Source organism: Agrobacterium sp. V1, from assembly GCF_030518355.1.
GTDB lineage: Bacteria > Pseudomonadota > Alphaproteobacteria > Rhizobiales > Rhizobiaceae > Agrobacterium > Agrobacterium cucumeris.
Genome location: NZ_JAULSF010000002.1, coordinates 747,084 through 862,426, shown reverse-complemented (window position 1 = coordinate 862,426; position 115,343 = coordinate 747,084). Strand labels below are relative to the sequence as shown.

General features: G+C 60.2%; 100 protein-coding genes (2 of these 100 cut by a window edge). 48 read left to right on the top strand and 52 right to left on the bottom strand.

Annotated elements, in window-relative coordinates; genetic code table 11:
- From QSV77_RS18005 to aztA, 7 genes are all read right to left on the bottom strand, one after another.
- Nucleotides 1-457 carry the 5' end (the start) of a carbohydrate ABC transporter permease gene (locus tag QSV77_RS18005; protein ID WP_302734518.1) on the bottom strand. It extends 488 nt beyond the left edge of the window, so 457 of the gene's 945 nt are visible here — the first part of the coding sequence; the start codon lies at nt 455-457; the stop codon falls past the left edge of the window.
- Between the two features lie 151 nt (nt 458-608).
- Nucleotides 609-1,868 carry a sugar ABC transporter substrate-binding protein gene (locus tag QSV77_RS18000; protein ID WP_127758036.1) on the bottom strand — a complete coding sequence of 420 codons (1,260 nt, stop codon included), beginning with the start codon at nt 1,866-1,868 and terminating at the stop codon, nt 609-611.
- 38 nt (nt 1,869-1,906) lie between these two features.
- The gene (locus QSV77_RS17995) at nt 1,907-3,079 is read right to left on the bottom strand and encodes a PLP-dependent transferase (RefSeq protein ID WP_302734516.1); all 1,173 of its coding nucleotides are present in this window, start codon (nt 3,077-3,079) and stop codon (nt 1,907-1,909) included.
- Nucleotides 3,076-3,768 (bottom strand): FadR/GntR family transcriptional regulator, encoded by a 693-nt coding sequence (locus QSV77_RS17990; RefSeq protein WP_161991439.1) that lies wholly within the window; start codon nt 3,766-3,768, stop codon nt 3,076-3,078. Before QSV77_RS17990 ends, QSV77_RS17995 begins: the two co-directional genes overlap by 4 nt.
- 189 nt (nt 3,769-3,957) lie before the next feature.
- Nucleotides 3,958-4,953: a zinc ABC transporter substrate-binding protein AztC gene (gene aztC, locus QSV77_RS17985; protein ID WP_302734515.1), complete on the bottom strand. Its 996-nt coding sequence runs from the start codon at nt 4,951-4,953 to the stop codon at nt 3,958-3,960.
- A 29-nt stretch (nt 4,954-4,982) separates the two neighbouring features.
- Nucleotides 4,983-5,849 (bottom strand): zinc ABC transporter permease AztB, encoded by an 867-nt coding sequence (aztB, locus tag QSV77_RS17980; protein WP_077768092.1) that lies wholly within the window; start codon nt 5,847-5,849, stop codon nt 4,983-4,985.
- Nucleotides 5,842-6,699, bottom strand: coding sequence for a zinc ABC transporter ATP-binding protein AztA (gene aztA, locus QSV77_RS17975; protein ID WP_302734514.1), 858 nt, complete (start codon nt 6,697-6,699; stop codon nt 5,842-5,844). Before aztA ends, aztB begins: the two co-directional genes overlap by 8 nt.
- Before the next feature lie 296 nt (nt 6,700-6,995).
- Between aztA and zigA the strand changes: the two genes are divergently transcribed.
- Nucleotides 6,996-8,198 carry a zinc metallochaperone GTPase ZigA gene (gene zigA, locus QSV77_RS17970; protein WP_142842805.1) on the top strand — a complete coding sequence of 401 codons (1,203 nt, stop codon included), beginning with the start codon at nt 6,996-6,998 and terminating at the stop codon, nt 8,196-8,198.
- Nucleotides 8,199-8,322: 124 nt separating this feature from the next.
- Here the strand turns inward: zigA and QSV77_RS17965 are convergent, their stop codons facing one another.
- The gene (locus QSV77_RS17965) at nt 8,323-9,540 is read right to left on the bottom strand and encodes an MFS transporter (protein ID WP_065117703.1); all 1,218 of its coding nucleotides are present in this window, start codon (nt 9,538-9,540) and stop codon (nt 8,323-8,325) included.
- Between the two features lie 181 nt (nt 9,541-9,721).
- On the opposite strand from QSV77_RS17965, the gene QSV77_RS17960 reads away from it, so the two are divergent.
- Together QSV77_RS17960 and QSV77_RS17955 are read left to right on the top strand one after the other, a co-directional pair.
- Nucleotides 9,722-10,660 (top strand): AraC family transcriptional regulator, encoded by a 939-nt coding sequence (locus QSV77_RS17960; protein ID WP_110760332.1) that lies wholly within the window; start codon nt 9,722-9,724, stop codon nt 10,658-10,660.
- Between the two features lie 84 nt (nt 10,661-10,744).
- Nucleotides 10,745-11,383 carry a bifunctional 2-polyprenyl-6-hydroxyphenol methylase/3-demethylubiquinol 3-O-methyltransferase UbiG gene (locus tag QSV77_RS17955; RefSeq protein WP_302734513.1) on the top strand — a complete coding sequence of 213 codons (639 nt, stop codon included), beginning with the start codon at nt 10,745-10,747 and terminating at the stop codon, nt 11,381-11,383.
- A 14-nt stretch (nt 11,384-11,397) separates the two neighbouring features.
- Here QSV77_RS17955 and QSV77_RS17950 read toward each other — a convergent pair whose 3' ends face one another.
- The 3 genes from QSV77_RS17950 to QSV77_RS17940 are packed head-to-tail and all read right to left on the bottom strand — an operon-like array spanning nt 11,398 to nt 16,869.
- Nucleotides 11,398-14,676, bottom strand: coding sequence for an error-prone DNA polymerase (locus QSV77_RS17950; RefSeq protein WP_302734512.1), 3,279 nt, complete (start codon nt 14,674-14,676; stop codon nt 11,398-11,400).
- Nucleotides 14,673-16,190, bottom strand: a complete 1,518-nt coding sequence (locus QSV77_RS17945; protein WP_302734511.1) for a DNA polymerase Y family protein — start codon at nt 16,188-16,190, stop codon at nt 14,673-14,675. Before QSV77_RS17945 ends, QSV77_RS17950 begins: the two co-directional genes overlap by 4 nt.
- Complete coding sequence (locus tag QSV77_RS17940) at nt 16,105-16,869, bottom strand: ImuA family protein (RefSeq protein WP_302734510.1); 765 nt, start codon at nt 16,867-16,869, stop codon at nt 16,105-16,107. Before QSV77_RS17940 ends, QSV77_RS17945 begins: the two co-directional genes overlap by 86 nt.
- A 230-nt stretch (nt 16,870-17,099) precedes the next feature.
- On the opposite strand from QSV77_RS17940, the gene QSV77_RS17935 reads away from it, so the two are divergent.
- The 3 genes from QSV77_RS17935 to QSV77_RS17925 all read left to right on the top strand — a co-directional run bounded on the left by QSV77_RS17935 (nt 17,100) and on the right by QSV77_RS17925 (nt 19,112).
- Complete coding sequence (locus QSV77_RS17935; protein WP_302734508.1) at nt 17,100-17,456, top strand: DUF1304 domain-containing protein; 357 nt, start codon at nt 17,100-17,102, stop codon at nt 17,454-17,456.
- A 4-nt stretch (nt 17,457-17,460) separates the two neighbouring features.
- Nucleotides 17,461-18,747, top strand: coding sequence for a glycerate kinase (locus QSV77_RS17930; RefSeq protein WP_302734506.1), 1,287 nt, complete (start codon nt 17,461-17,463; stop codon nt 18,745-18,747).
- Between the two features lie 116 nt (nt 18,748-18,863).
- The gene (locus QSV77_RS17925) at nt 18,864-19,112 is read left to right on the top strand and encodes a hypothetical protein (RefSeq protein ID WP_302734505.1); all 249 of its coding nucleotides are present in this window, start codon (nt 18,864-18,866) and stop codon (nt 19,110-19,112) included.
- A gap of 6 nt (nt 19,113-19,118) precedes the next feature.
- Here the strand turns inward: QSV77_RS17925 and QSV77_RS17920 are convergent, their stop codons facing one another.
- From QSV77_RS17920 to QSV77_RS17885, 8 genes are all read right to left on the bottom strand, one after another.
- A complete protein-coding gene (locus QSV77_RS17920; protein ID WP_161991437.1) occupies nt 19,119-21,362 on the bottom strand; it encodes a bifunctional diguanylate cyclase/phosphodiesterase in 2,244 nt (747 codons plus the stop codon).
- Nucleotides 21,363-21,560: 198 nt separating this feature from the next.
- The gene (locus QSV77_RS17915; RefSeq protein WP_110759951.1) at nt 21,561-22,340 is read right to left on the bottom strand and encodes a MetQ/NlpA family ABC transporter substrate-binding protein; all 780 of its coding nucleotides are present in this window, start codon (nt 22,338-22,340) and stop codon (nt 21,561-21,563) included.
- 33 nt (nt 22,341-22,373) lie between these two features.
- Nucleotides 22,374-23,042, bottom strand: a complete 669-nt coding sequence (locus tag QSV77_RS17910) for a methionine ABC transporter permease (protein ID WP_142842798.1) — start codon at nt 23,040-23,042, stop codon at nt 22,374-22,376.
- Entirely contained in the window at nt 23,032-24,147 is a 1,116-nt protein-coding gene (locus tag QSV77_RS17905) for a methionine ABC transporter ATP-binding protein (protein WP_302734503.1), read from the bottom strand. Before QSV77_RS17905 ends, QSV77_RS17910 begins: the two co-directional genes overlap by 11 nt.
- A gap of 295 nt (nt 24,148-24,442) precedes the next feature.
- Entirely contained in the window at nt 24,443-25,072 is a 630-nt protein-coding gene (locus QSV77_RS17900) for an NAD(P)H-dependent oxidoreductase (protein WP_142842797.1), read from the bottom strand.
- A 302-nt stretch (nt 25,073-25,374) separates the two neighbouring features.
- The gene (locus QSV77_RS17895; protein WP_302734502.1) at nt 25,375-26,754 is read right to left on the bottom strand and encodes a GH1 family beta-glucosidase; all 1,380 of its coding nucleotides are present in this window, start codon (nt 26,752-26,754) and stop codon (nt 25,375-25,377) included.
- A gap of 564 nt (nt 26,755-27,318) precedes the next feature.
- Nucleotides 27,319-28,614, bottom strand: coding sequence for an MFS transporter (locus QSV77_RS17890; protein ID WP_110759946.1), 1,296 nt, complete (start codon nt 28,612-28,614; stop codon nt 27,319-27,321).
- An 89-nt stretch (nt 28,615-28,703) separates the two neighbouring features.
- On the bottom strand, nt 28,704-29,105 hold the full coding sequence (locus tag QSV77_RS17885; RefSeq protein WP_295987144.1) for a MarR family winged helix-turn-helix transcriptional regulator: 402 nt from the start codon (nt 29,103-29,105) through the stop codon (nt 28,704-28,706).
- 449 nt (nt 29,106-29,554) lie between these two features.
- On the opposite strand from QSV77_RS17885, the gene QSV77_RS17880 reads away from it, so the two are divergent.
- The 3 genes from QSV77_RS17880 (at nt 29,555) to istB (ending at nt 32,775) form a co-directional block, all read left to right on the top strand.
- Nucleotides 29,555-30,322 carry a nucleotide-binding protein gene (locus tag QSV77_RS17880; protein ID WP_302734501.1) on the top strand — a complete coding sequence of 256 codons (768 nt, stop codon included), beginning with the start codon at nt 29,555-29,557 and terminating at the stop codon, nt 30,320-30,322.
- A gap of 148 nt (nt 30,323-30,470) precedes the next feature.
- Nucleotides 30,471-31,991, top strand: coding sequence for an IS21 family transposase (gene istA, locus QSV77_RS17875; protein ID WP_302734003.1), 1,521 nt, complete (start codon nt 30,471-30,473; stop codon nt 31,989-31,991).
- Entirely contained in the window at nt 31,981-32,775 is a 795-nt protein-coding gene (istB, locus tag QSV77_RS17870; RefSeq protein ID WP_302734002.1) for an IS21-like element helper ATPase IstB, read from the top strand. Before istA ends, istB begins: the two co-directional genes overlap by 11 nt.
- On the opposite strand, the gene QSV77_RS17865 is transcribed toward istB, so the two are convergent.
- The 4 genes from QSV77_RS17865 to odc2 form a co-directional block, all read right to left on the bottom strand.
- Nucleotides 32,776-33,630: a DUF4011 domain-containing protein gene (locus QSV77_RS17865; protein WP_302734500.1), complete on the bottom strand. Its 855-nt coding sequence runs from the start codon at nt 33,628-33,630 to the stop codon at nt 32,776-32,778. It abuts the gene before it with no gap.
- A 466-nt stretch (nt 33,631-34,096) separates the two neighbouring features.
- A complete protein-coding gene (locus QSV77_RS17860) occupies nt 34,097-34,672 on the bottom strand; it encodes a hypothetical protein (protein ID WP_302734499.1) in 576 nt (191 codons plus the stop codon).
- Between the two features lie 703 nt (nt 34,673-35,375).
- Complete coding sequence (locus QSV77_RS17855; RefSeq protein ID WP_302734497.1) at nt 35,376-35,945, bottom strand: GNAT family N-acetyltransferase; 570 nt, start codon at nt 35,943-35,945, stop codon at nt 35,376-35,378.
- A 247-nt stretch (nt 35,946-36,192) separates the two neighbouring features.
- The gene (gene odc2 / locus QSV77_RS17850) at nt 36,193-37,326 is read right to left on the bottom strand and encodes an ornithine/lysine decarboxylase (protein WP_046800865.1); all 1,134 of its coding nucleotides are present in this window, start codon (nt 37,324-37,326) and stop codon (nt 36,193-36,195) included.
- A 537-nt stretch (nt 37,327-37,863) separates the two neighbouring features.
- Here odc2 and QSV77_RS17845 point away from each other — a divergent pair.
- The gene (locus QSV77_RS17845) at nt 37,864-38,757 is read left to right on the top strand and encodes a LysR family transcriptional regulator (RefSeq protein ID WP_065117027.1); all 894 of its coding nucleotides are present in this window, start codon (nt 37,864-37,866) and stop codon (nt 38,755-38,757) included.
- 223 nt (nt 38,758-38,980) lie between these two features.
- Here the strand turns inward: QSV77_RS17845 and QSV77_RS17840 are convergent, their stop codons facing one another.
- From QSV77_RS17840 to QSV77_RS17800, 9 genes are all read right to left on the bottom strand, one after another.
- Nucleotides 38,981-39,934, bottom strand: coding sequence for a substrate-binding domain-containing protein (locus tag QSV77_RS17840; protein ID WP_046800863.1), 954 nt, complete (start codon nt 39,932-39,934; stop codon nt 38,981-38,983).
- 72 nt (nt 39,935-40,006) lie between these two features.
- A complete protein-coding gene (locus QSV77_RS17835) occupies nt 40,007-41,008 on the bottom strand; it encodes an ABC transporter permease (protein WP_052820818.1) in 1,002 nt (333 codons plus the stop codon).
- A 52-nt stretch (nt 41,009-41,060) separates the two neighbouring features.
- Entirely contained in the window at nt 41,061-42,584 is a 1,524-nt protein-coding gene (locus QSV77_RS17830) for a sugar ABC transporter ATP-binding protein (protein ID WP_302734495.1), read from the bottom strand.
- A gap of 192 nt (nt 42,585-42,776) precedes the next feature.
- The gene (locus QSV77_RS17825) at nt 42,777-43,400 is read right to left on the bottom strand and encodes a TetR family transcriptional regulator (protein WP_271363472.1); all 624 of its coding nucleotides are present in this window, start codon (nt 43,398-43,400) and stop codon (nt 42,777-42,779) included.
- Between the two features lie 104 nt (nt 43,401-43,504).
- Nucleotides 43,505-46,639, bottom strand: a complete 3,135-nt coding sequence (locus QSV77_RS17820; protein ID WP_142842789.1) for an efflux RND transporter permease subunit — start codon at nt 46,637-46,639, stop codon at nt 43,505-43,507.
- 12 nt (nt 46,640-46,651) lie between these two features.
- Nucleotides 46,652-47,908: an efflux RND transporter periplasmic adaptor subunit gene (locus QSV77_RS17815; RefSeq protein ID WP_302734492.1), complete on the bottom strand. Its 1,257-nt coding sequence runs from the start codon at nt 47,906-47,908 to the stop codon at nt 46,652-46,654.
- Between the two features lie 258 nt (nt 47,909-48,166).
- Nucleotides 48,167-49,672 (bottom strand): sensor domain-containing diguanylate cyclase, encoded by a 1,506-nt coding sequence (locus tag QSV77_RS17810; RefSeq protein WP_302734491.1) that lies wholly within the window; start codon nt 49,670-49,672, stop codon nt 48,167-48,169.
- 168 nt (nt 49,673-49,840) lie between these two features.
- Nucleotides 49,841-50,665, bottom strand: coding sequence for a bifunctional allantoicase/(S)-ureidoglycine aminohydrolase (locus QSV77_RS17805; RefSeq protein ID WP_302734490.1), 825 nt, complete (start codon nt 50,663-50,665; stop codon nt 49,841-49,843).
- Between the two features lie 285 nt (nt 50,666-50,950).
- On the bottom strand, nt 50,951-51,997 hold the full coding sequence (locus QSV77_RS17800) for a class I SAM-dependent methyltransferase (RefSeq protein ID WP_302734488.1): 1,047 nt from the start codon (nt 51,995-51,997) through the stop codon (nt 50,951-50,953).
- A gap of 315 nt (nt 51,998-52,312) precedes the next feature.
- Between QSV77_RS17800 and QSV77_RS17795 the strand changes: the two genes are divergently transcribed.
- On the top strand, nt 52,313-54,307 hold the full coding sequence (locus QSV77_RS17795; RefSeq protein ID WP_269699489.1) for a bifunctional diguanylate cyclase/phosphodiesterase: 1,995 nt from the start codon (nt 52,313-52,315) through the stop codon (nt 54,305-54,307).
- Between the two features lie 18 nt (nt 54,308-54,325).
- Here QSV77_RS17795 and QSV77_RS17790 read toward each other — a convergent pair whose 3' ends face one another.
- The 3 genes from QSV77_RS17790 to QSV77_RS17780 all read right to left on the bottom strand — a co-directional run bounded on the left by QSV77_RS17790 (nt 54,326) and on the right by QSV77_RS17780 (nt 58,646).
- The gene (locus QSV77_RS17790; RefSeq protein ID WP_302734487.1) at nt 54,326-55,402 is read right to left on the bottom strand and encodes an Ldh family oxidoreductase; all 1,077 of its coding nucleotides are present in this window, start codon (nt 55,400-55,402) and stop codon (nt 54,326-54,328) included.
- A gap of 91 nt (nt 55,403-55,493) precedes the next feature.
- On the bottom strand, nt 55,494-58,268 hold the full coding sequence (locus QSV77_RS17785) for a DNA translocase FtsK (RefSeq protein WP_302734486.1): 2,775 nt from the start codon (nt 58,266-58,268) through the stop codon (nt 55,494-55,496).
- A gap of 153 nt (nt 58,269-58,421) precedes the next feature.
- A complete protein-coding gene (locus tag QSV77_RS17780) occupies nt 58,422-58,646 on the bottom strand; it encodes a hypothetical protein (protein ID WP_269709781.1) in 225 nt (74 codons plus the stop codon).
- Between QSV77_RS17780 and QSV77_RS17775 the strand changes: the two genes are divergently transcribed.
- From QSV77_RS17775 to QSV77_RS17730, 10 genes are all read left to right on the top strand, one after another.
- Nucleotides 58,645-60,252 carry an ABC transporter substrate-binding protein gene (locus tag QSV77_RS17775; RefSeq protein WP_302734485.1) on the top strand — a complete coding sequence of 536 codons (1,608 nt, stop codon included), beginning with the start codon at nt 58,645-58,647 and terminating at the stop codon, nt 60,250-60,252. The genes QSV77_RS17780 and QSV77_RS17775 overlap by 2 nt on opposite strands.
- Nucleotides 60,253-60,261: 9 nt before the next feature.
- Nucleotides 60,262-61,251: an ABC transporter permease gene (locus QSV77_RS17770; RefSeq protein WP_302734483.1), complete on the top strand. Its 990-nt coding sequence runs from the start codon at nt 60,262-60,264 to the stop codon at nt 61,249-61,251.
- Complete coding sequence (locus QSV77_RS17765; RefSeq protein WP_302734482.1) at nt 61,248-62,078, top strand: ABC transporter permease; 831 nt, start codon at nt 61,248-61,250, stop codon at nt 62,076-62,078. The genes QSV77_RS17770 and QSV77_RS17765 overlap by 4 nt, the downstream gene beginning before the upstream one ends.
- Nucleotides 62,075-62,878, top strand: coding sequence for an ABC transporter ATP-binding protein (locus tag QSV77_RS17760; protein ID WP_302734481.1), 804 nt, complete (start codon nt 62,075-62,077; stop codon nt 62,876-62,878). The genes QSV77_RS17765 and QSV77_RS17760 overlap by 4 nt, the downstream gene beginning before the upstream one ends.
- Nucleotides 62,875-63,663: an ABC transporter ATP-binding protein gene (locus QSV77_RS17755; RefSeq protein ID WP_302734480.1), complete on the top strand. Its 789-nt coding sequence runs from the start codon at nt 62,875-62,877 to the stop codon at nt 63,661-63,663. The genes QSV77_RS17760 and QSV77_RS17755 overlap by 4 nt, the downstream gene beginning before the upstream one ends.
- A 3-nt stretch (nt 63,664-63,666) precedes the next feature.
- Complete coding sequence (locus tag QSV77_RS17750) at nt 63,667-64,785, top strand: alanine--glyoxylate aminotransferase family protein (protein ID WP_302734479.1); 1,119 nt, start codon at nt 63,667-63,669, stop codon at nt 64,783-64,785.
- Nucleotides 64,786-64,949: 164 nt separating this feature from the next.
- Nucleotides 64,950-65,138: a hypothetical protein gene (locus tag QSV77_RS17745; protein WP_175416803.1), complete on the top strand. Its 189-nt coding sequence runs from the start codon at nt 64,950-64,952 to the stop codon at nt 65,136-65,138.
- Between the two features lie 66 nt (nt 65,139-65,204).
- On the top strand, nt 65,205-65,690 hold the full coding sequence (locus tag QSV77_RS17740) for a helix-turn-helix domain-containing protein (protein ID WP_302734478.1): 486 nt from the start codon (nt 65,205-65,207) through the stop codon (nt 65,688-65,690).
- A 14-nt stretch (nt 65,691-65,704) separates the two neighbouring features.
- Nucleotides 65,705-66,109 (top strand): VOC family protein, encoded by a 405-nt coding sequence (locus tag QSV77_RS17735; RefSeq protein WP_004438893.1) that lies wholly within the window; start codon nt 65,705-65,707, stop codon nt 66,107-66,109.
- A gap of 50 nt (nt 66,110-66,159) precedes the next feature.
- Nucleotides 66,160-66,375: a hypothetical protein gene (locus QSV77_RS17730; RefSeq protein WP_174022872.1), complete on the top strand. Its 216-nt coding sequence runs from the start codon at nt 66,160-66,162 to the stop codon at nt 66,373-66,375.
- Between the two features lie 165 nt (nt 66,376-66,540).
- Here QSV77_RS17730 and QSV77_RS17725 read toward each other — a convergent pair whose 3' ends face one another.
- The gene (locus QSV77_RS17725) at nt 66,541-68,352 is read right to left on the bottom strand and encodes an IlvD/Edd family dehydratase (RefSeq protein WP_142842774.1); all 1,812 of its coding nucleotides are present in this window, start codon (nt 68,350-68,352) and stop codon (nt 66,541-66,543) included.
- Between the two features lie 521 nt (nt 68,353-68,873).
- Between QSV77_RS17725 and ytfQ the strand changes: the two genes are divergently transcribed.
- The 5 genes from ytfQ to QSV77_RS17700 all read left to right on the top strand — a co-directional run bounded on the left by ytfQ (nt 68,874) and on the right by QSV77_RS17700 (nt 74,427).
- Nucleotides 68,874-69,833 (top strand): galactofuranose ABC transporter, galactofuranose-binding protein YtfQ, encoded by a 960-nt coding sequence (ytfQ, locus tag QSV77_RS17720; protein ID WP_174033335.1) that lies wholly within the window; start codon nt 68,874-68,876, stop codon nt 69,831-69,833.
- A gap of 297 nt (nt 69,834-70,130) precedes the next feature.
- Nucleotides 70,131-71,654 carry a sugar ABC transporter ATP-binding protein gene (locus tag QSV77_RS17715; protein ID WP_080820668.1) on the top strand — a complete coding sequence of 508 codons (1,524 nt, stop codon included), beginning with the start codon at nt 70,131-70,133 and terminating at the stop codon, nt 71,652-71,654.
- On the top strand, nt 71,654-72,697 hold the full coding sequence (locus tag QSV77_RS17710) for an ABC transporter permease (protein ID WP_302735267.1): 1,044 nt from the start codon (nt 71,654-71,656) through the stop codon (nt 72,695-72,697). The genes QSV77_RS17715 and QSV77_RS17710 overlap by 1 nt, the downstream gene beginning before the upstream one ends.
- On the top strand, nt 72,694-73,674 hold the full coding sequence (yjfF, locus tag QSV77_RS17705; protein ID WP_077767892.1) for a galactofuranose ABC transporter, permease protein YjfF: 981 nt from the start codon (nt 72,694-72,696) through the stop codon (nt 73,672-73,674). The genes QSV77_RS17710 and yjfF overlap by 4 nt, the downstream gene beginning before the upstream one ends.
- 18 nt (nt 73,675-73,692) lie before the next feature.
- The gene (locus tag QSV77_RS17700) at nt 73,693-74,427 is read left to right on the top strand and encodes a FadR/GntR family transcriptional regulator (protein WP_271363454.1); all 735 of its coding nucleotides are present in this window, start codon (nt 73,693-73,695) and stop codon (nt 74,425-74,427) included.
- Between the two features lie 59 nt (nt 74,428-74,486).
- On the opposite strand, the gene QSV77_RS17695 is transcribed toward QSV77_RS17700, so the two are convergent.
- From QSV77_RS17695 to QSV77_RS17685, 3 genes are all read right to left on the bottom strand, one after another.
- Entirely contained in the window at nt 74,487-74,924 is a 438-nt protein-coding gene (locus tag QSV77_RS17695) for a YqaA family protein (RefSeq protein ID WP_302734477.1), read from the bottom strand.
- A gap of 97 nt (nt 74,925-75,021) precedes the next feature.
- The gene (locus tag QSV77_RS17690; protein WP_142842770.1) at nt 75,022-75,291 is read right to left on the bottom strand and encodes a hypothetical protein; all 270 of its coding nucleotides are present in this window, start codon (nt 75,289-75,291) and stop codon (nt 75,022-75,024) included.
- Complete coding sequence (locus QSV77_RS17685; RefSeq protein WP_302734476.1) at nt 75,288-76,394, bottom strand: GTP-binding protein; 1,107 nt, start codon at nt 76,392-76,394, stop codon at nt 75,288-75,290. The genes QSV77_RS17690 and QSV77_RS17685 overlap by 4 nt, the downstream gene beginning before the upstream one ends.
- Nucleotides 76,395-76,748: 354 nt before the next feature.
- On the opposite strand from QSV77_RS17685, the gene ugpB reads away from it, so the two are divergent.
- The 4 genes from ugpB (at nt 76,749) to QSV77_RS17665 (ending at nt 80,931) form a co-directional block, all read left to right on the top strand.
- A complete protein-coding gene (gene ugpB / locus QSV77_RS17680; protein WP_271363494.1) occupies nt 76,749-78,059 on the top strand; it encodes a sn-glycerol-3-phosphate ABC transporter substrate-binding protein UgpB in 1,311 nt (436 codons plus the stop codon).
- A gap of 70 nt (nt 78,060-78,129) precedes the next feature.
- The gene (ugpA, locus tag QSV77_RS17675; RefSeq protein ID WP_142842768.1) at nt 78,130-79,011 is read left to right on the top strand and encodes a sn-glycerol-3-phosphate ABC transporter permease UgpA; all 882 of its coding nucleotides are present in this window, start codon (nt 78,130-78,132) and stop codon (nt 79,009-79,011) included.
- Nucleotides 79,012-79,021: 10 nt separating this feature from the next.
- Nucleotides 79,022-79,870, top strand: coding sequence for a sn-glycerol-3-phosphate ABC transporter permease UgpE (gene ugpE / locus QSV77_RS17670; protein WP_269699471.1), 849 nt, complete (start codon nt 79,022-79,024; stop codon nt 79,868-79,870).
- Nucleotides 79,870-80,931 carry a sn-glycerol-3-phosphate import ATP-binding protein UgpC gene (locus QSV77_RS17665; protein WP_302734475.1) on the top strand — a complete coding sequence of 354 codons (1,062 nt, stop codon included), beginning with the start codon at nt 79,870-79,872 and terminating at the stop codon, nt 80,929-80,931. Before ugpE ends, QSV77_RS17665 begins: the two co-directional genes overlap by 1 nt.
- Before the next feature lie 59 nt (nt 80,932-80,990).
- Here QSV77_RS17665 and QSV77_RS17660 read toward each other — a convergent pair whose 3' ends face one another.
- From QSV77_RS17660 to QSV77_RS17625, 8 genes are all read right to left on the bottom strand, one after another.
- Nucleotides 80,991-82,097, bottom strand: a complete 1,107-nt coding sequence (locus QSV77_RS17660) for an acyltransferase (protein ID WP_302734474.1) — start codon at nt 82,095-82,097, stop codon at nt 80,991-80,993.
- 265 nt (nt 82,098-82,362) lie between these two features.
- A complete protein-coding gene (locus QSV77_RS17655; RefSeq protein ID WP_142842765.1) occupies nt 82,363-82,806 on the bottom strand; it encodes a glyoxalase superfamily protein in 444 nt (147 codons plus the stop codon).
- A gap of 211 nt (nt 82,807-83,017) precedes the next feature.
- Nucleotides 83,018-83,716: an OmpW family protein gene (locus QSV77_RS17650; protein WP_302734473.1), complete on the bottom strand. Its 699-nt coding sequence runs from the start codon at nt 83,714-83,716 to the stop codon at nt 83,018-83,020.
- A gap of 372 nt (nt 83,717-84,088) precedes the next feature.
- Nucleotides 84,089-85,399: a xylose isomerase gene (gene xylA / locus QSV77_RS17645; protein WP_065117063.1), complete on the bottom strand. Its 1,311-nt coding sequence runs from the start codon at nt 85,397-85,399 to the stop codon at nt 84,089-84,091.
- A gap of 228 nt (nt 85,400-85,627) precedes the next feature.
- The gene (gene xylB, locus QSV77_RS17640; protein WP_302735266.1) at nt 85,628-87,082 is read right to left on the bottom strand and encodes a xylulokinase; all 1,455 of its coding nucleotides are present in this window, start codon (nt 87,080-87,082) and stop codon (nt 85,628-85,630) included.
- Nucleotides 87,083-87,185: 103 nt separating this feature from the next.
- The gene (locus tag QSV77_RS17635; protein ID WP_302734472.1) at nt 87,186-88,208 is read right to left on the bottom strand and encodes a LacI family DNA-binding transcriptional regulator; all 1,023 of its coding nucleotides are present in this window, start codon (nt 88,206-88,208) and stop codon (nt 87,186-87,188) included.
- A gap of 358 nt (nt 88,209-88,566) precedes the next feature.
- Nucleotides 88,567-90,150, bottom strand: a complete 1,584-nt coding sequence (locus tag QSV77_RS17630) for a DHA2 family efflux MFS transporter permease subunit (protein WP_142842761.1) — start codon at nt 90,148-90,150, stop codon at nt 88,567-88,569.
- Between the two features lie 21 nt (nt 90,151-90,171).
- Nucleotides 90,172-91,386, bottom strand: coding sequence for an HlyD family secretion protein (locus tag QSV77_RS17625; RefSeq protein WP_302734471.1), 1,215 nt, complete (start codon nt 91,384-91,386; stop codon nt 90,172-90,174).
- Nucleotides 91,387-91,546: 160 nt separating this feature from the next.
- Between QSV77_RS17625 and QSV77_RS17620 the strand changes: the two genes are divergently transcribed.
- The 5 genes from QSV77_RS17620 to lysS all read left to right on the top strand — a co-directional run bounded on the left by QSV77_RS17620 (nt 91,547) and on the right by lysS (nt 98,532).
- A complete protein-coding gene (locus QSV77_RS17620) occupies nt 91,547-92,233 on the top strand; it encodes a TetR/AcrR family transcriptional regulator (RefSeq protein WP_142842759.1) in 687 nt (228 codons plus the stop codon).
- Nucleotides 92,234-92,396: 163 nt separating this feature from the next.
- Complete coding sequence (locus QSV77_RS17615; RefSeq protein WP_142842758.1) at nt 92,397-93,161, top strand: TerC family protein; 765 nt, start codon at nt 92,397-92,399, stop codon at nt 93,159-93,161.
- A 179-nt stretch (nt 93,162-93,340) separates the two neighbouring features.
- Nucleotides 93,341-95,113: an SLC13 family permease gene (locus QSV77_RS17610; protein WP_142842757.1), complete on the top strand. Its 1,773-nt coding sequence runs from the start codon at nt 93,341-93,343 to the stop codon at nt 95,111-95,113.
- A 210-nt stretch (nt 95,114-95,323) separates the two neighbouring features.
- Nucleotides 95,324-96,781: a glutamate--tRNA ligase gene (gene gltX, locus QSV77_RS17605; RefSeq protein ID WP_302734470.1), complete on the top strand. Its 1,458-nt coding sequence runs from the start codon at nt 95,324-95,326 to the stop codon at nt 96,779-96,781.
- Nucleotides 96,782-97,032: 251 nt separating this feature from the next.
- Nucleotides 97,033-98,532 carry a lysine--tRNA ligase gene (gene lysS, locus QSV77_RS17600; protein ID WP_302734468.1) on the top strand — a complete coding sequence of 500 codons (1,500 nt, stop codon included), beginning with the start codon at nt 97,033-97,035 and terminating at the stop codon, nt 98,530-98,532.
- A 75-nt stretch (nt 98,533-98,607) separates the two neighbouring features.
- Here lysS and QSV77_RS17595 read toward each other — a convergent pair whose 3' ends face one another.
- Complete coding sequence (locus QSV77_RS17595) at nt 98,608-99,528, bottom strand: hypothetical protein (protein WP_302734467.1); 921 nt, start codon at nt 99,526-99,528, stop codon at nt 98,608-98,610.
- A gap of 286 nt (nt 99,529-99,814) precedes the next feature.
- Between QSV77_RS17595 and QSV77_RS17590 the strand changes: the two genes are divergently transcribed.
- The 5 genes from QSV77_RS17590 (at nt 99,815) to QSV77_RS17570 (ending at nt 103,585) form a co-directional block, all read left to right on the top strand.
- Entirely contained in the window at nt 99,815-100,705 is an 891-nt protein-coding gene (locus tag QSV77_RS17590) for a metal ABC transporter substrate-binding protein (protein ID WP_302734466.1), read from the top strand.
- Nucleotides 100,702-101,610, top strand: coding sequence for a manganese/iron ABC transporter ATP-binding protein (locus tag QSV77_RS17585; protein WP_302734465.1), 909 nt, complete (start codon nt 100,702-100,704; stop codon nt 101,608-101,610). The genes QSV77_RS17590 and QSV77_RS17585 overlap by 4 nt, the downstream gene beginning before the upstream one ends.
- Nucleotides 101,591-102,451: a metal ABC transporter permease gene (locus QSV77_RS17580; RefSeq protein ID WP_142842752.1), complete on the top strand. Its 861-nt coding sequence runs from the start codon at nt 101,591-101,593 to the stop codon at nt 102,449-102,451. The genes QSV77_RS17585 and QSV77_RS17580 overlap by 20 nt, the downstream gene beginning before the upstream one ends.
- Nucleotides 102,448-103,302 carry a metal ABC transporter permease gene (locus tag QSV77_RS17575; RefSeq protein ID WP_269699459.1) on the top strand — a complete coding sequence of 285 codons (855 nt, stop codon included), beginning with the start codon at nt 102,448-102,450 and terminating at the stop codon, nt 103,300-103,302. Before QSV77_RS17580 ends, QSV77_RS17575 begins: the two co-directional genes overlap by 4 nt.
- Nucleotides 103,303-103,411: 109 nt before the next feature.
- A complete protein-coding gene (locus tag QSV77_RS17570; RefSeq protein ID WP_003499086.1) occupies nt 103,412-103,585 on the top strand; it encodes a DUF1328 domain-containing protein in 174 nt (57 codons plus the stop codon).
- Nucleotides 103,586-103,643: 58 nt separating this feature from the next.
- Here the strand turns inward: QSV77_RS17570 and QSV77_RS17565 are convergent, their stop codons facing one another.
- Nucleotides 103,644-104,375 carry an SDR family oxidoreductase gene (locus QSV77_RS17565; protein ID WP_142842750.1) on the bottom strand — a complete coding sequence of 244 codons (732 nt, stop codon included), beginning with the start codon at nt 104,373-104,375 and terminating at the stop codon, nt 103,644-103,646.
- A 154-nt stretch (nt 104,376-104,529) separates the two neighbouring features.
- On the opposite strand from QSV77_RS17565, the gene QSV77_RS17560 reads away from it, so the two are divergent.
- On the top strand, nt 104,530-105,303 hold the full coding sequence (locus tag QSV77_RS17560; protein ID WP_302734459.1) for an IclR family transcriptional regulator: 774 nt from the start codon (nt 104,530-104,532) through the stop codon (nt 105,301-105,303).
- Between the two features lie 106 nt (nt 105,304-105,409).
- On the opposite strand, the gene tal is transcribed toward QSV77_RS17560, so the two are convergent.
- Entirely contained in the window at nt 105,410-106,375 is a 966-nt protein-coding gene (tal, locus tag QSV77_RS17555; protein WP_269699456.1) for a transaldolase, read from the bottom strand.
- A 194-nt stretch (nt 106,376-106,569) separates the two neighbouring features.
- Here tal and QSV77_RS17550 point away from each other — a divergent pair, with 194 nt between their 5' ends.
- A complete protein-coding gene (locus QSV77_RS17550; RefSeq protein WP_271363440.1) occupies nt 106,570-107,556 on the top strand; it encodes a sugar-binding transcriptional regulator in 987 nt (328 codons plus the stop codon).
- Between the two features lie 233 nt (nt 107,557-107,789).
- Here QSV77_RS17550 and QSV77_RS17545 read toward each other — a convergent pair whose 3' ends face one another.
- Nucleotides 107,790-108,662, bottom strand: coding sequence for a bifunctional helix-turn-helix domain-containing protein/methylated-DNA--[protein]-cysteine S-methyltransferase (locus QSV77_RS17545; RefSeq protein WP_302734458.1), 873 nt, complete (start codon nt 108,660-108,662; stop codon nt 107,790-107,792).
- Between the two features lie 207 nt (nt 108,663-108,869).
- Here QSV77_RS17545 and QSV77_RS17540 point away from each other — a divergent pair, with 207 nt between their 5' ends.
- The 6 genes from QSV77_RS17540 to uxuA all read left to right on the top strand — a co-directional run bounded on the left by QSV77_RS17540 (nt 108,870) and on the right by uxuA (nt 115,012).
- Entirely contained in the window at nt 108,870-109,586 is a 717-nt protein-coding gene (locus tag QSV77_RS17540; RefSeq protein WP_302734457.1) for a FadR/GntR family transcriptional regulator, read from the top strand.
- Between the two features lie 63 nt (nt 109,587-109,649).
- Nucleotides 109,650-110,624, top strand: coding sequence for a sialic acid TRAP transporter substrate-binding protein SiaP (locus QSV77_RS17535; protein ID WP_110760313.1), 975 nt, complete (start codon nt 109,650-109,652; stop codon nt 110,622-110,624).
- 60 nt (nt 110,625-110,684) lie between these two features.
- Nucleotides 110,685-111,257, top strand: a complete 573-nt coding sequence (locus QSV77_RS17530; RefSeq protein WP_271363439.1) for a TRAP transporter small permease — start codon at nt 110,685-110,687, stop codon at nt 111,255-111,257.
- A gap of 4 nt (nt 111,258-111,261) precedes the next feature.
- Nucleotides 111,262-112,668: a TRAP transporter large permease gene (locus tag QSV77_RS17525; protein WP_142842744.1), complete on the top strand. Its 1,407-nt coding sequence runs from the start codon at nt 111,262-111,264 to the stop codon at nt 112,666-112,668.
- A 72-nt stretch (nt 112,669-112,740) separates the two neighbouring features.
- On the top strand, nt 112,741-113,787 hold the full coding sequence (locus QSV77_RS17520; protein WP_302734456.1) for an L-idonate 5-dehydrogenase: 1,047 nt from the start codon (nt 112,741-112,743) through the stop codon (nt 113,785-113,787).
- A 16-nt stretch (nt 113,788-113,803) separates the two neighbouring features.
- Nucleotides 113,804-115,012: a mannonate dehydratase gene (gene uxuA, locus QSV77_RS17515; RefSeq protein WP_302734455.1), complete on the top strand. Its 1,209-nt coding sequence runs from the start codon at nt 113,804-113,806 to the stop codon at nt 115,010-115,012.
- Between the two features lie 6 nt (nt 115,013-115,018).
- Here the strand turns inward: uxuA and QSV77_RS17510 are convergent, their stop codons facing one another.
- Nucleotides 115,019-115,343: the 3' portion of an antibiotic resistance protein VanZ gene (locus QSV77_RS17510; RefSeq protein ID WP_246753466.1), read on the bottom strand. The gene runs 47 nt beyond the window's last position; the window shows 325 of its 372 coding nt (coding positions 48-372); the start codon falls outside the window, past its right edge; its stop codon occupies nt 115,019-115,021.

Below are 115,343 nucleotides of genomic sequence, written 5' to 3'. Positions count from 1 at the left end.
GCCCGATGACCGGGTTGAACAGCCATGCCCAGTTGAGACCGGCAAGGAAGGTCGGCACGGCCCATGGCAGGAACACCAGCGCCTGCGCCAGCCCCCTGCCCGCAAAGGGTTTATCGAGCAGCAGCGCCAGAATGAGGCCTAAGAAGAATTGCAGGAAAACCGAAGCGCCGGTCCACCACAGCGTATTTTTCAGCGCCCGGTAAAAGGCCGCATCCTGCGACAGCGCCTCCAGATGTTTGAGGCCAACAAAACCGCCGGAAAACGGATTGAGCAGCTGCACATCGCGAAAGGCATAGGAGAGGCCAAGCACCAGCGGCACCAGCATGACGGCGACGATGAGCACCAGCACAGGCGCGCTGTAAAGCCACGGTTCGGCCCAATCGGCAAACCGCCGCATCGCGGGCTTGCCGGCCGGTTTGCGCGCAGCCACCGGCCCGGCGCCATGGGCATAGGACATTGTATCGCTCCCTGATCGGACGATGGAACGGACGGGTTTTCCAGCCTCTCGGCTTACCGATCCGAAAAATTTCTATGAAAAGGCCTATCGCAGCGAAGGCCGGCAAGACCCGCCGCACGGGCATGTGCGCCCGCGCAGCCGGTCAATGTCGTTACTTCGAGGCCAGGAACTTCTGCTGCGCCTTGGTCATGTAATCAGCCCATTGCTTGGCAAGGTCTTCCGGCGTGATGTCGCCGAGCAGCGCTTCCTGCGATGTCTTGATCACAAGCGAATCCTTGAAGAAGGCGAATTCCTCAAGATAGGTCGGCATCGTCGTCGGCACGGCGTTCTTGTCGGCCAGTTCGTCGAACCAGCCCTTGAACTGCTCGCTGGCATAGAAGGGGTCCTTCTCCGCCGACTTGTGCACCGGTAGCGCGCCAGTTTTCTTGTTCCACTCGATATTGCCTTCCGGCCCTTCAAGCGTCTCGATCAGCTTCCAGGAAAGGTCCTTGTTTTCGGATTTCGACATCATCGACCAGCCGGCGAAACCAATCGTCGGGAAGGTCTTGCCGTCGGGGCCCTTGGGCATGGTCATGACGCCGAAATCTTCCGGCTTCATGCGCTGTGCGATGGCGATCAGCGCATCCGGGTCCTGATCGAGGAAGGCGCAGGTGCCGGAATAAAAGCCGGCGACGATCTCGTTGAAGCCCCAGTTGACGCTGTCCTTCGGCGCGTAACCGTTCTTGTAGAGATCGATCACATAGGTCAGGCCCTTCACCCAGCCGGGGCTGTCGAAGGTGGAGGTGCCGTCCTTGGTGAAGAACTCGTTCGAACCGGCCATGGATGCGCCGAACATGACCCAGCCGTTGAGGCCGCCCGGGCCGCCGCGCAGGCAGTAGCCGGATTTGCCGGGAAGGGCTGCGACCTTCTTGGAGGCATCGGCAAATTCCTCAAGTGTCTTCGGCGGCTCCTTCACGCCGGCTTCTGCCAGCAGCTTCTTGTTGTAGAACATGGCGCGCAGGTAAAAACCATAGGGCAGCATATAGGCCGTGTCCTTGACATCGCGGCCGAGTTCGAGCGTGCGCTCGCTCAGGCCCGCGGTGTGCTCCCATTTGGCAAGATAGGGCTCAAGGCTCTCCAGCATGCCGTTATTGGCATAAAGCGACAGCCATGTGTCGGGCATTTCCATCACGTCAGGCACATCGCCCGCCGAGACCATGGTGGCGAATTTCTGGAAGGCTTCGCTCCACGGCAGGGAGATGATTTCCACCTTGGTGCCGGGATTGGCGGCCTCGAATTTCGAGACGATGCCTTTCAGCGTTTCGGTCCGCTCGGGACTTGTGATGACCTCGACCAGTTTCAAGGTCGTGTCCGCCAGCGCCGTTCCGGTCATCAGGGCGGTGAAGATTGCTGCTGTTACCAGTTTTTTCATGTCGTTCTCCCCTTTTTTGTCGTCAGTTTAAAAACGCGTCAGGCGGCGGAGGCCGCCTTGATCGCCGGTTCGAGATCGTTCCAGAGGGCTTCCGTGCCCTCCAGCCCGACATGCAGGCGCACCGAACGCGCGCTGATGCCGAAAGTGTGGGCGGAGTTTGGCTGCGCCTTCTGTTCGAGCACCACTTCGCCGGGGACGATGAGGCTTTCATGCCCGCCCCAGGAAACACCCAGTTTGAAAAGCTTGAGGCGGTCGGCAAAAGCGCGCACATCCACCCCTTCCCTGAAGATGAAGGAAAACAGGCCCGACGTGCCGTGAAGGCCGGGCGGCAGGCGGTTCGCCAGCCCCGGATGGCAGACCTTCTCCACCACATCCAGCGCCTGCAGGCGGGTAGCGATCTCAAGCGCCGAGGCCTGATGCGCCTTCATGCGCAGCGGCAGCGTGCGAAGCCCGCGAATGAGCAGCCAGGCATCGAAGGGCGACATCTTGCCACCGAGATAGGGATAGGTTTCCGCCCGGATGCGGTCGATCATCGCCTTCGAACCCGCCACCACGCCGGAGACCACATCGCTATGGCCGCCGAGATATTTCGAGGCCGAATGCACGACGAGATCCACGCCGAGCGAGATCGGCTGCTGGAAGACCGGGCTTGCCCAGGAGTTGTCGATGACGGTGACGGCGCCATGCCGCTTGCCGATGGCGGCAAGCGCACCGACATCATGGGCTTCCATCACCCAGCTCGTCGGGCTTTCCATGTAGAACAGCTTTGCGCCCGGCATCGCCTTTTCAACCGCCGCCTCGTCGCGACCATCCACATAGACGACCTCGATATTCATGCGCTGCATGAAGGTGCCGAACAGGCGGAATGCATCGGGATAGACATGGCGCACGGCGACGATCCGGTCGCCCGGCGAAACGAAGGAGAGCACGGTGGAGGAAATGGCCGACATGCCGCTTGCAAAACCGAGCGCATCTTCGGCACCTTCCAGCTTCGCCAGCATCTCCTCAAACAGCCGCACGGTGGGGTTCAGCCCGCGCGTATAGACCGGCCGCACCTTTTCGCCGCGATAGGTGGAAACCATTTCGTCATAGCTGGAAAAGGTGAAAAGCGAAGTCTGCACGATGGGCGGCACCACGGCCTCGAAGGCGTGGGCCTCGTCATGCGCAACGATAAATGAGGCGGGATCGAAGAGATCGTTGCCATGGTTCATTTCGACATGTCCTTGATATCCTCCTCGACGACGGCGAGGATTTTCAGTGTTTCTTCACGGGCGGTCTCGGCATCACCGGCGGCGATGGCGTTGAACAGCGTGCGGTGAAAGGGAAACGAGCGACCGGCAAAATCCGGGCGGTCGAACGGCTTCGACCAGAAGCGTTCGAAACCTTCGCGCATCTGCTCCAGAAGCTGCTTGAACAGCGTATTATGGGTGGCATCGTAGATCGACAGATGGAAGGCAAGGTCGGCCTTGCCGGAGGTTCCCTCGGCCAGATGCACCCGCTCCATCTCGTCAAGCCGCGCTTCCATCGTGGCGATATCGTCTGCCGTGCGGCGGCGCGCAGCCGCCATGGAGGCTTCCACCTCGATGCCGCGCCGTACTTCCAGCGTCATCAGCAGCGCATCGCGCAGGCTTTCGGCATCGATGGAGATCGGCATATGCACGGTGGCCGCGGAAATCGGCTTCAGCAGATAATTACCGCTGCCCTTGCGGCTGTCGATGACACCGAGCGCCTGAAACTTGCGGATGACTTCGCGGATGGTGGAGCGGCCAACACCCAGCGCCACCATCAGTTCGCGTTCAGCGGGAAGCCGGTCTCCGGCCTTCAGCCCTGCCCTCTCGACATAATCGGAAAGCGCTGCTTCAACCTGGCGCACACGGTCGCTCGGCGGAATCGGCTGCATGAGTTCCCGGCTGGACCTGTCCAAGACGCATCCTCTAAATTGGTCTGACATCTTACCATTTCAAAGGGCGGATCGATTGTCAACGGGCAAGCGCGAAACACACACAAGACAAGATTCGCGGCGACAGACAAAAAAATAGGGAGGGTGACATAGGCCACCCTCCCCAGGCTCATAGCGAAATCACGGAGCTTACTGGCTGAGCACAGCCGCCTTGATGGTCTGGATATTGTGGTTGATCATGTCGATATAGGTCGCGGCCGGGCCATCGGCGGTGGAAAGCGCGTCGGAATAGAGCGTGCCGCCAACCTTCAGGCCGGTTTCGCTGGCGATCTGGTCGATCAACCGCTTGTCGGTGATGTTTTCGACGAAGATCGCCGAAGCCTTGTCGTGTTTGACCTGATCCACCAGCTTGGCGACATCAGCGGCCGAAGCTTCGGATTCCGTCGAGATGCCCTCGGGGGCCAGGAAGTTCAGTCCATAAGCGTGCTCGAAATAACCGAAGGCGTCATGCGAGGTGATGATGACGCGCTTTTCCGGCGGGATGGCGGCGATTTCGGTCTTCACCTTCTCGTTCAGAGCGGCAAGCTTGGCGATATAGGCATCGGAATTGGCGGTGTATGTGGCGCAACCGGCCTTGTCGACCTCGCAAAATGCGCCGGCAATGTTCTTCACATAGATTTCCGCGTTCTTGATCGACTGCCAGGCATGCGGGTCGAATTCACCGTGATGGTGGTGTCCCTCATGGCCGTGGTCGTGGCCGGCTTCTTCAGCCTTGTGGTCATGGCCTTCCTCTTCCTCCGCTTCCGGATGGGCATGGCCGGCCGGTTCTTCGGAAAGTTTCAGCGGCTCGACACCCTTGGTCAGTTCAACGACAGGCGCCTTGGTGCCGCTGGTGTCGATCAGCCGCTTCAGGAAGCCTTCAAATTCCAGGCCATTGACCAGCACGACGCCAGCCTTGCTGACGGCAACCGCATCGGCCGGACGCGGCTCATAGACATGCGCATCGCCATCCGGGCCCACGAGCGTGGTGATCTCGACGCGGTCGCCGCCGACATTTTTGGCGAAATCGGCGATGATCGAGAAACTGGCCACGACCTTGAGTTCGGCAGCCGAAGCCTGCGCCATCAGGACCGGGGAAAGGGTAAGAAGGCTTGCGCAGGTGGCAAGACGGAAGGTTCTGAACATGAAGGTTCTCCTTTTTTCGAACGCTGTTTTCAGGCCGTTCTGTGGCGGCCGGAACCGAGAAGATCGCCGAGCAAGCCGCGCGTGCCGACGAGAATGGAGAGCGCATAGATAACGCCCGCCGAAAGGATGATCGCCGGGCCCGAGGGCAGCGACGCGTGATAGGACAGGATGAGGCCGGCAAAGCAGGAAACCATGCCGATACCGATCGAGATGAAGCACATGGGCGCCACGCGGTTGGACCAGAACCGGCTGGCGGCGGCGGGCAACATCATCAGGCCGACCGAAAGCAGCGTTCCGAGCGCCTGAAAGCCACCAACCAGATTGAGCACGACGATGGCGAGGAAGAGGAAATGCACCGGGCTGCCCCAGTTGCTGACCGAGCGCAGGAACAGAGGATCGAGGCATTCCGCCAGAAGCGCCCGCCAGAAGGTGATCATCACCACCAGCGTCACGATGCAGATGCCGCTGATGAGGCTGAGCGCCTCGTTGTTCAGCGCCAGCACGGTGCCGAACAGCACATGCATGAGATCGACGCTGGAGCCGCGCCACGAGACGAGCAGAACACCGAGCGCCAGTGAAATCAGATAAAAGGCGGCAAGCGAGGCGTCCTCCTTCTGGACGGTGAAACGCGACACCGCACCGGCCCCCAGCGCCACCACGAGGCCGACCACCAGCCCGCCAATCGTCATCGGCAGGATTTCCAGCCCGTAAAACAGAAAGCCGACGGCCGCCCCCGGCAGGATGGCGTGCGACATGGCATCGCCCGTAAGGCTCATGCGCCGCAGCATCAGGAACACCCCGACCGGCCCGCAGCTGATGGCAAGGATCAAGGCGCCGGCAAGCGCCCGCTGCATGAACACATATTGAACAAAGGGTTCGATGAAGAAATCAGCCATGGGCATTCGAATTTGCGTGGGAGTGGATGTGGGAATGGGATGACGCCGCTCGCGGCCCGGCATCGAGCGCATCGGTCGCCGGTGCATTGGTCACTGGCGCATTGTTCCTTGGCGCATCACCCGGCGCGCACCACGGTGCATTTTCCTCCCATGCCTCGTGGAAATGCCGCGCCTGGCGCAGGTTTTCCGGCTTCAGGACATCGGCTGTCGGGCCGAGGTCCACAAGACGCCGCGCGAGGAACAGGGTCTGGGGGAAATGCTGCCGCACCAGCTCATGGTCATGCAGGACGGCGAGCACCGTGCGTCCTTCCGCAACCCATGCCTTGATCAGCACCAGAAGATCGGTGACGGTGCGCTCATCAACGGCATTGAAGGGTTCATCCAGCAGGATCAACTGCGCGTCCTGCAACATGGCGCGGGCAAACAGGGCACGCTGCATCTGGCCACCGGAGAGCGAATCTATATTGCGCTTTTCAAAGCCGGACAGCCCGACCGCTTCCATCACCCGGCCCATCGCCGCTTTGTCCTCAGAACGGTGGCGGCCAAGCAGGCCGCGCCTGGGCCAGAGACCCAGCGCAACGAGATCGCGCACCTGAGCCGGGAACGACCTGTCGAGTTCCGATTGCTGCGGCAGATAGGCGACGGAGATGCCTGCGCTGATCCGGCACTCACCGCCGAGCGGTTTCAAGATGCCGGCGATACCCTTCATCAGCGTCGATTTGCCCGAGCCATTGGCGCCGACAACCGCGGTGAGCGATCCCTTGGTGATATCGCCATCCAGATGATGCACGGCCGCACGGCCGGCATATCCAAGCGTCAGATTTGTGAAGGTGAGGCACGGATCGCTCATCGATCCCTCCTGGGCGGGGTTTCATTCGGACCCTTGATATGTAATGTTATTACATTCGTCAAACGAATATGTAATGAAATAACATTAACTATTGAAAAGTCAGAGCGGCACGCTGGTGGGCAGAGACCTCACGCCTCCGCGGATGCTTTTTTTCCAAAGCCCGTTGACATGTCGCATATATGTAATGTTATTACGTTACATAACTGGAACCGGCACTTCAAAAATCCTCCGTTTCCAGATCGCCTGCCGTGGTCGTCATAACGCCCACGCGACTGTTGCCACAGAACGAGGTCCCCATGAAAAAACTCCCCGTCACCGTCCTCTCCGGCTTTTTAGGCGCTGGCAAAACCACCCTTCTCAACCACATCCTCGCCAATCGTGATGGCCTGCGGGTGGCGCTGATCGTCAACGATATGAGTGAAATCAATATCGATGCGGCGCTGGTGCGGGATGGCGGCGCCAATCTCTCGCGCACCGAGGAACAGCTGGTGGAAATGACCAATGGCTGCATCTGTTGCACGCTGCGCGACGACCTCTTGACCGAGGTCCGAGCGCTCGCCGAACAGGGTCGCTTCGATTATCTGCTGATTGAATCCACCGGCATCGCCGAGCCGCTTCCCGTGGCCGCCACCTTCGATTTCCGTGACGAGAACGGCCGCAGCCTGTCTGATGTCGCGCAGCTGGATACGATGGTGACGGTGGTGGATGCCGCCAATCTTCTCAATGATTACGGTTCATCCGATTTTCTGGCCGACCGGGGCGAAACGGCGGGTGATGGCGACAACCGCACCATCGTCGACCTTCTGGTCGAGCAGATCGAATTTGCCGATGTGGTCGTCCTCAACAAGATCGGCACCGCCACGCCCGAGGAGCGGGATGCGGCCCGCAAGATCATCGTCGGGCTGAACCCGGATGCGAAACTCATCGAGGCGGATTTCGGCAGGGTGGAACTGAAGGAGGTGCTCGGCACCGGTCGCTTCGATTTCGCCAGGGCCGAAGAACATCCCCTGTGGTTCAAGGAACTGCACGGCTTCAAGGACCACATTCCCGAAACCGAGGAATATGGCATCCGCTCCTTCGTTTACCGCGCCAAGAAACCGTTCGACCCCGTGCTGTTCCAGCGCTTTATCGATCGTGCCTGGCCGGGGGTGGTGCGCGCCAAGGGCTTTTTCTGGCTGGCGACACGGCCGCGTTATGTCGGCGAGATCAGCCAGGCGGGCGCATTGGTGCGCACCGGCAAGATGGGTCTGTGGTGGTCCGCCGTGCCCAAGGAGCAATGGCCGCGTGAAAAACAGTTTATCGACATGATGAAACCCTATCTCGATCCGGTCTTCGGCGACCGGCGGCAGGAAATCGTCTTCATCGGCTCCGATCCCATGAGCGAGGCCCGCATTCGCGCCCAGCTCGATGCCTGCCTGATCGACACCGAAGCCTTCACGCCCGACGCATGGCGACACCTGCCGGACCCTTTCGCCAATTGGGACAGACAGGCCGCCTGACCGGGACCGGGGCGATGCGCTGAACATCCAGCGCTCCCTGCCCGTCACCCACAAAAAAGAGCCGCGTTACGCGGCTCCTATCCCGAGGCCCGCACGAATGCGGGCCTTTTGTTTGGCCGGGTTCTTATCCCTGCGATGCCTCTACCTGCGGCACCACACCGCGGCGCGACGCCATGAGCGATGCGCCGAGAAGGGCAGAAATTGCCACGAAGACGAAGACCATCGTTGCCCCCTGCAGATCGATCAGCAGGCCGCCGAGAACCGCGCCGCTGGAAATGGCGATCTGGAAGGTGGTGAGCAGCAGCGCGCCGGCGCTTTCCGCCTCATCCGAAGCCACGCGGGTGATGAAGCTTTGTACGCTGACCGGAAGCGCGCCGAAGGCAAAACCCCAGGAAGCGATGGCGACACCCGCAACGACGGGAGATGCGCCGGCAATCACCAGAATGGAGGCCGAAGCGGCAATCAGCGTCGCGGCGAAGGTCACGGCCCATGCCGTGTTCTTCTCGGCAAGGAAACCGCCGAAGAGATTACCGAAGAAACCACCGATGCCATAAACCAGAAGAACGAGGGAAATCGCTTCAACGCCGAGCTGCGGCACGTCTTCCAGGAACGGGCGAACATAGGTGAAGCCGGCGAAGTGACCCGCGACGATGAACAGCGTTGTCAGAAGGCCGATCCGGACCTGCGGCCGCTGCAGCAGCCGGAACATGGTGGAAAGACCGGGTGCGCCGGCCGGCGGCAGAGACGGAATGGTCAGCAGCTGCACGGCAAGTGCGATGACACCGAGCACACCCGCAACCACGAAGGCCGCGCGCCAGCCGAGCGTCGCGCCGATCCATGCGCCCACCGGCGCGGCACAGACGGTGGCGACCGAAACCCCTGTCAGGATGATGGCCATGGCACGCGGCATCTTGTCGAGCGGCACGAGCCGCAGCGCCAGCGCCGCCGACATGGCCCAGAAACCACCAAGGCCGATGCCGAGCAGGACGCGCGATGCAAACAGCATGAAAAGCCCGTTGGCAAAGGCGGCAAGCGTGCTGGAAATGATCAGCAGCGTGGTGAGCCCGAGAAGTGTCCAGCGGCGGTCAATGCCGCGTGTGCCGATGACGACGCCGGGGCCGGCAACCGCCGCAACCAGTGCGGTAACGGTGATGGATTGCCCGGCAATGCCGGAGCTGATGGCAAGATCTTCCGATAGCGGCGTAAGAAGGCTGACCGGCAGAAATTCCGCCGTCACCAGCCCGAAGACACCGAGCGAAAGCGAAACCACGGCGGCCCACTTCGCATCCGGCTCTTTTCTGCGCGGCACATATTCGAGCTCGTTTATGGTCCGGTTATTCATGAAAATCTCCTGATGCGCATTGCCAGAATGCGCCCTGAAATGGAAGGGCAAGACGATGAGACCGCTGGGAGGCCGGTTCAGCGCCCGCAAATCGATGGTCATAAGCTATGCGTGACACCCCGGCGTTTCCATGCTAGAAAATCCGTATTCCTTAACCAATCGTCCGAATTTGCGAGATGTCATGAATGATGCCCTGACGGAAATGCTGCGAGGTCTGAGGCTTGACGGCGTGGAATATGGCCGCTGCCGCATGGCCACCCCCTGGGCCACCGCCTTTCCCGAACAGGAAGCGGCGCGGTTTCATTTTATCGGCGTCGGCCAGGCGAAGCTGCGAAAGCCTTCCGGCGAATGGCTGATGCTTAAATGCGGCGATGCCGTGCTTCTGCCGCGCGGGCACGCCCATGTGCTTGCCAGCGGCGAGAATGTGACGCCCTCGCCCTTTGACCGTTTCGGCAAGAAGGAAGTCTGCCAGGGCATTTTCGACATGCAATGCGCCAGCGCCGGCGGCGATACCGTGGCCTTTACCGCTTCCATGCGTTTCAACATGGATAATCTGCACCCGCTGCTGCAGCTGATGCCGGATGTGATGCTGACCAGCGATCTGGCCAAAAGCGACCCGGCCATTCCCCACCTGCTGGAAGCCATGGCGCGCGAAGTGGAGCTGAACCGCGTCGGCGCCGGTGGCATTCTGGCAAGGCTTGCCGATGTGCTGACCGCGACCCTGATCCGCACCTGGGTGGAACATGGCTGCGGCGATTCCAGCGGCTGGCTGGCCGCCGTGCGCAATCCGGAACTCGGGCGGGTACTGGCCGCCATCCACCTCACCCCGGAAAAGGACTGGAGTGTGGAGGAGCTTGCCTCCTTGATGGGCGCATCCCGCTCCAGTTTCGCGGAACGTTTCACCCGCGTGGTGGGTGAAAGCCCGGCGCGTTATGTGGTGCGCGTGCGCATGCATCAGGCACGTCTATGGCTGCGCGAAGGCATGCGCGTAACCCTCGCTGCGGAAAAGCTCGGTTACGATTCCGAAGCCTCCTTCAGCCGCGCCTTCAAACGGGTGCTCGGCGCGCCACCCAGCCAGTTCCGCCGCAAGGATGCGGCCGGGCTGGAGGATGCGGCTTAAAAGCTTCAGACAAACCGGGTAAGGATACTGTGTGAAAAACAGATCCGCCTGAAGCGCAAGGGCATCGTCCGGGGAGCATCCACCATGAGCATGGCCGACGACGCCCGTTTCTGGGACCGGGCAGCACGGAAATATGCGAAAGGCAGGATTTCAGACGAGGCCGGATATGCGCGCACGCTGGAGCGGACCCGCGCCCTGCTGAAACCCGACGACAGCATACTGGAACTGGGCTGCGGCACCGGGACGACGGCGATCCGGCTGGCGGCTAGTGTCAAAGACTACCTCGCGACGGATATTTCCGTCGACATGATTGCAATTGCCAAAGAGAGAAAACAAGCCGCCGGTTCTCTCCACAACCTCACCTTCAGCACAACGACTGCGGAAGCGCTTGTGCCGGGCGACAGGCAGTTCAACGCGGTACTGGGTTTCAACTATCTTCATCTGGTCCGCGACCTGCCCGGCACGCTGCGGCACATTCATGCCCTGCTTGCCCCGCACGGCCTGCTCATTACCAAGACCCCCTGTGTCGGCGATATGAACCCGCTTATCCGCCTTGTCCTGCCCGCGATGCGGGCAATCGGCAAGGCGCCCTATGCCGGCGTGTTCAACGCGGCCGAACTTGGCCGGCATATAAACGCCGGTGGTTTCGACATTCTGGCGACGGAAATTCATGCAACGAAGGGCAATGACAACCGCCCTTACATCATGGCGCGCAAGAGGTGAGCTGAGCCGCCTTCTCAGTGAAAATTGCGGGAAATGACCTTTATCCGCTCGACCGCATCGTCATCATGGTCGGCGGGCGGCGGGCGTTTCCTGATAACGCGGTGATCATCCGGCGGCATGCCGTGATGAAACTCGTCACCACGCCCATGCGGCAGGGGAAAGGCGTGGTTGCGCTCGCCCACGCTTGCCAGGGCCTGCGACAGATCGGTCAGCCGGTGGGCGACCAGATGCACCACCTCACCTTCCCGCTGGATCTTGCCGTAAATGCCGACCATGCCGGCGGACAACACCACGCGGCGGTATTTTTCGAAGGTTTTGACCCACAGCACCGCATTGGCAATGCCCGTCTCGTCCTCCAGCGTCATGAAGATCACGCCCTTTGCCGAACCGGGGCGCTGGCGCACCAGCACCAGACCGGCCGTTTCCAGCCATGTGCCATCCCGAACACGCACCGCCTCCGCACAGGTGACAATGCGGCGGCGGGAAAGATCATGCCGCAGGAAGGTCATGGGGTGTTCGCGCAGCGTCAGCCCCACATGGCCATAATCCTGCACCACCTCGCCACCATCAGTCATGGGCCGGAGCGCAACGGAGGGTTCCTGAAGCTCTTCGATAACGGCATTTTCCCTGATGGCAGCGGCGGCGAAAAGCGGCAGCGGCTCATCCCGCAGGGCCTTGATGGCCCAGAGCGCCTCGCGCCTGGCAAGCGAAAGCGCCGGCAAAAAGGCATCGGCCTCCGCCAGACAGACAAGGGCGGCGGCCGGAACACCCGCCCTTCGCCACAGATCATCGACGGAGGCAAAGGGCCGATCCTGCCGGGCGGCGACGATTTTTGCAGCATGGTCATTGGAAAGCCCCTTCACCATGCGCAGGCCAAGCCGCACGGCAAAGCGCTCCTCACCCTTGCCATTCTTCTTGCCCGTAGGCTCAAGCGTACAATCAAAGCGGCTGTTATTAACACAGACCGGACGCACCTCGACACCATGATCACGCGCATCGCGCACGATCTGCGCCGGGGCGTAAAAACCCATGGGCTGCGAGTTGAGAAGCGCCGTACAGAAAATATCGGGATGATGGCATTTCAGCCATGAGGAGGCGTAAGCAATCAGCGCGAAGGAAGCCGCGTGGCTTTCGGGGAAACCATAGCTGCCGAAACCTTCCAGCTGCTTGAAGATGCGTTCGGCGAATTCCTGCTCATAACCGCGCTCTACCATGCCCGTGACCAGTTTCTCCCTGAATTTGGAAATGGTGCCGACATTCTTGAAAGTCGCCATGGCCCGGCGCAGCTGGTCCGCTTCATCCGCGGTGAAACCGGCGCAATCCATGGCGATCCGCATCGCCTGCTCCTGAAACAGCGGAACACCCATCGTCTTTCCCAGGACGCTTTCAAGTTCTTTTTTCGGAAAAAGGACCGGCTCCTTTCCCTGCCGGCGGCGTAGATAGGGATGCACCATATCCCCCTGAATGGGGCCGGGGCGAACGATGGCAACCTGAATGACGAGGTCGTAAAACTCCTTCGGCCTCAGGCGCGGCAGCATCGACATCTGCGCCCGGCTTTCAATCTGGAACGTGCCGAGCGTATCGGCCTTCTGGATCATGGCATAGGTAGGCCCGTCATCCGGCGGCATGGCGGCGAGATCATATTTCTCGCCCGTGCGTGCCTCCAGCATGTCGAAGCCGCGCTTCATGCAGGAGAGCATGCCAAGCGCCAGGCAATCCATCTTCATGAACTTCACGACATCGATATCGTCCTTGTCCCATTCGATGATCTGGCGATCATCCATGGCGGCGGGTTCGATCGGCACCAGTTCGTCCAGCCGGTCATGGGTCAGAACAAAGCCACCCGGATGCTGGCTGTGATGGCGCGGTGTGCCGACAAGCTGGTTGGCCAGTTCAAAGGCAAGCTTCAGGCGGCGATCCTCCATATTGAGGTTCAGCTCCTTCACCTGCTTTTCACCCACCCCCTCGCTCCAGCGCCAGACCTGCGAAGACAGAAGTTTGGTCAGGTCTTCCGGCAGGCCCAGAACCTTGCCGACATCGCGCAGCGCTCCACGCCCGCGATAACGGGTAACGACGGAACAGAGTGCGGCCTTGTCACGGCCGTAGGTGTCATAGACCCACTGAATGACCTCTTCACGCCGCTGGTGTTCAAAATCCACGTCGATATCCGGAGGTTCTCCCCGGTTCTCGGAAACGAACCGTTCAAAGACGAGATTGCTGAAAAGGGCAGGATCGATGGCGGTGATGCCAAGCACAAAACAGATAACCGAATTGGCCGCCGAACCACGCCCCTGACATAGAATATCTTTTGAGCGCGCATAACGGACAATGGCATTCACCGTCAGGAAATAGGAGGCATATTGCAGCCTGCCGACAACCGCCAGCTCATGATGCAACGCCTTTTCCACCTTCTCTGGCAAACCCTTCGGATAACGCCCCGGCACCGCTTCCCAGACCATCTTCTCCAGCGCCTGCTGCGCCGTCAGCCCCGGCAGGCTGCGCTCCTCGGGATATTGATAGACCAGTTCCTTCAGCGAAAATTTGCAGCGTTTCGCAATTTCAAGGCTACGGGAGAGCGCTTCAGGATAACGGGCAAACAGCCGGTGCATCTCTTCCGGCGGTTTCATGTAACGGTCGGCGTGGCGTTCGCGGCGAAAACCGGCCTCATCGATGGTGCAATTATGACGGATGCAGGTGACGACATCCTGCAGCATGCGCCGCTCGGGCACATGAAAGAGCACGTCATTGGTGACAACAGTCGGTACACCTGCGACCTGCGCCATCTCCGATAGCTCGAAAAGCCGCATCTGGTCGTTGGGGCGTCTTCGGAGGCTGAGCGCCATATAGGCCCTGTCGGCAAAGGCGGCTTTGAGACGTCGCAGCCGCAGTGCGCAGAGATCATCCGCGAGGTCAGCGAGCAACACGACGATCAGGCCTTCGCCATAGGCAACGAGATCGTCCCAAGCCAGCCGGCATTTGCCCTTGCCGCCCCTTTTCTTGCCGATGGAAAGCAGCCGGCAAAGCCGCCCGTAAGCCGGGCGATCCATGGGGTAAACAAGCACGGAAAGATCGTCATCCAGATCGAGCCGGCAACCGATGATGAGGCGGATGCCATGATTATGGGCGGCTTCATAAGCGCGGGGAATGCCCGCAAGACTGTTGCGGTCGACAATACCCAGCGCCTCGATGCCGAGGCTTTTGGCCTGTTCGAAAAGCTCCTCGCAGGAGCTTGCCCCGCGCAGGAAGGAAAAATGCGTGGTCACCTGCAGCTCGGCATAACGGGGCGTATTCATGCAAAGACCCCATGGATGAACCAACCCTGCGAGCCCGTTTCGGCATGTTCGCCATCACCGGAGCGGAAAATCCAGAAGCGCTCGCCGCCCTCGTTTTCCACCATGAAATAATCGCGCACCGCGGCCTTTTCCCGGTCGCGTTTCCACCATTCGCCGAACACCCGTTCCGGCCCGTCGGCGCGCCTGACATTATGGCGCACGCCTTTCCAGAGGAAATAACGCGGCGGATGGTCGGGCAACAGCGCCAGCGTCTCGATGGGTTCAGGCCTTGCAAAAAGCCTGACCGGACGCGGCCAATGGCCGGGCCAGCCGAGCGTATCCTCCGCCGCAAGCGCCGCAACTGAAGTAAGGGAGCGTTCCGGCACATCGCTTGCCACCGCCGCATAACGATAGACCCGGTGGCCGCGATTGAGGATGACATCGACCGTATCGGCGATTTCCGCACGGCCTTCCTCCAGAAGCGAAGAACGGGCCTGCGCGGCGACAAGCGGCTCGGCATGGGTGGCGGTCAAAACCATCATCTCGATGCCGAAGCCGGGATCGATAGTGTCGATGCGGTCAGTCAAAAGCCGGACAAGCTGTTTGACATCGCGCACCGGTCTGGACGTGCCGGCCCGTATGGCTTGCAGACCGCTATCCACCCGGTGCAGCACCAGATCGACCCGGCGCGCGCCGAGGCCGCGCTTTTCCAGCGCGATGCAAAGTTCGGCAACCAGCTTTTGGCTATAACGGGCAATCGTTTCCGCCGCCGCGATGGGTTCGGGAAAGGCGCGCCGCACCTCCACCAGTTCAGCCACCCGCACCGGTTCGATGGGTTCGCCGATCTCGCCGAGCGCCTGGGAAAGACGGCGGACGAGTTCGGGGCCGAAACGCAGGGTCAGCGGCGCGCGCGGGGCTTCGGCAAGCTCGCCGATGCTGCGGAAACCGAGCACCTTCAGCCCGGAAACGATACGCTCCTCCAGCCTGAGCGCAGCAAGCGGCAAGCCGCTGATCGCCGCACGCTGCCCGCCCGGCGGCACGATGCTGATTACCTCAGGGCTAAAACGCGCCAGCGCATGGGCCGCACCCCAGCTATCGGCAATGGCGGCGCGGGCGGCAAAGCCTGCGGCATGCAGGCGGTTGACCATGCCGCTCAGCATCAGCGTCTCATTGCCATGCAGATGGTCCGCACCCGCCGTGTCCAGCACCAGCCCGTCGGGTGGGTCGGCGGCGACGATCGGGGCATAGATGCGCAGGAAATGAAAGGCCAGTTGCTGCAGGGCGCGGGCATCAGCAGCCGCATCCAGATCTTCAACGAGAAGACCCGGCACCAGCGCCTGCGCCTTGCTGACCGGCGTGCCGGGGCGGATGCCCGCCGCCTTTGCCGCCTTGTCGAGCGCCAGCACAAGCCGGCGGCTGCCCTGACGACCAATCATGACCAGCGGCTTTTCAACCGGCGGCGCGTTCTTGCCCGAAAGACGCCGGAAACGATCCGTCGGCCATGTCGGCAGGTAGAGCGAGACGACCCTTTGCATCACAGGCTTCCACTTCAAATTCGGCACTTTCGCCACCGCGACATCGCAAGAGCTCCAGCAACCAGCGCGGCCTGCCCACCCCCGGCACCGGCAAGGGCGAAGAGGGCCGCACGGAAATGCGCCAGCGGGTCACCGCCGCCGTCGGCTCGCCAAACAGCGCCGCATCGGCTTGACGCCGGAAGCGGCGGATGGCGATACCGGTAACCCCAGAGGTTTCCGCCGCTAGCTGCAGCCGCCGCGAGGCGGTCATCGGCAGTTTCGCCACTTCACCCATCACCGCGCCGAAACCATTGCAACGCAAGCCCTCCTCGAAACAGTCGAGCACGCCTTTCTCATCGCGGCATTCAACGATGATGAGCCGGTTTTGCGACAGGCCGGCCTGTGTCAGGCCCGGCATGAACAGATCCCGCCGGGTGACACACCATAAAACCTTGCCGGAAAGCCGTGCCGCCACACCGGCAGCAAACAGCGCTGCCGCTGCCCCATCGGCAGCGCCATTGCCGCCGCCGCTCAGCTCATGCAGGCAACCGAGCTTCAGCCCGCCTCCCGGCAGGTGATGGTCGATGGCATCCACGCCGAAAGGCAGGGTCTCGTGCAGCCGCTCAGGGCCGTTACCGATCCTTTCCAGCCTTTCACGCAGCTCTTCGACAACGAGCAACTGGTCCGCGCGCTTTTGCATGGCATGACGGTTTTCAATTCCGGATTTTCAATCTTGCTGTTCTTGTTTTGTTCCTATTTCAGCAAAGAGTCAAGCAACAGGCTGTCGCTCATCAACAGTTTGCACGGGAAGAGAGGATTAAGCCCTTGCAGCGCTTCGTCCCGCCGTTAAAACGGAATTGTCCGTTCGCTGCCGTTCTTCTCACGAGAACCGATGCACCACGGACATCAGGGTTTTGGAGGAAACCGCCGATGATCGCCAGCATTCTGATTGCCGTGGTTGCGGCCATCCACATTTACATCGTCATTCTGGAAATGCTGCTGTGGGAAAAGCCGGCCGGCCGCAAGGCCTTTGGCCTCTCGGCGGATTTCGCCCGGCAGACGAAGGTGCTGGCCGCCAATCAGGGGCTTTATAACGGGTTTCTGGCAGCCGGGCTGATCTATGGGCTCATGCAGGGCGATACCGGGCTGAGCTTCAAGGTCTTCTTCCTCACCTGCGTTCTGGTGGCCGGTATTTTCGGTGCCGTTACCGCCAATACCATGAAGATCCTGTTCATTCAGGCGCTGCCCGCCCTTTTGACGCTTGGCGCGCTCTGGATTGGAGTATGAACCGATGACCGCATGGAATGACCGCCGCGCCAAAGACGCCCTCAACCGGATTTTCATGGCGGCAGTCGCAAGCGCCGATCCGGCGAAGGTGCTGCAACACCACCTTCCCTCCCCGCCCAAAGGCCGCTGCGTGGTGGTGGGGGCGGGCAAGGCCTCGGCCGCCATGGCCGCAGCGCTCGACAAGGCCTGGGCGGATGTCGATCTCTCCGGTGTGGTGGTGACCCGTTATGGCCATGCCGTTCCGGCCGGCCGCATCGAGATCATCGAGGCCTCGCATCCCGTGCCTGATGACAAAAGTGCGGAAGCGGCAAAACGCATTCTCGCCGCCGTTGAAGGCCTGACCGCCGAAGACATGGTGATCGCGTTGATTTCCGGCGGCGGTTCGGCGCTTATGGTCGCCCCCGCCGAAGGAATGACGCTTGCCGACAAGATGGCCGTCAACCGTGCTTTGCTTGCCAGCGGCGCGACGATTTCGGAAATGAACGCCGTGCGCAAGCACCTCTCCCGCATCAAGGGCGGACGGCTGGCGCTGGCCGCCAAGCCGGCCAAGGTTGTTTCACTGCTGATTTCCGACGTGCCCGGAGACGACCCCTCCGAGATCGCCTCCGGCCCGACGGTTGCCGATCCAAGCGACATTGAAACCGTGCGGGAAATCGTCTCGCGTTATGAGCTCGATCTTCCCGAAACCGTGCGCAGGGTATTGGAAAAGGGCGAGGAAACACCGAAGGCCGGCGATATCGATGAGGATATCAGGATGATCGCGGCCCCCTCGCTTGCCCTGCAGGCGGCAGCGGAAGAGGCGGTGAAACTCGGCCTTACGCCGCTCATCCTCGGTGATTCCCTTGAAGGCGAATCCAGGGATGTCGGCGCGGTCATGGCCGGCATCGCCCTTTCCGCCAGCCGCAACGGCCTGCCGGTCAAAGGCCCGGCCGTTTTGCTTTCCGGTGGCGAAACCACGGTCACGCTGAACAGGGGAGTTGGCGGCAAGGGACCGGCCGGCAAGGGCGGCCGCAACACGGAGTTCCTGCTGAGCCTTGCACTGACGCTGAAGGGCGCTGACGGCATCTGGGCGATTGCCGGCGACAGCGACGGCATAGACGGCGTGGAGGATGCGGCGGGTGCGGTGGTGACACCGGACACGCTTGCCCGCATGCGCGCTGCCGGTGTCGATCCGCGCCAGTCGCTCGTGGGCCACGACAGCTATACCGCTTTCAAAGGGGTCGGTGATCTCGTGGTGACGGGGCCGACGCTGACCAATGTGAATGATATCAGGGCAATCTTGATCGGCTGAAATCGGGAGGGGTGGAGCGGGCCACGGCCATCAACTGCGCCCACCCGCAGCCACGGCCATTTTGACTATATTCTCGGAGAGGTATAATCTGGGGCATGTCCTTTGGAGCCTCAGCCATGCGTTCTGGAGTGCTCATAGCCGGGCTGATCATGGCCCTCATGCCCACCTTGGCGGATGCTCACAATTGCAAATGCCGAAATCGCGGCACCATGTTCGAACTCGGCCAGACATCCTGCCTGAAGGTCGATGGCGGCTCCTATCTGGCGCGTTGCGAGATGAAGCTCAACGTCTCGTCCTGGACCAAGGTTCAGGACGGTTGCCCCGTGACACAACGGCTGCCTCAACAGTCGATACGCATCAATTGATGTCGTTTACGCCCCTGCCCGAAGTGCAAAGAGCGGCGCGTTCTGCGCTTCCACCATGATGGTGATGTCTTCGGCGGCCACCGGTTTCGAAAACAGGTAACCCTGCAACTCGTCGCAGCCGCATAGATGCAGGATGGCGGCCTGTTCTTCGGTCTCGATACCCTCTGCCGTCACCGGGATATCGAGCGATTTCGCCAGCGCCACGGTGGCCTGCAGCATTTCCAGAGAGCGCCCGCCATGTTCCAGCGCAACGACCAGTGACCGGTCGATCTTCATCCGGTCGAAACCGAAGCGGCGCAGATATCCGACGCTTGCAAATCCGGCACCGAAATCATCAAGCGCAATATGCAGGCCAAGCTGTTTCAGCTTGTCGATCGCAGCACCAGCCCGCTCCGGATGCTGGATGAAATAGCCCTCCGTCATTTCCAGCCGCAACCGTTCGGATGGCGTCTGTGTCGCCGCGAGAATATCCGCCACATGACCGGAAAAGGCGGGATTGCGGAATTGCACGGGTGAAATGTTGACGGATAGCTTGATGGACGGCCATTGCCGCGCCGTCTCGCAGGCCTTGTGCAGAACCATAAGGCCAAGCCGGTCGATGAGGCCACTGGTTTCGGCCGCCGCGATGAAGATATCCGGCGGCACGAAGCCGTGCCCCGGCCTTTGCCAGCGCGCCAGCGCTTCCACCCCGGTAATGCAGCGCGTCGCAGCGTTGACGACCGGCTGATAGACCACGGTAATCTCGTCATTGAGGATGGCGCAGCGAAGATCAGCCTCGAGCTGCAGCTTTTCCTCGCGCAGCGCATCCATCTTCAGCTCATAGGAAACGTAACGCCCGCGCCCGTTCTCCTTGGCCTGATACATGGCCATATCGGCGCGGCGCAGCAGTTCCTCGCCATTGATATCGCCGGCACGGGAAACCGAGGTGCCGATGCTGCAGCCGATGCTCGCCACCCTTTCACCGATGCTGAAGGGTTCGGTGAAAAGTTCGAGCAGCGCCAGACACAGCTTGCGGCCTTCCGACCAGACATCGTTGCCCTGAATGGCGATGGCGAATTCATCGCCGCCGAGCCGCGCCAGCACCGCGCCTTCCGGCACCAGCACCCGAAGCGCTGCCGCCACGCCCTTGATCAGCCGATCACCGGCGGCATGGCCGTAGGAATCGTTGATTTCCTTGAAACCGTCGAGATCGAGGTAGAGCAGCTTGATATCGGTTCTGTCGTGACGGGCCTTGCCCACCATGCGGTTCAGCTTGGCAAACAGACCGGCGCGGTTGCTGAGCCCGCTCAGGCGGTCGCGCAGCGCCTCTTCCCTTGCTGCCGCCTCATCCGCCTTCAGCCGGTCAAGCGTGGCCGAGCCGATGATGAGCAGTACCAGAAAGAACGTGCCGGCAATACCGAGCGCGGTGAAGACCACCGGCCGCGCCTCGTGGAAACTGACATCGCCCGGCAAATGCGAGCGCCAGACGAGCCGCGCCAGCACATCGCCGAGCGGATTGACGATATCCACATGGTTGGCCGAAGGCGCGTCGCCATATTGCAGTTCCAAACCATCGATGACGTAGTTGCGGGCAAGCTTGTCCACCATCGCCTGTTTGAGATGGCGGGCGAAAATCAGATAACGCCGCTCCGCACCAACGGGCGGCAGAGCACCGGACTTCAGCCGCACCAGCGCGACGCCCGTGGCAGCAACGCCATCGTCGGTTTTGACAAAACCGGTGACCTGGGAAGTGATGCCCGGACGCATGGCCTGCACGCGTTCGATCATCTCCTCCAGACCTGCAGCGAAATAGGCGTCAGGCGCCCATGTGACGGGCTTGCCGTTCTGGTAGGCCATGCGAACCCCACCAGCCTCGTCGAGAACGACAGCGGTATCGAAGAGATCGTTGTTGACCGTCATGTCGCCGTAATTGCTGGCTATCCAGTCGAACCTGTCTGGCGCATAGACATATTCGGCGGCATCGTCCCAGGCGGCGTAGTCATTGAGCGTGGCGCCAAGCTGCTCGCGGAAGGTGACCAGAGCACCCGCCGTGGTCTCGCGGGAGCGGGCATTGTCAAGCAGGTTGGCCTTTTCCCGGACCTGGCTGAGGGCCGACAGCACCAGCGCGGTGACGATGAGAAGCACCAGCGCAAAAGTGGACAATACGATGCCGACGGCGGTTCTGCGCCCGACCGGCAAATATTCCCCAATGTTTCGCGGCGCAATCCGCATAAATTCCCCTTCGAAAGCATCATCTTGCGAAGGAAACATTCAGAAGCCGTTAAACGGCATTGTGACGACGCCCCAAAAAGATACGGGTATAAAACGACAGTCTGGCTGCGAACCTGAAAAATCCTTCCATGAAATGCCGGGGGTTTTTCATAAAAAATGGATTTAAACGCGCGCCACAAAGAAAAAACCTCCCCCGCGAACGGGAGAGGCCGAAACGTCCGCCAGGGCGAACAGGGATTACCAGGACGGGATGACCGTGCCGTTATACTTTTCCAGAATGAAGGCCTTCACTTCCGGGCTGTGGTAGGATTCCACCAGCGTCTTCACCCAGGGCTTGTCCTTGTCCTGCGCACGGACGGCGATGATGTTGGCGTAAGGGGACTTTTCGCTTTCGATCGCGATGGCGTCCTTCTTCGGGTTCAGGCCCGCTGCCGTGGCATAGTTGGTGTTGATGACCGAAGCGTCGGTGTCGTCAAGCGAACGCGGCAGCTGGGCGGCGTCAAGTTCGACGATCTGGATGTTCTTCGGGTTTTCGGTGATGTCGGCAGGCGTTACCTTCAGGCCGGCTTCTTCCTTGACCTTGAGAACACCCTTGGAAGCGAGAACCAGAAGCGCACGGCCGCCATTGGTCGGGTCGTTCGGAATGCCGATGGTCGCGCCGTCCTTCAGCTCGTCAAGGTTCTTCACCTTCTTGGAATAAACGCCCATCGGGGTGGTGATGGTGGTGCCGACGCTGACGAGATCGAACTTGCGGTCAGCGATCTGGTTGTCGAGGTAAGGCTGGTGCTGGAAGGAATTGGCCTGCAGCTCGCCATCGTTCAGCGCCTGGTTCGGCACGACATAATCGGAGAATTCGATGATATCGATATCGAGGCCCTTGGCGGCCGCAATCTTCTTCACCTGTTCCATGATCTGCGCGTGCTCGGCGGGGGTAACGCCGATCTTGATGGTCTCGGCCAGCGCCTGACCGGCGGTGAAGAGAGCGGCGAGCGAAGCCGCGAGGATGAGTTTTTTCATGGGTGTCTCCTTGGGTTGTTATTATAAACGCAGTTAATTCTTGCGGGTCCGCTTGTCGAAGCTGCGCGCCAGCCGGTCGCCGGCGCTCTGCACCAGTTGCACCAGCACGATGAGCACCAGAACCACCGCCAGCATCACGTCAGGCATGAAGCGCTGGTAGCCATAACGGATGCCGAGATCGCCCAGCCCGCCGCCGCCGACAGCGCCGACCATGGCCGAATAACCGATGAGGCTGACAAGGGTGAGCGTGAGCGCCAGCGTGATGCCGGGCTTGGCTTCGGCAAGCAGCACCTTGGTGACGATCTGCAGCGGTGTCGCACCCATGGCGCGGGCTGCCTCGATGAGACCCTTGTCCACCTCGCGGATTGCCGCCTCCACCAGCCTTGCAATGAAGGGAACGGTCGCGACCGTCAGCGGCACGATGGCCGCACTGGTGCCGATCGACGTGCCGGCCACCAGCCGGGTGAAGGGAATGATCGCCACGACAAGAATGATGAAGGGCGTGGAGCGCGCCGCGTTGACGATGAGGCCGAGGATCCGGTTGGTCATCGGCGCTGGAAACAGTTCACCCTTGCCGCTGGTGGCGAGGAAAACGCCCATCGGCACGCCGATGATGGAGCCGACGATGCCGGCGACCGCGACCATATGCAGGGTTTGCAGCAGGCCCTTCAGCAGAAGGTTGAAGATCATATCAGGCGACATAACCGAGCACCTCCGTGTGAAGACCGGTTTCCGCATAAAAGCGGCCGGCGCGGGCCGTGACTTCAGGCGAGGCCGGATAGGAGACCACCAGCGAGCCGAAGGGTTCGCCGGAAATTTCCTCGATGGTGCCGGCAAGAATGTTCACGTCAGGGCCGATTTCAGCGACCAGGCGGGCCGTCAGCGGCTGAAACGCCGTTTCGCCGAAAAAGACCAGACGTACCAGAACACGGTCGCCTTCCGCCGCCTGCGGCTTCAGACCCGAAGTGACCCAGTGCGGCAGCTTCACGCCGACCGAGGACGACAGTAGGCTGCGGGTCGTCTCGTGTTTCGGCGCGGTGAAAATGTCGAAGGTCGTACCTTCCTCGACGATCAGGCCCCTGTCGATGACAGCCACCTGTGAGGCGATGGTCTTCACCACCTCCATCTCGTGGGTGATGAGCAGCACGGTGAGACCAAGCTCGGCATTGATGCGCTTCAGAAGCTCGAGAATGGATTGCGTCGTTTCCGGATCGAGCGCCGAAGTCGCTTCGTCGGAGAGGAGCAGCTTCGGCTGGGTTGCGAGCGCACGGGCAATGCCGACACGCTGTTTCTGGCCACCGGAGAGTTCCGCCGGATAACGCTTCGCCTTGTCGGAAAGCCCGACGAGATCGAGCAGCGGTCCAACGCGGGTCTCGATTTCCCTTTTGCCCATGCCTGATATTTCGAGCGGCAGAGCCACATTGTCGAAAGCGGTGCGCGAGGACAGAAGATTGAAGTGCTGGAAGATCATGCCGACGGAACGGCGCAGCGTGCGCAGGCTCTTTTCATCCAGCGCCGCGACATCGACACCATCGACGACCACACGGCCGGACGAGGGTTTTTCAAGGCCGTTGGCGAGGCGGATAAGCGTCGACTTGCCGGCGCCGGAGCGGCCGATGATGCCGGTGATGGAGCCTTTCGGCACGACGTAATCGATACCGGCCAGAGCAGCAAAGCCGGGCTTGCCGCTCGTACCGCCGAATGTCTTGGTCACGCCTTCAAACGTGACCATCGGGTCGTTGACCGCCCGCTCCGGGGCCGCCTGTGGCCGGGTCGCGGGCGGTGCCGCGGATGATGGAAAATTCATTGTAAACTCTGGGAAAACGCGTGACGGATCGGGTCTCAAAAAATCCTGCTGCGGCACGAAACCGCTCTCTTCATGCAGCCTAGGGGCACATTCGATGACAGCTGATTTTCCGGGTCATTTCGTCAGGCTTTCACTCAGAAATGCCGGGGATCGGCAATTCGATGGCGCATACTTGCCCGCAGGCGCCACCTTTTAACAGGGATGTTTTTTCAATTATCTGAAAAGAGAGAAAAAATCTACCGCAAAGCCGCCTTGGCGACCCTGCGGTAGTCAAGATTTCGCGACGATATGAAAATCACACGCGGCTGGTGAATTCCTCGAGCGGGCGGCGCACCTTTTTCAGGTTCACCAGCCAGTCGCCATCGGGCTGGCGATAACCCAGCGGCAGGATGGTAACGGAGCGCAGACCCTTTTCACGAAGGCCCAAAATTTCATCGAGCTTGGCCGGATCAAAACCTTCCATCGGGGTGGAATCAACGCCCTCGAAAGCGGCCTGCGCCACCGCCATGCCGAAACCGATATAGGCCTGACGGGCGGCATGTTCGAAATTCACCTGCTGGTCGCGCTGCGGATAGGAGGTGAGCAGCATCTGACGATAGGCTTCCCAGCCTTCATTCTTGATGCCGCGTTCTTCATTGACCAGATCGAACATATGGTTGATCCGCTCTTCGGTGTAGTTGTCCCACGCCGCAAATACCAGCAGATGCGAGCCATCGGTAACCTGCGCCTGGTTCCAGGCGATCTCGCGGATCTTGGCGCGCACGTCAGGATCGGTGACAACGATCACCTCGAAAGGCTGAAGACCGCTGGAGGTGGGGGCGAGCCGCGCCGCCTCGACGATGCGCTCGACCTTGTCTTCGGACACCGGCTTGGAAGGATCCATTTTCTTGGTGGCATAACGCCAGTTGAGTTTTTCGATAAGCATGTTCGTTTTCCCTTGGGAGGACCAGCCCGCCCTGCCCCTTGGGTGACAGAACGGGCGCTACGCCTCGTAGCCTGTCTGACATAGGCGACGGGCTGGCGGGCACAAGCAGGCACCGCCAGGTAACCGATAAAAAAGTTTGGGAAACTGATAATAAGGGGACGGAACTTTCGAAGTTGCTCTCCGTCATCCTCGGGCTTGACCCCGGGGATCCATCAAGACGACCCGAGCGTGGATCCTCGGGTCAAGCCCGAGGATGACGAACGAGAGGTCGGTGCTTTGACGCAATCACGCCATGGGTGGGCTTACCCCTTCACCACACCATGGTTGCCCTTCGGAAACCCCGAAGCCAGCGCGCTGTACCACTTCCCGCTATTCTTCAGCGTGCGCACCTGCGTGTCATAATCCACATGCACGAGGCCGAAGCGCATGCGATAGCCTTCGGCCCATTCGAAATTATCCATCAGGCTCCAGGCGAAATAACCGCGCATCGGGTAACCGTCGCGGATGAGATCGGCGACGATGCCGAGGTGTTCGGCATAATAATCGAGCCGCGGCTGGTCATTCACCTCACCGTTTTCGATGCCCATATTATAGCAGGCGCCGTTTTCGGTGATGTAGCATTCCGGCAGGTCGTAACGCTTGTAGAGCGTCTCGACCAGCGACTGCAGCGCCGGCGCATAAACCTCCCAGCCGATATCGGTATTGACGTCGCTGACTGCGGGAGCCGGTGTGGTGGCGGGGAACTCCGCACCCGGCGTCGCATCGTCGGCAACCCGCATCGGCGTGTAATAATTCAGGCCCCACCAGTCGAGCTTCTGGCTGATGATGGCGAGGTCCTCCGCCTCCACGACCGGCATGCGGCTGTCCAGCGCCTCCATCATCTGCACCGGATATTCACCCTTGAAGACCGGATCGAAAAACGCACCATTGTGGAACTGGAAGGCCCGTTCGGCCGCTTGCAGATCAGCTTTGCTGTCGGAAGCGGGAATGACGGAATGGGCGTTCAGCACCAGTCCCACTGGCACCTTCGGCGCGACATGGCGCGATGCCTCGACGCCAAAACCATGGGCAAGATTAATGTGGTGCATGGCGGCAAGGGCTGCCTCCATGTTGCGCTCGCCCGGCGCGTGAATGCCGTAGAGATGGCTGAGCCACACCGCGCACCACGGCTCGTTGAAGGTCGCCACCGCATCCAGCCGGTCGCCGAGGCGGGCCATGACGGTCTTGGCGTAACGCTGGAAGGCATGGGCGGTGGAACGCGAGGCCCAGCCGCCGTCGCCCATCAGCGTCAGCGGCAGGTCCCAATGGTAAAGCGTCGCATAGGTCTTGATGCCGCGCGCCTTGCAGCCATCAACGAGCCGGTCGTAAAAATCGAGCCCCTTCTCGTTGATCGGCCCGAAACCGTCAGGAATGATGCGCGGCCAGGCGATGGAGAAACGATAGGCCTCGACGCCCATCTCCTTGATGAGATCGAGGTCTTCTTCCCAGCGATTATAGTGATCGCAGGCGATATCGCCATTGTGCCGCCCGAAGACATGGCCCGGCATGTTGCAGAAGGCATCCCAGATGGAGGGTTTGCGGCCATCCGCCTTGGTGGCACCTTCGATCTGGAACGAGGCGGTTGCGACGCCGAACAGGAAATCGCCGGGAAAACGGGCTGCAAGCGCTTTGGGATCGGTCATCGGAGAGGCCTTCTCATATCCATCGAGCGTGAAAAGATGAACAGCGGTTTAGACCATGTCGGCCAGCAGGTACAGCCGGAGCCGCTGAAATCTACAACGTTTCAGAATGGGAGGTTAACAAGTCCAAAGCGCTTTGCGCACGGAAATTCACCGCGGCGGCAAGGCAGCGGGACGGGCCATCGGTCCGGCAAATGCGGATGGAATGGAAGTGTGGTGGTGAAAGTCGTGCATTTGCCGGACCGCGTTTCTTGGGCCGTGATGCCGGCCCGCTTTGGTCGGGGTATTGTCACGGCACCTATCGGATCGGTCCCTCCCCGCTTCTGGCATTGCGGGGCGCCTTTCCGAAACATGGTCTGCCAGAACCATGCTTGTCGATGCCGGCCTCCGGTTCGCGAAGGGCGCCGCGCGTATCGCCCTTCCTTACCGGTTGCGGGAACAATGATGCGGCCGAAAGGGGCAACGGGGAAAAGCGGGGAGCAATTTTACGGCAAGTGATTGGGCCAAAAGAGGCGGTGGCGGAAAATCATCCGCCGCCGCCCGTATTGTCCGACCCGTGGGTAGCGGTCACGCTGCCTGCGGCGCAAGGTTGGCGGAGCCCGGCTTTCTGAGCAGCAGCACCGAGACGGCGGCAATCATGCACATCAGGCCGGCAATCTGCAGCGCGGGCATATAGGTGTCGAAATCGCTCTTGAAGAAACCGGCGCCGAAGGCGGCGGTGGCGGCACCCAGCTGATGGCCGGCAAAGACCCAGCCGAACACCAGCCCCGCCTTTTCGCGGCCGAAATTCTCGGCGGCGAGCTTCACGGTCGGCGGCACGGTCGCCACCCAGTCCAGCCCGTAAAAGACGGCAAAGACCGAAAGCTCCACGAAGCTGAACCCGGAAAAGGAGAGATAAAGCAGCGACAGGCCACGCAGACCGTAAAACCAGAACAGCAGGAAACGATTGTCGAAACGGTCGGAAAGCCAGCCGGCGAAGATCGTGCCGAAGAAATCGAAAATACCGATTACCGCCAGCGTACCCGCCGCCGTGACGGCGGCCATGCCGAAATCACCGCAGATAGAAATCCAGTGGGTCTGGATGAGGCCGTTGGTGGAAAGGCCGCAGACGAAAAAAGTACCGAACAGTACCCAGAAGACCGGGTTGCCGGAGACGCTTTTCAGCGTCAGGATCGGCGATACCAGCGTTGCGAGGAACCTGTGATCTTGCCTGGGCGGGTGCGCCACGACAGTCTCGCCATAGGCCGGCAGGCCGAGATCGGCGGGGTGGTCGCGCATCAGAAGCAGCACGAGTATCATCGCGACCGCAATCACCGCGACGGAAAGTGTCAGGGCTGTCCGCCAGCCATAGGCTTCGGTCAGCGCCGCCAGAAGCGGCAGAAAAACCAGCTGGCCGGTGGCGTTGCTGGCCGTCATCAGGCCGATCACCAGCCCGCGGCGTTTGGAAAACCAGCGCGTGGCAACCGTGGCGCCCAGCACCAGCGCCGTCATGCCGGTGCCGACACCAATCACCACGCCCCACAGCAGCAGCAATTGCCAGACCTCGGTCATGAAAAACGAGGCGACGATGCCGCCCATGATCAGCGCAAGTGCCGTCGACACCACCTGGCGGATGCCGAAATGGTTCATGAAGGCGGCGGCAAAAGGCCCGAGCAGGCCGAAAAGCACCAGCCGGACGGCCATGGCGGAGGAAATATCGGCGATATCCCAGCCGAATTCCTGATGCAGCGGCTGGATCATCACCCCCGCAGAGCCCATGGCGCCGGCAGTGGCCAGCATGGTCAGAAAGGTGGTGGCGGCGACAAGCCAGCCATAATGCAGGTTTCTGCCGGCCATCCAGCTGGCAAGGCGTGTGGAGAGCATGTTCAAGGTCCCTTTCCAGCGGCCTTCGGCCGAGTCTTGCGGGTATATACCCGATTTTACGGGCAGATACCCGCTTCATGATCAAAAAATTACAGGGCGGCGAGCAGTTCCTGCAATTGCGCGGTCTTTTCCGGCCCCAGCCGGGCCTCGATCTCGTCCTGAACGCTGTCCCAGAGCGGTGCGCCCGTCTGCAGGATCGCCTGCCCCTCCTCCGTCACGGTCAGCATCGCCTCCCGCTGGTCCTCGCCGTGGCCGATCGCCACCAGCCCCATGCGCGCCAGCACCCTGGCATTGCGGCCGACGGTGGAGCGATCCAGCTCCACCCGCGCGGCAAGATCGGTAAGCGACACGGGCGCGGTACGATTGATGTTCCGCAACAGGCTGAACTGGCCAATATTGACGCCAAGCGGCGCCAGCGCCTCGTCATAATAGGACGAGACCTTGCGGGATGCTTTGCGCAACAGAATGCAGTGGCAGCTATCGTTTGGCATTTGTCTCGGGTATATACCCGCAAAATCTCAAGAGCAAGAGGCGTGCAGGAAAATTATTGTACGGAGTCACGGATTCTGACCGGGAGTCACCAAAATGACCTAAGCACACTTCATCATTTCTCCGTGTATATTTAAAACATTCTACCAGAGATCGATCGACATCATGTTGTCCAAAGTATTTTCTTGAAATTTAGAAGAAACTATCCCCATTATTTCCATAACAACCAAGGCCTCGTTACAAAACTCAGGACTATTCAGCGGCCGCCATTGTGAGCGTCGGCGCTATGGACAAGCGATTTTTTGTCACTACGCTCATCCAACCGCATTGCCGCGGGAGGTGTGATACGTGTGCTACGACGTCACGAAATTAGCTGTGAAACTAAACCCACTAGTACTTGCGCAAGATGCGTTTACTCTACTATCGGTTGGTGTCGACTAAGGAGATACCAATGACACGCGCCTCTACGCCACCGCCAAGGCCCGCCAAACTTTCTGCAGAGCAGATGCGTAGCGCGATCACTCGTATCAAGAAAAAAATTATCGAGTTAGAAGCTTTCGATCCCAACTCTGTAAATGAGACTTCGAGTCCAGAGGTCCAGAGCCTCGAAACGGGTATCGATGCAATGCTTTCGAGCGTGTTTGGGCACGGCACCATAGAGTATAATCGGTACAGGATAGCTAAAGATATCGATTATATGACTTTTATCTACACTGGAACGCCAACGCCAGCACACCAGATTAGGTCTGCCATTGCAAAGCACAAGGCTACTTCCTTGGCTACATTGAAACAAGCGATCAAGGACCTCGAAGAGGAACTCGAACATATCAGCCTGCCCTCTCAGCAGGGTGGACCGACCCCGGCATCACAACCATCAAGCAAAGTTTTCCTTGTCCACGGTCGAGACAATGAAACCAAAAACGAGGTCGCTCGGTTCTTAGAGAGAATCGGGATTGAGGTAATCATTCTACATGAACGCCCCAATCTTGGCCGTCACCTTCTGACTAAATTTCAGGAAGAAGCAGGCGACGTAGGCTTCGCAGTCGTGTTGATAACTCCCGACGACGAAGGTGGGCTCGCAGGCGGCACTGCATCAGAGCCTCGAGCCCGTCAGAATGTTATTTTCGAATTAGGCTTCTTTATTGGGCGACTGGGGCCCCGAACGTTGCTCCCCTCGTTAAAGCGGACGTGGTCAAACCGTCCGATTTTGACGGGATAGGTTACATCTCGATCGATTCGGGTGGAGGCTGGAAAGTGTTGGTTTGCACGCAGAACTGAGCCGGTTAGGCGCATAATTTCCATTGAGAATTGAGCCATGTGAACCTTCCCCCAACGCGGAGAGCGACGGGGGCAACGGAGTGATCCACATGGGACTTTTAAACATCATCCGTCGGATGGCACTGCGTGAGAAGCTGTCAGTGCGGGAGATCAGCCGACGCACCGGGCTGTCACGTAACACGATCGCGAAGTATCTGAGCGCGGGTACGATCGAGCCGACGTTCACGGTACCGGAACGACCGAGCAAGCTTGATCCGTTCGCCGACAAACTCTCTGGCTGGCTGAAGACCCAGGCCGGAAGGTCACGCAAACAGCGCCGAACGCTGAAGCAACTTCATGCCGATCTGACGGCTCTGGGCTTTACCGGCTCCTATGGCCGTGTCGCCGCCTTCGCCCGTGAGTGGCGGGTTGAGCAGCAGACGGCTGGCCGCGGCATATTCGTTCCGCTGTCTTTCCGCCTAGGCGAAGCATTCCAGTTCGATTGGAGTGAGGACTATGCCGTGGTCGGCGGCGAGCGGACGAAGCTGCAGGTGGCGCACATCAAGCTATCGCACAGCCGAGCTTTTCTGGTCCGAGCTTACCTGTTGCAAACGCACGAGATGCTCTTCGACGCTCACTGGCACGGGTTCCGGGTGTTCGGCGGCGTCCCTGGTCGCGGCATTTACGACAACATGAAGACCGCGGTCGATCGTGTTGGCCGCGGCAAGGAACGGCAGGTCAACGTCCGCTTCCAGGCAATGACGAACCACTACGTCTTTGCGCCTGAGTTTTGCAATCCCGCCGCAGGTTGGGAGAAGGGACAGGTTGAGAAGAACGTTCAGGATGCCCGACCACGTTTGTGGCAACAGATGCCGGACTTTCCGGATCTGGCGGCATTGAATGTCTGGCTGGAACAGCATTGCCAGGACCTGTGGCGCGACACAGCGCACGGCACCTTGCCCGGCACGATCGCGGATGTTTGGGCTGATGAGCGGGTAGCATTGATGGCGCTCCCCGCCATGTTTGACGGCTTCGTCGAGCAGAGCAAGCGCGTCTCCCCCACCTGCCTGATCACCTTCGAGCGGAACCGCTACAGCGTACCTGCGTCTTTTGCGAACCGACCCGTCAGCCTGCGGATTTATCCCGAGCGGCTGGTCGTTGTGGCCGAGGGCAATATCCTCTGCGAACATCCGCGGGTGATCGAGCGCAGTCACGACAAACCGCCGCGAACGATTTACGACTGGCGGCATTACCTTGCGGTCATCCAACGCAAGCCCGGTGCTCTACGCAATGGCGCACCCTTCCTGGAATTGCCGCCCGCCTTACGCAAATTGCAGGACCAGATGCTTCGCCGCCCCGGCGGCGATCGTGAGATGGTCGACATTCTCGCTCTCGTTCTTCATCACGACGAGCAGGTTGTCGTCAGGGCTGTGGAGCTGGCTCTGGATCAAGGCGTCGCGACCAAGACGCATGTGTTGAACCTGCTGCATCGCCTGATAGATGGCAAGACGACTGACGACCCCGACATCGACACGCCACAGGCGCTGACCTTGCGGCGTGAACCTAAGGCCAATGTAGAACGCTACGATGGTTTGCGGGTCCGGATCGTGGGAGGTCGCCATGCGTCATGATCCTGCCAGCGCCGCCGTCGTCATCATGCTGCGTAGCCTGAAGATGTATGGCATGGCCCAAGCCGTCACGGACCTGATCGAGCAAGGAGCTCCAGCCTTCGATGCGGCCGTGCCGATCCTGTCCCAGTTGCTAAAAGCCGAGATGGCCGAGCGCGAGGTCCGCTCTATTGCCTATCATATGAAGGCTGCTCGCTTCCCTGCCTACAAGGACATCTCCGGCTACGACTTCGCCGCCAGCGAAATCAACGAGGCGACGGTGCGCCAACTGCATCGATGCGAGTTCATGGACGATGCGCATAACATTGTCCTCGTCGGCGGGCCGGGCACAGGAAAGACCCATATCGCGACTGCCCTCGGTGTTCAGGCTATCGAGCATCACCGCCGAAAAGTCCGCTTCTTCTCGACTATCGAATTGGTCAATGCGCTCGAGCAGGAGAAGGCAAAGGGCAAGGCAGGCCAGATTGCCGAGACGCTGGTCCGTCTCGATCTGCTGATCCTTGATGAACTCGGATATCTTCCGTTCAGCGCGTCAGGCGGAGCGCTGCTCTTCCACCTGCTAAGCAAGCTCTACGAGCGCACCAGCGTCATCATCACCACAAACCTCAGCTTTAGCGAATGGGCCACGGTCTTCGGCGACGCCAAGATGACCACCGCTCTGCTCGATCGCTTGACCCACCGCTGCCACATCCTGGAAACCGGTAACGACAGCTTCCGCTTCAAGGCCAGCTCGGCCGCAGCAGCACAGAAGAGAGGAGAAAAGGCCAATCCCTTGACCAAAGCCTGATCAGAAAACCATACTTAGAGGTGGCTCACTTCTCGGTGGAAAAACCGGCTCAGTTCCGCGTGCAAACCAACATTCTCCGGCTCCTTCGACACTGAATACCGGTCCCGCAGGAGTCTTCTGACGGGACATTGACGTCGGCAACAGTACCAAGGGAGAGTAATAAACCCGGTTGTCACCGCGCTTAGGGTCCTTCCACTCCAGGAAACCAAACGCGCCCCGAAGTAGATTTAGCCCTGTTTCCTGCTGCCAAGTTTTCCCTTTGGCCATCAGCCCGTTGAGCTTGCGTTCTAAATCCGGTCCGAGAAGTAACGTTTGAATAAGGTCATCGTTATGTTTTGGGTCTGTATCTTCACTGGGCTCCGGCAGATCGAAACCGGGATCGATACCATGATTACGGGCATGCTGCGTAAGAGATTCGTCTTTTCTCGTAATCCGTTTTGGCATCCCAAGGTTTTCACGGACACGGTCCTTTAGGTCTCGCTCCAACTTTCGCGCTAGGTCCGGATAGTCGACGGCATCCGCGTTCAGCTTCGAATGCTGCTCCAAATAGATGGGGTCCGTCACTAACCCTATCGCGAACTCTTCGAGGAAAGAGGCACTTTGTTCATCGGGCGGTCCATCCTCAAGCGGTGGAAGCGCGCGGAAATCAAGCGAAATGTCATTCAACAGCGAATAAAATAGCCTGTCAGGAAGCTCGTCGACAACGCGGACATACCCCGCGGAACGAGAACCGAAACTCAGGGATACCAAAGGGTTCTTCGCGGAAAGATCAAGTAGCCTTGGCCTGATCTCCTCGATCTTCGACCGTACCAGCTGGCTGAAATCCTGCGCATTTGAGTGACTCGCGTCGGACATAGAGGACTCACATGATATTTGTGTATCTTGTGGTGTCTCATGCTGGGCCTATACAAATCAAGCGTGAATTACTTTGTCCTAATCGTCACTCCTAGATTGTATTGAAGGTGCGATTCTCATCACTCGCTAAGGGGTAAAAGTGACGGGGACTCGCCGAAACGCGATCAGTGTTCTACATCGAACTTACCCGCCACACCCTATTCTGTGATTGTTTCAGAGGAAGGTCAGTTTGGACTTAGCGAGGGGCTATGCTGGGAACTCTCACAACAAGTCGCGGTCAACGCGAGATTAATCGCCGGTTACCTGATGACGTCAAAAGCCTGATTGGGGTTGGATCGTTACTGGCCGAAGGTCATCATAGAACGGCCGCGCGCCCTCGGCACACGGTGCTCTCGCATGAGCGCATGGAGAATTTGAGTTCGCAGCCATGGCCGTTAACCCGGCCGAGCCGGGGCTACGCAGCCTTTTAGCCGTTGTAGGATTTTGATGGACGAAGTGTCGGCCTGCAAGCGCCGACGCGCGCGATCGCGTTTCCCAGGAACATTTCGACGTCGAAGAGATTTTTAGACCCCAAAATCGCGGGATCGCCGACCAAGCCGAAGTGCGCCAATCCGTCATCCACAGATCGATCTGCGTCAATCCACCCACTCGCGATCCGCGATGTACCTTCTGACAATTCGGTAACACGACCCGTCTGGCCTGCCACAAGCGTGATAAACACCCCTTCCCGGCCTTCATAGGTCTGCTTAAAAACGAATACACCGTCTAAGAAAAGCTCGTGTTTCTCATCCAGATAAGGGCTAGCACCTTCACCGAAGCGAATTAGAAATGCATCGTCATCAATTCCGAGGTTCGAAAATGAAACTTCGCAGGCGTCGTTGATCGTCTCCGGAAGCTCGTAGAAGTCGTATAAAATTGCGCCTGCATTATTCCATTTCCGGATCACTTCAGCGTGCAACCGGCTGCGTGCTGATTCATCTTCGAAATGATCAAGCCCTAGTCGATGACCAGATTTTGGGTCGCTAAATCGCGGGTCGTTCATTGGTTCAGTTCCTCGAATTTGATTTAGAACCAATCTGCTCCAACCAAGCAAGAGACAACTAAAAAGGTCGACGTGTTGGGTCGCCCTCAACTTCATTGACACGTCAATTTCAGGAAGCGCGTGCCGATTCCGCTTTGCAAAATGCAGCCATTATGAGCAATTATTATTGTTTAAAATCAAAGGCATGGCGCTTTTGGCCATTTCAAGCTGACTCCCCGGTCAAAATCAGCTGAAAAACACCCCCGGGTTTAAGTATTTCCCCGGTCAGAATCCGTGACTCCGCACAATTATCGGCGGGGGAAGGTTTGGCCGCAGGACCATGGGGTGGAAACGACAAAGACCGGTTTCTTGACGGAGCGACCGCTGGCAAAGCCGTGGCAACCCTCCTGCGACATGCCGAACTTGTCCCTTTGCTGTCCGGTTCAAATTTCTGGACAAGGCACAAGACTGTTATTCGAATAGGCTTTCAGGATTTTCGCCTTAACCGGACACCAAAGAAGAGCGGCGTCGTCCGATGAGAAGGAAAGTCATGCGCCGACGTCATCCTCGGAGCTGCCCCGAGGATCTTCCAACGTATTGATTTTATTCGACGGGGGTTAGATCCTCGCCACAAGGCCGAGGATGACGTCAGAGTTGGCTACCAGCCTGGTCAGCAGACGAAACCCCGGCCTTTCAGCCGGGGAATGGTATCAACGGATATCGCTCAGGCCGAAAGCCGGCGGCCATTTGCCACTAGAAGACCGGCAGCGCCTTCCAGCCAGCCGGCTTTCAGCTCCAGCGCCAGGAAACGGCTGCGCTCGAACGGGCCGGGCATGATCAGGTGCTGCGCTTTGTTGGCGAAAAAGCCGAAGCGCTCGTAATAGGGCGCATCTCCGACCAGAAGGATGGCGCCATGGCCGCGTCTGGTAGCCTCGGCGATCGCCGCGCGCATCAGTGCAGAGCCGATGCCCTTGCCCTCATGGGCGGCATCGACGGCCAGCGGGCCGAGCAGCAGCGCTTCAACCGCGCGGCCTTCGCGCGAAATGCCGGCTTCGACATTCCACAGGCGCACCGTGGCGATGACATGGCCGCCCTCATCACGGGCGACCAGCGCCAGGCCTTCGGCCGGAACGCGGCCGGCACGCAGCTTCTCGGAAGACTTGCGGCGGCGGCCGGCGCCCATGGCGCGGTCCAGCAGGTTCTCACGGGCAACGACATCGCCCGGATTTTCCTGATCGACATGAAATGTCTGCGGTGTGAAAAATGCCCGTACCGAATTCAAAAGAGCGGCCATCCTTGGCCTCCCGTCACACAACCGCCCACACGCGGCCCTTGATGAAAAATGGTGGAGCCGTTCCGGCCCGCCGACACGCTTTCCTCGGCTGGAAGAGGAGCAGCAAGCAGGGATTTGCGCAACAGCACAATCGGCAAGGCCGGAACGGAAGCTTGGTCGAGACGCCGCCCTTTTCAGCGGACGGCGTTCGGACTTTCAATCAGCATCGGATTTCCCGAAAAGCGCGTACGCTTTTCGGTCGGATGCCTTAGATGACGTAAGCCTTCAGCGGCTCGAAGCCATTAAAGGCAACTGCCGAATAGGTCGTCGTATAAGCGCCGGTACCTTCGATCAGAACTTCGTCGCCGATGGTCAGCGAGACCGGCAGCGGGTACATGTTCTTTTCATACAGCACGTCGGCGCTGTCGCAGGTCGGGCCAGCCAGAATGCAGGGCTGCATCTCGTCCTGGTCACGCTCGGTGCGGATCGGGTAACGGATAGCCTCATCCATCGTCTCGGCGAGACCGCCGAACTTGCCGATGTCGAGGAACACCCAGCGGTGGTTGTCATTGTCGGACTTCTTCGAGACGAGAACAACTTCCGCCTTGATGACGCCCGCATTGCCAACCATGCCGCGGCCCGGCTCGATGATCGTCTTCGGGATCTGGTTGCCGAAGTGCTTGCGCAGCGCCGTGTCGATTGCCTGGCCGTATTCTTCGGCAGCAGGAACGTCGCGCAGGTACTTGGTCGGGAAACCACCGCCCATATTGACCATCTGCAGGTGAATGCCCTGCTTGGACAGCGAAGCGAAGACGCGCTTCGCATCGGCAAGTGCGGCATCCCATGCGTCGAGATTCATCATCTGCGACCCGACATGGAAAGACACGCCGTAGGATTCCAGACCCATCTGATGCGCATAGACCAGAACGTCGACGGCCATCTGCGGCACGCAGCCGAACTTGCGCGACAGCGGCCATTCAGCGCCTTCGCCATCCGTCAGCACGCGGCAGAATACGCGCGCGCCGGGGGCGGCACGGGCAACCTTTTCGACTTCCTCATGGCTATCAACGGCGAAGAGATCGATGCCGAGCGCGTAAGCGCGGGCGACATCGCGTTCCTTCTTGATGGTGTTGCCGAAGGAGATACGGTCGGCCGTTGCACCGGCATCGAGCGCCATCTGGATTTCAGCCACGGAGGCGCAATCGAAGCTGGAGCCGAGCGAAGCGAGCAGCTTCAGGATTTCCGGAGCCGGGTTTGCCTTGACGGCATAATAGATCGCGCTGTTCGGCAGGGAATGCCGGAACGCGTTGAAATTGTCGCGCACGACGTCGAGATCAACCACAAGGCAAGGGCCTTCGGGACGTCGGGTCTTGATGAAGTCGAGAATGCGTGCAGTCGTCATCGATATATTCCCTATAAAACCGACTCCGGAAAAATCCGGAGGACAAAGGACGCTCGAGATATGCATTCGAATCAGCCGGTGGAGGCGCAGAATCGATAGCATACGCTCAAGGCGTGAATATGAACGATGCCCTGCCAGAGCATCATTCGGCTTTGTCTGCCATCGATTGGAGGGATTGACCCGACCGCACTTCAGGCAATGATGGTGTGCCTCTTCAGTACCCCGGCTGATGGAAAGCCGGCAGAGAACCAGAAAGGCCCGCACCGTCGTTGCTTCATATGTCCTCGCATTTCCCGGTTGGCCGGAATAGCGACTGGAGGGGTTAGTTCCAGGTACCTTACCGAAATCCTCACCACATCGAGGAATCGGCGGACACACATGGGCACGTGCGACTTTGGGCAGCACGGGAGATAAGAATATTCGCAGTCATAATCAAGAGGTTTTTTTCACCATTTAGCGGATTTTTTCAGCAATGAATTTAGGGTTGAACAGTCGCCCTTCAGCGTTCAATTATATGGAACGAACCGGAGGATTTCCATGGACACGCTGACCCGCATCCGCGCCTTTATCGATGTTGTCGAGGCGGAGGGTTTTTCCGCCGCCGCGCGCAAGACCGGACGCTCCAAGGCGCTCCTGTCCAAGTACGTCCGGGAACTGGAAGACGATCTCGGCGCGCTGCTCCTTAACCGCACGACAAGGCAGTTTTCGCTGACCGAGGCCGGGCACACCTATTATCGCACCGCATCCGACATACTGAAGGAGATCGACAACCTCGCCGATCTGGTGCGCGAGAAGAATGCTGACCTCAAAGGCAAGCTCCGGATTTCGGTGCCGCGCACCTTCATCGATGCCGATGTCGGCCAGAGCCTGATCGATTTCGCCAAGGAAAATCCGGAACTGTCGCTGGAGATCGTCGCCGAGGACCGGTTTGTCGATCTGATCGAGGAAGGTTTCGACCTTGCGGTCCGGATCACCCGGCTGGAAGATTCGGGCCTCATCGCCCGCAAGCTTTCCGATTTCCGCGTCTATGCGGTGGCGACGGCGGATTTCGTGGCGCAGCACGGGCCGCTCGACGGACCGCAGGATTTCTCCCGTGTTCCCTTCATCATCGACACCAATACCCGTTTTCACAACACGGTGCGGTACCTGGAGCCGGATGGCGGCTCGAATTCGGTGACCATCAGCGGCCCGATCGAGGTCAACAGCCCCCAGGCGACCCTGCGCGCCGCCCGTGCCGGGCTCGGCATCGCCATGGTGCCTGACTTCATTGCCCGGCCCTATATCCAGTCCGGCGAGCTGGTGACGCTGTTTGATGATTATATTTCCAAGGACCGCGGCATTTATGCGGTCTATCCGCATCGCCGCTACCTGCCGGCCAAGGTGCGCAGCTTCGTGGATTATCTTTCGGCGTGGTTCAGGAAGAACGGGTGAAGAGACGGACGGTTAAGTTGTCACACCGCCCTCACCTCCGTCATCCTCGGGCTTGACCCGAGGATCCATGTTTCAGCGGTTGATGGATCCTCGGGTCAAGCCCGAGGATGACGCCGCGTGTGACGAAATGTTTGCCGCGCCCCTCTTCCCGCGCTGCGACAGACGTTTATCCCTGATGAAACGCCCGCCTTGCGGCGGGCGTCAGCATTAGCTGGAAATCAGATCAGAACGGCGAATCCGGGAAGTAGAACTGCTCGGCATTCTCCTTGGTGATCAATGTCGCGTCGAGAATATAATTCCCGGCAACCGGCACCTGATCATAGAAATGCCCGGCCGTCAGCTGCATGGCGGTCGCCACCATTGCCGGCGGGTAGAGCACGTCAACCGGCACCAGCTTGTCGCCGTCCATGACCTTCTTGATCATGTCCTTGGAGCCGGCACCCGCAACGATATATTGGATATCGGTGCGTTTCGCCTGCTGGATCGCTTCCAGCACGCCAATCGCCATGTCGTCATCCTGGCACCAGACCACGTCGATTTTCTTGTATTTGGTCAGATAGTCCTGCATCACGCGGAAGGCGTCGTCGCGGTTCCAGTTGCCGTACTGACGGTCGAGAACCTTGACGTTCGAGCCAGCGATTCCCTTGTCGAACCCATCCTGACGCTGCTGGTCGATCGGGATCGGCAGGCCGCGAATGACCACCACTTCCGCATCCGGCGTGGTTTTCTTGATGTATTCACCCGCCACCTGGCCAAGCGCCGGGTTGTTGCCGGCAACATAGAGATCGCGGATGGAATTGTCGTTGACGCTCGGCGCACGGTCCACCAGCGCAACGAAGGTGCCCTTGTCCTTGATCTCCTTGATGGCGTTGACCAGCGGATCGGGATCCGACGGCAGCACGACCAGCGCGTCCAGCCCCTGCACGGCAAGATCCTGCAGCGCGTTGGCTTGATTGGCGGCATCCGGCGATGTCTTGACGATCACGTTAAGCCCCGGATGCTCCTGCATGAGCAGCTTCGCCACGCGTTCGGCATGATAAACGACGCCCGCCGTCCAGCCGTGATCGGCCGCCGGAATGGAGACGCCGATGGTGACCTTCTTGTCCTGCGCATGGGCCGAGCCCGCCAGCACTGCAGCCAGCGCGGCAAAGGCCACGCCGATGAATTTTCTACGCATAGTCTCTTTCCTCCCAAGACCGGGGCGTTCCTCCTTCAACCGCACCTGCCCCAGATGGCGCGGCGTGATACGTCACCTGCGGCTGAGCGAGCGCTGCACCAGCATGGCGATGATGATGATGGCCCCCTGAATGGCGCCGATCAGATATTCGCTGACGAAGTTCGACAGGATCATGATGTTGCCGACGATCTCCAGAATGAAGGCGCCGCAGATCGTGCCCCAGATGCGCCCCACCCCGCCGCGCAGCGCCGTGCCGCCAACGACGACGGCGGTGATGGCCTGCAGCTCCCACAACATGCCCGTCGTGGCCGAGGTGGAGGCAAGGCGCGGCACGTAAAGCAGCACCGCCACCGCAACACACAGCCCCTGCACCACATAGGCGATGGTGCGCACCCGCGCGACCGAAATGCCTGAATAACGCGCCACATCCTCGCTGGAGCCGACCGCTGTCAGATGCCGGCCATAACGGGTGCGGTAAAGCACGAAGGCCGCGATGGCGGCGGTCACGAAAATCACGATGACCGGCACTGGCACGCCCAGCACATTGCCGAAATAGACCGGGCGATACAGCGTCTGGATTTCCGGGTTGCGCAAGGTAATAGCACCGCCCTGCGACAGCCATGTGGTCAGCCCGCGATAAATGCCCATGGTGCCGAGCGTGGCGATGAAGGGCTCGATGCGGCCGATGGTGGTGATGAGACCGTTGGCCAACCCGCAGGCCGCGCCGATGGCAAGCGCCAGCGCCATGGCGGCCAGCAGCATCAAAAGCGGGCTGGCAATGACGCCGCTGTTCATGAACAGGATCATCAGGCTGGCGACGAAAGCCACCATGGCGCCAACAGACAGATCAAGCCCGCCCGAGGTGATGACATAGGTCGCGCCAAGCGCGATGATGGCGATGAAGGCGCTGCGGGTGACGACGTTCAGAAGATTGTCGATGCCGATGAAATTGGGATTGGCGATGGTGCCGAGAACCAGCAGCAGGGCCAGCGCCACAAACGGCGCCACGGCACGCAGATCCCAGTCCTTCGAGGTCTTCGGCGTCTTGCCGGTGTCAGTTGCGGCCTCGGTCATGTTTCCCCTCAATTGTCTTTTCTTCAGGCCATGTCTTTCGAAACCCGCAGCCTCAGGCGGGTTCCTGCGTGTGAACACCGGTCGCCAGCGCCACGATGTCGTTTTCTGTCATGCGATCCCCCGCCACTTCACCGACGATCCGGCCCGAACGCATCACCAGAATGCGGTCGCAGATGCCGATCAGCTCAGGCATTTCCGAGGAAACGACGATGATCGAGCGCCCCTCCTCCGCAAGCCCGGCGATGAAGCGGTAAATCTGCTCCTTGGTGCCGATGTCGATGCCGCGCGTCGGCTCGTCGATGATGACGATGGACGGATCGAGCAACATCATTTTGGCGAGCAACAGCTTCTGCTGGTTGCCGCCGGAGAGCTGGCCCGCCAGCAGATCCTTGCGGCCGGTGCGGATGTCGAAATCGCGCACCGCATCATCAAGCGCCGCCGTCTCGCGGCGGGTGTCGATCTGGAACAGCCGGCTGAATTTCTTCAGCGAAGCAAGCGTCAGATTGATGCGCAGATCCTTGGTGAGCAGCAGTCCCTTGCCCTTGCGATCCTCGCTCAAGTAAACGATGCCCGCCTTCAGGCTGTCTTCGGGCTTGGCGAAAGTGACCGCGCGCCTAAGATGGCGAACCGTTCCCCGCCCGGCCCTAAGGCCCAGCACGCCCTCCATCAGCTCCGTCCGCCCCGCTCCGACGAGACCGGCGAAACCGAGGATTTCGCCCTTGCGCAGGCGGAAACCGGCATCCTGCGCATAACCGGGAACGTTAAAATGCTCCACCTCAAGAACCGGCTCACGCTCACCGCCGGCATTGCGGTCGGGATAAAGCTTGGCGACATCCCGCCCCACCATCAGCCGCGCCATATCGGCCGGCTCCAGCTCTGAGGCCGGATGCGAGGCGACGAGCCTGCCGTCGCGCAGCACCGTCACCCGGTCGGCAATCTCCTTCACTTCCGGCAGGCGGTGCGAAATATAAAGCACGGCCACGCCTTTCGCCCTGATATCGCGGATGACATTCAGGAGTGCGTCGGTCTCGATCGGCGTCAGGCTCGCGGTCGGCTCGTCGAAAATCACCACGCGATGCGGCACCAGCAGAACGCGGGCAATCTGCACCAGCTGCCGCTGGGCAATCGACAGGCTGCCGACGATGGCGTCGGGATCGATCGTGCCGCCGAGATCGCCAACGGCCCTGCGCGCACCATCGCGCATGGCGCGGTCGTCCATAACAGGACCTTTATGCAATTCACGGCCGAGATAGATATTCTGCGCCACCGTCAGATCGGGTGCCAGCAATATTTCCTGATGTACGAGAACGATGCCGCGATGTTCGGCATCCACCGGCCCGCCAAGCGTAACGGCTGCGCCATCGATGCGGATTTCACCGCCCGACGGCTTCTCATTGCCGGCCAGCAGCTTCATCAGCGTCGATTTACCCGCGCCGTTTTCGCCGATGATGGCGTGCACCTCGCCGGCACGCACCGCGATCTCGATATCTTTCAGAACCTGAACCGGGCCGAAGGATTTCGACAGCCCAACCGTCCGGACAAGGGCCGGGGCTGAAGTTTCGTCAGCAGAAGCCATGCGCCGTCACCGACAGCCGGTGAGAACGAACGGTTTTTGCCTCTCGATTTTTGCTGATTTGACCATAGGCGAACTCCTCCCAAAGCTCAGGGAAGAAGCTAACGTCCGTTTTGAGGTACGTAAAGCAAATTTCGCTCGTCTTTTAGAATACACTGAAATTTGACCGGCCGGGCAGGACGATACGGCGCTTGATCATGGCGCCGGGGGACGCTGGAAGCCCTTCATGAGACGATGCATGGCTTCTGCGCCTTCCTTCACCAGATCGAAACGTTTGCCGAACAGCAGCCAGTCGTAAACTATGCCTTTGATCAGCCAGTAGAGCGCACCGAGTGCTGATTCCGCCGTCCAGTTGTCGTTGAAGACGCCCTCGGCCTGCGCACGCTGAAAAGCCGCCTCCAGTCGCTCCTTGTGGTAACGGTCCAGCTCTTCCTGCGCATGCAGCACCGGGGCGAACTCGTCTGAATAGCTGGTGCGCAGGCTGATGGTCATGATGCGCTGGCGTTGTTCGTCCTGCGCCAGAAGCGCCAGCCACTTGCAGGCCCCTTCCTCGATCTTGGAAAGCAGGGTCGAGCCCTTGAGATCAGGATCACCGAAATCAAGCAGATCGGATTCCGGCAGCGCCACCGATTTATAGAGGCCGATGAAAAGGTCGGTCTTGCTGGAAAAATGCCAGTATATCGCCCCGCGCGTGACCCCGGCTGCGGCCGCCACCTCGTCCAGCGAGGCGTTGGCCACGCCCTTTTTGAAGAACACACGCTCGGCAGCGGCAAGGATCGCCTGACGCGTCTCTTCTGCCTCGGCCTTGGTACGGCGCATGCTGATGTCTCCTTCCAGTCGTGACACGGCGCTTTCGCACCGTGCCTTTTCTTGTCGTGCCAGGCTGTCATTCACATGAATGTGGCCCGGCCTTCACATCCGTTTTATTCCGCCGGCGACACGGCGTCAGCAGCAATCTTGTCGTCCTTCTTCCGATCCCCGAAAAACTTCATGACAAACACGAAGAAGACGGGAACGAAGAAGATCGCAAGGATCGTCGCCGAGATCATGCCGCCCAGAACGCCGGTGCCGATGGCGTTCTGGCTCGCCGCACTGGCACCCGACGCAATTGCCATCGGCAGCACGCCGAGCGAGAAGGCAAGCGAGGTCATCAGGATTGGCCGGAAGCGCAGGTGGGCCGCCTCCACCGTCGCATCATAGGTGGATTTGCCCTCCGCCCGCAGATCCTTGGCAAATTCGATGATCAGGATCGCATTCTTGGCCGAAAGCCCGATGATGGCGACAAGGCCAACCAGGAAGTAGACGTCGTTCGGCATGCCACGCAGCATCACCGCCGCCACCGAACCGATGACGCCAAGCGGCACCACCAGCATGACGGAGAGCGGAATCGACCAGCTTTCATAAAGCGCCGCCAGAAGCAGGAAGACGAACAGCACGCTGAGGCCGATAAGCGCCGGCGCCTGCGAACCCGACTGGATTTCCTGCAGTGACTGGCCGGTCCATTCGAAACCGAAGCCGCTTGGCAATTCGCCCGCCAGACGCTCCATTTCGGCAATCGCATCACCCGAGGAGTAACCGGGTGCCGACTGGCCGCCGATACGGATCGCCGGATAGCCGTTGTAACCCACCACCTGCGACGGGCCGCGCACCCATTCCACAGTGGCGAAGGAGCTTACCGGCACCATGCCGCCATTGGCATTGCGGACATTGAGGTTCAAAAGATCCTCGGTCTTCATGCGCTGGCCCTGCTCTGCCTGCACCGTCACGCGCTGCATGCGGCCGGCATTGGGGAAGTCGTTGACGTAGGAGGAACCCATATTGGCCGAGATGGTGGCGTTGATGTCGCTGAAGGTCACGCCGAAGGTGTTGGCCTTCTCACGGTCGATGATGAGGTTGACCTGCGGAGAGTCCGGCATGCCTTCCACGCGCAGGCCGGCCAGAATGGGGCTTTTCTGCGCGGCCGCCATCAGCTGTGCACCGGCGGCGCTCAGCGCCGTCTGTCCGGCACCGCCGCGATCCTGCAGGCGGAAGGTGAAGCCGCTGGAGTTACCGAGACCCTGAATGGGCGGCGGCGACAGCGTGAAGGACATCGAACCCGGCAGGCCCCAAAGCTTGCCGTTGATGCGTTGAGCGATGGCGGATGCGGAATCCTCCGGCCCACGCTCGCTCCAGTCTTTCAGCGTCGCGAAGGCGAGACCGGCATTCTGGCCGGAACCGGAGAAGGAGAAGCCCGAAACCGCAATCACGCGATCGACCGCCGGCTCCGCCAGGAAGATCTTTTCGATTTCCTGGATGGATTGCAGGGTGCGTTCACTGCTGGCTTCCGCCGGCGCCTGAATGTCGACGATCAGGTAACCCTGGTCCTCGTTGGGCAGGAAGGAGCTGGGCAATTGCATATAGGCCCAGCCGAGACCGACGAGCAGCGCCGCATAGATGACCATGAAGCGGCCGGAACGCTTGATGATGCTGCCGACCGACGAGGAGTATTTATGCGAGGCCTTGTCGAAGCCGCGGTTGAACCAGCCGAAGAAGCCCTTCTTTTCATGGTGCCCGGCCTTGATCGGCTTCAGGAACGATGCGCAGAGCGCCGGCGTGAGTGACAGCGCAAGGAAGCCCGAAAACAGGATGGAAACCACCATGGTCAGGCTGAACTGCTGGTAGATGATGCCGACGGCGCCGGGGAAGAAGGCCATGGGCACGAACACCGCCGTCAGAACCAGCGTGATGCCGATGATGGCGCCGGAAATCTGGCCCATCGCCTTGCGGGTCGCCTCCTTCGGCGACAGATGCTCTTCCGCCATGATGCGTTCGACATTTTCCACCACGACGATCGCGTCATCGACGAGAATACCGATGGCGAGAACCATGGCGAACATGGTGAGAACGTTGATGGAGAAACCCGAGACATACATGATGGCGCAGGTGCCGAGCAGCGCCACGGGCACCACCAGTGTTGGAATGATGGTGTAGCGGATGTTCTGCAGGAAGACGAACATCACCACGAAGACGAGGATGATCGCCTCCACCAGCGTGTTGATTACCTTCTGGATCGAGATCTTCACGAAGGGGCTGGTGTCGTAGGGAATTTCATATTCGATACCCGCCGGGAAATAACGCGACAGCTCCTCCATCGTGGCGCGCACGCCATCGGAAGTCTGCAACGCATTTCCCGTCGGCGAAAGCTGGACACCGATGGCCGCACTGGGCTTGCCGTTCAGGCGGCTCGAGAAGGTGTAGCTTTCCCCGCCCACCTCGACGCGCGCGACATCGCGCAGCCGGACGGAGGAACCATCCGGATTGGCGCGCAGCACGATGGAGCCGAATTCTTCCGGCGAGGTCAGCTGGCCCTGCACGTTGACGGTGGCGGAAATCTGCTGACCAACCGGGTTTGGCGATGCGCCGATGCGGCCGGCCGCGACCTGCGAGTTCTGCGCCTGGATTGCGTTGATGACATCACTCGAAGTCAGGCTGAGACCCAGCATCTTGTCCGGATCCATCCAGATGCGCATGGAGCGCTGGGTGGCGAAGAGCTGCGCGCTGCCGACGCCGGGAACGCGACGCAACTCACCGACCACGTTGCGGCTGAGATAGTCGCCAAGGCCGATGGCGTCCGTATTGCCGTCCACGGACGTCAGCGCCACCATCATCAGAAACGAGGTTCCGGCCTGTTCAACGCGCAGGCCCTGCTGCGTCACCGCCCGCGGCAGTCGGGGTTCGACACGGGCGATACGGTTCTGAACCTCGACCTGCGCCTCGCCGATATTGGTGCCGGGTTCAAAGGTGACGTTGATCGAGATACGGCCCGAGGATTCCGACGTCGATTCGAAATAGATCAGACCCGGGACGCCATTCAGCTCTTCCTCGATGGGCCGCGTGACGCTCTGATAGATATCTTCCGGCGATGCGCCCGGATAGGTCGTGCCGACGGAAATCTGTGGCGGCGCCACATTCGGATATTGCGCAATCGGCAGCATGGGAATGGCGAGCAGGCCCGCCAGCATGATGAAGATGGCGACGACCCAGGCAAAAATGGGCCGATCGATGAAAAAACGTGCCATGGAAATCGGTCCTTATTGCTTCGCGGCCGGGGGCTCAGACGCGGTCTCGGACGAAGCCGCGTTTTCACTGCCGGCAGAGGCAGTGGCGGCGGGTTCCGCAGACCATGGTTCAGGCTTCACCTTTGCGCCCGGCGCGGTTTTCTGGAAACCTTCGGCAACGACGCGGTCGCCATCCTTCAGGCCCTCCGAAATCACCCAGCGGTCACCAATGGAGCGGCCGACGCTGACGCGCCGCTGCTCGACCGTGTCTTCGGCATTAACGACAAGCACGCTTGCCTGGCCGCCCGCATCGCGCTGCACCGCCTGCTGCGGCACGGCAAAGGCCGCCTTCTGGATGCCCTGCTGGATCTGGACGCGGACATACATGCCCGGCAAAAGGTCACCGTTCGGGTTGGGGAATTCGCCGCGCAGCGTCACCTGGCCGGTGGTTTCATCCACCGCCGCTTCGGAAAACAGCAGGCGGCCCGAAATCGGATAACGCGTGCCGTCATCAAACAGCAGATTGACTTCCGCCTCGTTCGTGCCGGTCATCAGCTGGCCATCCTGCAGGGCCTTGCGCAGGCGAATGAGGTCGGCGGCGGGCTGGGTAAAGTCGGCATAGATCGGATCGAGCTGCTGGATCGTTGCCAGGTTCTCGGAACCCGTGGCGCTGACGAGTGCGCCTTCGGTGATGCGCGCCCGGCCGATCATGCCGCTGATGGGTGCGGTGACATTGGCATATTGCAGATTGAGCCTGGCTTCCGCGACACCGGCCTCGGCAACGGCCACTTCGGCATCCGCCTGCGCCAGCTGGGCGATGGCATTGTCGAATTCCTGCTGCGAGCCAACATTCGAACGGCGCAACTGCTGCTGCCGGTCAGCCGTCTGCCGTGCCTGCAACTGCGCGGCCTGCGCCCGGCGCAACGTGCCTTCGGCGCTGTCGACGCGCACCTGGAACGGCGCGGGGTCGATCCGGTAGAGCACATCGCCTTCCTTCACCAGGGAGCCCTGCTCGAACACCCGCTCGACGATAATGCCGGAGACGCGCGGGCGCACTTCGGCAAGCCGCGTCGGTGCGATGCGTCCTGGCAATTCATTGGTGATGGGCAGCTCTTCCGGGGTCACGGTCACGACCTTGACCGCACCGGGCGGCGGCGCACCGGGCGCAGATGCCTGCTCATCGCTACATCCGACCAGAACGATGCCCGTCAACAACACCGCTACGATCTGCCCCAATTTCTTCGCCATACTGCGCTCCGAATCCACAAAAAAGGTCATATTTACATACATACTAAGACGTATGTAAAATTCCGGCAACGGAATTGTTGCAGCGCAACAGCTGTCTCACGCGCTTGTGAAGTTGCGTACGGCGCTGGCAAAACACCAAGGAAGAGCGGAACCGTGAAATGGGAGGGAGAGTCGGGCCAATTGCGCCGACGTCATCCGCGGGCCTGTCCCGAGGAACTGCCACTGTCTTGATTCTTATTCGACGTGGTTAAATCCTCGGCACAAGGCCGAGGCGGAAGACAAGAACGCCCGCGCCTTTTCTCAGAACAGGCGCTTCAGCGGGGTAGCTTCCGGCTGCGGGCTGCTCTTCGGCGTCTCGCTATTATCGGCAGATCTGCTGCGCAGGGCCGCATAATAAGCGTTCTTATGTTCGTACATATTCATATCGGCGCGGCGCACCAGCGATTCCATCGTCTCGCCGGCTTCGCTGGTCGCCACCCCGAGCGAAAGGCTGAGCGGTGCGCTTGAATAAAACTGGTTGTTGATCTTCAGCAGCTCATAGACTGTTTCGACCATGGCGGCAGCAATCTGCCTGTCGGCGCCGGGAAGAAGGATGGCGAATTCGTCACCGCCGATGCGCGCTGCATGGTTCGGCGCAGTCACCACGCCATTCAGCACCTCGCCCACCCGCCGCAGCAGGGCGTCGCCGGCATCATGGCCGAGCTTGTCATTGGCCTCCTTCAGGCCGTTGAGATCGATGACGATGGCGGAAACGGGCCTGAGCGCGTTGCGCTCCAGCCGGTTCAATTCGTCCGAATAAAAGGCGCGGTTGTGCAGCTTGGTCAGCACATCGTGCTTGCCGAGATATTCGAGATAGGCTTCCGCCTTCTTGCGCGCGGTAATGTCCGTCAGCGCCACCTGCACCAGCGACCAGTCATGCTCATGGCCGGGGAAGACGGAAAAATGCAGCAGAACATGCCGCTCCGAACCATCAAGCGCATAATTCACCACCTCGCGATGGTGGTTGAGATTGCCGTTCCAAAGCTCCATCAGCTGCTCGCGGAACGGCTTTTCCATCTCACCACGGAAAATATCGCCGAGCCGCTGCAGCAGAACCTGCCGGTCCGGCGCACAGAACAGGTCGAGTGTGGCTCGGTTGACGTCGATGACACGGATTTCGCTCATGCATTGCCGCACGAATTCCGGATGCACATCCGTGAACACCCGGAAATCGACGATGCCGCGATCCCTGACTTCTTCGATCAGCCGGCGCACGCGGCTGAAATCTTCCACCCAGAGCGAAACCGGCGAATGTTTGAACATGCCCTCGGCATAACGGCGATTGAGAAGCTCCTTGCGGCGGGCTTCTTCCCGTTCCGTCACATCCTCGGTGGTCAAAAGCAGCCGGCTGAGCGTGTTCTCGTGGCCGGGTATGACCGCGCCGCGCAGCTGAATATCAAGCCGCCTGCCGCCGATCGAATAATTCACCGCATTGCTGGTAAATTCCGTCCGCCCCGCCCAGAGTTCGGAAAGCTCGTTCACATGGCTTTCCAGCATGTCGTCGCGAAAAATCCGATGCAGATTGTCGACGAGATGCGCCTGATCACGCGCTTCAAACAGTTCCAGCGTCTTGGCATTGACCTGGATGACGCGGATTTTCTGCGAACAGGCCGCAACACGCGATAAATCTTCCAGAAGAAACGCCCTGATATCCTCAACGCCCTCAGCCCGCCAGATATCGAACTGGCTCTTCACGGCGCTGAAATCCTCGATCCACATCGCGACCGGCGCGAGATTGAAGATATTGGTATCGATCGTTTCACTCATACGGGCAGTCTTCTCAAGGGGAGATGCAGGCGGATGCCAAACGGTGCGGCACGGCGAATACCGTCCGCATATGTGGATTTATTAGGGATATTCGATTTAACGCAAGCATTTATCGCGCAACCCGCCGGATTGCGCGATAATTCACGGATTTCGCCGCCGGGATGCCCTTTACCAGAGCTTCACGTGACGGTTCACATCCTTGTAGAGCAGGTAACGGAACCGGCCCGGGCCGCCCGCATAACAGGCCTGTGGGCAATAGGCGCGCAGCCACATGAAGTCACCCGCCTCAACTTCCACCCAGTCCTCGTTCAGCCGATAGACCGCCTTGCCCTCCAGCACGTAAAGACCATGTTCCATCACATGGGTTTCCATGAACGGAATGGTCGCACCCGGCTGGAAAGTGACGATGTTGAGGTGCATGTCGTAACGCACGTCTTCGAGATCGATGAAGCGCGTCGTCGCCCATTTGCCCTCGGTATCGGGCATGGCCGACATGGCGATCTCGTCTTCATGCGAAAAGATCGCCGGCGGGGCCTCCAGCCCGTCAACCGCCTGAAACACCTTGCGGACCCAATGGAACTTGACGGGCGCCTTGCCCGAGTTTGTGATCTGCCAGCGCGCACCGGCCGGCAGGTAGGCGAACGAGCCCTCCCGCAGCGCATGCTGCGCGCCATCGAAGGTCACGGTCATTTCGCCATCGACGACGAAGATCGCCGCCTGCGCCCGCTCGTCCGGCTCCGGCCGCTCACTGCCGCCACCGGGCTGCACTTCGACGATATATTGCGCGAAAGTCTCGGAAAAACCCGTCATCGGCCGGGCGATGATCCAGGCCCGCGTGCCGGTCCAGTGCGGCAGCACGCTTGTCACGATATCGGACATCACGGTCTTGGGGATGACCGCATAGGCGGTCTTGAAAACAGCCTTGCTCGACAGCAGTTCCGTCTGCCCCGGCAGACCGCCCATATCCGAATAATATCTCTTCATTTCAGCCATTCCATTCTGCAACGCATCAGGCGCGGATTCTTAAGGCCGCGATATGGTTTAATCAAATGGTTATTGGTGAGGGGCGAGTGACGGAATGGGGCACGACGTCGCCGCGCATTTCCTCTCCCCGTCGGGGAGAAGGTGGCCCGAAGGGTCGGATGAGGGGGCAACGCCAACGATAGACCGCACTCCTCGCCCCCCTCATCCCGCTGCCGCGGACTTCTCCCCGGCGGGGAGAAGAAACAGGCGGCACGCGCTCGCTTCCCATGAGGGAATAACGAGCGGCTTTCTATCTCACGCCTTCTTACGCATCGTCGCATAGACGATATTGTGGTTCTCGCCGAAGAACACCTCCGCCTCGATACTTGCAGGATCGGCGCTGGCATTGATGATCCGCCACATATCCGCCTTCGAGCGCAGCAGCAGCGCCCAGTTCATGAAGGTCTCCATATAGCCGTCGACGACGATATCTTCAGAGAAGTTGGCGAAGAGGAACATGCCGCCGGGCTTCAGCATCTCCATGCAGCGCCGTGTCAGCTTGATCGCCACGCGGTCGTTCAGATAATCATAAAGGCCGGCCGCATAGATCAGATCAAAGCTGCCGAGCTCCTGCGTGCGCAGTACGATATCGCGCACCGAACCGTCAATTGCCTCCACGCCGCGGCCGCCGAAATCACGGGCGACGGAGCCGACGCTCAAGGGATCCTGATCCAGCGCCACCCAGCGCTTGATCCTGCCCTCTTTCAGCGCCACCGAAGCATCGGCCTCACGCAGGTGGCCGGAGGCAATGGTGAGGATTTCCGTCTCCTCGCCATGGCGGGCGGCGGCCTCATCCACGAACCGCGTCAGCAGGTCCCGCCGCTCGCGCACGGCAACCGAGGAGCTGGCATCTTTCGTATAATCGTAAAGGGCGGCCCCCAGCGGGGAGGCGTTTTTCACCTGTTCGGCAACGCTGTCGTGACCGTAGATGAAATCGAGCAGCTCGGCGTCGCCCGAATAGCCCCTCGGCTTTTCAAACGACCACCGGGTGAAGGGATCTTCGAGAAAATGCTCCGACACGGCGTGATTCTGTACCAGCGGGATCAGTTCTGCCCACACGCTGGAGTGGAGTTTATCGCGCAATCCATGCAGCGCGCCTGCCGTCCGATGTATTATCTCACGTGCTAAAACACCATTGTCGAATTGCTGCTGTGCCAATTCGAGAATGATGGCAATCTCTGCTTTCGCAACTGCGAACTGCTCATCGAATGTTTCGGTTTTGCGTGCAAAAATCTCTTTTGCGACAGTATCAGGGGTGATCAGACTTGCCCCGTCCAGATTTTTCTTCTTTACCCGCACCACTTCAGCCTCCAGTATTAACACATTGTTAACTATACGTTTCTGGAAGACGGAACGCCACTCGCTTTCAAATTTTGAGCGGTGTAGGGATAGATTTCTACATTAGCGTATTTTTTTGGTCACACTCGTGGGCGGAGGAGAAAACGGATACGCAATTTAGTGAAACTTAATGTTGCGGCCGTATGATGCGTTCTTCCTTTCCCGGTTCTGCACACATATCGAAAGAGATGGAAAGGAACCCGCACCGTGTGCATGAGCACACGGAAAAGTGGAATAAGCAGTTACTTAAAAAGTATACGCAACACTATGGGAAAGTGCATGAGGCACAGGTTGGGAGAGGTGAGTGGACAGCAAGACTATCGGCGGCCGGACTCCCGGTTTTCTGATGAACTTCTTGCCCTTTACCAGCAGGAAGGTGAGCGCAGCCGCCGTGGTTCGATCAGACAGGGCCTGTGGACGGCCGTTTTCATCTATCTGCTATTTGCCGTCACCGACATTATTCTAATCCCCGACGTCGCGTTTTACGCCATCATCGCCCGCCTGCTGGTGGTCATCTCATCACTGCTGACGCTGGAGATCCAGCTGCGCCGGGGCGCCAGCACCGCAGCGCTCGACCTCACCTGCGCCACTGCGCTCGTCATGGGCTATATTGGCTGGCTGCTGCCTTCGCTTTTGACCGACAACCTTGAAAACATGTCCTATTACATGGTTTTCGGGGCGATCTTCATGATGGGCGCCAACCTGTTCTTCACCTTCCGCTTCCATCTGTCACTTGTGTCGTCAGGCATCATCCTCGTCACCTATTTTCTGGCGGTGACGCAGTTTCCCGAAGATGTGTTCTACAAGGTGGCTTTCGGCACCTTCTACATTTCCTGCTTCGTCTTCACCTCCTATGTGAACTGGAACCTGAACCGGGAGCGCTATCACGTCTTTCTCAACGCGCTGGAGGCCAAGGCCCAGCAGAAGGCGGCGGATGAACGCGGACAGGCGCTGCTGCGGCTTTCAAACACGGATTCGCTCACGGGCCTTCAGAACCGTCGCGCCATCGACCATCAGCTGCGCCTGCTGTGGGACAATTGGAGCAGGAAGGAGGAGGGTTTTGCCGTTCTCCTCATCGATGTCGACTTCTTCAAGAAATACAATGACCGCTATGGCCACCAGGAAGGCGACAAGTGCCTGGTGACGGTCGGCAATGCGCTGCAGGATGCGATTGCCGGACATGGCGCTTCCATCGGCCGTTATGGCGGTGAGGAGTTCATCGTTCTCGTGCCGTTCAAATCCAAGCAGCAGGTGGGCGAACTGGCCGAAACGATCCGCCACACCGTCGAGGACCTGGCGCTTGCCCACGACCAGCGCCGGGACGGCACCTTCGTCGTCACCGTCAGCATCGGCGCGTCCTTCACCCGCCCCAATCCGGATGGCAAGCTGGAGAAAATCATCAACGAGGCGGACCGGGCGCTCTACATCGCCAAGGGCAATGGCCGCAACTGCATGAAGCTGTTCGATCCGGACGATCCGCAAACCAGCGACGAGACGGAAAACATCGCCGCTCTCCTGAAGATCGCCATTGCGGAAAACCTCATTTCCCTCGTCTACCAGCCGATCCTCAACGTCTCGACCAATGAAACGCCGGGCGTCGAAGCGCTGATGCGGCTGCGCCTGCTCGATGGCAGTGCCGTTTCACCGGGCATCTTCATTCCGATTGCCGAGCGCACCGGTACGATCATGGAACTCGGCCTCTGGACGATCAAGACCGCCTGCAAGCAGATTCTTGCTGAAGACCCGGTGGCCGTGGTCAGCGTCAACGTATCCCCCATGCAGCTGAAAAACCCGGGCTTTGCCACTTCGGTTGCGGCAATCCTCGTCGAGGCCGGCATCGCCGGCAACAGGCTCGCCTTCGAGATCACCGAAGGTGTGGATATGGAGATGCATTCGGATGTGCTGCGCTGCCTGAACGATCTCAAAACGCTCGGCATCAACATCTGGCTCGATGATTTCGGAACCGGGTTTGCCGGCCTTTCCTGGCTGCGCATGACCGATTTCGACACCGTCAAGATCGACCGCTCCTTCCTGCATGACAGCAACACGCCGCGCGGCCGGGCAATGCTGCAGGACATGATCCGCCTCATCCGCAACCGCGGCCACAAGATCCTCATCGAAGGCGTGGAGACTGAAGAGCAGCTGCGGCTGGTGCGCCAGCTGGAGATCGATTATGCGCAGGGCTATTATCTCGGACGCCCGGTCGTCGCCGAAAGGCTGGGGGCGGCAAAAGCCCCCTACCCGCGTCCCAACATGCTGCTGCGCCCCGCCTGACGGGCTGCGGGCCCTGCCTTAGTGATAGGCGGGCGGCACGATCGAGAATTTCGACGCCAGTTCGGAAAAAGCCGCGCGGGTAACGGGATCGACAGGCGCGCCTTCCCGTTCCCGTCTTGCCGCCACCGCCCATTCCCGGTCGCCCGGGGCCATGACCTTGCAGTCCTCCCGCACCGGCGAGCCGCGCAGCACTTCGAGATAACGTTTCATGCCCTCGTCGAACACCTCGCGTTCAAGGAAGGCTTCCGGCTTCAGCGCCAGAACAAAGGCTCCAAGGCCACGCGGCGTGGAAAAATCGGGCCCGCCCATGGGATCTATATCGAAACTGAGCTTCATGCCGCTGAGAACGGCGCTGAAAATCTCCACCATGCCCGCCAGCGCCGCGCCCTTGAAACCGAATGCGCCGCCGAGCGGTGCCAGCATTTCAACGGCATGGGGGTTCTGCGTGTCGATGCCATCACCGTCAGATGCGACACCATCAGGCAATTGCTGTTCGAGGCTGCGGTAAAGCAGAACGCGATTATAGGGCACGGCACTGGTGGCCATGTCCAGCAGCCAGGGCATGTCATCCGCCGCCGGCACACCGACGGCAATCGGATTGGTGCCGTGGAAACGCATCGCGCCATCATGCAGGCGCACGAAACTGTCGGAATTGCAGAAGGCAAGGCCAATGTAACCCTGCCGCGCCGCTTCCAGCGCATAGGCGCCGGCGGGGCCGAAATGCGATGAGTTGCGGATTGCCACCGCGCCGATGCCGAATTTTTCGGCCAGCGCCATGGCATTGTCCATCGCCGCATAGGTGGCCCGGGCGCCGTGGGCATGGTCGGCATCGATAGTCTCCACCGCGCCGAAGCCTGAGACGCGGCGGATCTGCGGCCGCCGATTGAGACGTCCGCCTTCAAGGGCGGTGATGTAATGGGCAAGCAGGCGCACGCCGTGGCTGTCGACGCCGAGCCTTGTGCCATGCATCATGGCTCGGGTTGCGGCATCGGCCGTCTCGTCATCCGTGCCGGCAGCGAGGAAGATGCTGCGGCAGAACCGCTCCAGCTCATCCAGCCTTGCGAGAACGGCGACGTTTTCATTGCTGTGCGACATGCGGGGAACCCTCCCGATTCCAGAATCCATGCCGCACAGGCTATTCACGGAGCGCGTTTTTGCAATCGAATATCGCGTCCCGAATAATCAATCAATCGTCCGCGCCCATGGCATCATAGGGATCGCGCTCACCGGCGATGATGGCGCGCTTGCCGACATGGTTTGCAGGGCCGACAATGCCTTCCTGCTCCATGCGCTCCACCAGCGAGGCGGCGCGATTATAGCCGACCGACAGGCGGCGCTGGATATAGGAAGTCGAGCATTTCTTGTCGCGCATCACCACCTTGACGGCCTTTTCATAGAGATCGTCGCTGTCGTCGTCGCCCATCGACGTCTTGTCGAAGACTGCAACGTCCTCTTCCGCCTCTTCATCCGCGTCTTCAGCGTCTTCGGTGACGGTGCCGAGATATTCCGGACGGCCCTGGGTCTTCAGATGCGCAACGACCTTTTCCACTTCCTCGTCCGAAACGAACGGGCCGTGGACACGGGCGATGCGGCCGCCGCCCATCATGTGCAGCATGTCGCCCTGGCCGAGCAGATGCTCTGCGCCCTGTTCGCCAAGGATGGTGCGGCTGTCGATTTTCGACGTTACCTGGAAGGAGATGCGGGTCGGGAAGTTCGCCTTGATCGTGCCGGTGATGACATCGACCGACGGGCGCTGCGTGGCCATGATGAGGTGGATGCCGGCGGCACGCGCCATCTGCGCCAGGCGCTGGATCGCCCCTTCGATCTCCTTGCCCGCAACCATCATCAGGTCGGCCATCTCGTCGACGATGACGACGATGTAAGGCATGGCCGTAAGGTCCATTTCCTCCTGCTCGTAAACAGCCTCGCCGGTGGCGCGGTCAAAGCCGGTCTGCACGTTGCAGAACACCGTTTCGCCCTTGGCGCGGGCAGCGGCTGCCCTTGCATTGTAGCCGTCGATATTGCGCACGCCGAGACGCGACATCTTGCGATAACGGTCTTCCATTTCGCGCACGGCCCATTTCAGCGCCATGACCGCCTTTTTCGGATCGGTAACAACCGGCGTCAACAGATGCGGAATGCCGTCATAAACCGACAGTTCAAGCATTTTCGGATCGACCATGATCAGGCGGCATTCTTCCGGCTTCAGACGGTAGAGCAGCGACAGGATCATGGTATTGATGGCGACGGACTTGCCGGAACCGGTGGTGCCGGCGACCAGCAGATGCGGCATCTTCGCCAGTTCGGCAATGACTGGTTCGCCACCGATGGTCTTGCCAAGGCAGAGCGCGAGCTTCTGGCGGGTTTCGGCATAGTCGTTCGCTTCGATCAATTCACGCAGATAGACCGTTTCGCGCACCGGGTTCGGCAGTTCGATGCCGATGACATTGCGGCCGGGTACAACGGCGACACGGGCCGACAGCGCCGACATGGAGCGTGCGATATCATCGGACAGGCCGATGACGCGCGAGGATTTGACGCCGGGGGCGGGTTCAAACTCGTAAAGCGTCACGACCGGGCCGGGGCGGACATCGATGATCTCGCCCTTGATGCCGAAATCCTCAAGCACGCTTTCCAGAAGCCCGGCGCTCTGTTCCAGCGCTTCGGGCGTCATGGTCGTGGTCTGCTGGACGCGGGCTTCCTGCAGGAGATCGATGGAGGGATATTGATATTCTCCCTCGGCAAAGACCGGCGCTTCGCGGAACATCGGCTGCGAAGCCTGAATGGGTGCGCGTGGCGTGAAGCGCGGCTCTGCCGCTACTCTTGCTACCGGCTGGCTTTCAATCGGCTGGGCCTGCTCGATCGGCCGCTGCGGCTCGATGAAGACGGGTTCCTCCGCCACTGGCTGCAGTGCGATTTCCTGTTCTGCGGCCGGCGTGGCAACCGGAACGACGGCCTGACGCACCCCGATTTCCCGGTAAAGCCGGATCGCGGAGCCGCCCGGCACGGTAACGACCGGCGGCTCGGCTGAAAGCACGACGGCAGCGGCCGACGACACGGCAGCGGCAGGGATGGACGCCATCGGCGCCGGGCTCGTCAAAGCGGGATTTGCCAGCGTCGGATTTGCAAGAGCCGGATTTGCAAAATTGGCGCGCAGATAGGCGGGAACGGTCTCGACCGCTGCACCCGGCAGATCAAGCGTCATGACTTCCCAAAACAGCTCATCCGGCAGGTGGGCGGCAAAGGCCGGAACGGACGCAGCCGGCATGGCGGCCTGCGCCACAGCAACTGGCTGGACGGCAGGCTGCGGCTGAACGGTGGCAAATACCGTCTGTACCGGCGCTTCCACCATCGGCACAGATTGCACGGCCTCCGCTGGTGCCTGTGCGGCGGCCGCGGCTTCTTCCGCCTGCTTGCGCGCAAGCTCGAGACGCAATTTGTAGGTCAGCGCCCTGGCGCCGCGCGCATCGGGCGGCTGCGGCAGGAACGGCATGCGCTGCGGCGGCACGCGCTGCTCCGCCGGCTTTACGACCTGATGGGACAGGGTAGCAGCATCCTCATATGCGACGGCCTGCTGTACCGTCGCTTCAGGCTCCACCGTGTCCGGCGCAGCGACAGCCACGGCTTCCTCTTCGAGACTATGGAGTTCTTCCGGAATATTCGGCGTTTCGACCGGCATGCGCCGGCTAAAGACGCTTTCCGGCGTGCGGGTAAAGCGCACATTGGGGCCAAGCACAAAAGCATTCTGCCAGCCGGGCATTTCGGCACGGCCTTCAATGGCGTCGGCTGCGCTGATATCGGCATTGGGCCGGGGCGCGGCACTTGCCTTCATCGCCGTCTGCTGCCCGGCAACCGCCTTGCCGCCGGCATGACGGGCGTTTTCGCTCCCCTCCCCTGCGTTATTGGACGAATTCTGGAATCTGGATCGGGAGAAGCTCATGGCAGCGTGCACACTCATCATAAACGTACATATTTCGGTCTCCCTGAAATAGAAAATAAAGGTTAATTACCCCTTTCCAAACGGCGCCCCGGCGGCAGATTTCACCTCACCCTCAAGCCCGCCGTGGTAGGCGCTGACAGCAAAAACAACGATCAACACTCTGTTTTTATTTTATTAAATCGGTTTTTCCGCAAACTGGGGATATTCCGCAGCAACGGGGGAAAACCAGATTGGCGTGGGTGAGGCATATTGTTTCTTCAAACTCATCAGCAACGTAAAATCATTGCTGTAAAGGCCGCGAATTAACGTGGACACTGCCGAGGTTGCAGTCTTAAGATCGGCGTGCCGCGGGCCAAGCGGAAAAGCCCGCCTCGCCCTCATTTCCGGAGTGAAATTCATGTCGCCTGTCCAGCTCTCCCGCCGCTCGCTTCTCAAGACCTCACTTGCTCTTGCCGCAACCACGGGACTGGCGGGAATTGCCGCAGCGCAGGAAAAATCCGGCGGGCGGCTGATCGTCGCGGCCGATTCGGAGCCGAAAAACCTCAACCCGGCCATCGTCGCCTCCAATGGCGTGTTTTATATCGCCAGCAAGATTGTCGAGCCGCTGGCGGAAGCCTCCTTTAATGGCAAGGACGGGCTGGAGCCGCGGCTTGCGACCGAATGGCAGGGATCGGATGATGGCTTGAGCGCCACCTTCAAGCTGCGCGAAGGCGTGACCTGGCATGACGGCAAACCGTTCACCTCGGCGGATGTGGCCTTTTCGGCGCTTTCGGTGTGGAAACCATTGCAGAACCTCGGCCGGCTGGTCTTCGCCAATCTTGAGAAGGTGGAAACGCCTGACGACCACACGGCCGTCTTCCGTTTTTCCAAACCCACACCGTTCCAGCTCATCCGTAATGCTTTGCCTGTCGTCACCAGCGTCGTGCCGAAACATCTCTATGAAGGCACCGATATCGCCACCAATCCAGCCAATACCAAACCGGTCGGCACCGGGCCTTTCGTTTTTGCCGAATACAAACCCGGCGAATATTACCGCCTGACCCGCAACCCGAATTACTGGGGCAAAGACCAGCCGCAGCTCGAGGAAATCATCTATCGCGTCTTGCCGGACCGTGCAGGGGCAGCCTCGGCGCTGGAAGCGGAAGAAATACAACTGGCCGCCTTTTCCGCCGTGCCGCTCGCCGATCTTGCCCGCATCGCCAAGCAGCCGGGCATCAAGGTGATTGCTGACGGTTATGAGGCGCTGACCTATCAGCTGGTGGTGGAAATCAACCATCGCCGCAAGGAACTGGCTGACCTCAAGGTCAGAAAGGCCATTGCCCATGCCATCGACAAGAAATTCGTCATCGACAAGGTGTTCCTCGGTTATGCCACGGCATCGACAGGCCCTGTACCGAAAAACGTGCCTGAATTTTATACCGGCGATGTGGAGACCTATGATTTCGACGTCGCCAAGGCCAATGCCCTGCTGGATGAGGCCGGTTATGCGCGCGGACCCGACGGAAAGCGTTTTTCGCTAAAACTTCTGCCCGCGCCCTATTTCAACGAAACCAGACAATTCGGCGCCTATCTTCGACAGGCGCTTCAGGAAATCGGCATCGATGCCGAGCTGGTCAATAATGATGCCGCAGCACACCAGAAGGCGGTCTATACCGACCACGCCTTCGATCTGGCCGTTGCTCCCCCGGTGTTCCGTGGCGATCCGGCAATCTCCACCACGATTCTCGTGCGCTCCGGCATTCCCGCCGGCGTCGGCTTCTCCAATCAGGGCGGATATGAGAACAAGGCGCTCGATACGCTGATCGACAAGGCGGCGGAAACCGTGGATACGGCCGCGCGGACAGCACTTTACAAGGATTTCCAGCAACAGGTTACAGCTGATCTGCCGCTCATCAACGTCGCTGAATGGGGTTTCATCACGGTGGCGCGCGATACGGTCAAACATGTCGCCAGCAATCCGCGCTGGGCGGTTTCCAACTGGGCGGACACCGCGGTCGATAGTTGAGGCCGCGCCGTGAAACGTGCGACGTCTTTGCTGCGGCGAAGGGCGATCAGCGCCATTCCGGTGCTGCTGATCGTTCTCATCTTCACCTTCGCCCTGCTTGAAAATGCCTCCGGTGATGCGGTGGATGCCTATCTCGTTTCCATCGGCGGCGGCGATGCCGGGCTGCGGGATGCGCTGCGCGAGCAATATGGCCTCAACGGCTCGATGCTGGCCCGCTTCTGGCTTTATGCCAGCTCGGTGCTGCGGCTCGATCTCGGCTGGTCGCTTGCCTTTGACCGGCCGGTGCTGGGGTTGATCCTTGAGCGGCTGCCGAACACGCTGCTTTTGATGGGCAGCGCCACCGCACTCGCCTTCATCACCGGCACCGCGCTCGGTATCATCGCCGGCGCGCGTCCCGGTGGCGTAACCGACCGGGTGCTCTCCGCCTTGTCGCTCACGCTTTACGCCACGCCCGGTTTCTGGCTCGGCCTCGTGCTTGCCATCGTCTTTGCCGTGCAGCTTCGCTGGCTGCCGACCTCGGGCATAGAAACCATCGCCTCGGGCAAACAGGGCTTTGCAAGGGCGCTGGATATTGCCCGCCATCTCGTGCTGCCGGTCGCCAGCCTTGGCCTCATCTATCTTGCGCTGTTCCTGCGCGTCATGCGCACCGCCATGGCGGCGGTCTGGCCGCTGGATTTCGTGCTTTTTGCGCAGTCCAAGGGGCTTTCCAGACGGCGCATCGTGCTGCGCCATGTTGCCCGCAACGCGGCGCTGCCGCTCATCACTGTGCTTGGCCTGCAGGCCGCAACCATGCTGGGCGGCAGCGTGGTGATTGAAAGTGTCTTTGCCATTCCGGGTTTCGGGCGGCTGGCGCAGGAGGCCGTCAGCGGTCGCGATACGCCGCTTCTGATGGGCATCATCCTCACCAGCGCCGTCTTCGTCATCCTCGTCAATCTCGCCGTCGACATTCTCTATTCCATTCTCGATCCGCGCATCGGCAGCGGGGAGAGTGCGACATGAATTTCGCTCTCCGGCTCCTGCGCAATTTCGAAGGGGTGATGGGCACCGTCATCCTGACATTGCTGGCGGTAATTGCGCTCTCCGCTCCCCTCCTGTTTCCCGGCGATCCGCTGGCGATCGTCGGCGAGCCGTTAATTGCGCCCTTTACGGATGTCGCCCTGCCGCTTGGCACTGACCGGCTGGGCCGCAATGTGCTGGCCGAACTTGCCCATGGCGCACAAGCATCGCTGCTCGTCGGCATGGGTGCGGCCACCGCAGCACTTGTTTTCGGCACCGTCATCGGCACGATTGCCGGTTTTGCCGGCGGCCTCGTGGATGAGGCGCTGATGCGCGTTACCGATGCCTTCCAGATCGTGCCGAATTTCCTGCTGGCGCTTGCCTTTGTCAGCACCATCGGCCCCTCGATGCCGACAGTCATTCTGGCCATTGCGCTCGGCGCGTGGGCGGATCCGGCGCGGTTGATGCGGGCGCAGGTGCTGAGCATCCGCGAGCGGGACTATGTGCAATCCGCCCGCGCCATCGGCATGCATCCGCTGGAAATCGCCTTCCGGCAGATATTGCCCAATGCCCTGCCGCCGGTTCTGGCGCTCGCCGCTATCATCGTTGCCGCGGCCATCCTCACAGAGGCGGCGCTCTCCTTCCTTGGGCTTGGCGATCCCAATATCGTCACCTGGGGCTCGATGATTTCGGAAGGACGCAACGTGCTCCGCTCAGCCGCGTTCCTGTCCGTCATCCCCGGCATCGGCCTGCTGGTGACAGTGCTCGGCGTCTATCTTTTCGGAGAAGGCATCAACCGGGCAATGGCGACGAGGAGGCAGGCGCCATGAGCGGCAACGCCCTTTGCCGGATCGACGATCTCAGCGTCCGTTATGCCGCGGCCGATGCACCGGCGCTGCGCAAGGTTTCCCTGACGATACGGCAGGGGCAGCGGCTGGCGATCATCGGCGAAAGCGGCTCGGGCAAATCCACGCTCGGCAAGGCGATCGCCGGGCTTCTGCCGCAGACCGCGCGGGTCTCGGGCGATATTTCCTGGAGCCGTGACAGCGGCCTTTTCACCGGCAGGCCGATGCCGGGGCGCGATATCGGCACGATTTTTCAGGATACCGGCGCGACACTGAACCCGCTCCTGACCATCGGTGAACAGGTGGCGGAAGGCGCTGTGCGGCATCTCGGCCTCTCATGGAAAGCGGCGCGCGATCTTGCTCGCGATCTTCTGGAAAAAGTGCGGCTGCCGCATCCCTCCCATCTGCTCTCCGCCTATCCGCACCAGCTTTCCGGCGGGCAGAGGCAACGCGTGGCGATTGCCGCCGCCATTGCGGCGCGCCCTTCGATCCTGATTGCCGACGAGGCAACGAGCGCGCTCGACACGGTAACCCAGGCAGCCATCGCCACCCTTCTCGATGATCTCGTGCGCGAGGAAGAAAGAACGCTTGTCTTCATCACCCATGATATCGGCCTTGCCTCCAGCCTTGCCGACGACATCGCTGTTTTAAGCGCCGGCGAGCTGGTGGAACACGGCCCGGCGCGGCGGGTGCTTTCCGCGCCCGCGCATGCCTATACCCGGGCTCTGCTTGCCGATTACCTCGATCTTTCGACCCCGCCGCTCGTCAGCGAGGCCGTGCCATGAATGAAACCCTTCTGAGCGTGGACGGCCTTTCCAAGACCTACCGCACCGGCGCAAGAACGGTGACGGCGCTCTCCGATATCTCGTTTTCGCTCAAGCGCGGCGAGACGCTGGGCCTTGCCGGCCCCTCCGGCTGCGGGAAATCGACACTGGCGCGCATCCTCATGCGGCTGATCCCCGCCGACGAAGGCACGGTCCGTTTCGAAAACCGCAACTGGCTCTCGCTTGGCGGCAGTGCATTGCGCACCGCCCGGCAGCAGATGCAGATGGTGTTTCAGGATACGCATGGCGCCTTCAACCCACGCGCCACCGTGGAGGACGCCATAGGCGAGCCGCTGCGCATTCACCGCATCGTTCAGAGACGCGAGCGCCCGGCGGAGATACGCCGCCTTCTCGAGCGTGTCGGCCTGCCCGCCGCCTATGCCGGTCGCTCCGTCTTCGAACTTTCGGGCGGGCAGAGGCAGCGTGTGGCGATTGCCCGCGCCATTGCACTCAAGCCGTCGCTTCTCATTATGGACGAAGCGGTCTCGGCGCTCGATGTTTCGGTTCGCCGGCAGATTCTTGAACTGCTGGTGGAAATCCAGCGGGAAACGGCGATTTCCTGTATTTTCGTTTCCCACGATCTCGCTGTCATCCGCGCCGTCTGCCACCGTGTCGCGATCATGGAGGCGGGTCGGATCGTCGAAATCGGCGGGACCGGAGCGATCATTTCCGCGCCGCAATCCTCGACCGCCAGAAGCCTGATTGACGCTGCACCGCGGCTCATCACCACCACCATGCAAGGATAAGACATGCCCGCCCCGGATTATGCATTGCTCCTCGACCCGCCCGCTTTCCCCGCCGAGCGTTACGCCATGCTGGCCGACCGGCTGGCGGCCCTGATGGGCACAAAAAACGACGTGCTGCTGATACAGGCGGAAGCCGTGCTGGCGCTGGAAGCGGCGGCGACAAGTCTTGCGCGGCCGGGGCTGAGGGCGCTCAACATCGTCACCAGCCCCTATGGCGCATGGTTCGGCGGCTGGCTGGAACGCGGCGGCGCAACGGTGCGCAACCTGACGGCCAGCCCGGCAAAGCCGGTGACGCTGGCCGAGGTTGAGCGCGCGCTGGATGACGGGCCGGGTTTCGATCTTCTAGCCATCGTGCATGCGGAATCGGCAAGCGGCATTCTCAATCCCCTGCCCGCCATTGTCGCGCTGGCGCAAGAAAGAGGCGTCGTCACGCTGGTGGATGCCGTCGCCTCGATTGGCGGCCATGCCTTCGAGGTCGACAGACTGGGCGTCGATATCGCCGTCATCGGGCCGCAGAAGGCGCTGGCCGGCCCGGCAGGCATATCGGCCATTTCGGTCAGCCCAAAAGCATGGGAACTTCTTTCGCACGACAAAGCGCCCACCAACTCCATGCTCTCGCTTCTCGACCAGAAACAGCTCTGGCTGGATGCCGGCCGTGGCGCACTGCCCGGAACGCCGGCGCCGCTGGAATTTTACGCGCTGGAGGCCGCACTCGACAGGATCGAGGCGGAGGGTCTGCCAGCCGCCAATGTGCGCCACGAGCGGGCGGCGGCGGCCACCCGTCATGGCATCAGGGCACTCGGCATCGCCAACTGGGTGGAAGACGCGCATTCCTCAGCCCTCGTTTCCACGGCGATCCTGCCGGATACTATCGAAGCCGGAGCGTTTCTCGCCGCTATATCCAGAGAGCATGGCGCGGATATTTCCGCCGGCGTCGGCCCCGGTGCGGAACGGCTTATAAGGCTCAACCACACCGGCCGGCGCGCGCATCCGCAGGCGGTGAAAGCCAATATCGCAGCCGTCTCAGGTGCCTTGAAAAACCTCGGCCATGCCACCGATACCGATTCCGCGCTTGAAGCGGCCGAAAAGAGCTATTCCGAGGCGGCTTCGAAAGAGGTTTGAGGGCACCCACAAACATTCATTGCGTGAAATCCGGCACCGGTGAAACGCCAATCACGACATTGTTGTTAAAAATAGTAGACAAATTCCGCGGCCAATCTTGACGAAATCATGGCAACGCGCGAAACTTAACACACCGTTAACTCGCGTGAAGAAGGGAACTGGCCATGGTAGCAGGGTTCAACATGCTCTCCTTTGACCTCTTTGGCATCGGCCGAAGAATGCCCGTCATCAATGAGCGGGTGGAAACCGAGTTTCAGGACAAGACGCCGCGCAGACCGGACGATGAACAGCATGATGACGACCGTGACCAGGAATATGAACTGTTCTTCTGGTCGCTTTATCCGGTGATCTAAATCACCCGCAGCGGCTCGCCGGCATGAACCTTGCCAAGGACGGCAGGTTCATTCAATGATTGCCGCATGCCGTCTGGAAATGAAAAGAACTCTGCAAACAGAGACTTGTTGCTCCTGCGCCGCCTGCTGCGCGCCAGGGATCATATGGACGCGGCACCGCATGAGGCATGGCCCGTCTCACGCCTTGCAAAAGTCAGCGGTGCCTCGCAGGCGCATTTCGCAAGATCGTTTCGCGATGCCTTCGGCATACCCCCTCACCGCTATCTGCTGACCCGCCGGGTGGAGCGCGCCGTGGCGCTTTTGCGCGACACCGACCTTCCAGTCATCGACATCGCCTTGCAGACCGGCTGGAACAGCATCGGCACATTTGGCCGCGTCTTCCGCGATGTAACCGGGGAGAACCCGAGCGAAGTGCGGCGACAGATGCGGCTTTCCCCTGCCGATCTCGAGCAGGTTCCCCATTGCTTCGTCAGCGCCGCCCATCGCCCCCATCTCACAATCGCAGTTTCGGAGAAGCGCCGACAGGCGAAAGGCGTTAGGCACGGTGAGTGAAAGGGAGATAGCTCATGAAAAATGGTGTTCAAGTCGTCGGGCTTTACGTTCATGACCAGGACGAGGCGCTGCAATTTTATGTCGAAAAACTTGGATTTCGTGTGCATACGGACGCACGCAACGGCGATTATCGCTGGTTGACCGTGCAGCATCCGGACCAGCCGGATTTCCAGCTCGGCCTGTTTCGACCACAGGCCCCGACCGTTGACGAGGCGACGGCGCAGGATCTGAACGAAGCCGTGGCCAAGGGCGCCATGCCGCCTTTGGTTCTCGTGGTCGAGGACTGTCAGAAGGCCTTTGACGCCATGCACAAGCGCGGCGTCGAATTTACCCAGGAACCGATCACGCGTTACGGCTCGGTGGATGCGAGTTTCCGCGACCCTTCCGGCAATGGCTGGAAGCTCGTTCAGGCCCGTTGAGGCAACCGTGTGTCACATTCAATCATGGATGCTTTTTCTCGGGGGCGACTTTGATCTTGCAAAAATGGATAAGGCAGAGCCATCGGTGGCTGGGCATTCTGCTGACCGTTACCATTCTGGCGAACTTCGCTTCGATGGCTTTCGGCCCGACACCACCGGTGATCGTTTATGCCCCGCTTCTTCCGCTGACCTTGCTTGTCTTCAGCGGGCTGTACATGTTCTTCCTGCCTTATCTGGGAAAACCGCTCTCCCATTCGAAGGAATAGGCAGGCAGGCGACGAGGCGCTGTACACGCCACATGCCCGGAAGATAGCGGCGGTTTTGAAGAGCGACACTTATCGAATGTCCGAAAATATTTCAGCCCCGGGGCGGCACCCCGGGGCTGATTTTTAGCTGATTTTTAAAAGCGGCCGGCCGAAATGGCCTTGCCTTTAGTGGTTGTCGCGCGGCAGGCCCTTGGTCTGGGCGATGCGCTGATACTTGACCGCCGGTTCCAGAACCGCGCCGGTTTCCATCTGGCTGACGATGCCGCGCTGGATTTCCTGCCATGGCGTCTGGTGGTCCGGGAACTTGTAACCGCCTTCGGCTGACAGCGCCTCGTAACGCTTGGCCAGTTCTTCACCTGAAATCAGGATATCCGCCTTGCCGCGACCCACATCGATGCGGACGCGGTCGCCGGTCTGCAGAATGGCAAGACCGCCGCCGGCCGCCGCTTCCGGGGAAGCGTTGAGGATGGACGGGCTGCCCGACGTGCCGGACTGACGGCCGTCGCCGATGCAGGGCAGCGAACTGACGCCTTGCTTCAGAAGATAATCCGGTGCGCGCATGTTCACCACTTCCGCTGCACCCGGATAACCGATCGGGCCTGCACCGCGCATGAAGAGCACGGTGCTGGCGTCGATGCCGAGCGACGGATCGTCGATGCGGTGATGGTAATCTTCCGGACCATCGAACACCACGGCGCGGCCTTCGAAGGCTTCCGGATCATCAGGGTTGGACAGATAACGATTGCGGAATTCTTCCGAGATCACGCTGGTCTTCATGATGGCGGAGGAGAACAGGTTACCGCGCAGAACGCGGAAGCCGGCGCGCTCCTTGAGCGGCTGCTCATAGGGGCGGATGACTTTCTCGTCTTCAATGATCGCGCCACGGCAATTGTCGCCGATGGTCTTGCCGTTGACGGTCATGGCGTCTTCCATGATCAGTCCCTGGGTCATCAGCTGGTTGACGACTGCTGGCACGCCGCCGGCATGATAATAATCCTCGCCGAGATATTCACCGGCCGGCTGCAGGTTGACGAGCAGCGGCACGTCTTCACCATAGGTCTGCCAGTCATCCACCGTCAGCTCGACGCCGACATGGCGGGCAAGGCCGTTGAGGTGGATCGGCGCGTTGGTGGAGCCGCCGATGGCGGAATTGACGCGGATGGCGTTGATGAAGGCGTCCTTGGTCATGATGTCTGATGGCTTCAGGTCTTCCTTGACCATTTCAACGATGCGCAGGCCGGTGAGGTAGGAAACTTCCTGACGGTCACGGTAAGGGGCCGGGATGGCGGCGGAGCCGGGAAGCTGCATGCCGAGCGCTTCGGCCAGCGAGTTCATGGTCGTTGCCGTGCCCATGGTATTGCAATAGCCGGTGGACGGCGCCGACGAGGCGACGAGCTTGACGAAGCCCTGATAGTCGATCTCACCCTTCGCCAGAAGTTCGCGTGCCTTCCAGACGATGGTGCCGGAGCCGGTGCGTTCACCACGGAACCAGCCGTTCAGCATGGGGCCGACGGAAAGGGCGATGGCCGGAATGTTGACGGTGGCCGCCGCCATAAGACAGGCAGGCGTGGTCTTGTCACAGCCGATGGTCAGCACGACGCCATCAAGCGGATAGCCATAAAGCACTTCCACGAGGCCGAGGTAAGCCAGGTTGCGGTCGAGGCCGGCCGTCGGGCGCTTGCCGGTTTCCTGGATCGGATGGACCGGGAATTCGATCGCGATGCCGCCGGCTTCGCGGATGCCTTCACGCAGGCGGTTCGCCAGTTCCAGATGGTGACGGTTGCAGGGCGAAAGGTCCGAACCGGTCTGGGCAATACCGATGATCGGGCGATCGGACTGAAGCTCGGCCTGGCTCAGACCGAAGTTCATGTAACGCTCGAGATAAAGTGCGGTCATATCCGCATTGGCGGGGTTGTCGAACCACGCGCGCGAGCGAAGCTTGCCTTGGGTTGCAGGCAGATTGTCGGATTTGGTCATGATGCAGGTCTCCAGCCGGAAGTGGCCAACGGTAAAATATTACGAAATGCGACAAGCTTATGTTGTGCGCAAGGAAAATGGAATCAGCTTTCGGAGTTCACGCATAACCGACAGAGCCGGTCCAGACGAGTGGATCGGCACCGTTCTTCGGCTTTAGCCGAACATTTTTCGGTGCTTACGATGATACCGGCTATCTGCAACGGTCTCTCCCTCCCTGCCCTGCCGGATGGCGGCTAGTCTCTCGCGCCGCACTCCGTCTCAAGCCAATCTACTTATTTGTATTACTATTAGATGTCATCTTAGCCTGTCAAGCCGCATCGAAGCCCGTTTCCGATGTGTTTTCACAGAGAAAAAAGACACGAGAAATACTTACAAGTCATTGATTCATTGGATTTTAAGGTAAAATTCCGATCGAACTGACATCGCGCAATTTGCAGAAGGTCTAAAAAACCGCTTTTCAAGAGTATTACTATATGCTCATAGTGTGCCCGTCACGCTGTCATCATCTCTGGGAGGATAAGATGAGAAAAGCTCTTGCGGCATTCACTGTCGCCGTTTCCGCATGCCTTGCATCCAGTGTTTCCGCACAATCGCTTACCGTCGGCTTCTCGCAGATCGGCTCGGAATCCGGGTGGCGCGCGGCTGAAACCACCGTCACCAAACAGCAGGCCGAAAAGCGCGGCGTCACGCTGAAATTCGCCGACGCACAACAGAAGCAGGAAAACCAGATCAAGGCCGTTCGCGGCTTCATCGCGCAGGGTGTCGACGCGATCCTGATCGCCCCTGTGGTCGCGACCGGCTGGGATGCGGTGCTGAAGGAAGCCAAGGAAGAAAAAATCCCCGTCATCCTTCTCGACCGCCAGATCGAGGCGCCGGACGATCTCTACCTGACCGCCGTAACCTCCGATCAGGTGCACGAGGGCAAGGTGGCCGGTGACTGGCTGGTCAAGGATGTCGGATCCAAGGATTGCAAGGTGGTGGAACTGCAGGGCACGACCGGCTCTTCGCCCGCCATCAACCGCAAGAAGGGTTTCGAGCAGGCCATCGAATCCCACAAGAACATCAAGATCGTGCGCTCGCAGACGGGTGACTTCACCCGCACCAAGGGCAAGGAAGTGATGGAAAGCTTCATCAAGGCCGAAGGCGGCGGCAAGGATATCTGTGCCGTCTACGCCCATAATGACGACATGGCCGTCGGCGCGATCCAGGCGATCAAGGAAGCCGGCCTGAAGCCCGGAACCGACATCAAGATCGTCTCCATCGACGCCGTGCCCGACATCTTCAAGGCCATGGCGGATGGCGAGGCCAATGCGACGGTGGAACTGACACCCGACATGGCAGGCCCCGCTTTTGACGCGCTCGAAGCCTATCTGAAGGACAAGAAGGAACCGCCGAAGTGGATCCAGACGGAATCCAAGCTTTATACGGCATCCGATGATCCGATGAAGGTTTACGAGGCGAAGAAGGGCCTGGGGTACTGAGCCATTTCTTCGGGGAAACGGCGCAGGAGCTGCGCCGTTTCTTTCGGCCGTTAAAGCCCGATACTGAATGATTTTATGGAGCGAGCGGGTGCGGCCTGCTTCTTCTCCCCGCCGGGGAGAAGGTCGCGGCAGCGGGATGAGGGGGCAACGGTAGCGATAGACCGAGAGCTAGCCCCCTCATCCGACCCTTCGGGCCACCTTCTCCCCGGCGGGGAGAAGAAACAAGCGGCACCCGCTCGCTTCATGCGATCACTCTGCGCCCTTATGGCGAGACCCATTTCGATACGGAACTGCTCAATGTCCGAAACGGCACCACTTCTGGAAGCACGCGCCATCGGCAAATCCTTTCTCGGGATCACGGCGCTTGATGGCGTCGATTTTTCGCTCGGTCGCGGTGAAATCCACGCATTGCTCGGCGAAAACGGCGCGGGCAAATCGACGCTGATCAAGATCTTGACCGGCGTTTATCACCGCGACAGCGGTTCGATCTTTCTGGAAGGTAGCGAAATCTCGCCCACCAATGTCGGCGAGGCGCAGGCGCTGGGCATCGGCACGGTCTATCAGGAAGTGAACCTTCTCGAAAACCTGACGGTTGCCGAAAACCTGTTTCTCGGCCGCCAGCCGCGCCGCTTCGGGTTGATCGACCGCAGCACGATGCAGAAGAATTCGCAGGCGCTGCTTGCCCAATACGGACTTTCCATCGACGTCAACGCACTGCTTTCCAGCTATTCCGTCGCCATCCGCCAGATCATCGCCATTGCCCGCGCCGTCGATCTTTCCGGCAAGGTGCTGGTACTGGACGAGCCGACTGCCAGCCTTGATGCCCATGAGGTCGAGATGCTGTTCGGCGTCTTGAGAAACCTGCGCGCACGCGGCATCGGCATCGTCATCATCACCCACTTCCTCAATCAGGTCTATGACATAGCCGACAGGGTGACAGTGCTGCGCAACGGCCGCCTCGTCGGCACCCGCGATATCGGCAGCCTGCCCCGTTCCGAACTGATCTCGATGATGCTCGGCCGCGAGCTTCAGCACATCACCCATGAACATCAGGCGACCGAAGATACGGTTGCCGAGGGCGAGCCGCCGATCCGTTTCGAAGGTTACGGCAAACGCGGCAGCATCGCCCCCTTCGATCTCGGCATCCGCCCCGGCGAAATCGTCGGTGTCGCCGGGCTGCTGGGTTCGGGCCGAACGGAAACAGCCTTCCTGCTGTTCGGCATCGACCGGCCGGATACCGGAAAGGCTGTCATCGACGGCCAGACAGTGGCGATTTCTTCGCCGGAAGCCGCCATCACCGCCGGTTTCGGTTTCTGTCCGGAAGAGCGCAAGACCGATGGCATCATCGGCGACTTTTCCGTCACCGACAATATCGCGCTGGCGCTTCAGGCACGGCAGGGCTGGGCCCGGCCACTGTCGCGCCGGCAGAAAGCGGAACTGGCCGAAAGCTTCATCAAGTCGCTGGATATCCGCCCGGCCGACCCCAACCGGCCGATCAAATTCCTGTCCGGCGGCAACCAGCAGAAGGCCATTCTGGCGCGCTGGCTCGCCACCCACCCCCGGCTGCTGATCCTCGATGAGCCGACACGCGGTATCGATATCGGCGCGCATGCGGAAATCCTGAAAATGATCGAAAAACTCTGCAGCGAAGGCATGTCGCTCGTCGTCATCTCTTCGGAACTGGAAGAACTCACCGCCGTCGCACACCGTGTCGTCGTGCTTTCAGACCGCCGTCATGTCAGCGAGTTGAAGGGCGGCGACGTGACCGCCGACAACATCATGCGGGCGATTGCCGATGCGGCAAAAACGGAGGCCGCATGATGGCAGCAGTGACACGACGCCTGAAAAGAATTGCTCCGCAGCTTGCCGCGCTCTTCATCATTCTGGCAGCGATAACAATCCTTTCGCCGGGTTTCCTGCATGTCTCGTTCCAGAACGGCAGGCTCTATGGCAGTCTGGTGGATATTCTCGTGCGTGCCGCACCGGTCGCGCTTTTGACCATTGGCATGACGCTGGTCATCGCCACCAAGGGCATCGACCTTTCAATTGGCGCCGTCATCGCCATCTGCGGCGCGGTCGCGGCCACGCTCATCAGCAATGGCCATTCCATTCCCTCGGTCATCGTCATCTCGCTTGCCGTGGGCATTGCCTGCGGGTTGTGGAACGGCGTGCTGGTCGCCCTTCTCGACATACAGCCGATCATCGCCACGCTGATCCTGATGGTGGCGGGTCGCGGCATCGCCCAGCTTATTACCGAAGGCGTCATTCTCACCTTCAACAATGACAGCTTTTCCGCCATCGGTTCCGGCTCGTTCGCAGGCATTCCGCTGCCCGTCATCATCTGGGTCGCGGCGGCGCTCACGATCGGCCTTCTGGTGCGCAAGAGCGCGCTCGGTTTCCTGATCGAGGCGACCGGCATCAATCGCCGCGCCGCAGCGCTGGCCGGGGTGCGGGCCCGCTTCCTGCTGTTCTTCGTTTATGGGGTTTCCGGCCTCTGCGCGGCCATCGCCGGCATGATCGTCACCGCCGATATTCGCGGCGCGGATGCTAACAACGCCGGGCTGTGGCTGGAGCTCGACGCGATCCTTGCGGTGGTCATCGGCGGCACCTCGCTGAATGGCGGGCGCTTTTCCATCACCGCCTCGCTGATCGGCGCGCTGATCATCCAGACCATCAATACCGGCATTCTCGTCTCGGGCTTCCCGCCGGAATTCAACCTCATCATCAAGGCCGGCATCATCATGGTGGTGCTGACTTTGCAATCGCCGGCAATCATGGCCGTCCTCGGTTTCGTGAAAGCGCCGAAGCCGCATGCAAAACCGGCGGCCACCAATGGCATGACCAAGGAAGGAACCGCGCGATGATCCACAGCCGCAACCTGCCCTTCCTCACCACGCTGACGATCTTCGTGATCGCCTATCTTCTCTGCGTGCTGCAATATCCGGCGATCCTGTCGACACGGGTGATCGGCAATCTCTTGACCGACAATGCCTTCCTCGGCATCGCGGCCGTCGGCATGACCTTCGTCATCCTGTCTGGCGGCATCGATCTTTCCATCGGTTCGGTCATCGCCTTCACCAGCGTCTTCGTCGCCGTCATGGTCGGCACCTATAATATCCATCCGCTGCTGGCCTTCGCCATCGTGCTGGTGGTCTCGACGCTGTTCGGCTGCCTGATGGGGGCGATGATCCGTTTCCTGTCCATCCCGCCCTTCGTGGTGACGCTGGCCGGCATGTTTTTGGCGCGCGGCGCGGCTTACCTTATCTCCACCCAGTCAGTGCCGATCTCGCATCCGTTCATCGATGCGATACAGGGCTTTTATTACCGCTTCCCCGGCGGCGGCAGGCTGACGGCGCTCGCCATGCTGATGCTTCTCGTCTTTGCCGCCGGCATGCTGATCGCCAGCCGCACCCGCTTCGGCGCCAATATCTATGCGCTCGGCGGCAATCCGCAATCGGCGGAGCTGATGGGCGTGCCGATCGGCGCGACAACCATCGGCATTTATGCGCTGTCCGGCTTTCTCTCCGGCCTCGCCGGCATCGTCTATACGCTCTACACCTCGTCGGGCTATTCGCTGGCGACGGTGGGCGTTGAACTCGACGCCATCGCCGCGGTCGTGATCGGCGGGACGTTGCTAACTGGCGGCACGGGGCTGGTGGCGGGAACCTTCATCGGCCTGCTGATCCAGGGCTTGATCCAGACCTACATCGTTTTTGACGGGACGCTGTCCTCCTGGTGGACGAAAATCGTCATCGGTGTGCTGCTTTTCGTCTTCATCGTGTTGCAGCGCGCAATCATCTGGTATTCAAACAGGAGACTGGCCGGGCCACACCCGGCATAACCACCAAGGGAGGCTTGCTTGGGGCTGCTCGAAACGACGATAAGCGGGCGAAAACGCCGGAACAGCCACGCCCATGTGGTCTCCGAACTCGGCAGCGCTATCGTCTCGGGCAGAATTGCCGAAGGCTCCCTGCTGCCCAATGATGCCGAACTTTCCCTGCGCTTCGGCGTCTCGCGCACCGTGCTGCGCGAAACCATGAAGACGCTGGCGGCGAAGCGGCTGGTGGAGCCGAAAGCAAAGGTCGGCACCCGTGTCCTTGATCGTTCCAGCTGGAATTTCTTCGATCCCGACGTGCTCGGCTGGCGCTGCGAAGCCGGCATAGACGAGGAATTCGTCACGCATCTGGCAGAAATCCGTCTGGCGCTGGAGCCGGCAGCGGCAGCAGCAGCGGCCCTGCAGGCCTCCAATGACGATATTGTTTCGCTTTACGTCATCGCTGCAAAGTTCGACAATCCAAAACATACGCCGGAAAGCATCGCCAAGGTCGATCTCGAATTCCACCTTGCCGTGGCGCACATGTCCGGCAACCCCTTCATGCGCTCGGCAAGCGGGCTGATTGAAGCGGCACTCGCCATTTCCTTCCAGCTTTCGTCACCTGCCGCCTCACCCGGCACCATCGCCGAAATTGCGTCGAACCATCTGCGCATCGTCCACGCCATCGCCGCACGTGATGCGGATGCCGCCGTCAAAGCCATGCGCCACGTGATCGAGGTGGGCAAGGACCGGACGCAGAAGGCGATCAAGGCGCCCTGAAGAGACTGCGCTCCCCTGTCTTCTGAAGCGAAGAACGGGCCGCAACATCCTGAAGACAATCAGAGAAAATTCAGCGTCACCAGCGCCAGCAAGAGGTAGCGCCCGACCTTGGCGATGGTGACCAGCAGCAAAAAGACCGGCAGTGGCTCTTTCATGATGCCGGCCGCAACCGTCAGCGGATCGCCGATCAGCGGCGCCCAGCTTAACAGCAACGACCACCGGCCATAACGCCGATACCAGTTCTGGGAACGTTGCAGCGCGGCCTCGCCAACGGGAAACCAGCGCTTGTGCCGGAAGCCTTCAATGCCACGGCCAAGCAGCCAGTTGACGAAGGAGCCGGCGACATTGCCGGCACTGGCGACGGCCACCAGCGGCCAGACCGGCTGTGACTTCATGAGGATGAGACCGGCCAGCGCCGCCTCTGACTGCATGGGCAGAATGGTCGCCGCCACAAAGGCCGTCAGAAACAAACCCGCATATACCGCCAGATCGGCCATTTCCCGCCCTTCATCACCAGCGAATCCCGCTGCTGCCCCTGAAGTGCCGGATGATGGCGCACACCGTCAAGCACGCCCTGATATCACCGATCCAATATCAGGCCGAATTCTCCGCAATTGCGCGCACAATATCGTCATGATCCACCTCCAGCAGCGCCTTGTGGATGGACAGTTGCCTGATATCACCGGATGCGGACAGGATGACGATCACCGTTTCGCGTGGCGGGCAATCCGGCAGGGCACAGGATAGTTCGCTGACGGTAACGATGTCATCGGCATGCAGATTTAACAGGTTGCGCGCCCATTGTTTCAGAATCCGGGCCTGCGAGACGATCGCGGAACCGCTGCGCGCAAGCGGATTGTTCATGAAGCACCCTTTCGCCTCGCCTGCGAGGCCAATGTATCGAAAAGATCGCGGATTGGCTGTTGCGGCATATCCATGCCGATCAGCACGAGCCGGGTTGCACGGTTGCCATCCGGCCAGCTTTCGAGCCTTGCCAGCGGGTAAAGCCGGTGCTGCACGGCGTGGGCAACCACTGGCCGATCCGGATCGTCAGTCGCCTGGAAAATACCTTTCAGTCGCAGCAGGCCGGAATGCACGTTGCTGGTGACGAGTTCGAGAAAGGTAACGATCATCTGTGGCTCAAGAGCCCCGTCGAAAGTGAGGTCAAAGGCCTCGACGCCAGCACCATGGCGGTTGATATCATGGGCATGGTCGGCATGCAGGCTCAGCCTGTCGGCCGCCAGCCATCCCGGCACATCTTCCGGCTTGCCGCGTAGCGAGTAATTCTTCGTTGCAAAAAGCGACATGAGATCGAAGCCGGCCGCATTGCGGTCATGCAACAGGGCGGCGGGGTTGAGGTCTGCAAGGCCTTCACGGTCCATCGCTGTCGTATTGGCAAGGTCGGTTTTCGTCAGGACGATGTGGTCGGCAAAGGCAAGCTGTTTCCAGCCTTCGACGAAGCTGTCGAGCATCGGCCGGCCGGACGTGACATCGAAGACAGTGACCACGCCCGAAAGATGAAAGTGCCGGGCGACGATGTGGTCGCGCAGCCCAAGCGCCGGTGTGCCGCCGGCAATCAGGCTGTTGATGATCGGCGCGGGATCGGCAAGTCCCGTCGTTTCGATAACGACACGCGATATTTCCGGCATCACCCCTTCCAGAAAGGCCTGATGCAATTCATAAAGCGAGGTGCGGATATCGCTGGTGGCGTTGCAACAGATGCAACCCGTCGTGGTTCTGAAATACCGTTCCGAACCGCTGCGCACCAGATCGTGATCGATGGGCACAGATCCGAATTCATTGACGATGACGGCAGCGTCATGCATGGCCGGTTCGTTCAGAAGCTCGTTCAGCAGGGTAGTCTTTCCCGCGCCCAGAAAGCCGGTAAGCAGGGTGACCGGCACCGTTCTGACGGGCTGGGAGACAGCCGTGTCATCTCCTCGCGCAACCGTTTTCTTCCGCGTCATTCCAAACACATCCGCACCTTTGAACCGCATAAAATCAGCGGCAGCTTAATATGTAATGTAATAACATATCAATATTATTCTGAAAGCGTTCGGCCATCATTGTTACCCGGCTGCGAAAAATCATGCCGCCTGGGGCGCCGGCATAAAGACGCATGAAAAAACCATGCGCAGCGAAAATGGAATAATAAAATCGTTTCTTTCACTTTCGTTTTATTCGTTCCACGCTCTATTGCATTTTCGTTCAAGTTCGTTTTTAATTCCAAATGCAAATACAGAAAAGATCGCCCACAGCTGGATCGAGGAGGAAGGCTGTAATAAGGGACTGTATCTTTTACTGTTTTCACAATGGGAGGAATCGCCTTGAAAAAACTCAGCTACCGCCTTGCTGCGGCATCCGCGCTTTCGTTTTTTGTCACATCGAATGCTTTCGCTGCGACGGAGATCCAGTGGTGGCACGCCATGACCGGCGCCAATAACGAAGTCGTGGACGCGCTTGCGAAAGAGTTCAACGAAAGCCAGAAAGACTACAAGATCACGCCCGTGTTCAAGGGCACCTATCCGGAAACGCTGAATGCCGGCATCGCCGCATTCCGCGCCAAGCAGCCGCCGGCTATCATTCAGGTCTTCGACGCCGGCTCCGGCGTGATGATGGGTGCCGCCGGTGCCATCAAGCCAGTGGCGGATGTGCTGAAGGAAGGTGGCTACACCTTCAACAAGGATGAATATCTGGCCGGCATCGTCGCCTATTATTCCAAGCCCGACGGTACCATGCTGTCCTTCCCTTACAATTCATCCTCGCCGATCCTCTATTACAACAAGGACACCTTCCAGAAGGCAGGCCTTGACCCGGCCAACCCGCCGAAGACCTGGCCGGAAGTTTTCGAAGCCGCCAAGAAGATCAAGACCAGCGGTGCCGCGCAGTGCGGTTTCACCTCCACCTGGCTTACCTGGATCCAGACCGAAAACTTCGCCGCCTGGAACAACGTGTCCTATGGCAGCAATGAAAACGGGCTTGGTGGTACGGATGTGAAGCTTGCGGTCAATGCGCCGCTGTTCGTCGAGCATTTCCAGGCGATCGCCGATCTCGCCAAGGACGGCACCTTCCGTTATGGCGGACGCACCTCCGAAGCCAAGCAGCTGTTCATGTCCGGCGAATGCGGCATCCTGACCGAATCATCCGGCGGCCTTGGCGATATCGTCAAGACCGGCATGAATTACGGAATTGGCCAGCTGCCCTATTACGAAGGCCATGGTCCGCAGAACACCATTCCCGGCGGCGCCAGCCTCTGGGTATTCGGTGGCAAGAGCGAAGCGGAATATAAGGGTGTTGCCGAATTCTTCCATTTCCTCTCGCAGACCAAGATCCAGTCTCGCCTGCATCAGGTCTCCGGCTACATGCCGGTAACGATCGCGGCCTATGAGGAAACCAAGAAATCCGGCTTCTACGACAAGAACCCTGCCCGCGAAACGCCGCTGCTGCAGATGATGGGCAAGCCGCCGACAGAAAACTCCAAGGGCGTGCGCCTCGTGAACCTGCCGCAGGTGCGCGACATCATGAACGAAGAGTTCGAGGCGATGCTGGCCGGCAAGCAGGACGCGAAAGCCGCCCTCGACAAGATCGTCGAGCGTGGTGACGCAGCCATCAAGCAGGCCGCCGGCAACTAAACGATCCCTGCCACCGCCCGCATTCTCAAAAAGGGTGCGGGCGGCGTTTCCATCTCATCAGGAGATCGCCGTGCAAAGCGTCGTATTCCCCAACAAGATCCTGCCTTATCTGCTGGTCGCACCGCAGATCATCCTGACGGTGGTCTTTTTCTTCTGGCCCGCAAGCCAGGCGCTCTACCAGTCGACCATGCGCGAGGACGCCTTCGGGCTGAACAGCAATTTCGTCGGGCTGGCCAATTTTTCCGCCGTGCTGTCAGATGAGAGCTATCTCAACTCCCTGCACGTCACCGTCATCTTCAGCGTGCTGACCGCACTCGTCTCCATGGGACTTGCGCTGCTTCTGGCAACGGCGGCTGACCGGGTGGTGCGCGGCAAGGGCTTTTACCGCACCATGATGATCATGCCCTATGCCGTGGCGCCTGCCGTCGCCGGCATGTTGTGGCTGTTCATGTTCAACCCTGCCATGGGCACCTTCTCTTATATCCTGCGACGCAACGGCATCATGTGGGACCCGCTGCTTGACGGCAACCAGGCCATGCTGCTGGTGGTCGCCGCCGCTGCGTGGAAGCAGATCAGCTATAATTTCCTGTTCTTTGTCGCAGGCTTGCAGGCAATTCCGAAATCATTGCTGGAAGCGGCCTCCATTGACGGCGCGCGCGGTTCGCGGCGCTTCTGGACCATCGTTTTCCCGCTGCTGGCGCCGACAACCTTCTTCCTTCTGGTCGTCAACACGGTTTACGCCTTCTTCGATACCTTCGGCATCATCCATGCCGTCACCGGCGGCGGCCCCGCCAAGGCGACGGAAACGCTGGTCTACAAGGTCTATAATGATGGCTTCGTGAACCTGAACCTCGGCTCTTCCGCCGCGCAATCCGTGATCCTGATGGTGATCGTCATTGCGCTCACCGCCTTCCAGTTCCGCTTCGTCGAGAAGCGCGTGCATTACGGCTGAGGATTTCACAATGATTGAAAATCGCCCGGTCGCCCGCATGGTCGCCCATCTGATGCTCATTCTCGGCATCATCGTTGTGGCCTTCCCGATCTATTACACCTTCGTCGCTTCTTCCATGACGTCGACGGATATCATCCGCCCGCCCATGTCGCTTTTGCCCGGCGATCATCTGGGCGCCAATTACACCGACGCCATGGTCGGTGGCGTCGAAAGAGTGGTCGGCGTCAGCCTCGAGCGGCTGCTGTTCAACAGCTTCGTCGTGGCGCTCGCCATCGCCATCGGCAAGATCGTCATCTCGTTCCTGTCGGCCTTCGCCATCGTCTTCTTCCGCTTTCCCTTCCGCATGGGCTTTTTCTGGATGATCTTCATCACGCTCATGCTGCCGGTGGAAGTGCGTATCCTGCCCACCTACAAGGTCATCGTCGATCTTGGGTTGATCGACACCTATGCGGGACTGACGCTGCCGCTGATGGCATCTGCGACGGCGACGTTCCTGTTCCGGCAGTTCTTCCTGACCATTCCCGGTGAGCTGGTCGAGGCGGCGCGTATCGACAATGCCGGTCCGTTCCGCTTCATGCGCGACATTCTGCTGCCGCTGTCGAGAACCAATATCGCCGCCCTATTCGTGATCCTGTTCATCTATGGCTGGACCCAGTATCTCTGGCCGCTGCTCGTGACCAACGACGCCAAGATGAACACGATCATCATCGGCCTCAAGCGCATGGTGGATTTCACTGACGCTTCGACGCCGTGGAATTATGTGATGGTGACGGCGATCCTCGCCATCATCCCCCCGATTATGGTTGTGGTGCTGATGCAGCGCTGGTTCGTCAAAGGTTTGGTGGAGACCGAAAAATAATGGCAAAAATTGCGCTGAAAGACGTCCGCAAGGTTTATGGCGGCAATGTCGATGCGATCAAGGGCGTATCGATGGACATCGCCGATGGCGAAATGATCGTGCTGGTCGGCCCCTCCGGCTGCGGAAAATCCACGCTGCTGCGCATGATCGCCGGGCTGGAAAGCATATCGGGCGGCGAGATCGTCATCGGCGACCGCGTCGTCAACGATCTCGAACCCTCCGACCGCGACATCGCCATGGTGTTCCAGAACTATGCGCTTTATCCGCATATGACGGTGCGCCAGAACCTTGCCTATGGACTGAAGAACCGCAACACGCCGAAGGAGGAGATCGAGCGGCGCATCACCGAGGCGGCCAAGGCGCTGGAGATCGAGCAGTTCCTGGAGCGCAAGCCGCGCCAGCTTTCCGGCGGCCAGCGCCAGCGCGTGGCCATGGGCCGCGCCATCGTGCGCAAGCCGGCGGCCTTCCTGTTCGATGAGCCGCTCTCCAACCTCGACGCCAAGCTGCGCGTGCAGATGCGGGTGGAAATCCGCCGCCTGCAACGCTCGCTCGCCACGACAAGCGTTTATGTCACCCATGACCAGATGGAGGCCATGACGCTCGCCGATCGGCTGGTGGTGCTGAATGCCGGCCGCATCGAGCAGATGGGCACGCCGATCGAGCTTTACGAGAAGCCGGCGACCACCTTCGTCGCCACCTTCATCGGTTCGCCCTCCATGAACCTTCTGGCGCACGGCACGGCTTCGTCCAGTGGCTCTACCGGCTGGTCGGTGAACGGTGTTACAGCACTACCGCAGACCGTCGCCACACTCGGCATTCGCCCGGAAGACATCACGCTTGCCACCGAAGCCCCGGCCGACGCCGCCTTCACCGGCACCGTGCAGGTGGATGCCGTGGAACTGGTGGGGGCGGAAAGCTATGTACACGGCTCCTTCGCCGATGGCACCACCATCGTCTTCCGCGTTCCCGGCCGCTCCCAGCTGGGCATTGGCGAGACACTGAAGATCGCCGCACAGGCGAAGAATTTCCATCTGTTCGATACGACGGGCAAGCGGATTTGAGACGAACATGCCGGCATTGTCGCTCTCTGCGGCGATGCCGGCGTGTCTTGTACCCTATCTCATGCCGATGACACCGTCACATGAGCAGGTTGGCGAGAGGCCAGCTTCTTTCCGAACTTCTGAAACGGTAATTCGATGAACCGGTAGCTCAAATAGGCCATGACCACGGTTAAGGCCGAGGTCAATATGATAATGACGTGAACGGGATAGGCACCGAGCTGGCGATAGGGAAGCACATATTCCACGATTGGTTGAGCGACCGGCCCAAGCAGATAGACGGAATAACTTATCGCGCCGAGCCAGACAAAGAGCGGGTGGGTGATGCGCAATTTGGTCGTGAACAGCGCAAACAGTGCCATTCCCGCATAATAGGCGATTGTATAGCGATACCAGGTCTCGCCGAAACCCATATCCACATTGTAGCTTAGAAGGCTGATGAACGGCACGGCAAGGATCACAAGCAGCGATGTGAACAGGACAAGCCGTCGCAGACGCGGCCCGGCCTCTTCGCTGGCACCATGACGCCATAACAAGCCCCAGAACATCACAGTCAGCCCCAGCGGCATGGCCACCGGCAGTTTGATGCCCATGCCATAACGCACCGCGCCCATGGCGACCGCGCACATAAGGAAAAATACCACCGCACCAGCGGCGCCTTCCGGCTTGTGCAGGAGCCTGGCATAAAACATCATCGCGCTGACGACATAAAAGACGATTTCTATCTGCAGCGTCCAATAGACACCGAGAATATTCTGCTGGCCCAGAAACTGCTGCAGCATCGTCACATTGGCAAATATCTGGCCAAGCGTGAAGACATCTCCCCGCACGATCGGAATGATCGCCAAAGCCAGAACCATAGACATCCAGTAAGCGGGATAGAGCCTGAAAAACCGCGATATTGCGAAACCGCGCAAAGGTGCGCTACTCGCTTTCAGAAGAGAGAACGGGATAACAAAGCCGGAAACAGCGAAGAACATAACGACTGCTATCTTTCCGAGATCAAAGTATTCCGAGAAAAAATAAAATAAATAATACTCAATATCATTCGTCGTAAATTTGCTTTTATGGGCTATTTCGGCAATATGAATGTAAACTACCGCAAGAGCCGCTATTCCCCGAATGGAATCGACGTAAACCCAGCGTCCGGGATTGCTATCCGCACTCATCAATACCTCATTCAAAATTATTTATAAAAAATGTCGTATTCGTAATTTTATGGGGACTATACTGCCGCCTAAATACAAATTGCAATCAACAAACAACACCATAAAGCTGCGACGCGGCGACATCGGACAAACTGGCGCATGTCGATGTGAGAAACCGTGTCCTGGCCAAGGGCCTGAACACGGTTCGGCGAATTAGTGCCAAGAACTTCAACAGTAGCTGAAAACTACCCTTGCAGGTGACGGCAAAGTAAGTCTCGCCGTCCCCCTACCACACCAGCTCCACCTGCGGCCGGCCGTTGGAGGTTTTCTCCACCGTACGGCCGGATGTGTCGATATTGCAATGGACACGTTGCCGGAAGGCGGAGAAGCTTTCGAAGGTCACGACGTCGACGGGGTCGTCGAGATGCAGGGTGAGCCGATAGCGTTCCGGGTCACCGCCGAGCGCCTGGACACCCAGCACGGAGGCGACGAAAGGCTGGCCGAGATAGAGGCCTTCTACCCTGGAACCCAAGAGATAAGGATTGAAGGCGGGGCGGTTGCCGGCTGCTGCGTGCAGGGTGTTCCAGTCGCGGAAGCCATATTGCGCGGCGATGAGTTCCAGCGCCTTCGAATGGGTGATGGCCTGCCCCTGTTCCTCAAGGGCGGCGCGCAGGCGTTTTGCCTGTTCTTTCAGCCCCTCAAGGGCGGGAAGCGGTTTGGACACGTTCATAACGGTTCTCCAACATTGACATGCCGAATTTTCCGAATGGGGTCCGCGTTGCCATCGACGACATGCAAAACATGGGGATGACCGTTATCAAGGAAAAGAGCTTCACCAGGGGCATAAATGCCTGCGGACGGCCGGGGCTCTCTGCCCGTGGCCGTCCGTATAACTCAGAACGGGCCGCCCGTCAAAGGCGGCGCCGAAGGGCGTCCCGGAATCAGAAGCGATAGGTGATACCGGCACCGATCAGCCAGGGGTCGAGCCTGGCCTTGCCGCTGATAGGCGTGCCGCCCAGTTCGGCGGTCCAGTCGGTCTTCAGGAAGATTTTTTTCACGTCGAAGTTCACGCCCCAATGTTCGTCCAGCATATAGTCGAAACCGACCTGCACGGCAGCGCCGAGCTTGTTCTTGACGTCGAGATTGCTGAAACCGGGCTGTTCGGACTGGTTGTAGAACAGCGAATAGTTCACGCCCGCACCGATATAGGGTTTGAAGGCGCCGAAATCGGTGAAGTGATATTGCAGCGTCAGCGTCGGCGGCAGCAGCCATGTCTTGCCGACTGGCGTGCCGGCCAGCACACCCTCGCCGTTAATCTTGGCATAGGTGGTGCCGAGAATGAGTTCAGCGGCAAAATTCGGCGTGAAGAAATAGGTGATGTCGAGTTCCGGGATCACCGTATCGGAATAGGAAAGGCCGGCACCCGGCACGCCGTCGACGCTGCCGCTGTCATTGGTGATGACGCCGAGACCGCGCACGCGCAGCATCCACGGGCTTGCCGCCGCAATCGCCTCTTCGGCGGTGGGCGCCGGGGCGGCCGGGGCCAGATCGGCGGCCATGGCATTGGCCGATACCAGCATCGCCGCAGCGCTAACCGCTACGCTGGCAAGCAAGGCGGTTCTTTTGTTCCTGTTCGTCATTCCATCTCTCCTTTAGCGCAGCCTGTATCCGTTCGGACATTCCCCAGGGCGCGTCTCACCTTCTCGAAGCGGCGCATCGGAACTTGCCGATGCCGCAGCCGTCACCGGGCAACCCAGAAACCGGCTGATGACGGCTGGCTGCGAATCCTCGGTGCCACGACCGTCACGGCCACTATGGCGAAGGGTGGGAGACACTAATTGAGATGGATCAAACCGTTGCGGCATTGACCAATGCCGAGGACGTACGGCTGGAGATTGTGACAATTGCGCAACAACAGGAGGCGGGAGACCGGTGCAAGATCGCCATGGACAGCGCATAAAAAGGGCGGGAGATGATCCCCCGCCCCGCTTTTTCAACAATGGACTTGCGCATCAGACGTAACGATTGACGACGTTTTCCAGATATTCCTGACGACCGGATTTCGGTTCGGGATTGATATCCTCCCGCTCCACCAGCGCGGTAATTTCGTCGAGCTTCAATTCGCCGCGCAGCATTTTCTGGGCCTCCGGCGAATCCCACTTGGCATAACGCTCCGCAAGTGGCTTCGACAGCGCGCCGTCCTCGACCATCTTCGCCGCCGCCTTCAGGCCACGGGCGCAGCAATCCATACCGCCGATATGACCGATCAGCAGGTCCTGCGGATCGAGCGACTGGCGACGCAGCTTGGAATCGAAATTGGTGCCGCCATTCTTGAAGCCACCGCCGGCAAGCACGTGGTAATAGGCAAGCGCCATTTCCGGCACGTTGTTGGGGAACTGGTCGGTATCCCAGCCGGACTGGTAATCGTTGCGGTTCATGTCGATGGAGCCGAAAATGCCGAAGGCATTGGCCATGGCCAGCTCATGCTCGAAGGAATGGCCGGCAAGGATGGCATGGCCCTGCTCGATATTGACCTTCACTTCCTTTTCCAGACCGTTCTTCTGCAGGAAGGCATAAACGGTGGCGACGTCGTAATCGTACTGGTGCTTGGTCGGCTCCTGCGGTTTCGGCTCGATCAGGATCGTGCCCTCAAAGCCGATCTTGTATTTATATTCCACCACCAGATTGAGGAAACGGCCAAGCTGGTCAAGCTCACGCGACAGATCGGTGTTGAGCAGGGTTTCGTAACCTTCGCGGCCACCCCACAGAACGTAGTTCGCGCCGCCGAGCTTCTTGGTGGCATCCATGCAGGTCTTCACCGTGGCGGCGGAGAAAGCAAAGACATCCGGGTCCGGATTGGTTGCCGCACCGGACATGAAACGCCGGTTGGAGAAAAGGTTCGCCGTGCCCCACAGCAGTTTCACGCCGGTCTGCGCCTGCTTTTCAGCAAAATAATCAACGATTTCGTTGAGGTTCTTCGTGTTTTCAGCAAAGTTTTTGCCTTCCGGACGCACATCGGCGTCATGGAAGCAATAAAACGGCGAACCGAGCAGCGAGAAGAATTCGAAGGCGACATCTGCCTTCAGCTTGGCGGCCTGCATCGTATCTTCGAACCATGGGCGCAGGAAGGTCTGGCCACCGAAGGGGTCACCGCCCGGCCAGGTGAAGGTATGCCAGTAGGCCACCGCGAAACGCAGGTGATCTTCCATGCGCTTGCCGGCAACGATTTCATCGGGGTTATAGTGGCGAAAGGCCAGCGGGTTGGTGCTGTCGGGGCCTTCATATTTGATCTTGGCGATGTCGCCGAAGAAACCTGTGCTCATGGTGATCCTCCTTGGTGGGTTGTTCTGAAATTTCAGGGTCGGTGCTTGCCGCTCACCCCCCTCTGTCCTGCCGGACATCTCCCCCTCAAGGGGGGAGATCGACACGCGGCTACGTCTTTTCCTCACGCGAAGTTGAAGATGGAGCGAGAGATAGCGTCCTGCCGATCTCCCTCCTTGAGGGGGAGATGCCCGGCAGGGCAGAGGGGGGTAAGCGGCAAACTCCGCGTCTCAATGCGAAAGCACCCGAATAGCCGGATAAAGCGCGTGATACCGCCGATAAGCCTCCTCATAGGCCCCAGCCAGATCAGACACCGGCTCAATCGTCCGCGCCGTCTCCGGCTGCGAGCAAACGGCAACCGGATCGGCCCCCGTCGCGGCAATCAGACCAAGACGGGCCGCACCGAAGGCCGCACCGAAATCACCTTCGGCCGGAATATCCACCGGCACGCCGAGCGAGGTGGCAATCGAGGCCAGCCAATAGGCCGAACGCGAACCACCGCCGATGGCGGTAACACGCGAAATCGAGGTGCCGGCAGATTTCAGCGCTTCGAGATTGTCCCTGATGGCAAAGGTGACGCCTTCCAGAACGGCCTGTGTCAGCGCCTTGCGGTCGCTTTCATGCGAAAGACCGATGAAGGAGCCACGAATGGCCGCGTCATTATGCGGGGTGCGCTCACCCGAAAGATAGGGCGCGAAGGTAACGCCGGTCGGCGCAAGCAGCGTTTCGCCGAGTTCGCCGGTCAGATCGGCGGCGGATTGCCCGGTGAGGCGCGAATACCAGTTCAGCGCATCGGTGGCGGAGAGGATGACGCCCATCTGGTGCCAGGTGTTGGGCAACGCATGGCAGAAGGCGTGCACGGCGCTTTCCGGCTTCGGCAGATAAGACGCGTTGGCGGCAAACAGCACGCCTGATGTGCCAAGCGACACGAAGGCGTGGCCTTCCTTCACCGTGCCCATGCCGCAGGCGGAAGCGGCATTATCACCCGCACCGCCGGCCACCACGGTGCGGCCGGAAATGCCCCATTCGGACGCGAGTTCGGCGCGGAGCACGCCCGCCTCATCCGTGCCTTCCACCAGCGACGGCATGTGTTTTTCATCGAGGCCGGTGGCGGCGAGAAGTTCGGACGACCATTTGCGCGCCCCGGTATCGAGCCACGAGGTGCCGGCGGAGTCGGACATTTCCGAAATATATTCGCCCGTCAGCCACAGACGAAGATAATCCTTCGGCAGCAGCACCTTCGCCACTTTCGCGAAGATTTCAGGCTCGTTCTTCGCCACCCAGGCAAGCTTTGGCGCGGTGAAACCGGGGAACACGATATTGCCGGTTATCTTGCGGAAACGGGGATCGGCGTCGAGTGCGGCAGCCTCGGCATGGGAACGCGTGTCGTTCCACAGGATGCAGGGGCGCAGCACCTTGCCGGCTGCATCGATCAGCGTCGCGCCATGCATCTGGCCGGAAAGGCCGATGCCCTTCACCGCGGCGAGCTCCTTCGGGAACTTTTGCTTCAGGCCGGCGACGGCGGTTTTCGCGGCGGCGATCCAGTCCGCCGGATCCTGTTCCGACCAGCCGTGATGCGGACGCGAAACCTCCAGCGAGCCATTGGCCGAACCGACAATCTTCTGATCGCCATCCATCAGCAGGGCTTTGATGCCTGAAGTGCCAAGGTCGAGACCGAGATACATGTATTTCTCCATTCCGGCGCTCCATGCGCCACTTTCAGCGTTTTTTAAAAGTCACCGCATTTCCGGATGGAAAACCGGCGGTCACTTTTCCTGGAAATGCTTGTCAGGGCAGATTGTCCCTGAGGAATATGTCGATACGGATACGTTCCTGCGCGGCGATGACGGACTGGCCGTCCGCACGTGCCTTCAACACGCGGATGGCACTGCGCACCTCGTGGCCGGCATCCTGGTTGAGCACGGCATCAAGCACGCCTTCCCGCAGCGCATTGGCGGTGTTTTCCGTCAGTTCATGGGCAATGACCGACAGCGGCCTTTCACCACCGGCGGCTCTCAGCGCCCGGATGAGGCCACGATTACCGGCGCCGAGGCTGTAGATGCCTGACAGCGCGGCATTGCCGAGCGCTCCGGCAACCAGCGCCTCGACGGTTGCCGGGTCATCCTTGCCCTCCAGCACCGGCAGAAGCCGCAATTGCGGAAATTCAGCCTCGATGACGGCGCGAAAACCCTCCAGACGTTCGCGATGGTCACGCACCAGCATGGAACCGGCGACAACGGCGATATCCCCGCCACGGCTGGAGAGGAAACGTCCCATCAGGCTCGCCGCCGTGCGCCCCGCTGCGGCATTGTCCACGCCGGCATAATGGTCACGGCGTGAGCCGGAAAGATCGGAAACCAGCGTCACCGTGGCGATGCCGTCTTCCGCCAGCCGGTCTGCCGCTTCCGCCACATCTTGCGAATCGGTGGCGACGAAAGCCACGCCCGACGGTTTTTCCCGGCGCGCCACTTCCAGTGCCTCGGTCAGTGCTGCGGCATTGAAGGGCGGCACCTCGATGATGCGGATTGCCGTGCGCTCCAGATGGGAGCGGGATGCGGCAGCCCGCACCTCGGCCCTCAGCGTCGCCATGAAGGAATTGTCGTTGCCCGGCAGGATGAAAACCAGCGAATAATTGCGGCCCTTGGCCAGATTGGCGGCGGCGATATCGCGCACATAACCAAGCTCGGCAATCGCCGCCTCCACCCGGGCACGGGTGGCGGCGTGGACGCCCGGACGCATGTTCAGCACCCGGTCGATGGTGGCGAGGCTGACGCCCGCGCGCTCGGCAATATCATGAACTGTCGGCTTCATGGCTCCTCCCCTCGCCCTTGAATATCCAGCTTTGGGGCCGAGGTAAACCGAAAAATGATGTACGTACCTCATATTTCTTGGAAAGGCAGTGTGGAGGTCAGCGGCTCTTCGCAAAACGGTGCCGCGCGTTTCTTCTCCCCGCCGGGGAGAAGGTGGCCCGAAGGGTCGGATGAGGGGGCGACGTTCGCGATTGACCGAGAGCTCGCCCCCTCATCCCGCTGCCGCGACCTTCTCCCCCACGGGGAGAAGAAATATGCCGCACCCGCTCGCCCCGTATCCACTGCGGCAACAGGAAGACAAAAAAAAGGGGCCGTCATTTTCGACGGCCCCAGCTCTGCGGTGGATGGGAGGGGATTTTTTAGTGCGCCGCGTCTGGCGGCGGCGCTGCCTTGGGTTTCTGGATCAGGATCGTCATGAAGATCAGGCTGCCGAACAAAAGCGTCAGCGCGAAGAACACATCCGCGAAGGCCAATATCCATGCCTGCTGCGAGACCATGCCGACCAGTTTCTTGATTGCGACTGACGCGCCGTCCAGCCCGTAGGAATCATAGTTCGCGCCGACATTGTTCAGCCATTCCAGCGCCTGCGGATTGGAGTAGCTGATATGTTCCGCCAGCCGCACATAGTGATCGTCGGTGCGCTGCGACAGCATGGTGTTGATGACCGCAAGGCCAACCGCACCGCCGAGGTTACGGGTGAGGTTGAACAGGCCCGACGCATTGCGGATGCGGGCGGGCGGCAGCGTGCCGAGCGCGATGTTGTTGATCGGCACCATGCACATCATCAGGCCAAAACCGCGCAGGATCTGCGGGATCAGCAGTTCATAGAAGTCCCAGTCGGTCGTCACATAGGTCATGATCCACGTGCCGCAGCCGAAGCTGATGAAGCCGATGGCCATCATCGCCCGCGGGTCGAGCTTGGTGGAGACCTTGCCGGCGATCGGCGCGGTGAAGAACATGGCAAGGCCCGAGACGAACATGGTCTCGCCGATCATCAGGGCATCGTAACCCCTGACCCGGCCGAGATAGAGCGGGTAGAGATAGGTCAGGCCATAAAGCCCGATGCCCATGACGAAGGAAAACAGCGAGCCGATGGAGAAGTTTCTATCGGCGAAAGCGCGGATATCCACGACAGGGAATTCCACCTTGAAGGCACGCCAGAAGAACACCACCGCACCGATGACCATGGCGATGGACCCGATCACGATACGTTCGTCGTTGAACCAGTCCTTGTTGTTGCCTTCTTCCAGCACATATTCCAGCGAACCGAGGAAGACCCCCATGGAGATGAGGCCCCACCAGTCGAATTTCTTCCAGAGCGAACGTTCCGGCTTGTCGAAATCGATCAGGCTCCAGGTCAGGATGGTGACGATGATGCCCGGAATGATGTTGACGAGGAACAGCCAGTGCCAGGAAAAGGCATTGGAGAGATAACCGCCGACCGTCGGGCCGATGGTGGGCGCAAGCGTGGCGACCAGACCGATGATCGGCGAGACGACGGAGCGCTTCGATGGCGGGAAGATGGTGAAGGCCGCCGCGAAGACGGAGGGGATCATGCCGCCGCCGATAAAGCCCTGGATAGCCCGGTAGACGATCATCTGGTCGATATTGGTGGCGGTGGCGCAGAGCGCGCTCGAAAGCGTGAAGCCGGCGGCACAGGTGGCAAACAGCACGCGTGTGGACAGGATGCGCGCCAGCGTGCCTGACAGCGGAATCATGATCACTTCGGCGATCAGATAGGAGGTCTGCACCCAGGCGATCTCATCCGACCCCGCACCGAGGCCGGCCTGGATTTCCGCCAGAGAGGCGGAAACGATCTGAATATCGAGAATGGACATGAACATGCCGAAGACCATCGCAAAGAACGCGATGAGCCTGCGCCTGTCCATCGGAGGATCGGCGGGGATCGACGCCCCGCCCGTACCGACAACCGTAGCCGCCATGATCTTGCCCTCAACGAAGCCTTACTTGGCCTGCGGGTTAACTTGCGCCGTTTTCGTGGTTTCCGGCGCCGTGCGGGTATCGACATCAACCACCACGCTCAAGCCCGCGCGCAGATTGTGCTTTGCAAGGTCTTCCCTGGAGAAGACGATACGCACAGGCACGCGCTGGATGACCTTGGTGAAGTTGCCCGTGGCGTTTTCCGGCGGCAGCATCGAGAAGACCGAGCCGGAGCCGGGCGAGATCGACTGCACCGTGCCTTCAATGGTCGCATCATTGAAGGCATCCACATGCACGCGCACCTTCGAGCCGGGCACCACGCTGGCCAGCTGCGTTTCCTTGAAATTGGCGTCGATATAAAGCTCATTCATCGGCACCAGCGAAGCCAGACGCTTGCCAACCGAGACGAGATCACCCGTCTGCACCGCCAGATTACCGATGACGCCGTCATATGGCGCTTTCAGCACGGTGAAGGACAGGTCGCGAGCGGCCTTGTCGCGGGAAAGCTGCAGCGAGCGGATGGTGCTCTCGGCTTCCTCGCGCTGGGCGCGCAGCAGCTCGACATTGGCTTTTGCCGAGGCAATCGCCGCATCGCCGGCCACGACATTCGCCCTGGCCTGATCGAGCGCGACCTGGGCGCTGTCGGAAGCGGCAACGGTGCCGACATCCTTCGCCTGCAATTCGCTGGCACGCTTCTGGGTGATTTCGGCACCACGAAGGGCGGCATCCAGCGCGCCTTTCTGGGCGACGGCCTGTTCCTGCGACGCCTCGCCGCCGACGATCTGCGCATCGATACGCTTCAGCGACAGTTCCTCGGTGCGGATCTGCGCCTCGGCCTGATCGAGCGCGATGCGATAGTCGCCATCGTCGAGCGTCACGAGCGGATCGCCCGCCTTGACTTCCTGGTTTTCAACCACATTCACCTTGGCAACGTAACCAGACACCTTGGGCGCGATGACGGCGATGTCACCTTCTATATAGGCATCATCAGTCGAGACCATGAAGCGGCCATCGATCCACCAGTTGTAACCGTACCAGCCGGCACCGGCCAGAAGGGCGACGGCGATGACCGGCAGAAGCTTCGAACGCTTCTTCTGCTTCGGAGCAGCGGTTGTCTGGGGCGGCTGTTGCGGCGGGGCATCTGCCGGCTTTGCCGGAGAGGTCTCGGCCTTGGCGGAGATATCCGCCTCTTCCGCATCGTTGACGGCGCGAACCGCGCTATTCTTCTGGGCCGACATGAGAGTATACCGTGATAGATTGAAGAAAGTTTTTCGAACTGAACCGTTCGGTTCGATTGACATAATCTCTTTCCTGACACATATCAAGTATTATCGAACCGATTGGTTCGACGTCTGGTTAATTTTTTTTACGCCATTGTGGTGCTAGGAGGCGATAACGATGGCAGGGGAAAACATGGATATGGAAGCGGACATGGAAACGGGCTGTCCCGGGAACCCCGCCGGGCGTTTTGCGGCGGGTGAGGACCCGGCTAAGCGCGAGCAGATTCTGGCCGGTGCCTGGCGCGTTTTCAAGCGCAAGGGCTTCGACGCCGCCAGCATGAACGACATCACCCGGGAAGCGGGCGTTTCCAAGGGCACGATCTATGTCTATTTCTCCAATAAGGAAGATCTTTTCGCCGCCCTCGTCGATCAGCACCGGCAGGAGTTCGCCACCTCCATGCGCAACATTCTGGCCGGCACCGAAGAGGTGCGCGAAGGCCTGAAGCAGTTCGGCAAGGCCTTCGCCAACAAGATGATCTGTTCAGACATGGTCCCCGCCATGCGCTCGGTCATCGGCGTCATCGACCGCATGCCGAAGCTGGCGCAGCGTTTCTTCATCGCGGCACCCAACAATGTGCGCACCGTGCTTCAGGATTTCATCGAGCACCACGTGGCGCTCGGACACCTGAAAGTCGACGATGTCGAGCTTGCCGCCCGGCAATATATAGAGCTTTCCACCGGCACCTTCTTCAAGCTGCGCCTGTTCGGCGAAATCGATGGCCCGGTTCCCGAAGAGGAACTCGACCGGGTGATCAACAGCGCCATCACGGTATTCATGGCGGCTTACGGAACCAACAGGGCCTGACTTCATTCAGCAACGGCACCAGCGCCGACACCCGGCCTGCGCGAAATTTCGATGAAATCTTGCGTGGTGGGGGCCTCATGCGCTTGTTTCTCGCGTATTGCGCTATAAATTCCACCCACCGAATGTTTCGGCTGGCCTTGTTGCTGAAAGGAAATTTCCCCTGATGGAGTCCATTCTCCCTCTTCTGTCCGATCCCGCCGCCTGGGTGGCGCTCGTCACGCTGATCGTCATGGAGGTCGTGCTCGGCATCGACAACCTGATCTTCATCTCGATCCTGACCAACAAGCTGCCGCCTGAACAGCGCGAAAAAGCCCGTAAGATCGGCATCGGCCTTGCCCTCGTCATGCGTCTCGGTCTGCTCGGCACCGTTGCCTGGATCGTGCAGCTCACCACACCGGTGTTTGAAGTCTTCGGCCACGCCTTCTCGTGGAAGGACATGATCCTGATCGCCGGCGGTCTCTTCCTCGTCTGGAAGGCCACCAAGGAAATTCACCACAATGTCGATCCTGAAGATCACAAGGAAGACATGGTGGGCGGCCCGGTGGCGATGAATTTCGGCGCGGCCATCGGCCAGATACTGCTGCTCGACCTCGTCTTTTCGGTCGACAGCATCATCACCGCCGTCGGCATGACACCGCACCTGCCGATCATGATCGTCGCCGTCGTCGTTGCCGTTGCCGTGATGCTGCTTGCCGCAACACCGCTCGCCAACTTCATCGAGCGCAACCCGACCATCGTCATGCTGGCGCTCGCCTTCCTGATGATGATCGGCACCACGCTGATCGCCGAAGGCATGGGCTTCCATGTGCCGAAGGGTTACGTCTATGCCGCCATGGCGTTTTCGGCGCTGGTGGAGGTGCTCAACATGTTTGCGCGCAATGCGCGGCAGCGCAAGAAGGCACAGGCTTCGGGCGACACCCGGCATTAACATCCCGGTGTTAACGCCCTGGCATCAACGCCATTGTCTCCGTCATGCCGGATCAAATCCGGCATGACGGAGAGATATGAAGCTCCGGCCCGGAACCGCATGACCCCGCCTTGCGTTCTTCGGCACCATCACCGATAGAGCCCTCTACCGGCGCCTCTCCTTCGAAAGCACAGGCAAGCATGACGACCGACCAGATCCTCGCCTTCACCGTGATCGCCGGCATGATGGCAGCATTCATCTGGGACAGGTTTCGTTACGACGTCATCGCCTGCAGTGCATTGCTGGTGGCGGTGGCGCTTGGTGTCGTGCCGTTCAATAAGGCTTTCTCCGGCTTTTCCGATGATATCGTCATCATCGTCGCAAGCGCGCTGATCGTCAGTTCGGCCGTGGCGCGTTCGGGGGTCGTTGACATGACGATCAAGAAATATTTCCCGGAAATGCATTCCAAGGGGCTGCAACTGGCCTTTCTGATGATCGTCGTTGCCATCATGTCGGCCTTCATCAAGAATATCGGCGCACTTGCCATCATGATGCCGGTCGCTTTCCAGTTTGCCCGCAAATCCGGCAGCCCCGTTTCTTATTATCTGATGCCGATGGCCTTTGCCGCGCTGCTTGGCGGGCTGATGACGCAGATCGGCACCTCGCCCAACATCGTCGTTTCCCGGTTGCGCGAAGAAATGACCGGCCAGAGCTTTTCGATGTTCGACTTCACCCCCGTCGGTGCGGGGTTGACCGTGATCGGCATCATCTTCCTGACCTTCGGTTACCGGCTTTTGCCGGTGCGCAATCGCCAGCAGGCATCGGTGGAGGATGCCCTCGACCAGGCGGCATACACGGCGGAGGCAACGCTGCCGGCCGACAGCACCTTTGCCGACAGGCCGCTGCGCGAACTCTTGAAACAGGCCGATGGCGACGTGATCGCCAGCACCATCTTGCGCGGACCGCGGCGCATCTCCCCCTTCCCCGACGTCAAGCTGAAGGCCGGCGACACGGTTCTGCTGGAAGGCAGCCCAGAAGGGCTGGACCGCATCGTTTCGCAGGCGAAATTGCTGCTCTCCGGCAAACCGCTGACTGAAAACGGCCAGAAAACCGGCGATCTCATCTCTATGGAAGCGGTGATCAGCAATGAATCGGTGCTGAGTGGCATTTCCGCCCGCGAGCTTTCCCTGTCCTATACGCGCGGCGTCAATCTGATCGCTGTCAGCCGGCGCGGCCAGCGCGTCAGCCAGCGGCTTTCCGAACTGACCCTGCAGGCGGGCGACGTCATCCTGTTGCAGGGCAGCCGCAAGAACCTGCCGCAGGTGCTGCAGGAATTTTCCCTTCTGCCGTTGGCGCAACGGGAAATCCTGCTCGGCGTGCAACGCCGCGCGCTTTTGCCCGTCATCGTGCTGGCCGCCGCCATGCTTGCCGCCGGCAGCGGGCTGGTGCCCGTCTCGGTCGCCTTTTTCGCCGCCGCCTTCCTGATGATCGTCGTCGGCGCAATCCCGCTTGCCGAAGTCTATAAATCCATCGACGGGCCGATCCTCGTCATGCTCGCTGCCCTTATTCCCGTCAGCGACAGTCTTCGCACCAGCGGCGCCAGTGAATTGATTGCCGCCTGGCTCGGGCAGGCAGCGCAGGGGCTGCCCCCTTTCGCGGCGCTCGGCATGATCCTGCTTACCGCCATGGCGGTGACACCCTTCCTCAACAATGCCGCCACCGTGCTGGTCATGGCCCCCATCGCCGCCGGTTTTGCCACCACGCTCGGTTTCCGGCCGGAAGCTTTCCTGATGGCGGTGGCGATCGGTGCCGGCTGCGATTTCCTCACCCCCATAGGCCACCAGTGCAATACGCTTGTCATGGGCCCGGGCGGTTACCGTTTCAGCGATTATCCGCGACTTGGCCTGCCGCTGTCGATCATGATCGTCATTGCCAGCATTCCGATGCTGCTTTACGTCTGGCCGGTCAACTAGGCGCGGCTCGCCCCGGGGAAGACGGCGCAAGCTCCTTATTTCCTTGACGCCTGCGGCATAATATGGCCTAAGCCGATGCCGAACGGGAATGTGCAAAAGGTGCTTTATTTGTGCCTTTCGACATGATTTCCTGCCGCATCCAAACGAAAACTTCGTGATATACGGGTGAAACCACCCATATTTCAGCCACGTCCACGACGAGTGAATTTCATGACCACTTCCGGCGTTCGCGTCCGCATTGCACCTTCCCCCACCGGCGAGCCGCATGTCGGCACCGCCTATATCGCGCTGTTCAACTATCTCTTCGCCCAGAAACACGGCGGCGAGTTCATCCTGCGCATCGAGGATACCGACGCCACCCGCTCGACCCTTGAATATGAGCAGAAGGTGCTGGAAGCCCTGCGCTGGACCGGCCTCACCTGGTCGGAAGGCCCCGACGTCGGCGGCCCTTACGGCCCCTACCGCCAGTCGGAACGCAAGTCCATGTACTGGCCCTATGCCGAAGAGCTGCTGGAAAAAGGCCATGCCTTCCGCTGTTTCTGCACGCCCGAGCGGCTGGAAGAAATGCGCGAAGCGCAGCGCGCCGCCGGCAAGCCGCCGAAATATGACGGCCACTGCCTTAACCTCAAGGCCGAGGAAGTCACCGCCCGCGTCGCCGCCGGCGAAGCCAATGTCGTGCGCATGAAAATCCCGACCGAAGGTTCGTGCGATTTCCATGACGGTGTTTATGGCGATGTCTCGATCCCCTGGGATTCGGTCGACATGCAGGTGCTGATCAAGGCCGACGGCATGCCGACCTATCACATGGCCAACGTCATCGACGACCATCTGATGAAGATCACCCATGTGGCGCGCGGCGAAGAGTGGCTGGCCTCCGTGCCCAAGCACATCCTGCTTTACCGTTATTTCGGCTGGGAACAGCCGGTGTTCATGCATCTTTCGCTGATGCGCAACGCCGACAAGTCCAAGCTTTCCAAGCGCAAGAACCCTACCTCGATCTCCTATTATTCCGCGCTGGGTTACCTGCCGGAAGCGCTGATGAATTTCCTCGGCCTGTTCTTCATCCAGATCGCCGAAGGCGAAGAGCTCCTGAGCATGGACGAGCTGGCGGCGAAGTTCGATCCGGAAGCGCTTTCCAAGGCCGGCGCCATCTTCGATATCCAGAAGCTGGACTGGCTGAACGGCCGCTGGCTGCGCGAGAAGCTGACCCCGGAAGAATTCATTGCCCGCACGCTGGAGTGGGCGATGGAAAATGCCCGCCTGACCGAAGGCCTGAAGCTTGCCCAGAGCCGCATTTCGAGACTCGGCGAATTGCCGAACCTTGCAGGCTTCCTGCTGGCGAGCGATGTCGGACTGACGCCGGCTTCCTTTGCCGGGCTGAAGAGCAAACCGGAGGAAATCCACGAGATCCTCACCACGGTTGCCGCCGACCTCGAGAAGATGCCGGACTGGAACGTGGAAGCGATCGAGGCCGAGCTGCGCGATGTGGCCGAACGCACGGGCAAGAAGCTGCGCGTCGTGACGCCGCCGCTTTTCGTCGCCGTCTCCGGTTCCTCCCGCTCGCTGCCGCTGTTTGACTCGATGGCGCTGCTCGGCCGCTCCGTTGTGCGCCAGCGGTTGAAGATGGCGATTGCCGTTGTGGCCACGATGGTTGGCAGCGGAAGCTGATAGTTATGTGCTGGCGGTGACGGCAGCATTTTAGAATACGCCTTCTGCCTAGGGCTTACCCCCCTCTGCCCTGCCGGGCATCTCCCCCTCAAGGGGGGAGATCAGATGCCGCTCCCACCCGTTCCATGGGCAAGGTGTCAGCCGCTTGTCGATCTCCCCCCTTGAGGGGGAGATGCCCGGCAGGGCAGAGGGGGGTAAGCCCAACGCACAAAGGCCACCTGCAACGAACAAGCCCGCTAAAGGCCAACACCATGAACGACAAGACGACCGAAACCACCGCCCTCTCCTCCGACGCGACAGAAGTACGCCGCCAGAAACTTGCGCTGCTGCGCGAGCAGATCGGTGACGTCTATCCGGCGCATTTCCACCGCACCATGAGCAATGCGGAGCTTTCGGAAAAATACGCCGATATCGAAGCCGACGTCGAAACCGGCGATACGGTGACGGTGGCCGGTCGCGTTTATTCCTCGCGCAATTCCGGCATGTTCATGGATATCCATGACGCCTCCGGCAAGGTGCAGATCTTCAGCCACAAGGATACGACGCCGGAAGCGGCGCGCAACCTTTTGCCGATGATCGATATCGGCGACATCATCGGCGTGACCGGCAAGGTGCGCCGCACCAAGCGCGGTGAGCTGACGATCAACGCCGAAGAAATCACCATGCTGACGAAGTCGCTGCTGCCGATGCCCGAGAAGTGGCACGGCGTCTCCGACATCGAGCTGCGTTACCGCAAGCGTCATCTGGACATCCTCTCCAACGAGGAATCCAAGTTGCGCTTCCTGCAGCGCTCGAAGATCCTCTCCGGCATCCGCCGCTTCATGGAGGCCGAAGGCTTCCTCGAGGTGGAAACGCCGATGCTGCAGACCATCTATGGCGGCGCGACGGCCGATCCGTTCAAGACCTTCCACAACACGCTGAAGATGGACATGTATCTGCGCATCGCGCCGGAACTGTTCCTGAAGCGCACGCTGGTTTCGGGCCTGACCGACAAGGTCTTCGAAATCAACCGCAACTTCCGCAACGAAGGCGTCTCCACGCGGCACAATCCTGAATTCACCATGATGGAGTGCTATTGGGCCTATGCCGATTACGAGGACATCATGGGTCTCGTGGAGCGGCTGTTCGAGACGCTGGCGATTGCCCTTCACGGCACGACCGAAGTTGAATTCCAGGGCCAGACGATTTCCTTCAAGGGCCCGTTCAAGCGCGTGCCTATGCCCGAGGCGGTGAAGGAAGCAACCGGTATCGACTTCCTTGCCCTCAAGACCGACGAAGAAGCCCGCGCTGCGGCCAAGGCTGCTGGCTTCGCTGTCGAAAAGGACTGGACCTGGGGCGAATGCCTTGCCTTCATCTTTGAAGAAAAGGTCGAAGGCACGCTGATCCAGCCGAGCCATGTGACGCATTTCCCCAAGGACATTTCGCCCTTCGCCAAGGAAGTGCCGGGCGAACCGCGCCTCGTCGAGCGTTTCGAAAGCTATTGCAACGCCTGGGAAGTGGGCAACGCCTTCTCCGAACTCAACGATCCGGAAGAGCAGCGCCGCCGCATGGTGGAGCAGCTGGAACAGGCGCACGCCCGTGGCGAAAAGGACAAGCAGCTGGACGAGGAATTCCTCGACGCCATCGACCAGGGCATGCCGCCCGCCGGCGGTCTCGGCATCGGCGTCGATCGCCTGATCATGCTGCTCACCAACGCCCCGTCGATCCGCGACGTCATCCTCTTCCCGGCCCGCCGCAACAAGGCGGATTGATCGAACGAAAACCAAGGCGGCCTCACGGCCGCCTTCGCTCTTAATGCTCGGGACCGGCCCACTTCCTCACAACCGTTAATGCCCGGCCTTGCCCGCAGCCGGCGCAGTCTCAGCCGCCGGTTTTTCCTCCGCCGCCTGCGCGGTCGTTGAGCCTTTTCCGAAAATCAGCGATTTCAGATAGGTCACGCTGAAAATGCTGCCGCCATCGGCTTCCGGTGTCGAAGTCAGCAATTCATCGGCACCGGGTTCGCCCCGTGCTTCGGGAGACGGCTGCTCTCCATGCGCTTCCGCACCGGCCCCGCCTTCGTCCGCCTCCGCGGGTGCTGCACCATGGCCGCTGCCCTCATCCTTGGCTTCGCCATGTCCGGCCGCGCCTTTCGCAGCCTTGCCTTCATGGCCTTCCCCACCACCATCCGAAGCTGGCGTCGCGCAATCGGCGGTATCGCTGAGGCTCGCGGCCATGGTTTCGGCGTCCTCAAGCGGCAGATCGATACGCAGCCCATAAAACTGGCCGCTGCCATTGGCTGCGCCATCATAATAAAAAGCGGAATAACGCTGGGCATCGGCGCCCTGCGGAATCTTGGTGGGATCAGGAATGAAGACGACCTGTGCGGCAATGGCCCGGCCGCGCATTTCCGAGCGCAATTGCGGGCCATTCCTGTCGAGCACCGAAACCTGCACCAGATCGGGCTTCTGTTTGTCGTAGACCGCTTTGGCAACGCGGAGTGCGGTCTTCAACCGCTCCGTGCCATCACCGCCTGCGGTGCGAATGAATTTGCGCACCCATAAGGAACCGTTCTTGCGGATGTTGACCGTCTGGACTGCGTCGCAGGAAAGCCCGTTGGTGGAAGCGTAGGATGGGCCAAGCAGCCGATCGCTGCCGATGAACACGGCAGCAGAACCGGTCGCACCCGCCAAAAGCAGGATCCCGCCTACGATCACAACGAGTTTGCGCGAAAACCGCATTCGTCCGAATACAGCTTTCACCCACAACATCCTGACATCAAGTACCCCGCCTTATCGCCCTCACCCCGAAACGTGGCTCTGATGATGAGGAACACACGCGGGATAAGCTCGCAACCTCGCTGTCCGAGCCTTACGATACTGCCGCTTTCTCATTGAAAAAAGTTTAACCACCCCGGCGCAACGCCGGCAAAAACGCACCATTTTCAGACATTTTCAAATGCTGCTAAATTGCGAATGATTTGCAATAGCGTTGACAAGCGTGATTTTATAACAGATGGTATTGCGAATTAATCGCAACAAACATTCGGTGACAGACGTGAACTTCCAGAAAATCCGGCATGCTCTTTTTGCTTTCTCACTTTTTCTCCCCGCAGCCGCGATGGCGCAGGAAAAACCGAAGGTCGTGACGACCTTCACCATCATCGCCGACATGGCCCGCAACGTGGCGGGGGATACCGCCGAAGTGGAAAGCATTACCAAGCCGGGCGCTGAAATTCACAACTACCAGCCAACCCCGCGCGACATCCTCAAAGCCCGCAAGGCCGATCTGGTGCTCCGCAATGGCCTCAATCTGGAATTGTGGTTTGAAAAATTCCTTGCCAACCTCTCCGGCGTGCCGAGCGTGACGGTGAGCGAGGGTGTGGAACCCATGGCGATCAGCGGCGGCGCGTATCAGGGAAAACCCAATCCACACGCCTGGATGTCCCCCGATAACGCCTTGATCTATGTGGAAAATATCCGCAAGGGCCTTGCCGAGATCGACCCTGCCCATGCCGATGTCTATGCCGCCAATGCCAAGGCCTATTCGGACAAGATCAAGGCCACCGTCCAGCCCATTCGCGAGACGCTTTCCGTTCTGCCAGAAAACAAGCGCTGGTTGGTAACGAGTGAAGGTGCCTTCTCCTATCTCGCCCGCGATTTCGGGCTGAAGGAACTGTTCCTGTGGCCGGTCAATGCCGACAGCCAGGGCACACCGCAGCAGGTCCGCGGCGTGATCGACGCCATGCGCGAGCACAATATCCAGGTCATCTTCAGCGAAAGCACGGTTTCCGCAGATCCAGCCGAACAGGTGGCCAAGGAAACCGGCGCAACCTATGGCGGCATACTCTACGTGGATTCGCTGAGCGAAGCGGACGGCCCGGTTCCGACCTATCTCGATCTGCTGCGGGTGACGAGCGAGACCATCGCAAAAGGCCTGTCATCATGAGGATGGGCGGTAAAAAAATAGCCGGCGGCCTGACGGTTCAAAATGCTACAGTGACCTATCGCAATGGCCACACCGCATTAAGAAATGCCAGCTTTTCCATTCCCCGCGGAACGATCACTGCACTTGTCGGCGTCAATGGCGCCGGCAAGTCCACGATTTTCAAGGCGATCATGGGTTTCGTGCCGCTGGCCTCCGGTTCCGTCTCGATCTTCGACCTGCCGGTGAAGGAAGCGCTCCGGAAAAACCTCGTTGCCTATGTGCCGCAGGCCGAGGAGGTGGACTGGAGCTTTCCGGTGCTGGTGGAGGATGTGGTGATGATGGGCCGTTATGGCCACATGAACTTCCTGCGCATCCCGTCCAAACGCGATCACCAGATGGTGGAAGAGGCGCTGAAACGCGTCAACATGCTCGATTATCGCAAAAGGCAGATCGGCGAGCTTTCCGGCGGGCAGAAGAAGCGGGTGTTTCTGGCCCGCGCACTGGCGCAGGAGGGTCAGGTCATCCTGCTCGACGAACCCTTCACCGGTGTCGACGTGACGACGGAAGAACAGATCGTCGCACTTCTGAAAGCGCTGCGCGACGAAGGCCGCGTCATGCTGGTTTCCACCCACAATCTCGGCAGCGTGCCGGAATTCTGCGACCGCGCCGTCTTCGTCAAGGGCACGGTTCTGGCGTCAGGCAGGACAGAGGATACCTTTACCGAGGAGAACCTGCAAAAAGCCTTCGGCGGCAGCCTGCGCCACTTCATCCTTGGCGGGGCCGACCTGCATGACGATGCCGATCCACGCCGGGTAAAGGTCATCACCGATGACGAACGGCCCTTCGTGATTTATGGCAAGAATGGCCAGAACGGCCATGATCCCGAGGCTGCGAAAGAAAAAGTCGATGATAAACAGCCTTCTTGAGCCCTTCACCTATGGCTACATGCTGAACGCCATCTGGGTCAGCGCGCTGGTCGGCGGCGTCTGCGGTTTTCTGTCTGCCTATCTGATGCTGAAGGGCTGGTCGCTGATCGGCGATGCTCTCTCCCATGCCATCGTTCCGGGTGTCGCCGGCGCCTACATGCTTGGCCTGCCCTTTTCCCTCGGGGCCTTTCTCTCCGGCGGGCTTGCCGCCGGCTCCATGCTGTTCCTGAACCAGAAGACGAGGCTCAAGGAAGACGCGATCATCGGCCTGATCTTCACCTCGTTTTTCGGGCTGGGGCTGTTCATGGTCTCGCTGTCGCCGACCTCGATCAATATCCAGACCATCGTGCTTGGCAATATCCTGGCAATCACCACCGAAGACACCATCCAGCTGGCGCTGATCGGCGGCATCAGCCTTTTGGTTCTGGCATTAAAATGGCGCGACTTCATGGTGGTGTTTTTCGATGAAAACCATGCCCGCACCGTGGGGCTGAAACCGGAAGTGCTGAAGGTGATCTTCTTCACCCTGCTTGCCGCCTCCACTGTTGCCGCACTGCAGACGGTTGGGGCTTTTCTTGTTGTCGCCATGGTGGTGACGCCCGGCGCCACCGCCTATCTCCTGACCGACCGTTTCGAGCGGCTGATCCTGATGAGCCTCATCATCGGCGCGGCCACCAGTTTCGTGGGCGCCTATCTCAGCTATTTCCTCGATGGCGCCACCGGCGGCGTCATCGTTGTGCTGCAAACCGCGATCTTCCTGACCGCCTTTATATTTGCGCCCAAACATGGCCTGCTCGCCTCCAGAGCCAAGGCCCGCAAGGCACTGGGGGAAACGCCATGAGCGAATATCTCGAACTCGCCATTCTGCCGTTTCAACTGCCCTTCATGCAATATGCCTTCGTGATCACCCTGATGATCGCGGTGCCGATGGCAATGCTCTCGTGTTTTCTGGTGCTGAAGGGCTGGTCGCTGATGGGGGATGCGGTTTCCCACGCCGTGCTGCCGGGCGTGGTGATCGCCTATATCGTCAGCATTCCGCTTTCGATCGGCGCCTTCATCGCCGGCATGATCTGCGCGCTCGGCACCGGTTTCATCAAGGAAAACAGCCGCATCAAGGAAGATACGGTGCTCGGCATCGTCTTTTCCGGCATGTTCGGGCTGGGGCTGGTGCTTTACGTGAAGGTGCAGAGCGACATGCACCTCGATCACATCCTCTTCGGCGACATGCTGGGCATTGCCCCGTCGGACATGCTGGAGACCGGTCTGATCGCGCTTTTTGCCACGCTGTTCCTCGGGCTGCTGCGCAAGGATCTGCTGGTGAATGCTTTCGATCCGCAACATGCCAAGGCAATCGGTCTGCCGGTGCGTATTCTGCACTATGGTCTGCTGATGGTTCTGTCGCTCACCGTGGTCGGCGCGCTGAAAGCCGTAGGCATCATCCTCTCGGTCGCCATGCTGGTGACGCCGGGCGCAATCGCCTTCCTGCTGACACGGCGCTTTTCCGCCATGCTTGTCGTCGCCATCATGGTGGCGGTCGTCTCATCACTGTCAGGCATATGGCTGAGCTTTCTGATCGACAGTGCGCCGGCCCCCACCATCGTGCTGTTCATGAGCATCGCCTTCGTCGCAACCTTCATCCGCACCACCTGGAAAGCTCGCCGGATTGACGCGGCGGCTGAAAAAGGGATTTAAAACAACGATTTTTGCGGGCGCATGGAACATTTTCGCCTTTTGCGCGTCATTTTCGAGAGTCCGCTGCGAGGCGGCAGACTCTTGAAAATTAAGCGAAAGGGGAAGCTCCATGCTGAAATGGGCTCTTATTTTCTTTGTTATTTCTTTGATCGCGGGCGTATTCGGCTTTACCGGCATTTCGGCAGCGGCGGCGGGCGTGGCCCGAATTCTGTTCTTCATCGCCGTGGTGATCTTCCTGGTCTTCCTCGTGCTTGCACTGATGGCCGGAAGCGCCGTCGTCTGAATGAAAAAAGGCGACCGGCTTTTACGCCGGTCGCCTCTCCTCTTTTCTTTAAAAAAGCTCAGCCCGTCCAGCCGCCGTCGATCACATGGATCTGGCCGGTGGTGAACCCTGCCTCATCCGAAGCAAGGTAAGTGACGAGCGCGGCGATTTCTTCCGGCGTCGCGATGCGACCCATCGGCTGGCGGGCAATGAAATCCGCGAGTGCCTGTTCGTAATTGCCAGTGGCGCGCAGGCGGTCATGCAAGGACGGGCTGTCGACCGTGCCGGGGCAGATGGCGTTGCAGCGGATACCCTTGGTGACGAAATCGGCGGCGATGGCCTTCGTCAGACCCACGACGGCCGCTTTGGATGCGGTATAAGCGAAGCGGTTCGGCACGCCCTTCACGCTTGATGCAACCGAGGACATGTTGACGATCGCGCCCTTGCCCTTTTCCAGCATGCCGGGCAGGAAGGCGCGGCAGGTGCGATACATGGCCTTGGCATTGAGATCAAAGGAGAAATCCCAGTCCTTTTCCTCGCAATCGAGAATGGTGCCGGAATGCACGAAACCGGCGCAGTTGAACAGCACGTCGGCATGGCCGATCTCGGCGGCGAAATCCTTGACGCCTTCGCCATCCAGCACGTTCAGAACCCGCGTTTCCGCACCCTTCAAGGTGGAAAGCGCCTGTTCGTTGATATCGGTGGCGATGACGCGCGCGCCAAGCGAGATGAACCGCTCCGCCGTCGCCCGGCCGATACCCTGGCCGGCGGCGGTGATCACCACTGTCCGGCCGTTAAAATCCTGCACCATGAATAGCCTCCCGCTATAGCGCGCCCGCCCACCGGGTTCAGGCCGCTGAATTTCAGTGATCTCAAATATGGATCGACAATTCATATGTAAACGCGGTATTCATATGGCGTCAAGCAAACTTGCGCCGCAACCGCGCAAAACGCATCGAGGCCAGATGACAGAAGACGACAGCGAAAGATACCGCGCGCCCGCCCTCGACAAGGGCCTGGACATTCTCGAGCTTCTGGCCCGCACCGATGGCGGGCTGACGCAGATCGAGATCGCCAAGGCCGTCGGCAAAAGCCCCAACGAGCTTTACCGCATGTTGGACCGGCTGGTGCGCCGGGGTTACGTGCAGCGGCTTGAAGGCGATCGGTTTTCGCTGACGCTGAAAATGTTCGGGCTGGCGCATTTCCACGCGCCGATCCGCCGGCTCGTTTCTTTTGCCGCCCCTGTCATGCGTGATTTTTCCGCAAGCGCAGAACAGGCCTGCCATCTGGCCGTTTATGACCGCGGCAGCGTGGTCGTCATCGCCCAGCAGGAATCCTCCACCTATTGGGCCATGTCCATGCGGGTCGGCGCGCAGATGAGCCTGTTCCACACCGGCTCCGGCCATGTGCTGCTCGCCTTCCAGACCGAAGCGCAGCGCGAGATCATGATCACCGAGCAGGTGCGCGGCAGTGGCGAGACCGTGCCCCCCGATCTCACGGAGCGGTTACGGCAGGTGCGCAGCAACGGTTTCGAATCCATGGAAAGCCTGCAGACCGCCGGCGTGCGCAATATTTCCGCCCCCGTGCTGACGCTCGACGGCACGGCGCTTGCCGTCATCACCTGCCCCTATATCACGCCGCTTGGTGGCAAGGCGCCCACGCGTGAGACTTGCGAAGGGCTGATCCGCGATGCGGCAAAGCGCATTTCCGAGGTGGCGACTGGAAAAGGAACCGACTAAGGCGAACAAAAAAACGCGACCGGCAGGGGCCCGATCGCGTTTTGAGTGACTGGAGATTTATGCTGTGTAAACGCAAGGGGAACGTGGATTGTTCCCCTTTTTTTTATCAGGCCGCAGCCAGCGTCAGTTCCTTGCGGACCATTTCGCGCAGCGTCACCAGATCCTTGGCGAACAGGCGGATGCCTTCCGAGAGCTTCTCGGTTGCCATTGCGTCTTCGTTCATTGCCCAGCGGAATGCCTTTTCATCGAGCGACTTCAGCGGCTCTGGCTTGGCATTGTCCGGCGAGAGCTTGCGCTCCAGCTTGCCGCTGTCCTTGTCCAGCTCTTCCAGGAGCGCCGGGCTGATCGTCAGGCGATCGCAACCGGCAAGCGCTTCGATTTCGCCGACGTTGCGGAAGGACGCGCCCATGACGACGGTGCTGATGCCATTGGCCTTGTAGTAGTTGTAGATGCTGCGCACGGAAACAACGCCCGGATCGGTCTCGGCGGTGTAGTTCTCACCGGTCGACTTCTTGTACCAGTCGAGGATACGGCCGACGAAGGGCGAAATGAGGAAGACCTTGGCTTCGGCGCAGGCAATTGCCTGAGCCTGCGAGAACAGCAGCGTCAGGTTGCAATCGATGCCTTCGGACTGGAGAACCTCGGCTGCCTTGATGCCTTCCCAGGTGGAGGCAAGCTTGATGAGGATGCGCTCGCGCTCGATGCCGCGCTCCTTATAGGCCGCGATGATCTGGTGTGCCTTGGCGATGGAAGCCTGCGTATCGAAAGAGAGGTCGGCATCCACTTCGGTGGAGACGCGGCCGGGAACGAGACCCGCAAGTGCGGCGCCAACGGAAATGGCAAGACGGTCTGCAACGGCGGCAACAACGGCGTCGGACTGGCCGCCCTGCGTCTTGCCCCATGCGACGGCTTCCTTCACCGCATCCGCAAAGGCCGGTGTGCCGAGTGCCTTCAGAACGATGGTGGGGTTGGTGGTGCAATCCACCGGCTTCAGGCGCGCAACCGCCTCGATATCGCCGGTGTCGGCAACAACCGTGGTGATGGCGCGAAGTTGTTCGAGTTTGGACGTCATATCGAATGATCCTTCATGATCTCTTGAAAACTTGCTCACCCGTCTTTTCGTTCCCGCACCATGGGTGCGCCCAAGGCCGAAATCGCGGTTTGTCCGGCTCCGACTATCGCAAGCGGCATGGTCGAAAGTCAAGACATTTGCGCATCGCAATTGACATAAGTTTCACGCCTGCGATACTCCATACCATAAAGAGAATGGCGGAAACCGTGGCGAAACTGAGAAGAGAAACCCATACGGCCTATTCGGAAGCGGCTTCGCTGAGGCTGCGCGCCGCGTGGCTTTATTACAATCAGGGCATGACGCAGAAAGACGTCGCCGAAAAACTGGGGATCAGCCGCTCCACCGTCATCCGCCTGCTCGACGAGGCGATGAAACGCTCGGAAGTGCAGATCTGGATCAACGAGGGCATCGAGGATTTCGTGGCGCTGGCCGGCCAGCTGGAAACGGCCTACGGGCTGGATGAGGCCGTCATCATCCCCTGTCCCGAGAAGGCAAGCGCCGAAAGCACCGCCAAGGCGGTCGGTCTGGCGCTTGGACAATTCCTCTCCGAGGTGGTGCCGAACGGCGCCACCATCGGTGTCGGCTGGGGCCGCACCATGACCGCCTCGCTTTCCAGCTTCCGCCCGCCGCGACGGGAAAACTGCAAGGTCGTCTCGCTGCTCGGCGGTATCGTCGCAGTGCACCAGACCAACCCGCTCGACTACACCTGGCGGCTGGCAAGCGCGCTTGGGGCGGAATGTTACATGTTTCTGGCACCGCTGCTGGTGGATTCCGTCGAGACCAAACGGGCACTGATCGAAAAATGCGGGCTCGCCACACTTTACGATCTGGCTGAGACGCTGGACCTTGCCATCGTCTCCTGCGGCGATATCGGCCCGCATTCCACATCGCTGTCGGAAGGTTTCATTTCGAAGGAGACGCTGCGCGAACTTATCGATGCCGGCTGCGTCTGCGATACGATGTTTAACTTCATCGATGCGGAAGGCCGCTCCGTCGACCACCCGATCAACGAGCGCGCCATGGCGATCGATCTCGATACGCTGCGCAAGGCCAAACACATCGTTCTCGCTTCCGGCGGCGCCCACCGCGCCATCGCCATCCGCGCCACCATCAAACGCACCGGCTGCAACACGCTGATCACCGATGAGGCGGCGGCGCGGGCGTTGATGGAGCTGGTTTAGGCTTCATCAGGCCATTTACGGGCGGCAGGCCACTCGCAGGACACCGCTCGTCACCCCCAACACCAGCCTCATCCCTCCACCGTCATCCTCGCCCTTGAGGCGAGGATCCACAAGCGGTGGGCATGGGTCCTCGGGTCAAGCCCGAGGATGACGTCGCGTATGAAGAACCATATCAATATAAACCAGAACCAAAGGGATCAGCCCGGGCGTAATAAAGACAATCCAGATCTCCCTCAAACCTTACCCGTCTCCCAACCAAGCATCGCCCGCTTGCGGGTCAGCCCCCAGTGATAACCCGTCAGCGCCCCGCTTTTGCCGACGGCACGGTGGCAGGGGACAACGAAGGAGACCGGGTTGGCGCCGACCGCGGCACCCACGGCGCGGGATGCTGTGGGCTGGCCGATATCACAGGCGATGTGGGAATAGGTGACGGCGCGACCCATCGGGATTTTCAGCAGGCTTTCCCACACCCGCACCTGAAAATCCGTGCCGAGCAGCACGACACGCAGCGGCCTGTCCGACTGCCATAAAGACGGTTCGAAAATGCGGGCGGCGTAAGATACGGTCGCCTCACGATCTTCGAGATAATCGGCATTCGGCCAGCGGCCGGCCATATCCTCGAAGCAGGCCCTTTCTTCGCCCGGATCGGCAAATGCGCAGCCGGCAAGGCCGCGATCCGTCACCATGACCAATGCAAGACCGAAGGGCGAAGCGTGGAAACCGTAGCGGATCGTCAGCCCGCCGCCCTTGGCCTTCCATTCACCGGGCGACATGGCCTCATGAGTGACGAACAGATCATGCAGGCGGCCTGGCCCCGACATGCCAACCTCGATCGATGTTTCGAGCAGCGGCAGATCTTCCTCGCGTAGCAACCTCTTGGCATGATCGAGCGTCACCGCCTGCAGGAATGCCTTGGGCGACAGGCCGGCCCAGCGGGTGAAGGTTTTCTGCAATTGCGTCGGCGACTGGCCGAGCCTTGCGGCAATGGCTTCGAGGGAGGGCTGCTCGCGATAATCCAGCGTCAAAAGCTCGATAACCCCGCGTACCGTCTCGTAATCGGTGCCGATGGGGGTGATGTCTTCATTCAGCATGATGTTGGCGTTCATTGCATTTCTCCTAACGCCTCACACAAAACCACTAAAGCGCGTTCGTCTCCACCCGTTTCTTGCGTCCAACATTCTTCGAGCTGGAGCAACGTAATTTTTCCACTCACGGTCCGATTGACAGCACCGCATAAATGTTCCCTAATAAAATTGGTAAGACAATCTTACCGCTTGCGCGAAGGGGGGAGACTTTCGCGCTGGGAGGATATCATGTTTGTGGCTCTGGAGCCGCGCCGCCTTTACCGGCTGGTCGCGGAACAAATACGCTTGCTCATCGAGAGCGGGGAGTTGGCGGATGGTCAGCGCCTGCCGGCGGAACGCGACCTTGCCGAACGCTTCGGCGTATCCCGCCCGACAGTGCGGGAGGCGCTGATCGTTCTGGAAGTGGAAGGTCATATCCACATCCGCATGGGTTCGGGCGTTTATGTAAACGCATCGCGCAAACCGGACGCGCAAAAGCCGCCAATGCCGGATGCGCATGGTCCGTTCGAAATCCTGCAGGCGCGCTGCATCATCGAAAGTGCGATTGCGGAAGAGGCCGCACGGCTTGCCACACCGGAGTGCATCGCCAAGCTCGATGATATCATCGAACGCATGGCGGGCGCGCTCGACAGCTCGCCACAGGCGCTCAATTTCGACCGGGCCTTCCACACCGCGATTGCCGATATCATCGGCAATTCGGCGCTCAATCGCTTTACCGGCCTGATCTATGACGAGCGCAGCCTGTCACCCTTTTTCGAAAAGCTCGCCAGCTATTTCGAGGGGCCGCACACATGGAACCTCGCCGTGCAGGAGCACCGCGCAATCCGCGACGCCATTGCCGCCAACGACCCGGAAGGTGCGCGTGAGGCGATGCGGCAGCATCTGACGCTGTCGCAGAAGAGATTTTCCGAGAGTTTCGGGGAGGAAACGATCGGGGAAGAGTGACCGTCGCCGCAACCGGCAACGGAAAAAACAGCACATCTGGCTTTAATTCGGGAGGAGTTAAGAATGAAAATCAGATTGTCGACTTTGATGGGCGCAACAGCCGCCATCCTGCTTTCCGCCCTGGCGGCGCAGGCGCAGACCACGCTGAAATGGGCGCATGTCTACGAGACCTCTGAACCGTTCCACACCGATTCGGTCTGGGCGGCGGAAGAGATCGCCAAGCGCACCGATGGCCGCTACAAGGTGGATGTTTTCCCCGCCTCGCAGCTTGGCAAGGAAGCCGATATCAACCAGGGCCTGAAGATCGGCACCGTTGACATCATCATCTCCGGGTCTAGCTTTGCCGCACGTGATTTCAAGCCGATCGGCGTCACCTATTTCCCTTACATCTTCCGCGATCCGAGCCATCTGATCGCCTATACCAAGAGCGATATCTTCAAGCGCCTCGCCAAGGGTTATGAAGACAAGACCGGCAACCACATCGCCGCCGTCAGCTATTACGGCACGCGCCACACCACATCCAACAAGCCGATTGCCGCCTGCGCCGACATGGCGGGCCTGAAGATGCGCGTTCCCGACGTTCCGGCCTATCTGGCCATGCCGCGCGCCTGCGGCGCCAACACCACGCCGATTGCATTCGCGGAAGTCTATCTGGCGCTGCAGAACGGCACCGTCGATGCGCAGGAAAATCCGCTGACCACCATTGAGGCCAAGAAGTTCTTCGAAGTGCAGAAGAACATCGTCCTGACCGGCCACATCGTTGACCACCTTAACACGGTGATCTCGAAGAACCTCTGGTCGCAGCTCTCCGATGACGACAAGAAAATCTTCACCGAAGTCATGCAGGAGGCCGCCGAGCGGACCACCAAGACCATCGATGAACGCGAGAAAAGCCTCGTCGAAGACTTCAAGAAGCGCGGCCTGACCGTTGCCGAAGTCGACAAGGCCGACTTCGAAAAGAACGTCATCGAAAAAGTGAAGTTCGAGGACTTCGGTTACGACAAGGCCGACTGGGAAGCCATTCGCGCCGTCAAGTGAGCCAAGATCCGGTGCGGCTTCTTTGCCGCACCGCCCTTTCTCTCCAGACGGGATATCTCAATGTCGCAGGAAATCCATACTCAGGTCACGCCTGAGGAACTCGCCCATACGTTCGATGAGGCGCCGCCCGAGGTCGATCTCAAGGTCTATTCATTCGAGGACTGGATCACGCTCGGCCTTTTCTGGCTGATGACGGGCTGCGTGTTCCTTCAGTTCTTCACCCGCTACGTGCTCAACAACAGTTACGCCTGGACGGAAGAAATCGCCGTCAACTGCCTGATCGGCGTGGTGTTTTTAGGGTCGGTCATGTGCGTGCGCATGTCGCGCCACATTCAGGTGGATGTGCTTTATCACTATGTGCCGCCGCAGGTGGCCCGCGCCATGTCGATCCTTGTCGATGTGCTGCGCATCCTGTTCTTCGCCTACACATCCTGGCTGATGTGGCGGTATCTGGAAATTGTCGCGGATGAGGAAATGGTGACCGTGGCGCTGCCGCGCAACATCGTTTTCTACACGGTTCTGGCGGCATTTGTCTTGATGTTCTTCCGGTCGGTGCAGGTGTTCATCGCCAATATGCAGCGCGGCTATTCCGTTCTGGAACGACCCGAAGAATTCCAGAGCGCGGGGGATTGATCAGATGCTGCTTCTTATCGGCTCATTTCTTCTGCTGATGGTAATCGGCCTGCCGGTCGCCATTTCCATGGCCTCGGCCTCCTTGCTCTACATTGTGTTTTACAACGTCGCGCCTGATATCATCGCGGCGCAGCGGCTGATCGCGGGTGTGGAAAGCTTCCCGCTTCTGGCCGTTCCCTTCTTCATCCTTGCCGGCAATCTCATGAACACGGCAGGGGTGACCGGACGCATCTATTCCTTCGCCGTCGCGCTGGTCGGCTGGATGAAGGGTGGTCTCGCACAGGTCAACATCATCGGCTCGGTGATCTTTTCCGGCATGTCCGGCACGGCACTTGCCGATGCCGCCGGCATCGGCACCATCGAAATCAAGGCCATGAAGGACCATGGTTATCCGGTCGAAGCGGCCGTCGGCGTTACCGCCGCCTCCGCGACGCTCGGACCGATCTTCCCGCCATCGCTGCCCTTCGTCATCTACGGCATGATGGCGAATGTCTCGATCGGCGCACTGTTCATGGCCGGTATCGTTCCGGGCGTCGTCATGACGCTTTTGATGATGATCACGGTTGCGGTCTTCGCTTATATCAAGGGCTGGGGCTCCGATACGCCGTTCAGCCTCAGAACCATCTTCGGCGCATCGATAGAAGTCTTCGTGGTGATGATGGTGCCGCTCGGCATCTATATCCTCACGGCATTCGGCCTGTCGCTCAACCTGTCGATCCTGATCGTGCTGGTCATCCTGCTCGCCTGCGACTGGTATTTCGACTTCTCCGCCGTGATGGCGCTGATGACGCCTGTCATCCTGATCGGCGGCATGACCATGGGCTGGTTCACGCCAACGGAAGCCGCCGTTGCCGCTGTTCTGTGGTCGCTGTTCCTCGGCCTTGTCCGTTACCGGACGATGACCTTCAAGACGCTGGCAAAATCAACCTTCGATACGATAGAGACGACCGCTTCGGTGCTCTTCATCGTCGCGGCAGCCTCCGTCTTCGCATGGCTGCTGACCGTCAGTCAGGCCGCACAGCTTCTGTCGGCGGCGATCCTGACGATCACCGACAGCAAGTGGATTTTCCTCGTGCTGGTCAATCTCCTGATGCTGTTCGTCGGCTGCTTCCTCGATACGATCGCGGCGATTACCATCCTCGTGCCGATCCTGTTGCCGCTGGTACTGCAATTCAACATCGACCCTGTGCATTTCGGCCTGATCATCACGCTCAACCTGATGATAGGGCTGCTGCACCCGCCGCTCGGCATGGTGCTCTTCGTGCTCTCGCGTGTGGCGAAACTCTCCGTCGAACGCACCACCATCGCCATCCTGCCGTGGCTGGTGCCGCTGTTCGTGGCGCTGCTGCTGATCACCTTCATTCCGGCAATCACCTTGTGGCTGCCGACCGAAATGGGCCTGATCCGCTGACGCAAACATCATTGCCCGCGCGGTTCGCCGCGCGGGTTCATCCATAAAACACCCATAAATGAGGGCATCGTCATGCAGACACGCGTGGCACGTCTACACGGCGTTAAGGACATCCGCGTCGAAACGCAGGAGCTTGTGGCTCCCGGCCCCGGCGAAGTGCTGCTCACCATGGCGGCAGGCGGCATCTGCGGCTCCGATCTGCATTATTATCAGGATGGCGGTTTCGGCCCGGTGCGGGTGCGCGAGCCGATCATCTGCGGTCACGAAGCATCCGGCCATATCGCGGCTTTGGGCGCTGGCGTCAGCGGGCTCGCCATCGGCCAGCTCGTCGCCGTCAATCCGTCGCAGCCCTGCGGCCAGTGCCAGTTCTGCCTGAAGGGCCAGCCGATCCATTGCCTCGAGATGCGCTTCATGGGCAGTGCCATGCGCCTGCCGCATGAACAGGGCATGTTCCGCGACCGGCTGGTGGTTCCGGCAAAACAATGCGCAACATTTTCAGACGCGACCTCGCCCGCCGAGGCCGCCTGCACCGAACCGCTCGCCGTCTGCCTGCATGCAGTTGCCCAGGCCGGCGATCTGACAGGTGCGAAGGTGCTGGTCACCGGCGCCGGTCCTATCGGCCTCCTGACCATTGCCGCTGCCCGCCATGCCGGCGCCGGCGCCATCGTCGCGACCGATCTCACCGATGCCGCGCTGGAACGCGCACCCGCCATGGGTGCCGACCGCACCATCAATGTCGCAAAGGACATCGAGGCGCTTTTGCCCTACCAGGAAAACAAGGGGTATTTCGACGTCATTTTCGATTGTTCCGCCGCAGCACCCGCGCTTCGCACCGCCTTTGCCTGCGTGCGCCCGCGCGGCACCATCGTACAGGTGGGCGTCACCGGCGACATCACCATTCCGCTCAATGCATTGGTGGGCAAGGAAATCCTCTGGCGCGGCTCGCAGCGTTTCCATGATGAATTCGCCATCGCCGCCGGGCTTATCTCCACGCGCGGGATCGATGTGCGGCCGATCATTTCCCACAGCTTCCCGCTCGGCGAGGCGAAAGCGGCCTTTGAACAGGCCGGAGACCGCTTCGCCGCCTGCAAGGTGCAACTGACATTTTCAGCAGACTGATATTTGAGGATTTAAGATGAGACATACATGGCGCTGGTTCGGCCCGGTCGACAAGGTCACGGTTCAGGATGCGGCTCAGGCGGGTGCGGAAGGCATCGTCAGCGCGTTGCACCACATCGCCACCGGTGACGTCTGGCCGATGGACGAAATCACCAAACGGCATGAGGCGATCAAGGCCGGCGGGCTTTATTGGGACGTGGTTGAAAGCGTGCCCGTCTCCGAAGATATCAAGACCCAGACCGGCGACTGGAAAAATCACATCGCCAACTGGCAGGAAACCCTGCGCCGCCTCTCCGCCTCCGGCATCCGCACCGTCTGCTATAATTTCATGCCGGTGCTGGACTGGACCCGCACCGATCTACGCTGGGAAACCAGACACGGCGCAAAGGCGATGCGCTTCGATCTTCCCGATTTCGCCGCCTTCGACATTCATATTCTGAAACGCCCGGACGCCGGGGCCGACTATCCGGACTGGCTGCTGGAGGAAGCGGCAAAACGCTTCGCCGACATGCCGGATACAAAAATCACCGCGCTCGGGCGCAATATCGGCGCTGGCCTGCCCGGCTCGGCAGATGGTTATACGCTCGCCCAGCTGCTCGAAAAACTGCGCTCCTATCACGGCGTCAACCGTGAAAGGCTGCAGCAGAACCTGATCGATTTTCTCTCCGAGGTGACACCGGTTGCCGAGGAAGTGGGCATCAACATCTGCGCCCATGGTGATGATCCGCCTTGGCCGCTGCTCGGCCTGCCGCGTATTCTCTCAACGGAGGCGGACTATGCCCACATGCTCTCAAAGGTCGACAGCCGCGCCAATGGCGTGACGCTGTGCACCGGCTCGCTTGGCGCTCGGGCGGATAACGACCTGCCCTTCATCGCCAACCGTTTTGCCGATCGCATCCATTTCGTGCATCTGCGCAACGTGACGCGTGACACAGATACCGTGCCCTGCTCCTTCTTCGAGGATGAACATCTGGAAGGCGGCACCGACATGGTCGCCGTCATCGCCGCACTTCTGTCGGAGGAAACCCGCCGTCGCGCCGAAGGCCGTGAAGACCACACCATTCCGATGCGGCCCGATCACGGGCAGGAAATCCTCGACGACCTGACGCGCGGCGCACAGCCCGGTTATCCCGCCATCGGCCGGCTGAAAGGGCTGGCGGAGTTGCGCGGCATCGAACGCACCCTGTCGCATGGCCGTTTCGGGCTGGCGAGCAGGCAAGGCTGAGCGAGACTATTGACCGCGGGCTTCCCGTCTGCCGGCGGTCAGTCGCCCCCTGAATAGCAGACAGGTAATGGTAAAAAGCCCGCCGGCTATGGCGCCGGCGGCTTTCACCGCGGCGTCCATCAAATGCGGATGCCGTGTGGGCGACAGAAACTGCAGCGCCTCGATACCAAAAGCCGCAGTGACGCCCGCAACGATGACGGCGAGCCAGTGGCGCGGATAGGCAAACACGAAAGCCGCCGAGCAGAAAGCGAAGGCGGCGGCACGGTCTATCCCCACCGTCGTCAGCGTGTGAGGCCGAAAGCCGATCGGGCAGATTGTAACGATCACGATC

Bases quoted from the DNA above. Each gene is read 5' to 3' on its own strand.
- aztB (WP_077768092.1), bottom strand. From the start codon at position 5,849: ATGGCTGATTTCTTCATCGAACCCTTTGTTCAATATGTGTTCATGCAG.
- QSV77_RS17585 (WP_302734465.1), top strand. From the start codon at position 100,702: ATGAGGATGGGCGGTAAAAAAATAGCCGGCGGCCTGACGGTTCAAAAT.
- tal (WP_269699456.1), bottom strand. From the start codon at position 106,375: ATGACGTCCAAACTCGAACAACTTCGCGCCATCACCACGGTTGTTGCC.
- QSV77_RS17885 (WP_295987144.1), bottom strand. From the start codon at position 29,105: ATGCCAAACGATAGCTGCCACTGCATTCTGTTGCGCAAAGCATCCCGC.
- QSV77_RS17965 (WP_065117703.1), bottom strand. From the start codon at position 9,540: ATGAATAACCGGACCATAAACGAGCTCGAATATGTGCCGCGCAGAAAA.
- QSV77_RS17545 (WP_302734458.1), bottom strand. From the start codon at position 108,662: ATGAACGCCAACATCATGCTGAATGAAGACATCACCCCCATCGGCACC.
- QSV77_RS17530 (WP_271363439.1), top strand. From the start codon at position 110,685: ATGTCGCAGGAAATCCATACTCAGGTCACGCCTGAGGAACTCGCCCAT.
- QSV77_RS17810 (WP_302734491.1), bottom strand. From the start codon at position 49,672: ATGAGTGAAACGATCGATACCAATATCTTCAATCTCGCGCCGGTCGCG.
- QSV77_RS17790 (WP_302734487.1), bottom strand. From the start codon at position 55,402: ATGTCGCACAGCAATGAAAACGTCGCCGTTCTCGCAAGGCTGGATGAG.
- QSV77_RS17580 (WP_142842752.1), top strand. From the start codon at position 101,591: ATGATAAACAGCCTTCTTGAGCCCTTCACCTATGGCTACATGCTGAAC.
- QSV77_RS17935 (WP_302734508.1), top strand. From the start codon at position 17,100: ATGATCGCCAGCATTCTGATTGCCGTGGTTGCGGCCATCCACATTTAC.
- QSV77_RS17920 (WP_161991437.1), bottom strand. From the start codon at position 21,362: ATGTTTCCTTCGCAAGATGATGCTTTCGAAGGGGAATTTATGCGGATT.
- QSV77_RS17520 (WP_302734456.1), top strand. From the start codon at position 112,741: ATGCAGACACGCGTGGCACGTCTACACGGCGTTAAGGACATCCGCGTC.
- QSV77_RS17635 (WP_302734472.1), bottom strand. From the start codon at position 88,208: ATGAAGCCGACAGTTCATGATATTGCCGAGCGCGCGGGCGTCAGCCTC.
- QSV77_RS17740 (WP_302734478.1), top strand. From the start codon at position 65,205: ATGCCGTCTGGAAATGAAAAGAACTCTGCAAACAGAGACTTGTTGCTC.
- QSV77_RS17570 (WP_003499086.1), top strand. From the start codon at position 103,412: ATGCTGAAATGGGCTCTTATTTTCTTTGTTATTTCTTTGATCGCGGGC.
- QSV77_RS17960 (WP_110760332.1), top strand. From the start codon at position 9,722: ATGAATGATGCCCTGACGGAAATGCTGCGAGGTCTGAGGCTTGACGGC.
- uxuA (WP_302734455.1), top strand. From the start codon at position 113,804: ATGAGACATACATGGCGCTGGTTCGGCCCGGTCGACAAGGTCACGGTT.
- QSV77_RS17755 (WP_302734480.1), top strand. From the start codon at position 62,875: ATGAATGAAACCCTTCTGAGCGTGGACGGCCTTTCCAAGACCTACCGC.
- lysS (WP_302734468.1), top strand. From the start codon at position 97,033: ATGAACGACAAGACGACCGAAACCACCGCCCTCTCCTCCGACGCGACA.
- QSV77_RS17660 (WP_302734474.1), bottom strand. From the start codon at position 82,097: ATGAGTGCGGATAGCAATCCCGGACGCTGGGTTTACGTCGATTCCATT.
- QSV77_RS17760 (WP_302734481.1), top strand. From the start codon at position 62,075: ATGAGCGGCAACGCCCTTTGCCGGATCGACGATCTCAGCGTCCGTTAT.
- QSV77_RS17725 (WP_142842774.1), bottom strand. From the start codon at position 68,352: ATGACCAAATCCGACAATCTGCCTGCAACCCAAGGCAAGCTTCGCTCG.
- istB (WP_302734002.1), top strand. From the start codon at position 31,981: ATGCGTCATGATCCTGCCAGCGCCGCCGTCGTCATCATGCTGCGTAGC.
- QSV77_RS17830 (WP_302734495.1), bottom strand. From the start codon at position 42,584: ATGGCTTCTGCTGACGAAACTTCAGCCCCGGCCCTTGTCCGGACGGTT.
- QSV77_RS17805 (WP_302734490.1), bottom strand. From the start codon at position 50,665: ATGGCTGAAATGAAGAGATATTATTCGGATATGGGCGGTCTGCCGGGG.
- aztA (WP_302734514.1), bottom strand. From the start codon at position 6,699: ATGAGCGATCCGTGCCTCACCTTCACAAATCTGACGCTTGGATATGCC.
- QSV77_RS17785 (WP_302734486.1), bottom strand. From the start codon at position 58,268: ATGATGAGTGTGCACGCTGCCATGAGCTTCTCCCGATCCAGATTCCAG.
- QSV77_RS17855 (WP_302734497.1), bottom strand. From the start codon at position 35,945: ATGGCCGCTCTTTTGAATTCGGTACGGGCATTTTTCACACCGCAGACA.
- QSV77_RS17665 (WP_302734475.1), top strand. From the start codon at position 79,870: ATGGCAAAAATTGCGCTGAAAGACGTCCGCAAGGTTTATGGCGGCAAT.
- QSV77_RS17930 (WP_302734506.1), top strand. From the start codon at position 17,461: ATGACCGCATGGAATGACCGCCGCGCCAAAGACGCCCTCAACCGGATT.
- QSV77_RS17840 (WP_046800863.1), bottom strand. From the start codon at position 39,934: ATGCGTAGAAAATTCATCGGCGTGGCCTTTGCCGCGCTGGCTGCAGTG.
- QSV77_RS17745 (WP_175416803.1), top strand. From the start codon at position 64,950: ATGGTAGCAGGGTTCAACATGCTCTCCTTTGACCTCTTTGGCATCGGC.
- gltX (WP_302734470.1), top strand. From the start codon at position 95,324: ATGACCACTTCCGGCGTTCGCGTCCGCATTGCACCTTCCCCCACCGGC.
- QSV77_RS17905 (WP_302734503.1), bottom strand. From the start codon at position 24,147: ATGAATTTTCCATCATCCGCGGCACCGCCCGCGACCCGGCCACAGGCG.
- QSV77_RS17940 (WP_302734510.1), bottom strand. From the start codon at position 16,869: ATGCAAAAGCGCGCGGACCAGTTGCTCGTTGTCGAAGAGCTGCGTGAA.
- yjfF (WP_077767892.1), top strand. From the start codon at position 72,694: ATGATCCACAGCCGCAACCTGCCCTTCCTCACCACGCTGACGATCTTC.
- QSV77_RS17525 (WP_142842744.1), top strand. From the start codon at position 111,262: ATGCTGCTTCTTATCGGCTCATTTCTTCTGCTGATGGTAATCGGCCTG.
- QSV77_RS17915 (WP_110759951.1), bottom strand. From the start codon at position 22,340: ATGAAAAAACTCATCCTCGCGGCTTCGCTCGCCGCTCTCTTCACCGCC.
- QSV77_RS17550 (WP_271363440.1), top strand. From the start codon at position 106,570: ATGGCGGAAACCGTGGCGAAACTGAGAAGAGAAACCCATACGGCCTAT.
- QSV77_RS17710 (WP_302735267.1), top strand. From the start codon at position 71,654: ATGGCAGCAGTGACACGACGCCTGAAAAGAATTGCTCCGCAGCTTGCC.
- QSV77_RS17565 (WP_142842750.1), bottom strand. From the start codon at position 104,375: ATGGTGCAGGATTTTAACGGCCGGACAGTGGTGATCACCGCCGCCGGC.
- QSV77_RS17990 (WP_161991439.1), bottom strand. From the start codon at position 3,768: ATGCAGCCGATTCCGCCGAGCGACCGTGTGCGCCAGGTTGAAGCAGCG.
- QSV77_RS17650 (WP_302734473.1), bottom strand. From the start codon at position 83,716: ATGACGAACAGGAACAAAAGAACCGCCTTGCTTGCCAGCGTAGCGGTT.
- QSV77_RS17575 (WP_269699459.1), top strand. From the start codon at position 102,448: ATGAGCGAATATCTCGAACTCGCCATTCTGCCGTTTCAACTGCCCTTC.
- QSV77_RS17750 (WP_302734479.1), top strand. From the start codon at position 63,667: ATGCCCGCCCCGGATTATGCATTGCTCCTCGACCCGCCCGCTTTCCCC.
- QSV77_RS17765 (WP_302734482.1), top strand. From the start codon at position 61,248: ATGAATTTCGCTCTCCGGCTCCTGCGCAATTTCGAAGGGGTGATGGGC.
- xylB (WP_302735266.1), bottom strand. From the start codon at position 87,082: ATGTATCTCGGTCTCGACCTTGGCACTTCAGGCATCAAAGCCCTGCTG.
- QSV77_RS17900 (WP_142842797.1), bottom strand. From the start codon at position 25,072: ATGCTTATCGAAAAACTCAACTGGCGTTATGCCACCAAGAAAATGGAT.
- QSV77_RS17685 (WP_302734476.1), bottom strand. From the start codon at position 76,394: ATGACGCGGAAGAAAACGGTTGCGCGAGGAGATGACACGGCTGTCTCC.
- ytfQ (WP_174033335.1), top strand. From the start codon at position 68,874: ATGAGAAAAGCTCTTGCGGCATTCACTGTCGCCGTTTCCGCATGCCTT.
- QSV77_RS17835 (WP_052820818.1), bottom strand. From the start codon at position 41,008: ATGACCGAGGCCGCAACTGACACCGGCAAGACGCCGAAGACCTCGAAG.
- QSV77_RS17615 (WP_142842758.1), top strand. From the start codon at position 92,397: ATGGAGTCCATTCTCCCTCTTCTGTCCGATCCCGCCGCCTGGGTGGCG.
- QSV77_RS17715 (WP_080820668.1), top strand. From the start codon at position 70,131: ATGTCCGAAACGGCACCACTTCTGGAAGCACGCGCCATCGGCAAATCC.
- QSV77_RS17535 (WP_110760313.1), top strand. From the start codon at position 109,650: ATGAAAATCAGATTGTCGACTTTGATGGGCGCAACAGCCGCCATCCTG.
- QSV77_RS17910 (WP_142842798.1), bottom strand. From the start codon at position 23,042: ATGTCGCCTGATATGATCTTCAACCTTCTGCTGAAGGGCCTGCTGCAA.
- QSV77_RS17860 (WP_302734499.1), bottom strand. From the start codon at position 34,672: ATGAACGACCCGCGATTTAGCGACCCAAAATCTGGTCATCGACTAGGG.
- QSV77_RS17950 (WP_302734512.1), bottom strand. From the start codon at position 14,676: ATGAATACGCCCCGTTATGCCGAGCTGCAGGTGACCACGCATTTTTCC.
- QSV77_RS17690 (WP_142842770.1), bottom strand. From the start codon at position 75,291: ATGAACAATCCGCTTGCGCGCAGCGGTTCCGCGATCGTCTCGCAGGCC.
- istA (WP_302734003.1), top strand. From the start codon at position 30,471: ATGGGACTTTTAAACATCATCCGTCGGATGGCACTGCGTGAGAAGCTG.
- QSV77_RS17735 (WP_004438893.1), top strand. From the start codon at position 65,705: ATGAAAAATGGTGTTCAAGTCGTCGGGCTTTACGTTCATGACCAGGAC.
- QSV77_RS17955 (WP_302734513.1), top strand. From the start codon at position 10,745: ATGAGCATGGCCGACGACGCCCGTTTCTGGGACCGGGCAGCACGGAAA.
- QSV77_RS17825 (WP_271363472.1), bottom strand. From the start codon at position 43,400: ATGCGCCGTACCAAGGCCGAGGCAGAAGAGACGCGTCAGGCGATCCTT.
- QSV77_RS17895 (WP_302734502.1), bottom strand. From the start codon at position 26,754: ATGACCGATCCCAAAGCGCTTGCAGCCCGTTTTCCCGGCGATTTCCTG.
- aztC (WP_302734515.1), bottom strand. From the start codon at position 4,953: ATGTTCAGAACCTTCCGTCTTGCCACCTGCGCAAGCCTTCTTACCCTT.
- QSV77_RS17560 (WP_302734459.1), top strand. From the start codon at position 104,530: ATGACAGAAGACGACAGCGAAAGATACCGCGCGCCCGCCCTCGACAAG.
- QSV77_RS17815 (WP_302734492.1), bottom strand. From the start codon at position 47,908: ATGTATGTAAATATGACCTTTTTTGTGGATTCGGAGCGCAGTATGGCG.
- QSV77_RS17595 (WP_302734467.1), bottom strand. From the start codon at position 99,528: ATGTTGTGGGTGAAAGCTGTATTCGGACGAATGCGGTTTTCGCGCAAA.
- QSV77_RS17655 (WP_142842765.1), bottom strand. From the start codon at position 82,806: ATGAACGTGTCCAAACCGCTTCCCGCCCTTGAGGGGCTGAAAGAACAG.
- QSV77_RS17945 (WP_302734511.1), bottom strand. From the start codon at position 16,190: ATGCAAAGGGTCGTCTCGCTCTACCTGCCGACATGGCCGACGGATCGT.
- QSV77_RS17925 (WP_302734505.1), top strand. From the start codon at position 18,864: ATGCGTTCTGGAGTGCTCATAGCCGGGCTGATCATGGCCCTCATGCCC.
- QSV77_RS17995 (WP_302734516.1), bottom strand. From the start codon at position 3,079: ATGAACCATGGCAACGATCTCTTCGATCCCGCCTCATTTATCGTTGCG.
- QSV77_RS18000 (WP_127758036.1), bottom strand. From the start codon at position 1,868: ATGAAAAAACTGGTAACAGCAGCAATCTTCACCGCCCTGATGACCGGA.
- QSV77_RS17845 (WP_065117027.1), top strand. From the start codon at position 37,864: ATGGACACGCTGACCCGCATCCGCGCCTTTATCGATGTTGTCGAGGCG.
- QSV77_RS17775 (WP_302734485.1), top strand. From the start codon at position 58,645: ATGTCGCCTGTCCAGCTCTCCCGCCGCTCGCTTCTCAAGACCTCACTT.
- QSV77_RS17620 (WP_142842759.1), top strand. From the start codon at position 91,547: ATGGCAGGGGAAAACATGGATATGGAAGCGGACATGGAAACGGGCTGT.
- QSV77_RS17695 (WP_302734477.1), bottom strand. From the start codon at position 74,924: ATGGCCGATCTGGCGGTATATGCGGGTTTGTTTCTGACGGCCTTTGTG.
- QSV77_RS17820 (WP_142842789.1), bottom strand. From the start codon at position 46,639: ATGGCACGTTTTTTCATCGATCGGCCCATTTTTGCCTGGGTCGTCGCC.
- QSV77_RS17865 (WP_302734500.1), bottom strand. From the start codon at position 33,630: ATGTCCGACGCGAGTCACTCAAATGCGCAGGATTTCAGCCAGCTGGTA.
- QSV77_RS17540 (WP_302734457.1), top strand. From the start codon at position 108,870: ATGTTTGTGGCTCTGGAGCCGCGCCGCCTTTACCGGCTGGTCGCGGAA.
- QSV77_RS17625 (WP_302734471.1), bottom strand. From the start codon at position 91,386: ATGTCGGCCCAGAAGAATAGCGCGGTTCGCGCCGTCAACGATGCGGAA.
- ugpE (WP_269699471.1), top strand. From the start codon at position 79,022: ATGATTGAAAATCGCCCGGTCGCCCGCATGGTCGCCCATCTGATGCTC.
- QSV77_RS17795 (WP_269699489.1), top strand. From the start codon at position 52,313: ATGAGGCACAGGTTGGGAGAGGTGAGTGGACAGCAAGACTATCGGCGG.
- zigA (WP_142842805.1), top strand. From the start codon at position 6,996: ATGAAAAAACTCCCCGTCACCGTCCTCTCCGGCTTTTTAGGCGCTGGC.
- QSV77_RS17610 (WP_142842757.1), top strand. From the start codon at position 93,341: ATGACGACCGACCAGATCCTCGCCTTCACCGTGATCGCCGGCATGATG.
- QSV77_RS17890 (WP_110759946.1), bottom strand. From the start codon at position 28,614: ATGCTCTCCACACGCCTTGCCAGCTGGATGGCCGGCAGAAACCTGCAT.
- xylA (WP_065117063.1), bottom strand. From the start codon at position 85,399: ATGAGCACAGGTTTCTTCGGCGACATCGCCAAGATCAAATATGAAGGC.
- odc2 (WP_046800865.1), bottom strand. From the start codon at position 37,326: ATGACGACTGCACGCATTCTCGACTTCATCAAGACCCGACGTCCCGAA.
- QSV77_RS17630 (WP_142842761.1), bottom strand. From the start codon at position 90,150: ATGGCGGCTACGGTTGTCGGTACGGGCGGGGCGTCGATCCCCGCCGAT.
- QSV77_RS17780 (WP_269709781.1), bottom strand. From the start codon at position 58,646: ATGAATTTCACTCCGGAAATGAGGGCGAGGCGGGCTTTTCCGCTTGGC.
- QSV77_RS17880 (WP_302734501.1), top strand. From the start codon at position 29,555: ATGACACGCGCCTCTACGCCACCGCCAAGGCCCGCCAAACTTTCTGCA.